At 64.1% G+C, this 112,518-nt stretch carries 101 protein-coding genes and 1 pseudogene (2 of these 102 running past the window's edge); 55 read left to right on the top strand and 47 right to left on the bottom strand.

The genetic code is table 11. The annotated features are described in order from the left end of the window. Positions 1 to 465 carry the end of a substrate-binding domain-containing protein gene (locus ACYUME_RS15620; RefSeq protein ID WP_460415614.1) on the top strand. It extends 678 nt beyond the left edge of the window, so the window shows 465 of its 1,143 coding nt (coding positions 679-1,143); its start codon lies off the left edge, out of view; its stop codon occupies positions 463 to 465. Positions 466 to 723: 258 nt separating this feature from the next. Beyond that, complete coding sequence (locus ACYUME_RS15615; RefSeq protein ID WP_460415612.1) at positions 724 to 12,981, top strand: filamentous haemagglutinin family protein; 12,258 nt, start codon at positions 724 to 726, stop codon at positions 12,979 to 12,981. Between the two features lie 20 nt (positions 12,982 to 13,001). Here the strand turns inward: ACYUME_RS15615 and ACYUME_RS15610 are convergent, their stop codons facing one another. Then, complete coding sequence (locus tag ACYUME_RS15610; protein ID WP_279880933.1) at positions 13,002 to 13,586, bottom strand: LysE family translocator; 585 nt, start codon at positions 13,584 to 13,586, stop codon at positions 13,002 to 13,004. A 264-nt stretch (positions 13,587 to 13,850) separates the two neighbouring features. Here ACYUME_RS15610 and ACYUME_RS15605 point away from each other — a divergent pair, with 264 nt between their 5' ends. Further along, on the top strand, positions 13,851 to 15,422 hold the full coding sequence (locus ACYUME_RS15605) for a TerC family protein (protein WP_460415610.1): 1,572 nt from the start codon (positions 13,851 to 13,853) through the stop codon (positions 15,420 to 15,422). On the opposite strand, the gene rarD is transcribed toward ACYUME_RS15605, so the two are convergent. Beyond that, complete coding sequence (gene rarD / locus ACYUME_RS15600) at positions 15,385 to 16,272, bottom strand: EamA family transporter RarD (protein ID WP_279880930.1); 888 nt, start codon at positions 16,270 to 16,272, stop codon at positions 15,385 to 15,387. The two genes, ACYUME_RS15605 and rarD, sit on opposite strands and share 38 nt — an antisense overlap. Before the next feature lie 35 nt (positions 16,273 to 16,307). Next, positions 16,308 to 17,894, bottom strand: coding sequence for an EAL domain-containing protein (locus tag ACYUME_RS15595; RefSeq protein ID WP_460415608.1), 1,587 nt, complete (start codon positions 17,892 to 17,894; stop codon positions 16,308 to 16,310). Positions 17,895 to 18,206: 312 nt separating this feature from the next. Here ACYUME_RS15595 and hppD point away from each other — a divergent pair, with 312 nt between their 5' ends. Next, the gene (hppD, locus tag ACYUME_RS15590; RefSeq protein ID WP_279880928.1) at positions 18,207 to 19,283 is read left to right on the top strand and encodes a 4-hydroxyphenylpyruvate dioxygenase; all 1,077 of its coding nucleotides are present in this window, start codon (positions 18,207 to 18,209) and stop codon (positions 19,281 to 19,283) included. Positions 19,284 to 19,371: 88 nt separating this feature from the next. On the opposite strand, the gene ACYUME_RS15585 is transcribed toward hppD, so the two are convergent. Next, positions 19,372 to 20,058, bottom strand: a complete 687-nt coding sequence (locus tag ACYUME_RS15585) for a type 1 glutamine amidotransferase domain-containing protein (RefSeq protein ID WP_460415606.1) — start codon at positions 20,056 to 20,058, stop codon at positions 19,372 to 19,374. A 146-nt stretch (positions 20,059 to 20,204) separates the two neighbouring features. Here ACYUME_RS15585 and ACYUME_RS15580 point away from each other — a divergent pair, with 146 nt between their 5' ends. Together ACYUME_RS15580 and ACYUME_RS15575 are read left to right on the top strand one after the other, a co-directional pair. After that, positions 20,205 to 20,654, top strand: coding sequence for a nucleoside deaminase (locus ACYUME_RS15580; RefSeq protein ID WP_460415604.1), 450 nt, complete (start codon positions 20,205 to 20,207; stop codon positions 20,652 to 20,654). Next, a complete protein-coding gene (locus ACYUME_RS15575; protein ID WP_460415603.1) occupies positions 20,635 to 22,710 on the top strand; it encodes a hybrid sensor histidine kinase/response regulator in 2,076 nt (691 codons plus the stop codon). Before ACYUME_RS15580 ends, ACYUME_RS15575 begins: the two co-directional genes overlap by 20 nt. 15 nt (positions 22,711 to 22,725) lie before the next feature. Here ACYUME_RS15575 and ACYUME_RS15570 read toward each other — a convergent pair whose 3' ends face one another. Next, entirely contained in the window at positions 22,726 to 23,781 is a 1,056-nt protein-coding gene (locus ACYUME_RS15570) for a tetratricopeptide repeat protein (protein ID WP_460415601.1), read from the bottom strand. A gap of 178 nt (positions 23,782 to 23,959) precedes the next feature. Next, positions 23,960 to 24,772, bottom strand: coding sequence for an exodeoxyribonuclease III (gene xthA, locus ACYUME_RS15565; RefSeq protein WP_460415599.1), 813 nt, complete (start codon positions 24,770 to 24,772; stop codon positions 23,960 to 23,962). Positions 24,773 to 24,934: 162 nt separating this feature from the next. On the opposite strand from xthA, the gene ACYUME_RS15560 reads away from it, so the two are divergent. The 3 genes from ACYUME_RS15560 to ACYUME_RS15550 are packed head-to-tail and all read left to right on the top strand — an operon-like array spanning position 24,935 to position 31,052. Next, positions 24,935 to 25,585, top strand: coding sequence for a GNAT family N-acetyltransferase (locus ACYUME_RS15560; RefSeq protein WP_460415597.1), 651 nt, complete (start codon positions 24,935 to 24,937; stop codon positions 25,583 to 25,585). Between the two features lie 53 nt (positions 25,586 to 25,638). Further along, positions 25,639 to 27,381: an autotransporter assembly complex protein TamA gene (locus tag ACYUME_RS15555; protein WP_460415596.1), complete on the top strand. Its 1,743-nt coding sequence runs from the start codon at positions 25,639 to 25,641 to the stop codon at positions 27,379 to 27,381. Next, positions 27,381 to 31,052, top strand: coding sequence for a translocation/assembly module TamB domain-containing protein (locus ACYUME_RS15550; protein WP_460415594.1), 3,672 nt, complete (start codon positions 27,381 to 27,383; stop codon positions 31,050 to 31,052). The genes ACYUME_RS15555 and ACYUME_RS15550 overlap by 1 nt, the downstream gene beginning before the upstream one ends. A 102-nt stretch (positions 31,053 to 31,154) precedes the next feature. Here the strand turns inward: ACYUME_RS15550 and ACYUME_RS15545 are convergent, their stop codons facing one another. Beyond that, entirely contained in the window at positions 31,155 to 31,535 is a 381-nt protein-coding gene (locus ACYUME_RS15545; protein WP_279880916.1) for a Mor transcription activator family protein, read from the bottom strand. A gap of 451 nt (positions 31,536 to 31,986) precedes the next feature. On the opposite strand from ACYUME_RS15545, the gene ACYUME_RS15540 reads away from it, so the two are divergent. After that, entirely contained in the window at positions 31,987 to 32,175 is a 189-nt protein-coding gene (locus ACYUME_RS15540; RefSeq protein WP_279880915.1) for a hypothetical protein, read from the top strand. A gap of 36 nt (positions 32,176 to 32,211) precedes the next feature. Here ACYUME_RS15540 and ACYUME_RS15535 read toward each other — a convergent pair whose 3' ends face one another. Further along, a complete protein-coding gene (locus tag ACYUME_RS15535; RefSeq protein WP_279880914.1) occupies positions 32,212 to 32,574 on the bottom strand; it encodes a fe2+ zn2+ uptake regulation protein in 363 nt (120 codons plus the stop codon). A 199-nt stretch (positions 32,575 to 32,773) separates the two neighbouring features. On the opposite strand from ACYUME_RS15535, the gene pvdQ reads away from it, so the two are divergent. Then, a complete protein-coding gene (gene pvdQ / locus ACYUME_RS15530) occupies positions 32,774 to 35,089 on the top strand; it encodes a bifunctional acylase PvdQ (RefSeq protein WP_460415592.1) in 2,316 nt (771 codons plus the stop codon). Between the two features lie 45 nt (positions 35,090 to 35,134). On the opposite strand, the gene ACYUME_RS15525 is transcribed toward pvdQ, so the two are convergent. Together ACYUME_RS15525 and ACYUME_RS15520 are read right to left on the bottom strand one after the other, a co-directional pair. Then, positions 35,135 to 35,857 carry a UDP-2,3-diacylglucosamine diphosphatase gene (locus tag ACYUME_RS15525; RefSeq protein ID WP_279880909.1) on the bottom strand — a complete coding sequence of 241 codons (723 nt, stop codon included), beginning with the start codon at positions 35,855 to 35,857 and terminating at the stop codon, positions 35,135 to 35,137. After that, on the bottom strand, positions 35,854 to 36,354 hold the full coding sequence (locus tag ACYUME_RS15520; protein WP_279880906.1) for a peptidylprolyl isomerase: 501 nt from the start codon (positions 36,352 to 36,354) through the stop codon (positions 35,854 to 35,856). The genes ACYUME_RS15525 and ACYUME_RS15520 overlap by 4 nt, the downstream gene beginning before the upstream one ends. 259 nt (positions 36,355 to 36,613) lie before the next feature. Here ACYUME_RS15520 and ACYUME_RS15515 point away from each other — a divergent pair, with 259 nt between their 5' ends. Beyond that, the gene (locus tag ACYUME_RS15515; RefSeq protein WP_460415590.1) at positions 36,614 to 38,317 is read left to right on the top strand and encodes a glutamine--tRNA ligase/YqeY domain fusion protein; all 1,704 of its coding nucleotides are present in this window, start codon (positions 36,614 to 36,616) and stop codon (positions 38,315 to 38,317) included. 9 nt (positions 38,318 to 38,326) lie between these two features. Beyond that, a complete protein-coding gene (gene cysS, locus ACYUME_RS15510; protein WP_279880901.1) occupies positions 38,327 to 39,709 on the top strand; it encodes a cysteine--tRNA ligase in 1,383 nt (460 codons plus the stop codon). A 120-nt stretch (positions 39,710 to 39,829) separates the two neighbouring features. Here cysS and ACYUME_RS15505 read toward each other — a convergent pair whose 3' ends face one another. The 8 genes from ACYUME_RS15505 to ACYUME_RS15470 all read right to left on the bottom strand — a co-directional run bounded on the left by ACYUME_RS15505 (position 39,830) and on the right by ACYUME_RS15470 (position 46,635). Then, on the bottom strand, positions 39,830 to 41,218 hold the full coding sequence (locus tag ACYUME_RS15505; protein ID WP_460415589.1) for a sensor histidine kinase: 1,389 nt from the start codon (positions 41,216 to 41,218) through the stop codon (positions 39,830 to 39,832). Further along, on the bottom strand, positions 41,196 to 41,876 hold the full coding sequence (locus tag ACYUME_RS15500) for a response regulator transcription factor (protein ID WP_050706019.1): 681 nt from the start codon (positions 41,874 to 41,876) through the stop codon (positions 41,196 to 41,198). Before ACYUME_RS15500 ends, ACYUME_RS15505 begins: the two co-directional genes overlap by 23 nt. Before the next feature lie 274 nt (positions 41,877 to 42,150). Beyond that, positions 42,151 to 43,170: a branched-chain amino acid aminotransferase gene (locus ACYUME_RS15495; RefSeq protein WP_279880895.1), complete on the bottom strand. Its 1,020-nt coding sequence runs from the start codon at positions 43,168 to 43,170 to the stop codon at positions 42,151 to 42,153. A 135-nt stretch (positions 43,171 to 43,305) separates the two neighbouring features. Beyond that, positions 43,306 to 43,542, bottom strand: a complete 237-nt coding sequence (locus ACYUME_RS15490) for a hypothetical protein (RefSeq protein ID WP_279880892.1) — start codon at positions 43,540 to 43,542, stop codon at positions 43,306 to 43,308. Further along, positions 43,539 to 44,021, bottom strand: a complete 483-nt coding sequence (locus ACYUME_RS15485) for a hypothetical protein (RefSeq protein ID WP_460415588.1) — start codon at positions 44,019 to 44,021, stop codon at positions 43,539 to 43,541. The genes ACYUME_RS15490 and ACYUME_RS15485 overlap by 4 nt, the downstream gene beginning before the upstream one ends. Before the next feature lie 137 nt (positions 44,022 to 44,158). Further along, positions 44,159 to 45,739: an ATP-binding cassette domain-containing protein gene (locus ACYUME_RS15480; protein ID WP_460415587.1), complete on the bottom strand. Its 1,581-nt coding sequence runs from the start codon at positions 45,737 to 45,739 to the stop codon at positions 44,159 to 44,161. Positions 45,740 to 46,072: 333 nt separating this feature from the next. Continuing rightward, positions 46,073 to 46,426, bottom strand: coding sequence for a hypothetical protein (locus ACYUME_RS15475; RefSeq protein WP_279883749.1), 354 nt, complete (start codon positions 46,424 to 46,426; stop codon positions 46,073 to 46,075). Beyond that, entirely contained in the window at positions 46,423 to 46,635 is a 213-nt protein-coding gene (locus tag ACYUME_RS15470; RefSeq protein ID WP_279883745.1) for a hypothetical protein, read from the bottom strand. The genes ACYUME_RS15475 and ACYUME_RS15470 overlap by 4 nt, the downstream gene beginning before the upstream one ends. 134 nt (positions 46,636 to 46,769) lie before the next feature. Here ACYUME_RS15470 and ACYUME_RS15465 point away from each other — a divergent pair, with 134 nt between their 5' ends. From ACYUME_RS15465 to ACYUME_RS15420, 10 genes are all read left to right on the top strand, one after another. Continuing rightward, entirely contained in the window at positions 46,770 to 47,603 is an 834-nt protein-coding gene (locus ACYUME_RS15465) for an urease accessory protein UreD (protein ID WP_460415586.1), read from the top strand. 10 nt (positions 47,604 to 47,613) lie between these two features. Beyond that, complete coding sequence (locus ACYUME_RS15460; protein WP_110738219.1) at positions 47,614 to 47,916, top strand: urease subunit gamma; 303 nt, start codon at positions 47,614 to 47,616, stop codon at positions 47,914 to 47,916. A gap of 10 nt (positions 47,917 to 47,926) precedes the next feature. Then, the gene (locus ACYUME_RS15455; protein WP_279883747.1) at positions 47,927 to 48,244 is read left to right on the top strand and encodes an urease subunit beta; all 318 of its coding nucleotides are present in this window, start codon (positions 47,927 to 47,929) and stop codon (positions 48,242 to 48,244) included. Further along, positions 48,241 to 49,944, top strand: a complete 1,704-nt coding sequence (gene ureC / locus ACYUME_RS15450; RefSeq protein ID WP_460415585.1) for an urease subunit alpha — start codon at positions 48,241 to 48,243, stop codon at positions 49,942 to 49,944. The genes ACYUME_RS15455 and ureC overlap by 4 nt, the downstream gene beginning before the upstream one ends. Positions 49,945 to 50,036: 92 nt before the next feature. Then, the gene (gene ureE / locus ACYUME_RS15445; protein WP_460415583.1) at positions 50,037 to 50,516 is read left to right on the top strand and encodes an urease accessory protein UreE; all 480 of its coding nucleotides are present in this window, start codon (positions 50,037 to 50,039) and stop codon (positions 50,514 to 50,516) included. 22 nt (positions 50,517 to 50,538) lie between these two features. Further along, positions 50,539 to 51,084 (top strand): HupE/UreJ family protein, encoded by a 546-nt coding sequence (locus ACYUME_RS15440; protein ID WP_279883735.1) that lies wholly within the window; start codon positions 50,539 to 50,541, stop codon positions 51,082 to 51,084. Beyond that, the gene (locus ACYUME_RS15435; protein ID WP_279883733.1) at positions 51,084 to 51,758 is read left to right on the top strand and encodes an urease accessory protein UreF; all 675 of its coding nucleotides are present in this window, start codon (positions 51,084 to 51,086) and stop codon (positions 51,756 to 51,758) included. The genes ACYUME_RS15440 and ACYUME_RS15435 overlap by 1 nt, the downstream gene beginning before the upstream one ends. An 11-nt stretch (positions 51,759 to 51,769) precedes the next feature. After that, positions 51,770 to 52,393 (top strand): urease accessory protein UreG, encoded by a 624-nt coding sequence (ureG, locus tag ACYUME_RS15430; protein WP_460415581.1) that lies wholly within the window; start codon positions 51,770 to 51,772, stop codon positions 52,391 to 52,393. Between the two features lie 197 nt (positions 52,394 to 52,590). Then, positions 52,591 to 52,764 (top strand): hypothetical protein, encoded by a 174-nt coding sequence (locus ACYUME_RS15425; protein ID WP_460415579.1) that lies wholly within the window; start codon positions 52,591 to 52,593, stop codon positions 52,762 to 52,764. A gap of 261 nt (positions 52,765 to 53,025) precedes the next feature. Then, positions 53,026 to 53,274 (top strand): hypothetical protein, encoded by a 249-nt coding sequence (locus ACYUME_RS15420; RefSeq protein WP_279883727.1) that lies wholly within the window; start codon positions 53,026 to 53,028, stop codon positions 53,272 to 53,274. 206 nt (positions 53,275 to 53,480) lie between these two features. Here the strand turns inward: ACYUME_RS15420 and ACYUME_RS15415 are convergent, their stop codons facing one another. Continuing rightward, positions 53,481 to 53,645 (bottom strand): hypothetical protein, encoded by a 165-nt coding sequence (locus ACYUME_RS15415; RefSeq protein WP_460415577.1) that lies wholly within the window; start codon positions 53,643 to 53,645, stop codon positions 53,481 to 53,483. Positions 53,646 to 54,067: 422 nt separating this feature from the next. Between ACYUME_RS15415 and ACYUME_RS15410 the strand changes: the two genes are divergently transcribed. Continuing rightward, positions 54,068 to 54,973, top strand: a complete 906-nt coding sequence (locus ACYUME_RS15410; protein WP_460415576.1) for a LysR family transcriptional regulator — start codon at positions 54,068 to 54,070, stop codon at positions 54,971 to 54,973. Positions 54,974 to 55,194: 221 nt separating this feature from the next. Further along, the gene (locus ACYUME_RS15405; RefSeq protein WP_279883723.1) at positions 55,195 to 55,455 is read left to right on the top strand and encodes a DUF1652 domain-containing protein; all 261 of its coding nucleotides are present in this window, start codon (positions 55,195 to 55,197) and stop codon (positions 55,453 to 55,455) included. 25 nt (positions 55,456 to 55,480) lie between these two features. Here the strand turns inward: ACYUME_RS15405 and ACYUME_RS15400 are convergent, their stop codons facing one another. Together ACYUME_RS15400 and ACYUME_RS15395 are read right to left on the bottom strand one after the other, a co-directional pair. Then, entirely contained in the window at positions 55,481 to 55,768 is a 288-nt protein-coding gene (locus tag ACYUME_RS15400; RefSeq protein ID WP_279883722.1) for a hypothetical protein, read from the bottom strand. A 98-nt stretch (positions 55,769 to 55,866) separates the two neighbouring features. Then, positions 55,867 to 56,181, bottom strand: a complete 315-nt coding sequence (locus ACYUME_RS15395) for a hypothetical protein (protein WP_460415573.1) — start codon at positions 56,179 to 56,181, stop codon at positions 55,867 to 55,869. A gap of 161 nt (positions 56,182 to 56,342) precedes the next feature. Between ACYUME_RS15395 and ACYUME_RS15390 the strand changes: the two genes are divergently transcribed. Genes ACYUME_RS15390 through ACYUME_RS15380 form a run of 3 tightly spaced genes read left to right on the top strand, consistent with a single transcriptional unit; the run spans position 56,343 to position 58,467 of the window. Further along, a complete protein-coding gene (locus ACYUME_RS15390; protein ID WP_460415572.1) occupies positions 56,343 to 56,990 on the top strand; it encodes an STN domain-containing protein in 648 nt (215 codons plus the stop codon). After that, positions 56,987 to 57,529 (top strand): RNA polymerase sigma factor, encoded by a 543-nt coding sequence (locus ACYUME_RS15385; RefSeq protein ID WP_460415570.1) that lies wholly within the window; start codon positions 56,987 to 56,989, stop codon positions 57,527 to 57,529. Before ACYUME_RS15390 ends, ACYUME_RS15385 begins: the two co-directional genes overlap by 4 nt. 29 nt (positions 57,530 to 57,558) lie before the next feature. Beyond that, a complete protein-coding gene (locus ACYUME_RS15380) occupies positions 57,559 to 58,467 on the top strand; it encodes a FecR family protein (RefSeq protein ID WP_460415568.1) in 909 nt (302 codons plus the stop codon). On the opposite strand, the gene ACYUME_RS15375 is transcribed toward ACYUME_RS15380, so the two are convergent. Both ACYUME_RS15375 and ACYUME_RS15370 read right to left on the bottom strand, forming a co-directional pair. Next, on the bottom strand, positions 58,460 to 59,053 hold the full coding sequence (locus tag ACYUME_RS15375; RefSeq protein WP_279883717.1) for a PulJ/GspJ family protein: 594 nt from the start codon (positions 59,051 to 59,053) through the stop codon (positions 58,460 to 58,462). The genes ACYUME_RS15380 and ACYUME_RS15375 overlap by 8 nt on opposite strands. Next, entirely contained in the window at positions 59,050 to 59,484 is a 435-nt protein-coding gene (locus ACYUME_RS15370) for a GspH/FimT family pseudopilin (protein ID WP_460415565.1), read from the bottom strand. The genes ACYUME_RS15375 and ACYUME_RS15370 overlap by 4 nt, the downstream gene beginning before the upstream one ends. A gap of 116 nt (positions 59,485 to 59,600) precedes the next feature. Between ACYUME_RS15370 and ACYUME_RS15365 the strand changes: the two genes are divergently transcribed. Then, positions 59,601 to 60,041, top strand: coding sequence for a general secretion pathway protein GspC (locus ACYUME_RS15365; protein ID WP_279883714.1), 441 nt, complete (start codon positions 59,601 to 59,603; stop codon positions 60,039 to 60,041). Here the strand turns inward: ACYUME_RS15365 and ACYUME_RS15360 are convergent. Further along, on the bottom strand, positions 60,023 to 60,502 hold the full coding sequence (locus ACYUME_RS15360) for a GNAT family N-acetyltransferase (protein ID WP_279883712.1): 480 nt from the start codon (positions 60,500 to 60,502) through the stop codon (positions 60,023 to 60,025). The two genes, ACYUME_RS15365 and ACYUME_RS15360, sit on opposite strands and share 19 nt — an antisense overlap. A gap of 131 nt (positions 60,503 to 60,633) precedes the next feature. Here ACYUME_RS15360 and ACYUME_RS15355 point away from each other — a divergent pair, with 131 nt between their 5' ends. The 6 genes from ACYUME_RS15355 (at position 60,634) to ACYUME_RS15330 (ending at position 65,563) form a co-directional block, all read left to right on the top strand. Next, positions 60,634 to 61,008, top strand: a complete 375-nt coding sequence (locus tag ACYUME_RS15355; RefSeq protein WP_279883710.1) for a hypothetical protein — start codon at positions 60,634 to 60,636, stop codon at positions 61,006 to 61,008. Next, positions 61,005 to 61,208, top strand: coding sequence for a helix-turn-helix transcriptional regulator (locus tag ACYUME_RS15350; protein ID WP_279883708.1), 204 nt, complete (start codon positions 61,005 to 61,007; stop codon positions 61,206 to 61,208). The genes ACYUME_RS15355 and ACYUME_RS15350 overlap by 4 nt, the downstream gene beginning before the upstream one ends. 95 nt (positions 61,209 to 61,303) lie before the next feature. Then, positions 61,304 to 61,924, top strand: a complete 621-nt coding sequence (locus tag ACYUME_RS15345; RefSeq protein WP_279883706.1) for a LysE family translocator — start codon at positions 61,304 to 61,306, stop codon at positions 61,922 to 61,924. 18 nt (positions 61,925 to 61,942) lie between these two features. Further along, positions 61,943 to 62,815: an alpha/beta fold hydrolase gene (locus ACYUME_RS15340; RefSeq protein ID WP_460415562.1), complete on the top strand. Its 873-nt coding sequence runs from the start codon at positions 61,943 to 61,945 to the stop codon at positions 62,813 to 62,815. A gap of 122 nt (positions 62,816 to 62,937) precedes the next feature. Continuing rightward, complete coding sequence (locus ACYUME_RS15335; protein WP_460415560.1) at positions 62,938 to 64,065, top strand: HlyD family efflux transporter periplasmic adaptor subunit; 1,128 nt, start codon at positions 62,938 to 62,940, stop codon at positions 64,063 to 64,065. Continuing rightward, complete coding sequence (locus ACYUME_RS15330) at positions 64,055 to 65,563, top strand: MDR family MFS transporter (protein WP_460415558.1); 1,509 nt, start codon at positions 64,055 to 64,057, stop codon at positions 65,561 to 65,563. Before ACYUME_RS15335 ends, ACYUME_RS15330 begins: the two co-directional genes overlap by 11 nt. A gap of 165 nt (positions 65,564 to 65,728) precedes the next feature. Here the strand turns inward: ACYUME_RS15330 and ACYUME_RS15325 are convergent, their stop codons facing one another. Together ACYUME_RS15325 and ACYUME_RS15320 are read right to left on the bottom strand one after the other, a co-directional pair. Continuing rightward, positions 65,729 to 66,334 (bottom strand): START domain-containing protein, encoded by a 606-nt coding sequence (locus ACYUME_RS15325; RefSeq protein WP_460415556.1) that lies wholly within the window; start codon positions 66,332 to 66,334, stop codon positions 65,729 to 65,731. A 192-nt stretch (positions 66,335 to 66,526) separates the two neighbouring features. Next, positions 66,527 to 67,363: a bifunctional allantoicase/(S)-ureidoglycine aminohydrolase gene (locus ACYUME_RS15320; RefSeq protein WP_279805832.1), complete on the bottom strand. Its 837-nt coding sequence runs from the start codon at positions 67,361 to 67,363 to the stop codon at positions 66,527 to 66,529. Between the two features lie 289 nt (positions 67,364 to 67,652). Between ACYUME_RS15320 and ACYUME_RS15315 the strand changes: the two genes are divergently transcribed. Beyond that, positions 67,653 to 68,558 carry an NHL repeat-containing protein gene (locus ACYUME_RS15315; RefSeq protein ID WP_279883697.1) on the top strand — a complete coding sequence of 302 codons (906 nt, stop codon included), beginning with the start codon at positions 67,653 to 67,655 and terminating at the stop codon, positions 68,556 to 68,558. 6 nt (positions 68,559 to 68,564) lie between these two features. Here ACYUME_RS15315 and ACYUME_RS15310 read toward each other — a convergent pair whose 3' ends face one another. Together ACYUME_RS15310 and ACYUME_RS15305 are read right to left on the bottom strand one after the other, a co-directional pair. After that, positions 68,565 to 69,233, bottom strand: a complete 669-nt coding sequence (locus ACYUME_RS15310) for a class I SAM-dependent methyltransferase (RefSeq protein WP_460415553.1) — start codon at positions 69,231 to 69,233, stop codon at positions 68,565 to 68,567. Positions 69,234 to 69,254: 21 nt separating this feature from the next. Further along, positions 69,255 to 71,618, bottom strand: a complete 2,364-nt coding sequence (locus tag ACYUME_RS15305; protein WP_460415552.1) for a hypothetical protein — start codon at positions 71,616 to 71,618, stop codon at positions 69,255 to 69,257. 287 nt (positions 71,619 to 71,905) lie between these two features. On the opposite strand from ACYUME_RS15305, the gene ACYUME_RS15300 reads away from it, so the two are divergent. Then, the gene (locus tag ACYUME_RS15300) at positions 71,906 to 72,658 is read left to right on the top strand and encodes a class I SAM-dependent methyltransferase (protein ID WP_460415550.1); all 753 of its coding nucleotides are present in this window, start codon (positions 71,906 to 71,908) and stop codon (positions 72,656 to 72,658) included. On the opposite strand, the gene ACYUME_RS15295 is transcribed toward ACYUME_RS15300, so the two are convergent. The 4 genes from ACYUME_RS15295 to ACYUME_RS15280 form a co-directional block, all read right to left on the bottom strand. Beyond that, complete coding sequence (locus ACYUME_RS15295) at positions 72,655 to 74,193, bottom strand: hypothetical protein (RefSeq protein ID WP_460415548.1); 1,539 nt, start codon at positions 74,191 to 74,193, stop codon at positions 72,655 to 72,657. The two genes, ACYUME_RS15300 and ACYUME_RS15295, sit on opposite strands and share 4 nt — an antisense overlap. 119 nt (positions 74,194 to 74,312) lie before the next feature. Next, positions 74,313 to 75,539 carry a trypsin-like serine peptidase gene (locus tag ACYUME_RS15290; protein WP_460415546.1) on the bottom strand — a complete coding sequence of 409 codons (1,227 nt, stop codon included), beginning with the start codon at positions 75,537 to 75,539 and terminating at the stop codon, positions 74,313 to 74,315. Further along, positions 75,526 to 77,676 carry a S8/S53 family peptidase gene (locus ACYUME_RS15285; protein ID WP_460415544.1) on the bottom strand — a complete coding sequence of 717 codons (2,151 nt, stop codon included), beginning with the start codon at positions 77,674 to 77,676 and terminating at the stop codon, positions 75,526 to 75,528. The genes ACYUME_RS15290 and ACYUME_RS15285 overlap by 14 nt, the downstream gene beginning before the upstream one ends. Positions 77,677 to 77,682: 6 nt before the next feature. Continuing rightward, entirely contained in the window at positions 77,683 to 78,546 is an 864-nt protein-coding gene (locus ACYUME_RS15280; protein WP_279883682.1) for a zinc metalloprotease, read from the bottom strand. A gap of 226 nt (positions 78,547 to 78,772) precedes the next feature. Between ACYUME_RS15280 and ACYUME_RS15275 the strand changes: the two genes are divergently transcribed. The 5 genes from ACYUME_RS15275 (at position 78,773) to ACYUME_RS15255 (ending at position 83,914) form a co-directional block, all read left to right on the top strand. Next, the gene (locus tag ACYUME_RS15275) at positions 78,773 to 79,711 is read left to right on the top strand and encodes a hypothetical protein (RefSeq protein WP_460415542.1); all 939 of its coding nucleotides are present in this window, start codon (positions 78,773 to 78,775) and stop codon (positions 79,709 to 79,711) included. A 108-nt stretch (positions 79,712 to 79,819) separates the two neighbouring features. Next, positions 79,820 to 81,034: a YeeE/YedE family protein gene (locus tag ACYUME_RS15270; RefSeq protein ID WP_460415540.1), complete on the top strand. Its 1,215-nt coding sequence runs from the start codon at positions 79,820 to 79,822 to the stop codon at positions 81,032 to 81,034. A 64-nt stretch (positions 81,035 to 81,098) separates the two neighbouring features. Next, a complete protein-coding gene (hisN, locus tag ACYUME_RS15265) occupies positions 81,099 to 81,890 on the top strand; it encodes a histidinol-phosphatase (protein ID WP_460415538.1) in 792 nt (263 codons plus the stop codon). Between the two features lie 102 nt (positions 81,891 to 81,992). Further along, entirely contained in the window at positions 81,993 to 82,727 is a 735-nt protein-coding gene (locus tag ACYUME_RS15260; RefSeq protein WP_460415537.1) for a hypothetical protein, read from the top strand. Between the two features lie 236 nt (positions 82,728 to 82,963). Further along, entirely contained in the window at positions 82,964 to 83,914 is a 951-nt protein-coding gene (locus ACYUME_RS15255; protein WP_460415535.1) for an AraC family transcriptional regulator, read from the top strand. Between the two features lie 57 nt (positions 83,915 to 83,971). Here the strand turns inward: ACYUME_RS15255 and ACYUME_RS15250 are convergent, their stop codons facing one another. Beyond that, positions 83,972 to 84,670, bottom strand: a complete 699-nt coding sequence (locus ACYUME_RS15250) for a pirin family protein (RefSeq protein WP_460415533.1) — start codon at positions 84,668 to 84,670, stop codon at positions 83,972 to 83,974. 187 nt (positions 84,671 to 84,857) lie between these two features. Between ACYUME_RS15250 and ACYUME_RS15245 the strand changes: the two genes are divergently transcribed. Then, positions 84,858 to 87,362: a UvrD-helicase domain-containing protein gene (locus ACYUME_RS15245; RefSeq protein ID WP_460415531.1), complete on the top strand. Its 2,505-nt coding sequence runs from the start codon at positions 84,858 to 84,860 to the stop codon at positions 87,360 to 87,362. 3 nt (positions 87,363 to 87,365) lie between these two features. Here the strand turns inward: ACYUME_RS15245 and ACYUME_RS15240 are convergent, their stop codons facing one another. After that, positions 87,366 to 92,372: a dermonecrotic toxin domain-containing protein gene (locus ACYUME_RS15240; protein ID WP_460415529.1), complete on the bottom strand. Its 5,007-nt coding sequence runs from the start codon at positions 92,370 to 92,372 to the stop codon at positions 87,366 to 87,368. A 118-nt stretch (positions 92,373 to 92,490) separates the two neighbouring features. Between ACYUME_RS15240 and ACYUME_RS15235 the strand changes: the two genes are divergently transcribed. The 3 genes and pseudogenes from ACYUME_RS15235 to ACYUME_RS15225 all read left to right on the top strand — a co-directional run. Continuing rightward, complete coding sequence (locus ACYUME_RS15235) at positions 92,491 to 92,931, top strand: VOC family protein (protein ID WP_279883666.1); 441 nt, start codon at positions 92,491 to 92,493, stop codon at positions 92,929 to 92,931. Beyond that, entirely contained in the window at positions 92,928 to 93,707 is a 780-nt protein-coding gene (locus ACYUME_RS15230) for an alpha/beta fold hydrolase (protein WP_460415527.1), read from the top strand. The genes ACYUME_RS15235 and ACYUME_RS15230 overlap by 4 nt, the downstream gene beginning before the upstream one ends. 121 nt (positions 93,708 to 93,828) lie before the next feature. Further along, positions 93,829 to 94,197 (top strand): annotated as a pseudogene (locus ACYUME_RS15225) (LysE family translocator); the annotation flags it as partial. A 36-nt stretch (positions 94,198 to 94,233) separates the two neighbouring features. Here the strand turns inward: ACYUME_RS15225 and ACYUME_RS15220 are convergent. Further along, positions 94,234 to 94,854: a LysE family translocator gene (locus tag ACYUME_RS15220; RefSeq protein ID WP_460415525.1), complete on the bottom strand. Its 621-nt coding sequence runs from the start codon at positions 94,852 to 94,854 to the stop codon at positions 94,234 to 94,236. Positions 94,855 to 95,019: 165 nt separating this feature from the next. Between ACYUME_RS15220 and ACYUME_RS15215 the strand changes: the two genes are divergently transcribed. Next, positions 95,020 to 96,645 (top strand): recombinase family protein, encoded by a 1,626-nt coding sequence (locus tag ACYUME_RS15215; RefSeq protein WP_460415523.1) that lies wholly within the window; start codon positions 95,020 to 95,022, stop codon positions 96,643 to 96,645. Between the two features lie 3 nt (positions 96,646 to 96,648). On the opposite strand, the gene ACYUME_RS15210 is transcribed toward ACYUME_RS15215, so the two are convergent. The 11 genes from ACYUME_RS15210 to ACYUME_RS15160 all read right to left on the bottom strand — a co-directional run bounded on the left by ACYUME_RS15210 (position 96,649) and on the right by ACYUME_RS15160 (position 104,090). Further along, the gene (locus ACYUME_RS15210) at positions 96,649 to 96,921 is read right to left on the bottom strand and encodes a hypothetical protein (RefSeq protein WP_460415521.1); all 273 of its coding nucleotides are present in this window, start codon (positions 96,919 to 96,921) and stop codon (positions 96,649 to 96,651) included. A gap of 213 nt (positions 96,922 to 97,134) precedes the next feature. Beyond that, entirely contained in the window at positions 97,135 to 97,953 is an 819-nt protein-coding gene (locus tag ACYUME_RS15205; RefSeq protein WP_460415519.1) for a hypothetical protein, read from the bottom strand. After that, positions 97,950 to 98,471 (bottom strand): hypothetical protein, encoded by a 522-nt coding sequence (locus ACYUME_RS15200; protein ID WP_460415517.1) that lies wholly within the window; start codon positions 98,469 to 98,471, stop codon positions 97,950 to 97,952. Before ACYUME_RS15200 ends, ACYUME_RS15205 begins: the two co-directional genes overlap by 4 nt. Next, a complete protein-coding gene (locus ACYUME_RS15195; protein ID WP_460415515.1) occupies positions 98,468 to 100,648 on the bottom strand; it encodes a DNA cytosine methyltransferase in 2,181 nt (726 codons plus the stop codon). Before ACYUME_RS15195 ends, ACYUME_RS15200 begins: the two co-directional genes overlap by 4 nt. Further along, positions 100,645 to 101,193: a hypothetical protein gene (locus ACYUME_RS15190; RefSeq protein WP_460415513.1), complete on the bottom strand. Its 549-nt coding sequence runs from the start codon at positions 101,191 to 101,193 to the stop codon at positions 100,645 to 100,647. The genes ACYUME_RS15195 and ACYUME_RS15190 overlap by 4 nt, the downstream gene beginning before the upstream one ends. After that, the gene (locus ACYUME_RS15185) at positions 101,190 to 101,741 is read right to left on the bottom strand and encodes a 3'-5' exonuclease (protein ID WP_460415511.1); all 552 of its coding nucleotides are present in this window, start codon (positions 101,739 to 101,741) and stop codon (positions 101,190 to 101,192) included. The genes ACYUME_RS15190 and ACYUME_RS15185 overlap by 4 nt, the downstream gene beginning before the upstream one ends. Next, entirely contained in the window at positions 101,738 to 102,145 is a 408-nt protein-coding gene (locus tag ACYUME_RS15180) for a hypothetical protein (RefSeq protein ID WP_460415509.1), read from the bottom strand. The genes ACYUME_RS15185 and ACYUME_RS15180 overlap by 4 nt, the downstream gene beginning before the upstream one ends. A 54-nt stretch (positions 102,146 to 102,199) precedes the next feature. Next, the gene (locus ACYUME_RS15175; protein ID WP_460415507.1) at positions 102,200 to 102,517 is read right to left on the bottom strand and encodes a pyocin activator PrtN family protein; all 318 of its coding nucleotides are present in this window, start codon (positions 102,515 to 102,517) and stop codon (positions 102,200 to 102,202) included. A 158-nt stretch (positions 102,518 to 102,675) separates the two neighbouring features. After that, the gene (locus tag ACYUME_RS15170; protein WP_460415505.1) at positions 102,676 to 102,960 is read right to left on the bottom strand and encodes a phage antirepressor KilAC domain-containing protein; all 285 of its coding nucleotides are present in this window, start codon (positions 102,958 to 102,960) and stop codon (positions 102,676 to 102,678) included. A gap of 9 nt (positions 102,961 to 102,969) precedes the next feature. Then, complete coding sequence (locus ACYUME_RS15165; RefSeq protein WP_460415503.1) at positions 102,970 to 103,281, bottom strand: hypothetical protein; 312 nt, start codon at positions 103,279 to 103,281, stop codon at positions 102,970 to 102,972. Further along, positions 103,278 to 104,090: a BRO family protein gene (locus ACYUME_RS15160; RefSeq protein ID WP_460415501.1), complete on the bottom strand. Its 813-nt coding sequence runs from the start codon at positions 104,088 to 104,090 to the stop codon at positions 103,278 to 103,280. The genes ACYUME_RS15165 and ACYUME_RS15160 overlap by 4 nt, the downstream gene beginning before the upstream one ends. 392 nt (positions 104,091 to 104,482) lie before the next feature. On the opposite strand from ACYUME_RS15160, the gene ACYUME_RS15155 reads away from it, so the two are divergent. Continuing rightward, the gene (locus ACYUME_RS15155) at positions 104,483 to 104,872 is read left to right on the top strand and encodes a hypothetical protein (RefSeq protein WP_460415499.1); all 390 of its coding nucleotides are present in this window, start codon (positions 104,483 to 104,485) and stop codon (positions 104,870 to 104,872) included. A gap of 30 nt (positions 104,873 to 104,902) precedes the next feature. Here ACYUME_RS15155 and ACYUME_RS15150 read toward each other — a convergent pair whose 3' ends face one another. After that, positions 104,903 to 105,634: a LexA family protein gene (locus ACYUME_RS15150; RefSeq protein ID WP_460419372.1), complete on the bottom strand. Its 732-nt coding sequence runs from the start codon at positions 105,632 to 105,634 to the stop codon at positions 104,903 to 104,905. Between the two features lie 952 nt (positions 105,635 to 106,586). Here ACYUME_RS15150 and ACYUME_RS15145 point away from each other — a divergent pair. The 7 genes from ACYUME_RS15145 to ACYUME_RS15115 all read left to right on the top strand — a co-directional run. After that, on the top strand, positions 106,587 to 107,105 hold the full coding sequence (locus ACYUME_RS15145; protein WP_460415497.1) for a phage regulatory CII family protein: 519 nt from the start codon (positions 106,587 to 106,589) through the stop codon (positions 107,103 to 107,105). Then, on the top strand, positions 107,098 to 107,325 hold the full coding sequence (locus ACYUME_RS15140) for a TraR/DksA C4-type zinc finger protein (RefSeq protein WP_460415495.1): 228 nt from the start codon (positions 107,098 to 107,100) through the stop codon (positions 107,323 to 107,325). The genes ACYUME_RS15145 and ACYUME_RS15140 overlap by 8 nt, the downstream gene beginning before the upstream one ends. Continuing rightward, positions 107,315 to 109,531, top strand: a complete 2,217-nt coding sequence (locus ACYUME_RS15135; protein ID WP_460415493.1) for a virulence-associated E family protein — start codon at positions 107,315 to 107,317, stop codon at positions 109,529 to 109,531. The genes ACYUME_RS15140 and ACYUME_RS15135 overlap by 11 nt, the downstream gene beginning before the upstream one ends. Continuing rightward, positions 109,528 to 109,890, top strand: coding sequence for a PA0613 family protein (locus ACYUME_RS15130; RefSeq protein ID WP_460415491.1), 363 nt, complete (start codon positions 109,528 to 109,530; stop codon positions 109,888 to 109,890). Before ACYUME_RS15135 ends, ACYUME_RS15130 begins: the two co-directional genes overlap by 4 nt. Positions 109,891 to 110,401: 511 nt before the next feature. Beyond that, a complete protein-coding gene (locus tag ACYUME_RS15125) occupies positions 110,402 to 110,749 on the top strand; it encodes a phage holin family protein (protein WP_349738327.1) in 348 nt (115 codons plus the stop codon). 136 nt (positions 110,750 to 110,885) lie between these two features. After that, a complete protein-coding gene (locus ACYUME_RS15120; RefSeq protein WP_460415489.1) occupies positions 110,886 to 111,410 on the top strand; it encodes a terminase small subunit in 525 nt (174 codons plus the stop codon). Positions 111,411 to 111,453: 43 nt separating this feature from the next. After that, on the top strand, positions 111,454 to 112,518 hold the 5' portion of the coding sequence (locus ACYUME_RS15115; protein WP_460415487.1) for a phage terminase large subunit family protein. Its footprint extends 828 nt past the window's final position; only the first 1,065 of its 1,893 coding nucleotides appear in the window; it begins with the start codon at positions 111,454 to 111,456; its stop codon lies beyond the right edge, outside the window.

Genomic DNA, 112,518 nt, shown 5'->3' with positions numbered 1-112,518 from the left:
TACGTCAGCCCTGACTTCGTCGACACCTCCAACAACGCCCAGGTTGCTCGCGTCAGCAAGCTGGCCACCGGCACTGCCGTGCTGCCGACCGTCGACAACGCCCAGGCCGCCCTGGCCAGCGCCGTCGCTCCGAGCACTGGCCGTGAAAAACCGGCCAACTGGGCCGTGACCTTCGGCCGTGGCGCCACCGACAAGCCGGTTCCGGTCACGGGCTACCCGATCGTTGGTTACACCAACCTGCTGGTTGGCCAGTGCTACAAGGACGCCGCCGACGCCGCCGCCATTCGTGGCTTCCTCAACGACCTGTACAGCGGCAACCACGACCTGGCCATCGGTATCCACTCCTTCGTACCGGTGCCAGCCGCCTTCGCCGCCGAAATCAAGAAAGCCTTCCTGACCAACGCAGGCAACGAAGGCCTGGATATCGCCAACACCAACGTGTGCAACGGTATCGGTCGCTCGTAACACGCAAGTCCCCGGTGGCCCGTATCCCTGGGATGCGGGCATGGACCCTGGTGGTGCCCGCGGGTATCACCGGGGTCTTTTCATTGGGCGCGGACAAGGTGCCTGTTCGCGAACCGCCGCCATACCCCAGCCCCATGAACTTTGCATGACAAAGCTTCGGTCCCGCAGCGACCGAGACGCCTTATGGCAAAGCGGCATCACGGCCGCCACTGACTGATTTCGAGAACCCGCACAAGGAACCCTGCAATGTCGCGCGGCATGCCCCAGCCAGCCCTTTCAGCCACCGCCGTGCAGCGTCGCGGCAAACCTGCCGGCAGCGAGCCGATGCTGCTCAAGCCCCTGGCCCAGGCTATCGCCTTGCTGATGCTGGCGAGCGGCGCCCAGGCCGCCCAGCCGTTCAGCTCGGCGTGGTTCAACGCCAAGGGGGCCTCCAGCGCGCCAGGCGCTGGCGTCGCTGCGGGCGGGGCAGGGCAGGTGCTGCCAGGGTCGCCACCGCCACTGGCCCAGCAGCAGCGGCTGAGTCAGCAGTTCCAGCGTTCGGTGGGCAACCTCAACAATACGGTGGCCGCCATCGCCGCCCAGCAGGCGGCCCAGGCCAACGGCCGCACCCTGGCCCAGGTGCAACCGCAGGTGGTGCCCAATGGCCTGGGCGAAGGCGGGCTGAAGGTCGACGAGAACCCGCTCACCCAAGGCTGGCTCAATGCCAAGGCGCCGCGGCAGAGCCAGTCTGGCGACAAGACCCAGGTGAGCATCGAGCAGACCGCCGACAAGGCCATTCTCAACTGGGAGACCTTCAACGTCGGTCGCGACACCACCGTGCGCTTCGAGCAGCAGGCGGACTGGGCCGTGCTCAACCGGGTCAATGACCCGAACGCCCGGCCGAGCCAGATCCATGGCCAGATCGAGGCGCCCGGCACGGTGATGCTGATCAACCGCAACGGTGTGGTGTTCAACGGTGCCAGCCAGGTCAACGTGCGCAACCTGGTGGCCGCCGCCGCGCAGATCAGCGACGAGCAGTTCACCCAGCGCGGCCTTTACGTCGACAACAACGGCAGCCAGGCCACCTTCACCAATGCCGCTGGCAAGGTGGTGGTCGAGCGTGGTGCGCGGATCAGCACCCGCGAGCCCGCCGGCTCCACCAGCGGCGGCGGCTATGTGCTGCTGCTGGGCAGCGAGGTGGGCAACGACGGGCAGATCATCGCCAGCAAGGGCCAGGCGACCCTGGCGGCGGCTGACGATTTCTATATCCGCCGTGGCCAGGGCACCGAGGCGAATCGCTATTCGACCACGCGCGGCAACGAAGTGGCGGGCAGTCTCAAGGCCGGCAGCAGCGCCGGCACGGTGGTCAACAGCGGCCTGCTCCAGGCCCCAGGCGGCGACATCACGCTGACGGGGCATCAGGTCGATCAGCGAGGTGTGGCACTGGCCAGCACCTCGGTGGACCGGCGTGGCAGCATCCACCTGCTCAACGCCGCCAGTGATGCCACCGGCAGCGTCAGCCTCGGGCCGGGCAGTGTCACCGCCGTACTGCTCGACGACAGCGCGGCGCTCGACAGCCAGCGCGAAGCCTCACGGGCGCTGGTCAATGGCATCAACGGCAATCTGGCCAGTGGGCGCTTCGACAACCTCAGCACCGTGATCGACCGTCCGGAGCAGTCGCGGGTGGAGGTGGTCAGTGGCGGCACCGTGCATTTCCAGGATGGCTCGCTGACCCTGGCTACCGGTGGTCAGGTGGCGGTCAGCGCCGGTCGGCGCAGCCTGGTCGACGACGGCGCGCGCCTCGACGTGTCCGGCGCGCTCGGGGTCAAGGTGGCGATGGAAAGCAACGTCATCAAGGTCAATGTCCAGGGCAACGAGCAGCGCGACGCCGCCGGCAACCGCGACAAGGGCGGGCTGATCAACAGCGATGTGTGGGTCGACGTGCGCGAACTGGTGCATGTGGCGGCCGGCGTCAATGGTCATGCCAGCGATCGTTGGTACACCGCCGGCGGCCTGCTGGAAGTGGGGGGCTACCTGGGTACGCGCAACCACAGCGTGGGCGAGTGGATGGCCCAGGGCGGCACCGTGACCTTCACTGGCCAGGACCTGGTCACCCGCGCCGGCGCCGAGATCAACCTGTCCGGTGGCACCCTGGCGGTGCAGGACGGCCAGGTCCGGCAAACCTGGCTGCGTGGCGAGGACGGGCGCCTTTACGAGCTGTCCCGCGCGCCGGGCGATCTGCTCTATAGCGGGATCTACCAGGGTTTCGAGGATAGCTCGACGCGCTGGAACCAGACCCGCCTGTTCTACAACCCGCTGATCGCGCCGCAACAGCGCTTCGAACAGGGCTACACCGTCGGTCGCGACGCCGGCAGCCTGGTGGTGGCCACCCAGGGCGCGTTGCTCGATGGCCGGCTGGTCGGCGAAACGTGGCAGGACGAGCGCCAGGCGCAGGCCCCGGTAGTTGGTCTGGATGGTTACAAGCAGGTTCACAGTGCCCGTGCCCGTGGCGCGCAACTGGTCATCGGCCAGCAGCTGCCGGGCTATCTCAGCGCCAGCAAGGACCTCGCGTTCAGCCTGAGCCCGGCGTTGCGCCAGGTGGCTGTGACCGCCGGCAGCCGTGGCACCAGTGCCGAGGCGCAGTTGCTCGCGCCGCTGGCGGACGAACGACTCGGGCGATTGGTACTGGACAGCGACCTGCTCAACGCTTTCGCGTTGGGGGGGCTGACCGTCGCCGCCAGTGAATCGATCCAGGTCGATGACGCGCTGCGCCTGGCCAATGGCGGCCAGCTGAACCTTTACGCACCACAGGTGCGGGTCGCGGCCGACCTGACGGCCAAGGGCGGGCAGATGGCGCTGGGCGATGTGCTGCGCCAGCGCGACGGCGCCGACCTGCGAGATATCGCGCTGACCACGCCGAGCGGCCTGCGCGCGCAGGTCCTGATCGGCGATGGCGTGCGCCTGGATGTCGGCGGCGCGCGCAGCGACCGCAACCTCGCCGAGGCCATGGCCTGGCGCAACGCTGGCAGTTTGTCGCTGCGCAGCTCGGGCGACGTGCTGCTGGGACAGAACAGCGTGCTGGAGGTCTCCGGTGGCGTGGTGCGCGGTGTGCGCAACCAGCTGAGCGGCGGCAACGGCGGTAACCTGACCTTGCATGCCGGCGTGTTCGACACTGGCGGCAACGGGCGCCTGCAATTGGATGGCGAGCTGCGTGGCTATGGCAGCGGCGCCGCTGGCACCCTCGATCTGCAGGGCGACCGCGTGCGTATCGGCGGCCAGGCCGATGGCCACGCCGTCCACCTCGGCGAGGACTTGTTCACCCGTGGCTTCGCTCAATACACCGTGCGCGGTATTCGTCAGTTGACCGTGGCCGAAGGCGTTCAGCTGCAAGCCACGCGGCCGGTGGAGCTGCTCGACGCCAGCCTGCCGGTCAACGACCAGGCCACTGTGTGGTTGCCGCCGCAGGTGCAAGAGAATGCGCTCAAGGGCGAGCTGGGCTTGCGTGGCGGGGCCAGCTTGAGCCTGGCCGCCGGGGATACCCGCCTTGCCCAGGTCGATCGCGAGGCGGCGTTGCTGGACGTGCGGCCTGGCGCCAGCATCCGTGTCGATGCGCTGCAGTCGATCGCCCTGAGCAGCACCGCGCAGTTGAACATGGACGGCTCGCTGCTGGCCGCCGGTGGCAAGGTAAGCCTGTTGCAGGCGCAACCCGAGACCGTCGCCAGCGGGATCGAGGAAAGCCTGCACAATCGCTCGATCCGTCTGGGCGGCGACGCCTTGATCGATGTCTCCGGCCAGGCGCTCACGGCGTTGGACAGCCAGGGGCGGCGCTACGGTCGGGTGAGCGCCGGCGGCAGCATCGTCATCGGCGGGCAGATCGATCACGCCAAGGGCGTCAGCGATGGTGCCTATCTGTTCGTCGACGTGGCCCGTGGCGCTCGTCTTCGCGCCGATGGGGCCAGCGCGGTGCTGGATATTCGCGGCCAGGGACCATTGCCGATGGCCAGTGCTGGCGGCAGCATCAGCCTGGCCTCCAGCTATGGCCTGCGCCTGGACGGCTCGCTCAGTGCCATGGCCGGCGGTGCCAGCGCGGCGGGCGGCAGCCTCGGCGTGGCGCTCGATACGGGACTGTACCGCAGGGATGGCTTGCAGGATGAGCTGAAGGTGCCACGCGAACTGGTGCTCGGCCAAGGGCGCGGCGCTGATGACGGATTGCGCTATGGCCATGCTCGCCTGGATGTGGGCGCGGTCGAGCGTGGCGGCTTCGCCAGCCTGGCGCTGCTCAGCGACGGGGTGCTGGCTTTCGACGGCGCGCTGGACCTGACGCTGGCCCAGGGCCTGCAGCTGTATGCCGGTTCCCTGGTACTGGCCGAGGGCAGCGCCGACGACAGCCGTATCCGACTGCGCGCCCCCTATGTCCGGCTGGCCGGCAGCAATCACCTGGGGGGCGACCAGACCTTGCGTCCGACCGTCAAGGGTGGGCTGTCGCAGCAGGCATCCAACGCCCTGCTGCAAGTCGAGGCCAACCTGCTCGAGGTGCGCGACGAACTCAGCCTGGGTGCGCATGGCAACCTTTCCCTCAGTGCTGGACAACAGCTGCAGTTCGATCGCCGTGGCTTTGCCCTGGCCCGCCTGCGCAGCGAAGGCGACATACGCTTCCTTGGCAGGGAAATTGGCTCGCTGCCGACCGAGTTGAGCAGCAACGCCGACCTGGAGCTGCTGGCCGCCCAGCTATACCCGGTGAGCGGCGCCTACGCCCGGGTGCGGACCACCCAGGATGCCACGCTGCGTGTCGGCCGGGTCGGCACCGCCACCCCGGATGTGCCCTTGTCGGTGTTCGGCCGGCTTCACCTCAGCGCCGGCCAGGTGGAGCAGGGCGGGGTGGTCCGGGCGCCGCTCGGCCAGGTGCTGCTGGGCGATGCCGGTGCGACCGGGCAGGACGTGCGTCTGCTGTCCGGCAGCATCACCTCGGTCAGTGCCGCGGGCCTGCGCATGCCTTATGGCGGTACGGTCGATGGCCTTAGCTACCTGTATGACGGCAAGCCGATAGGCCTGCTCGGCGGCAGCGGCGACATCGACCAGGGGGTGGTACTGGCTGGCAAGCGTATCGATGTGCAGGCCGGGGCGCTGATCGACCTGGCCGGCGGCGGCGAACTGACCGGCGCCGGTTTCGTTTCCGGGCGCGGTGGCTCCACCGACGCCCGCTACCATCCGCTGCTGCAGCTCGATGCCGACGGTCGCCTGGTGCTGCCGTCAGTGGCGAGCAACCCGGTCTATGCCATCGTGCCTGGGCTGGCCGTCGACTATGCGCCGCTGGCCGGCGAGGCAGGCGTGGCCGACCCTGCCATTGGTCAGCGCATCACCCTCGACCAAGGTGTTCCGGGTCTGGCGGCGGGCACCTACACCTTGCTGCCGGCCAATTATGCGTTATTGCCGGGCGCCTACCGCGTCGAGCTCAACGGCTTGGCCATGGCGGGCCCGCGCGGCGTCAGCCAGGCGATGCGCAACGGTTCCTGGACCACCTCGGGCAGCCTCTCGGTGGTCAACACCGGCATCCAGCAGCCATTGCCGGGGCAGGTCATCCTCACCGCCGCCGACACCCTGCGGCGCTACAGCCAGTACAACGAGATGTCCTACGCCAGATTCGTCAAGGCCGACGCCCTGGCCAAGGGCGTTCCGCGGGCGGCGCTCGAGGCCGATGGCAAGTGGCTGACCCTGCGCCTGAAGCCCAATGCCGACCCCGAGACCGCGTTCCGTTTTGCCGGTCAGGCCCGTTTCGACGCCGCCCGCGACGGACGCGGCGGCAGCGTGAGCGTGCTGGGCCTGGATGCCATCGAGATCCTCGCCGATGGCCAGGCCAGCGACTGGAACCAGCCCAATCGGGTTGCGCTGCGTGCCAGCGACCTCAGCGCGCTCAAGGCGTCGCGTCTGAGCATCGGCGCACGCCCGGAGGTGTTGTATGGCCAGGGCGGCAACATGCTGCGCTTCAAGGAATCGACCGCGAACATCCTGGTGCGCAGTGGCGCCGAGCTGCGCGCCGGCGAGGTGTTCCTCGCCACCGATACGGCGCGTGGCGCGATCGTCGTCGAGCAAGGGGCCGCGATCATTACCCTGGGCCAAGGCGCGGTGCCGTTCGATGCCAATGATGGCTACCTGATCGACCCCAATGCCCATAGCCTGCTGGCGCTGTCCAATGGCCGCCTGGACGTGCTGCCATCGGTGGCCGGCGACTTCTTCGCCCCAGGCAGCATCCTCATCGGCGGCTGTTCGTCGGGCAACTGCGCAGGGGAGACCCGGCTGTATTCGGAGGGTTCGCTGTTCGCCGCGACCGACCGCACCTTCAGCCTCGATGATCAGGTCAGTTTCGGCACCCGCCACCTCGGCCTGGCGGTGGGGCGGATCAACGTCGGTTCCGCCGCCGCGCTGGCCGACGCGGCCAGCGCCGGGGTGCTGGGCCAGGGCTTGACGCTCAACCAGCAGGTTCTCGACCGCCTGTTCCAGGGCCGCGCTGCCGACGGCATCCCCGGCCTGGAGACCCTGTCGCTGAGCGCGGCGGATTCGCTGAACTTCTTTGGCGACAGCCGGCTCGACACTTATGACCCACTGACCGGGCGCAACCGAGTGCAGCAACTGATCCTCGGCACGCCGGCCATCTATGGCCATGGCACGGCCAGCACGCGCGCGACCATCCGTACCGGCAGCCTGGTGTGGAACGGTGCCCGCACATTGCCCGGCGCCCCCGTCGCCGGTGGCGCGGGCAGCGGTGACGGCGTGCTCGAACTGCGCGTGGAAGACCTGACCTTTGGCTACGGCCCGGCCAGCCAGCCTGATGGCACCGCCAGCATGAGCCGCCAGACCTTGGGTTTCAGCCAGGTCGACATCCATGCCAGCCGCCAGGTCAGCGCCAACCATGCCGGCGCGTTGCAGGTCTATCACCAGCGTGGCGCCTGGCAGCCCGAGGGCGGCTTCCAATACAGCGGAGGCAACCTGCTGGTGGACACCCCGCTGTGGACGGGTGCCGCCGGTTCGATCAATCGCATCACCGCCGGCGGCCAGTTGCGCGTGACCGGCGGCGGCGGTGCGCTGGCCAGCGGCCGCGATGGCGTGGGGGCCGAGCTGGCACTCAGTGGCCGGCAGGTGACCCTCGACGGCACCTTCAGCCTGCCCAGCGGCAAGCTGAGCGTCACGGCGCAGCAGGAGCTGATCCTGGGCGAGCGCGCACGCATCGACCTGGCCGGGCGCCGCCTGAGCTTCAACGACGTGACGCAGTACAGCTGGGGTGGTGACCTGCTGCTGACCAGCGCCACGGGAGACATCCGCCAGGCGGGCGGCAGCCTGATCGACTTCAGCGCCGCCAACAACCGCGCCGGTCGCCTGAGCGCCACTGCCCTAGGCGGCCAGGTCAGTCTGTTGGGACAAATCCTCGGCGCCGCCAGTGGCGACTATGACGCGGGCGGTACGCGGGTGCCGTATGCCCAGGGTTCGCTGGAGATCCGCGCGCGCCAGGTGGACGACTTCGCCGGGCTCAACCAGCGCCTGAATCGCGATCAGGTACTGGGGGCTCGCAGCTTCCAGATCACCCAGGGTGACTTGGTCATCGGCAGCGAGCTCAAGGCGCGCGCGATCAACGTCTCGCTGGACAACGGCCAGTTGACCGTGACAGGCACCGTCGATGCCAGCGGTGCCCAGGTCGGCAGCATCCGTCTGGCGGCCAACCATGGCCTGACCCTGGCCACAGGTGCCGTGCTGGATGCCCATGGCAGCCTGCTGCGGGTCGACAGCCAGGGCGCGATCATCGATGCGCCGAACCGAGCAGTGATTGAACTCGACAGCGGTGACGGGCTGCTGACGCTGAGCTCCGGCGCCCGTCTGGACCTGCGCCACGGCACCGCGGCCAGCGCCGGCCAGCACGACGGGCGCGCCCGTGGCACGCTGCTGCTCACGGCGCCAAGGGTAGGCGGCGACATTGCCGGCGATATCGCCATCGATGCCCGTGGCCGCCTGGACATCCTGGGCGCCCAGTCCATCGCGGTGGTCGGCAACCAGCGCTACGTCGACGCGCCTGACGGAGGCACCGCAGCCAGTGGCCGTCCGTACCAATACATCGACCAGGCCTACCTCGACGCCAAGCATGCGCGCAATGCGCTGTTCGTCGATGCCGTGCTGGCCAACCGCGACCTGCTCGACAATCGCCTGGCCGCGCTGACCGATGCCGCTTACGCCCAGGCCCTGCATGTGCGCCCAGGCCTGGAAATCGCCACCCGCGACGACCAGACCGATCTGGTGGTGCGCGGCGACCTCGACCTGTCCGGCCACCGCTACGCCAGCCTCAACCCGTCCACGGCGCAGACCATGTCCCGCGGCTCCGGCGAGGTTGGCCACCTGACCTTGCGCGCCGGCGGCAACCTCGAAGTCCATGGCAGCATCAGCGACGGCTTCCTGCCGCCGGAACTGGCCACTGGCAGCGATCGCCTGGACGGCCGTGGCTGGATCCTGGTCCCGGGCACGCAGCCGTTCAAGAGCGATCTGGTGATCCCGCGCAGTGGCGTCGAGCTGGCGGCCGGCACGCGCTACCCGGCTGGCAGCACGCTGAATTTCGACCTGCCGTTCGCCGACACCTCGCTGCCGGCCAATACGCGTCTACCGAGCACGCTGATCTTGGCCACGGCCCTGACCCTGCCGGCCGGCACCGTGCTCGACGCCGCCGTGCGCGATGCCGCCGGCAATGTGCTGTATGCCGCCGGCAGCCTGCTCGAGCAGGCGGTGACCCTGGCCGCCGATACCCAGCTGGATGCCGGCAGTCGCCTGCCGGTCGGCGTGGCCGTGCGCGGCGGGGTATGGCGTAAAGGGGTCGCCCTGCCCACGGGAGGCCTGACCCAGCGTGGCGCGCTGGCCCTGGCAGTGGGCGCGCTGCTGCCGGCGGGCACCGATGTCAAGCTACCCACGGGGGTGTTCTGGGTGGATCTGCGCCAGGAAGTCGCGGGCCAGCAGGGGCGCAACTGGGCGCTTGGGCAGATGTTGCCGGAGGGCTCGCAATCCTGGTCGATGCGCCTGGTGGCCGGTGCCGACCTGGACGCCGCGGACAGCCGCATCACCCGAGCGGAGCCCGAGGCCGGTACGTTGCGCCTGGCCGACCAGCACTACATCGCCACACGCGTGGTGGAAACCACCCCGCCGACCATCAGCTATGTCTGGACCAAGCTGGCCGTGGGGCGAGTGCCCGGCCAGCCGGTGCCGGCCAACCTCCTGCCGTTGTGCACCGCACGGCCGACCTGGTGCCAGAAGATCGAGACCCCAGGGGGCGTGACCAAGGCCCAGATCACCGCGCAGACCCAGCTGTTCAGCGTGCTGCGCACGGGTACCGGCGATCTCGAACTGCTCAGTGCCGGCGACTGGCGCATGGATTCGTTGTACGGCGTCTACACCGCTGGCACCCAGGCCCCGGCCCTGTTGACGCAGGGCGTGGACCCGCACCAGCTGCCCCGTGGCCTCCAGGCCGACGGTAGCGTGCTTGGCGCCTTGGGCGCGGGCTATGAGTCGACCGCCGCGCAGTACCGTGCCTGGTATCCGCACCAGGGCGGCAATCTGTTGATTGCCGCAGGTGGCGAGCTGACCGGCAACCTCGTCGGCCCCAAGAGCACCGATCTGGTGACGCGTCGCCAGACGCCGTCCGCCGCTGTCGGCAACTGGCTGTGGCGCCAAGGGCAGACCGACGCTGGCACGCCCGCCGCCTGGTGGCTCAACTTCGGCAGCTTTGCCCAGGACCCGGCCAGCAACCCGACCTTGCCCTACCTGGTCGGCTTCACCGGCTTCGGCACGTTGGGTGGCGGCAACCTGGACGTTCGCGTGGCTGGCGCGGCCGGCCTGGTGCAGTCCAGTGGCGTCGACATCGTCGAAGTCGAGCGCAGCAGGGGCCTGAATCTGGTGGTGGCCAGCACCGGTCGAGTGACCGCCGACGGCCGCCTGGTGCAAACCGGTGGCGGTGACCTCGACCTGCGCGTAGGGGGCGGATTGAATCCGGGGCTGGCCGCGCTGACTGCCGCGGACACCTTGATGGACCTGCAGGGCACGCTGGTCAACCTGCGTGGCGCGTTGCAGGTGGAGGCGGCCAGCATCGGGCTGTTGCAGTCCATCTATGGCAGCTACGGGGTCGAGCAGGACAACAGCGAGTCCCGGGCCTACGATCCCTACACCGCCACCCGGGCCAAGGCCTGGGGTGGCGTGACGCTGATGCCCGGCGACAGCGGCGTGCGCCTGCGCAGCCGTGGCGACCTGGTGGTGCAGGGGGTTGGCGATCCGGGACGGGTGCCGACGTTCAACAGCACACCGTTCACCGCTGACGATGGCACGTGGATGCCGGGGCGCGGTAGCAGCTGGTTCTCGCTGTGGACACCACGGACCTCGGTCGAGCTGGTCAGCCTGGGCGGAGACCTGGCGCCGGTCGTGCAGAGTCGTTCCATTGCCGTGACCCGCAACCTGACGATCCATGGCGGTCGCGTGTTCTACCCGACGTCGCTCAGTGCCAGCGCGATCAGTGGCAGCCTGTACTATGGCGACTCGGTACGCAGCTCGGCGGGCCTGGCATCGCCGGAAAGCCTGATGACCGCGCCTTCGGCCAACACCCGTCTGCAGTTGCTCGCGGGGGATTCGATCTATGCCGGGGGCTACGCGGTCAGCCAGGCGGGCACCGACGCCTCGGCATTGGCAACGCCGTTGCGCCCCGCTTTCCTGGGCACCAGTACCGGCAACCTCGTTCTGTCGACCAACCTGCACGGCGAGCTACCGCGCAATGTCTGGGAAAACCCGCTCTTCAGCTTCGGTCTCAACACCTATGTCCAAGGCAGCGTGCGGCCGTCGGAGCCAGTGCGTTTCTACGCCCTGGACGGCGATATCGTCGGCCTCAACACGGGCGAGATCATCGAGTACCCCTTGCTGGGACTCAAGCTCTACCAGGGCGCCGGGCCGCTACGGATCATGGCCGGTCGCGACATCGTCAACGCCGGTACGGTGCTGGGTAGCCAGCGCGAGGCCGCCAACAATCTGGTGGCCGGTGGCGGGGGTGGCAACCTGTCGCGTGGCAACCTGGTCATCCATGGCGACAGCCATGATGTCTCGCTGGTCAGCGCGGGCCGTGACATCCGCCTGAGCAGCTTCAATGTCGCCGGCCCCGGCCAGCTCGAGGTGGTCGCCGGACGCAACCTGTTCCAGTCGGGCCCGGGGGTCGACTCGGCCTACCAGGAGGCGGCTATCACCAGCATCGGCCGGGTCGGTGGCAGCGGTGGCGGCAATGACGGCGCGTCCATCGCCATCATCGTCGGCGCTGGCAAGCAGGGGCCGGACTACGCTGGCCTGCTGACACGCTATCTGGACCCGGAGTCCCTGGCCGATCCTGCCCAGCCACTGAGTGCTCAATCGGGCAAGGTCGCCAGGGTGTACGATCAGGAGCTGCTCGCCTGGCTGCGCGAGCGCTTTGCCTTCGATGGCGATGGCGAGGCGGCACGGGCCTACTTCGCCACGCTGCCCGCCGAGCAACAGCGGATCTTCGCCAGGCAGCTCTATTTCGCCGAGTTGCGCGCAGGCGGTCGCGAGTACAACGATGCCGATGGCCCGCGCACCGGTAGCTATCTGCGCGGTCGTCAGGCGATCGCCGCGCTGTTCCCGGACAGGGACGTGGCCGGCAATCCGATCAGCTACAGCGGCAGCGCGACATTCTATGGCGGGGCCGGCATTCACACCGATTTCGGCGGCGGTATCCAGGTACTGACGCCGGGTGGCCAGCAGGTATTCGGCATCGAGGGCGAGGCGCCGCCGTCCTCCGCCGGGGTGATCACCCAGGGCAGTGGCGACATCCAGCTGTATTCCCAGGGCAGCATCCTGCTCGGCCAGAGCCGGATCATGACCACGTTCGGTGGCTCGATCCTCGGGTGGTCGGCCCAAGGCGATATCAACGCCGGGCGTGGCTCCAAGACCACGGTGGTCTACACCCCGCCCAAGCGTACCTACGACCTGTGGGGCAACGTCGGCCTGGCGCCGAGCGTGCCGAGCACCGGTGCCGGCATCGCCACGCTCAATCCGATCGCCGAGGTGCCACCGGGCGATATCGACCTGATCGCGCCGCTCGGTACCATCGATGCCGGCGAGGCGGGGATCCGCGTCTCGGGGAACGTCAATATCGCCGCGTTGCAGGTGGTCAATGCCGCCAACATCCAGGTCCAGGGCGACGCCAAGGGCATGCCGGTGGTGGCGTCGGTGAACACCGGGGCGATCGCTTCGGCCAGCGCGGCGGCCTCTTCGGCGACCCAGGCGGCGGAGGAGGCCGGGCGTGCGCAGCAGGCCGCGGCACGCCAGCGCCAACCGTCGGTGATTACCGTGCAGGTATTGGGGTTTGGTGGCGAGCGACTGGTGCCCGGACGCGATGGCGCGAGCCTGAACCCTCGGTACAACCACCAGAGCCCTGTGCAGGTGCTGGGCGCGGGCGCGCTGGACGAGCGTGCCAAGGCGCAGTTGACCGAGGAGGAGCGAGGCAATCTGTTGTTGTAGCCATCGCGGGGCGCAGCGGGTCACGCCAGCAGCAGGTAGCCTGCGCTGGCGACCAGCATCGCGGCCAGGCCACGGTTGAGCAGGCGCATCCATTTCGGTTCCGTGAGGTACTGGCGTATGACACTGCCCGCCCAGGCCCAGCAGGCCACCGAGGCGAAGCAGATCGGCATGTAGATCCAGGTGAACAGCCACAGCAGTTGCTGTTCACCCCCGGTGTACGCGCCGACGCCGGCCACGGCGGCCAGCCAGGCCTTGGGGCTCAACCACTGCATGGCGGCGCCATGCCAGGCGCTCGGCGCCTTGTGCCTCCCCGTGGTGTCGAGCCGACCATCGTCGCTGGCCAGCTTCCAGGCCATGTACAGCAAGAACAGTACGCCGCCGCCGTGCAACAGCTGCCCCGCGAGGGGCCAGCGCAGCAACAGTTCGTGTACCCCCAGCCCGACCAGCACCAGCAGCAGGCAGAAGCCCAGGGTGGCACCGGCCGCGTGTCCGAGGCTGGCACCGAGGCCATGGCGGGCGCCACTGCCAAGGGCGACGATATTGACCGGACCGGGAGAGATGGAGGCCGCCAGGGCGAAGGCGGCCATGGACAGGGAAAGGCTCATGCGGATGATTCCTTGTGACAGTCAGGGTCGGCACATCCTGAGTGGCGAGCCTGGGCGCGGTATTGAACAAAAATGCCCCGGACATGGTTGTTACAGCTTTTGTAATATTTTCGCGCTGTCGAAAAAACCTGCTTCGATTGTAGGATCACCTTCCCAAATTGCTATCAAGGTCTATATGAGCACCTTCGCGGAGCCCCCCAGTCCCTGGCCGACCCGGCCTTCCCCCCGCCGTCCCCGTGACGCTTCCCCTGTGAGTACCCGCTAATGGAATGGCTAGCCGACCCCACGGCCTGGCTGGGCCTGCTGACGCTTATCGTCCTCGAGCTGGTGCTGGGTATCGACAACCTGGTGTTCATCGCCATCCTTGCCGACAAACTGCCGCCCCATCAGCGCGATCGCGCGCGCTTGATCGGCCTGTCGCTGGCATTGATCATGCGCCTGGGCCTGCTGGCCAGCATCTCGTGGATGGTCACCCTGACCGCGCCGCTGTTCGAGATCTTCGGCAAGAGTTTCTCCGGTCGTGACCTGATCATGCTGTTCGGTGGTGTTTTCCTGCTGTTCAAGGCCACCATGGAGCTGCACGAACGTCTGGAAGGGCATATCGTGCAGAGCGCCGGTGCGGTGCGTCATGCCGCGTTCTGGCCTATCGTGGCGCAGATCGTGGTACTGGACGCGGTGTTCTCCCTGGACGCGGTGATTACTGCCGTGGGCATGGTCGAGCAACTGTCGGTGATGATGATCGCGGTGATCTTCTCGATCGGCATCATGATCGTCGCCAGCAAGCCGCTGACCCGCTTCGTCAACGCCCACCCGACGGTGATCATGCTGTGCCTGGGCTTCCTGATGATGATCGGTTTCAGCCTGACCGCCGAGGGCCTGGGCTTCCACATTCCGAAAGGCTACCTTTACGCGGCCATCGGCTTCTCGCTGTTGATCGAGCTGTTCAACCAGCTGGCGCGTGCCCGCCGCAAGCGCAGCGTGCAGCAGCACCGGCCACTGCGCGAGCGCACCGCGCATGCCGTATTGCGGCTGATGGGCGGGCGCCGGGTGGAAGCCGACGAGGTGGGCGAGGAAATCGCCGACCTGGTGGAAGGTGGCGAGGCGCAGGTGGTGTTCGACCGTCGCGAGCGGGTGATGATCAGTGGTGTGCTCAACCTGGCGGAGCGACCGATCCGCACGGTGATGACCGTGCGTGCCAAGGTCGACGCCATCGACTTGTCGCAACCGGCCGAGGCGATCAGCCAGGCCCTGGTCAACTCGTCGTACTCGCGCCTGCCGCTGATCCGTGACGGGCGTATCGAGGAGCCGCTGGGCTACGTGCACAAGAAGGAGCTGCTCAAGGAACTGCTGGCCGGCAACCAACCGGCACTGGAGCACCTGGCCCGGGCGCCATTGAACCTGCTGGAGAGCTTCAGCATTCTCAACGCCCTGGAGCAGATGCGCAGCCAGTCCACGCATATCGCCTTCGTGGTCAACGAGTTCGGTGACTTCACCGGCGTGCTGACCATGACCGATATCCTCGAGTCGATTGCCGGCGAATTGCCCGATGCCAGTGAGGTCGAAGGGCCTGGCGTGATCGAGGAGGAGGGCAGCTTCGTGGTCAGCGGTGCCTTGAACCTGGCCCAGGTGCAGGCGCGTACCGGTTTCGCCGCGCGTGCCACCGAGGACTACCAGACCCTCGCGGGCCTGGTGATGAGCTTGCTGGATCGCCTGCCGATGGTCGGTGACCGCCTGGCCTGGAACGGCTGGACCTTGACCGTGGTGGCGGTGGAGGAGCGTCGGGTGCGGCAGGTGCGCCTTACACAGAGCGTCGCCGCTGACGTAGCAGGTGCTTGAAGCCTTCAAGCACCAGCACCAGCACCGCGGCCCAGATCGGCAGGTAGGTCAGCCACTGATCCGGGCCGATGGTTTCGCCCAGCAGCAGGGCCACCGCCACCAGCAGCACGGGTTCGACGTAGCTGAGCAGGCCGAACAGGCTGAACGGCAACAGTCGGCTGGCCAGCACGTAGGCGATCAGGGCGCTGGCACTGATCGCCCCGAGCAGCGGGATCAACCCGTACAAGCCCGGGTGCTCGGCCAGATCCGCCGTCGACAGTGGGCCCTGGATCACGAAATACAGGGCCCACGGCAGCAACAGGCACATGTCGCACCACAGGCCGCCCAGGTGGTCGGTGCGGCAACGTCGACGCAGCACGAAATAGATCGGGTAACCGATCATCACCAGCAGCGTCTCCCAGGCGAAGCTGCCGTGCTGGTACAGCTCGTGGCCCACGCCCAGGGCCGCGCAACCCACCGCCACCTTCTGCAGGCGCGACAGGCGTTCGCCGTAGACCAGCCGTCCGGTCAGGACCATGGCCAGCGGCAGCAGGAAATAGCCCATCGACACCTCCAGGCTGCGCCCGTGCAGCGGCGCCCAGAGAAACAGCCACAGCTGCACGCCCATCAGCCAGGAAGTGCCTAGCATGCCCAGCAGCAGCAGGGGTGTGCGGCGCACCCGTGCGAGCAGTTCACCGACCCGTTTCCAGTCACCCGACAGCCACATGAACAGCGTCAGGCAGGGCAGGGTCAGCAGGGTTCGCCAGCCGAAGATTTCCTCGCCGTCCAAGGGGGTGAGCAGGGAGGAATAGAAATACATCACGGCGAACAGACAGGACGCCATGACCGACGAGAGAATGCCTTTTGACACGAGTGCCTCGGAAACGGGAAAGGTGAGCGGGTGGATCAGCCGCGCATGATCTCAGGGGCGCTGTCTTGCGGCAACCGCAGACTGCCGGGGCGCGCGGCCAAGGCCAGGAGCAGATCGCTGGCCGGCATCGGTCGGGCGAACAGGTAGCCTTGCTGGAAGTCCACGCCATGGCGCTCTAGGTAGTCGCGCTGGACCTCGGTTTCCACGCCTTCGGCGACGATGCCCAGGTCCAGCTTGGCCGAGAGTTCGATGATGGTGTCGAGGATGTGCTGGGACAAGGCGTCGCCGCCAATCATGGCGACGAAGCTCTGGTCGATCTTCAGGTAGTCGACGTTGAACTGGCGCAGGTAGTTGAGGCTGGACTGGCCCGTGCCGAAGTCATCGAGGGCGATCATCACGCCCATCTCGTGCAGTTTCTCGAACAGCTCCAGGGTGACCGGCGTGGGTTCGATCAGCTTGCGCTCGGTCAGCTCCAGGGTGAGCACCACGCGTCCGGGCGGGAAATGCTGGAGGAAAGTCTGGCAATCGTCGAGCAGGCCGAGGTCGCGGCAATGGTCGGCGGTGATGTTGATGCCGATGTGGAAGCCATCCTCGAGCAGCGTGGCGTGCGGCGACAGCGCCTGCGCGGTGTTCAGCATCAGGGCGCGGGTCATGGCGACGATCTGCCCGCTGTGCTCGGCGTAGGGAATGAACAGGTCGGGGCGAACCAGGCCCTCGCGGGGGTGTTGCCAGCGCATCAGCACCTCGACGCCAGCCCAGCGGTAGTCGCCTTTACGCACCACTGGCTGGAAATAGGGCAGGAACTCGCCGGCCTCCAGGGCGCGATTGAGCTCTGCGCGCGATGAGGTGGCGCGGCGGATCTGCCAATGGCAGGCGATGGCGGCGATCGCGCCGAGGATCAGCAGCAGCCCCAGCAGCGCCGGGTAGCGGGAGCGCATCAGCTGTGCCGGCTTCGACGGGCCGTAGCCACCATGCACGCTGAACGGGTAGCGCGTGGAGGATACGGTGACCGCCGCGCTGGCCGCGACCGGGGGCGTGCCGTTGCGCACCAGCCCGTCCTGGCCCATCCAGTGCTCGCCCACCTGCACCTGTAGCTGATCGTCGTCGGCGATAAAGCGCAGGGCGGTGAGCAGATGCCGGCCATCCACCGTGCTGATGGCGCCACGGTCGCCCTGGCTGATGCGGTATGCCAGCAAGGCATTGCCCGGCGTCACCGAATTGCCATCCATCAGCCATAGCTGCCCATCGGTGTAGTCGCGAGCATCCACGGGTTCTGCGAAATCACCGAACAGCGATGTGCAATAGAGATTGTCGTTGGCGAAGAGGTTGGTCGAGCGCACGAACGCATTGCGGGTCACCTCGGTGCGCAAGGCCAGCTGGACATCCTGGCAGGGTTGTCCGGCCTTGGGCAGCAGGTGGCGGGTGACGACCGAGAGGCTGTCGAGGATTTCTTCGATATGCCCCACGACATCGCGGGCGGTCGCCTCGCTGCTGGCTTGCAGTTCATGCTCGGTCTGCCAGCGCATCACGCCCATGCCGCACAGCAGCGGCAGCAGGCCCACCACCCAGGGCAACAGAGTGCGCCAACTCCAGCGGGCACGGTGCTTGGCGGTCAGGGGCATGCGCGGGTGAACCTTGTCGGTGGCGGTATCCTGCTGAGGATAGCCGCTTGTCGGCGACGCTCGCCAACTTAAAGCGCGACAAACTAATTTACGCACTGTAGAATCGATTTACGAATACAACAATAAGGTTCTCCGCCTCCCGGGGAATCCAGCCCGCCGAGAATGGGTCCATATGACATACCATGGGTTCAAGCTGATCATTGGTGACTTCCTTGCCCGCAGCGTGCGCGGTATCCCTTGCTCACCACCACCGCTGTTCGACATCCAAAGCAGGTAATCAACCGTTTTTTTGCTGCAGATGAGGACACGAACATGGCAGATATCTTCGACAACCCGATGGGCCTGGAAGGCTTCGAATTCATCGAGCTCGCCTCGCCGGCGCCCGGCGTGCTGGAACCTGTGTTCCAGATGCTCGGCTTCACCAAGGTCGCGACCCACCGCTCCAAGGATGTGCACCTGTATCGCCAGGGCGGCATCAACCTGATCCTGAACAACGAACCCAAGAGCATCGCCTCGTACTTTGCCGCCGAGCATGGCCCGTCCGTTTGCGGCATGGCCTTCCGCGTGCGCAATGCCCACGAAGCCTATGCCCGGGCACTGGAGCTCGGCGCCCAGCCGGTGGAGATCGAGACTGGCCCGATGGAGCTGCGCCTGCCAGCGATCAAGGGCATTGGCGGCGCGCCGTTGTACCTGATCGATCGCTACGAGGAAGGCAGTTCGATCTATGACATCGACTTCAAGTTCATCGAAGGCGTCGAGCGCAATCCGGTCGGCGCGGGTCTGAAGATCATCGATCACCTTACCCATAACGTGTACCGCGGACGCATGGCCTACTGGGCCGGTTTCTACGAGAAACTGTTCAACTTCCGCGAAATCCGCTACTTCGACATCAAGGGCGAGTACACCGGCCTGACCTCCAAGGCGATGACCGCGCCGGACGGCATGATCCGCATCCCGCTGAACGAAGAGTCCTCCAAAGGGGCGGGTCAGATCGAAGAGTTCCTGATGCAGTTCAACGGCGAAGGCATCCAGCATGTGGCCTTCCTCACCGACGACCTGCTCAAGACCTGGGATGCGCTCAAAGGCTTCGGCATGCGCTTCATGACCGCGCCACCGCAGACCTACTACGAAATGCTCGAGGAACGTCTGCCAGGGCACGGCGAGCCGGTCGACCAGCTGCAAGCCCGTGGCATTCTGCTGGACGGCGCTTCAGAGGCTGGCGACAAGCGTCTGTTGCTGCAGATCTTCTCGGAAACCTTGCTGGGCCCGGTGTTCTTCGAGTTCATTCAGCGCAAGGGTGACGATGGCTTCGGCGAGGGCAACTTCAAGGCCCTGTTCGAGTCCATCGAGCGCGACCAGGTGCGTCGTGGCGTGCTGAACGCCGAATAACCCGCTTCAGGCTCGAACCCCATCGCGGGGCCAGCCCGCTCCCACGTGAACGTGGGAGCGGGCTGGCCCCGCGATGCTTTTGTGGTGGCTAGCGATTGCGCAAGTAGCGAATGACCGCCTCGGCCACCCCGGCGGTGGATGCTGGGTTCTGGCCAGTGATCAGGCTGCCGTCCTGCACGACGAAGGATGCCCAGGGATTTTCGGCCAGGCTGTACTCGCCACCCCGGGCGCCGAGCTCGTTTTCGGTCAAAAATGGCACCACTTTGTCCAGTTCGGCCAGTTTTTCTTCGGTGTTTGAGAAGCCGGTCACCTGGCGTCCCTTGAGCAGCAGGCTGTTGTCACTGAGCTTGATGTTGAGCAGCCCCACCACGCCATGGCATACCGCCGCGACCGCGCCGCCGCGTTCGTGGATGCGCCGCGCCAGTTCCTGCAGTGGCTGGTTGTCGGGGAAGTCCCACATCACACCGTGGCCGCCGGTGTAGTAGATGGCGCTGTACTGCTCGGCCTTGACCTGGCCGGGGCTCGAGGTGGCGCCAAGACGGTTCATGAACGTCTTGTCGTTGTACCACTGCCAGTCCAGCTCCGGCGCCATCTGCAGGCTGTGCGGGTCGATCGGCACGTAGCCGCCCGCAGGGCTGACGTAGTCGACCGCGAAACCGGCCTGCTGCACCTTGTCGACGAAGTGCACGGCCTCACCCAGCCACAACCCTGTGGCTCGTTTCAAATCAGGATACTTGGCGGTATTGGTCAGCACGACCAGGATCTTCTTGTTCATCTGCGCATGCCCGTCGAATCCATGGGAAAACGTTTGGCCAGCGATCTTTGAAGCCTTATCAGCATAGCCGGGCGTGGCCGTGGCGCCATGTGCTTCAAAGGGATGTGCTAGTCTGCTGCTCACGAAACGCATCAGCAGGGGACACCATGGAACAGGCAACCTCCGATTTCATGCAGGCGGCTATCGACGAGGCGTGTAAAGGGCTGGAGGAGGGTGGCATCCCGATCGGCTCGGTACTGGTGCACAAAGGCAAGATCATCGGTCGCGGGCACAACCGTCGGGTGCAGCGCGGCAGCGCGATCCTCCATGGTGAAATGGATGCACTGGAAAACGCCGGGCGCCAGCCCGCCAGCGTTTACAAGGAGGCGACCCTCTATACCACCTTGTCACCCTGCGCCATGTGCAGCGGTGCGATCCTGCTCTATGGCATCAGGCATGTGGTGGTGGGTGAGAACCAGACATTCATGGGTGAAGAGCAGTTGTTGCGCAGCCGAGGGGTGACGTTGGATGTGCGCCACGACGAAACCTGCAAGGCCCTGATGAAGCAGTTCATCAAGGACAAGCCGCAGCTGTGGAATGAAGACATTGGCCGCTGAGCGGGGCTCTGCGGCCGAAGGCATCCAAGTCGTTCACCTGGCCCCTCCGACGACCATTGCCGTCAGGCGCCACGAAGCGATCGCGGTCTTCGACTGGAGTCGTACATCGCTGGGGGCGTTGACGCAGTGGCCACCGGCCCTGCGTATCGCCGTGGACATGCTGCTGCTGTCGCCGTTTCCGTGTGCCCTGGTCTGGGGACCGGACATGACGGTCATCTACAATGACGCCTATCAGGCGTTGGCCGATGATACCGGCGAACATCAGGGCGGGCGTTTCTACGATCTCTGGGGGGAAAGCGTCTGGGACAGCATCGGGACCACGGTGTTCAATGTGCTCAGAGGGCAGGGCTGCGTGCAGGAGGATGCGCCGCTGCAAGTCGAGCAGGCGGGCAATGCGAAAACCGTGTGGGTCACGGCTTGCTATTCACCCATTCGCGATGATCAAGACATCGTTGCCGGTTTTTTGCACACGCTGATCGAGACCACCGCCAGTGTCGAGACCAGCCGCGAATGGCGCGAGCTGGCCCAAACGTTCGAAGCGCGTCTGCAGAGCTACCTGGCCGACCCCGAGCATACTTGGCAGTTGTCGCCCGATGTGATGTTGATGCTTGATGCCGAACTGCGCCTGCGCATGGCCAATCCTGCATGGCAGCGCTTGCTGGGCTGGCGCGTCGAGCAGCAGTCGGAGGTGGCGCTGCCGGACTTGTTTCACCCCGCCGAGCGCACCGAGGCACGGCTGGCGCTGATGGAACTGTTGCAAGGGCGAGCCGCGGCACCCGTCGAGGCGCGCATTCGTCATCGCGACGGCCATTACCGCTGGTTTCGCTGTCATGGCGTGGCGGATCAGTCGATGCCGATGCTGGTTGCCCGGGACATCACCGAGGATCGCCGGGCCGTCCAGGTCAGGGCCGAGGCGGCCATGCGCGAGAGCCAGCGCATGGAAACGGTGGTCAAGGTCGCGGGCGGCCTGGCACATGAGATGAACAACGTGCTGTCGGGCGTCGGCAGTAGCCTGGAGCTCCTGGAACGACGTCTCGGCCAAGGACGCATGGAGCGGGTGGACAGTTACGTGCAGATGGCGCGCGAATGCGCCCATCGCGCCATCGCCCTGACCCAGAACCTGCTGGCCTTCGCCCGCAGCCAGCCGTTGTCGCCACGTCCGTTGGACATCAATCGACTGATGCGGCAGGTCGCGCCGTTGTTGCAGCAGTCCCTGGGCAGCGAGATGCGTTTGTGCTGGCAGCTCGACGCGGCAACCTGGCCGGTGCTGCTTGATCCCGACCAGTTGCGCAATGCGCTGCTGCATCTGTGCAGCAATGCCCGCGATGCTTCCCTTGGCCAGGGGGAGGTATCGATCCGCACTGCCAACGAGCGGCTGGTCGAGGCGACCGATACGCTGGCCGCCTTGCCGGCGGGCGACTATGTCGTGATTCAGATTGAAGACAGGGGGCATGGCATGTCGCAGCAGGATGTCGCACGGGCCTTCGAGCCGTTCTTCACCACCAAGCTGGCGGGGCTGGGAGCGGGGCTCGGGCTGCCGATGGTGCATGGCTTCGTTCGGCAGTCGGGCGGACAGATCTGGATCGACTCGAAGCAGGATATAGGCACCCGGGTGGTGCTGATGTTCCCGCGTTTTGCCGGCAGTCTGCCGGAACCTGAGTTTTCAGGCTCGCACCTGCGGCAGGCAAAGGGTGAAAGATTGTTGCTGGTCGACGACGAGGTCAACCTGCGGAGTGTGATGAAGGAGGCGCTGCTTGAACATGGCTTCGAGGTGTGCGACGTACCCGATGCCAACAGTGCACTGGGCCAGTTCCGTCATGGCGGGCCCTTCGACCTGGTGATCACCGATATCGGCTTGCCGGGTGGTTTCAGTGGCAGTCAGGTCGCCAGGGCGTTGCGTCTGATCAAGCCCGAGCAGAAAATCCTGTTCATCACCGGCTTTACCGATGACCCGGTGGAACAGATGCTGCTGGACGAGCCTGACACCGCGCTGCTGTTGAAGCCCTTCTCGCTGGAGGCCTTGGTCGCGCAGGTGCTGCGGATGTTGCCGCCCTGATGATCGCGGCCCGGCTCAAAGCTCGTGCTGGAGAAAAGGGTCGTCAGGGTTCTGTCGCTCCAGTTCGGCCAGCAGCACTTGCACGTTCTGCAATTGGCCGCTTTCCTTCCAGTACTGGATGAGCAGCACTCGCGCCCGACGATTGGCCGGCTCGCGGCTGAGCACGGCTTCCAGCTGTTTCTGCGCGGCATCGACCTGTTCCAGCTGGTGCAGGGTGGTCGCGAGGGTATAGCGGTAGTCACTGTTGTCTGGCTCCAGCTCTACGGCTCGCGAGAGGGCGAGCAAGGCATATTCCTGCTGTTCGTGGCGAATCAGCCACACGCCCAGCTCATGTTGCAGGAACGCTGAGTCGGGGCGCAGGGCCAGCGCTTTGGCGAGGACTTCTCGGGAGGCATCGTGCTGACCCTGGCGTTCGAGCAGGCGCACCTGGATGGCCAGGGCCTCCAGGTTGTCGGGCGCCAGCGCCAGGCTGCGCTGCAGCGCCCTGGTCGCAGGCTCGAATGCCTGCTCATGCATGTACAGCCTGGCCAGGTGTACCTGTGCCGCAGGATCGTCTGGTTGCTGCTCCAGGGTTTGCTCGTACTGCTCCAGGGCATCCTGCAGTGGCCCGAAGTACAGGCCGATGGCTTCGGGGTCGAGTCCCAGCAGCGCATCCACGGCAGCGAAACGCACGCTCTGTTCGTCGTCTTCCAGCAGCGGCCCCAACACCAGGCTGCGCTGGGCGGTCGACAGCAGGCGACGAACGCTGGCGATGGCCGCGCGGCGGACCATGGGATCGGCGTGTTCAAGGTCCTGGCTGGCCAGTTTCAACGCCTGGGGGGACGGGTAGTTGGGCAGTTCGGCGTACAACGCGGCGCGGCGGATCGGGGTAAGGTCATCGCGCTGCAACTGTTGATACAACACGCGCGCGGCGCCTGGCAAGCCATCATGCGCCTGGCGTAGCGCCTTGGCATAGCTGTTCGGCGGCAGGTTGGGCGCTGCCGGTTGCGGGGTGCGCCACAGGTAGCCGAGCGCGACTGGCAGCAGGACCAGGAGCAGCAGGGCAAGCAGGATCAGGGGGCGTCTGGACATCGCACGGTCCGTGGCGGCGGGAACGCCAGAGCTTGGGGCAGCAGGGGGGTAAATGCAACGCCTGCGGGTTCGCGAGCCTTGCGCCCGTTGCGGACCAGGATTGCCGTTCTCGGGTGGCGGCTGCTCGTTCGCTGGGCAGGCGCCACCCGTGTCGGCGTGTGCAAAGGCGCGTTCCGGCTCAGCTCAGTTCGAGCCAGATCGGTGCGTGATCCGACGGTTTTTCCATGCCGCGCAGTTCATAATCAACCCCCGCCGCCTTCAATCGCGGCAGCAATCCCTGCGAAGCCATGATCAGGTCGATACGCAGACCACGCTTGGGTTCGTCCTCGAAGCCGCGGCTGCGGTAGTCGAACCAGCTGAAGCGGTCTGCCACGTCCGGGTGCAGGTGACGGAAGCTGTCGACCAGACCCCAGCCCTTGAGTCGCTCCATCCACTCACGCTCCTCGGGCAGGAAGCTGCACTTGCCGGTCTTGAGCCAGCGCTTGGCGTTGTCCGCGCCGATGCCGATATCGCAGTCCTGGGGCGAGATGTTCATGTCGCCCATCACCAGGACTGGCTGGGCATTCTGGAACTGACCTTCGAGCAGTGCCTGCAGATCGCCGTAGAAGCGCTGCTTGGCCGGGAACTTGGTGGGGTGGTCGCGGCTTTCGCCCTGGGGGAAGTAACCGTTCATCACGGTGATCGGCGTGCCGTCGTGGTCGGCGAAGGTGCCCCAGATGAAGCGGCGCTGGGCGTCTTCCTCATCGCTGGCGAAACCTTTGACCAGCGACAGGGGTTTCTGGCGCGACAGCAGGGCGACGCCGTAGTGGCCTTTCTGGCCGTGATAATGCACGTGGTAGCCGAGCGCCTCGACGTCGGCCAGCGGAAACTGGTCGTCGCTGACCTTGGTTTCCTGCAGGCCGATCACGTCCGGCTGGTGCTTGTCGATCAAGGCCGCCAGTTGATGGGGGCGGGCGCGCAGGCCGTTGATGTTGAACGAGACGATCTTCATGGAAAGACGATCCTGGTAAAACTGCGGATGCTAGCCGACATCGTCACTCACGGCCAGCGTGGCGCCATGCAGCGGGCGCTGCTAACGTGCTGGAGGAGGTGAACGAAGCGCAGTGGGGCGCCTCCAAGGCACTGTCAGCATTTTCCAGGAGGTTCGCCCGCGATGCCCGATGCCACTGCCACCCAAGCCAGAATCTGCGTGCTTGATGAAGGCTACGCCCGTGAAGCGCGATCGCTGCTTTATCACGCCTACCGTCACGAACCCACCTTCGCCTGGTTGTTCGAGGCCCAGCGCCCAGGCTATGAGCGGCGCCTGCGGGTGATGGTGCGCGAATGGGTGCGTCAGCATTTCTACCTGCAACTGCCGGCTATCGGCCTGCTGCTGGAGGATCGCCTGGTCGGGCTCGCCTTGATCGTGCCACCGCAGCGGCGCCTGGGCGTGACCGACAGCTGGGCCTGGCGCCTGCGCATGATGCTGGGGACCGGCCTGCGCTGTACTCGCCGCTATCTGGACTACCAGGCTGCGTTGGCCGGTTGCCTGCCGCCCGAGCCGGTGCATGTCCTGCCGTTGCTGGGGGTGCACCCGCAGTTCCAGGGGCGTCATCATGGCGAGCAACTGCTACAAGCGGTGCATGACTGGTGCGCCGATGATCCGGCCACCGAGGGCGTGGTGCTCGATACGGGCAATGCGCACTACCTGGCATTCTATGAGCGACAGGGGTATCAGGAGATCGGCGAAATTGCAGTAGGACCGATCCGGGAGCGAGTGTTCTTTCATCCCGCCCCTGTATCGTCCAGGGCGTCAATCCTGTGACAGGCATTTACCAGCGGCTCCGTTGACCCTTGCGCTCTGGTAGCATGCGCGGCATGACGTATTCAGGAAGACTTGGCTGGGGCCTGTTTCTATTGGCCGCCAGCTCCATGGCATGGGCGCAGAGCGAATTGCTGGTGCGGGTCAAACCCGCCAACAAGGCGCTCAAGTCCAATATAGAAGGCTATATCGGCAGTCTGGGGGACCGTGACGAAGAGGCGCTGCTGCGCTTCAGTCGCGGCGCCGAGGAGCAGGCACGCAAGGCGGCCCAGGCTCTGGGCTACTATCAGGCGCGGATCGACACCGAAGTCAAACCGCCGAGCGAGAAAGACAAGCCCCCGCAACTGATCATCCGGGTCGAGCCTGGCGAGCCGGTGCACTTGCGCAACGTCACCGTGCGTATCGACGGGCCGGCCAGTGAGCTCAAGACGTTCCGCATTCCCGACAGCAAGACACTGCGCCCCGGCGAGCAGCTCAATCATGGCAGCTACGAGGACGCCAAGCGGCTGATCCAGAACCAGGCTTCACGCTATGGTTTTTTCAGCGGGCGCTTCGAGCGCCAGCGCCTGGCGGTCGACCCCCAGGCCGGTGTGGCCGATATCGAACTCATCTATCAGAGTGGGCCGCGCTACCGGCTGGGCGCGGTCACCTTCGGCGGCGATACTCCGCTGGATGACGATCTGCTGCAGCGCATGGTCTCGTTCAAGCCTGGCACCCCCTACGATTCGGAACTGATCGCCGAACTCAACAACGACCTGCAGTCCAGCGGCTATTTCGAAGGCGTGCGCGTGGACGCGGCGCCTACCACCGCGGTAGGCCAGGACATTCCGGTGGACGTCCACCTCGATACCCGCAAGCCGCGCACCATGGGCCTGGGGCTGGGCTTCTCGACCGACGTCGGGCCGCGCGGCAAAGCCAACTGGACTCGCCACTGGGTCAACCCGCAAGGCCACAGCTACGGTTGGGAAACCGAGCTGTCGGCGCCACGCCAGAACGTTGGCCTGTGGTACGACATTCCGCTGGACCCGCCGCTGACCGACAAGCTGCGCTTCGCCGGCGGCTACCAGAACGAAGACATCTCCGGCACGGATACCGTGAGCAAGCTGCTCACCGTCGGGCCCGAGTGGCACAGCAAGCTGCCCAGCGGTTGGCAGCGGGTGATTTCGCTCAAGTACCAGCGTGAAGAGTATCGCCTGGGCGACGATTCAGGCCTGAGCAACCTGCTGATGCCGGGTGTCAGCTTCTCCTACCTGCGCAGTGACAACCGCATCGACCCACACAACGGCTATCGCCTGCAGTTCGACCTGCAGGCGGCCAAGGAGGGCCTGGGCTCGGACACCAACCTGGTGCATGGCAACGTGCTGCTCAAGGGGCTGACCACGCTGGGGCAGAACCATCGCCTGCTCGGGCGTGTGCAGTTCGGCGGCAGCGCCACCAACGGTTACCAGCAGAACGTCCCGCCGTCGTTGCGCTTCTTCGCCGGTGGCGACCAGAGCGTGCGAGGCTACGACTACCAGTCGCTGTCGCCGAAGAACAGCCAGGGCGACCGTATCGGTGGTCGCTATCTGGTGGCTGGCAGCGCCGAGTATCAGTACTCGATCGCCGAGAAGTGGCGCCTGGCCACCTTCATCGACCAGGGCAACTCGTTCAACTCGCTGGAGTTGCCCAGCCTCAAGACTGGCGTCGGTATCGGCGTGCGCTGGGTTTCTCCGGTCGGGCCGCTGCGCCTGGACCTGGCCCGCGCACTCGATGACGACGGTGGTTTTCGTCTGCACTTTTCCATGGGGCCCGAGCTGTGATGCGTAGGTTCAGAATTGTCCTGCTCGCGGTGCTTGGCCTGCTGGCGTTGTTGGTCCTGGCGCTGGGACTGGTGCTGGGCACCCAGGCCGGCAGCCGATGGTTGCTGGAGCGCGTGCCGGGGCTGGAGATCAGCGATTTCAAGGGGCGGTTGGGCGGCCGCTGGCAAGCCGATCAGCTGCGTTGGGTCGACGGTGGCAACCGGGTCGAGCTGCAGTCGCCACAGCTGGCCTGGTCGCCAGCCTGCCTGTTGCGTGCCACCTTGTGCATCGAGCGGCTGCAGGCCGAACGCATCGACATGGCATTCGCGCCCGGCGAGCCCCAGCCCGACAGCGGTCCGCTGCGGCTGCCGGGCTTGCGCCTGCCTCTGGCCATCGAGCTGGGTGAGCTCAAGGTCGGGCAGCTGCGCCTGGATGGCAGCGACCTGCTGGGCGATCTTCAGCTCGCGGCACACTGGACGTCGAAAGGCCTGCGCGTGGACTCCCTGAAACTGCAGCGCGATGACCTGCGCCTTGACCTGGCCGGCGATCTGCAGCCTGAGGGCGACTGGCCCGTGACGCTGCAAGGCACGTTGCAATTGCCAGAGGTCGAAGGCAAGGCCTGGCAACTGGCTCTGAACGCCAAGGGCGAACTGCAGAAGACCCTTGTGCTCGATGCCACAAGCAGTGGTTATCTGGAGGCGCGGCTCGATGGCGAGCTGCAGGCATTGGCCGAGCACCTGCCAGCCCGGTTGAGCATTCGCGCCGACGCGTTCAAGCCGGCCGCCAGCCTGCCTGACACATTGCAACTCAATCAGCTGCGTCTCGATGCCCAGGGTGATCTGCTCAAGGGCTACCAGCTCACCGGTGGCGCCACGCTGCCCGCCGAGCAGGGGCCGATCGGCCTGGCGCTGGTCGGCAAGGTCGACGCCAAAGGCGCTCAGCTAGCGGCGCTGGACCTCAATGCCAGTGACAGTCAGCGGGTGAAGCTGCAAGCCAGTGCGAACTGGCAGCAGGGCTTGAGCGCCGACGCCAGTGTCGATTGGCTGGATTTCCCCTGGCTGCGCCTCTACCCCCTGGAGCAGGCGCCCCAGGTGACGCTCAAGCGTTTCAATGCTCAGGTGCAGTACCGCGACGGCAGCTATAAAGGCGATTTCAAGGGCGATCTGGACGGCCCGGCGGGGGCCTTCACCCTGGCCAGCCCGTTCGAGGGCGACCTGAGCCAGGCACGCTTGCCACAGCTTGCCTTGACTGCGGGGCAAGGCAAGGCGGCTGGCAGTGTCGCGCTGCGCTTTGCCGACACCCTGGCCTGGGATGTCGACCTGCAACTGTCGGCGCTCGACCCGGCCTATTGGCTGGCGGAGCTGCCGGGCACACTCGCTGGATCGCTGCGCAGCCAGGGCGAGCTGAAGAACGAGATGCTCAAGCTCAAGGCCAAGCTCGATCTGAAAGGGCGCCTGCGCGGGCAGCCGGCGATGCTCCAGGTCGACGCTGATGGTGCAGGTGAAAACTGGACCTTGGGCAGCCTCGCGGTGCAACTGGGGGCCAACCGTATCAATGGCAGTGCCAGCCTGCAGCAGCGCCTGGCCGGGCGGATCGACCTCGACCTGCCGCGCCTGGGTCAGCTGTGGCCGCGGCTGCAGGGCCTGGTCAAGGGCCGGCTTGACCTCGCAGGCACCCTGGCGGCGCCACAAGGCACCCTGACCCTGCAGGGCCAGCAACTCGCCCAGGCTGAGAACCGGATACAGCGCCTGGATCTGGAGGCGCGGCTGGACAGTGCCCAGCGTGGGCAACTGCTGCTCAAGGCGGGCGGCATTCGCCTGGGCGACACGGCGCTGGGCAACCTCGAACTGCAGGGCAAGGGCGATATCCGCCAGCAGGCGGCGACACTGGCCCTCGATGGCCCTCAGCTCAAACTGGACCTGGCCCTGGACGGCGCCTTGAGCAAAGGTGACTGGCGCGGGCGCCTGGCCAGCGGGCGTATCCAGGCCGGCGGCCAGGACTGGCAGTTGCAAGCGCCCGCGCGGCTGCAACGCCTGGCCAGTGGTCAACTGGACTTTGCCGCGCACTGCTGGCGTTCCGGCCAGGCGAGCCTGTGTGGCGACGACCAGCGCCTGGCGCCAGAGCCTCGCCTGCGCTACCACCTCAAGCAATTTCCGCTGGACAGCCTGGCGCAGTGGCTGCCCAAGGACTTTGCCTGGCAGGGGCGGCTCAATGCCGACATCAACCTCGACATTCCAGCTTCCGGGCCCAAGGGCAACATCCTTGTCGACGCCAGCGGCGGGACCTTGCGCGTGCGTGACAAGGAGCGCTGGATCGACTTTCCCTATCAGGTGCTGCGCCTGGACAGCACCCTGGCTCCGCGACGGGTCGATACGCGCCTGAACTTCCGTGGCGAGCGCTTGGGCGAGCTCGATCTGAGCACCCGTCTCGATCCCCTGGGCCAAAACAAGCCATTGTCCGGCGATTTCCGCCTGGCGGGTCTGGACCTTTCGATCATCAGGCCATTCCTGCCGATGGTCGAGCGCCTGGCGGGGCAGCTCAACGGCAGTGGTCGCCTGTCCGGCAGCCTGCTGGCTCCGCAGGTCAATGGCAGTGTGGCCTTGAGCGGCGGGCAAGTCAGCGGTGCCGAGCTGCCGGTCAGCCTGGAAGACCTGTCGCTGCAGGCCCTGATCGCCGGCGAGCATGTCCAGCTCAACGGTGATTGGCGCAGCGGTGACGCCGGACGAGGGCAGCTCTCGGGTCAGTTGACCTGGGGGCAGGCCTTGGGGCTGGACGTACGCCTGCAAGGCCAGCGGTTGCCGGTGAGCGTGGAACCCTATGCGGCTCTGGAGGTGGCGCCTGACCTGACCATTCGCCTGGTCGACGACAAGCTGGCGGTCACCGGCAAGGTGCGCGTCCCCAAAGGCAAGATCACGGTTCGCGAGCTGCCGCCCTCTACGGTGAAGGTCTCGGACGACACGGTGATCGTCGGCCACCAGACCGAGGAGGGCAAGACGCCCATGGCAGTGGCCATGGACATCGATGTCGATGTCGGCAGCGACAAGCTGTCGTTCAGCGGCTTCGGCCTGACCGCCAACCTGCTGGGGCATGTCCATATCGGCGACAACCTCGATACCCGAGGCGAACTGAGCCTGGCCGACGGACGTTACCGGGCCTATGGCCAGCGCCTGACCATTCGTCGCGCGCGGCTGCTGTTCGCCGGGCCGATCGATCAGCCGTACCTGGATATCGAGGCGATTCGTCAGGTTGATGATGTGATCGCAGGCATTCGTCTGAGCGGTAGCGCAGAGCAGCCGACCACCAAGGTGTTCTCCGAGCCGGCGATGAGCCAGGAACAAGCGCTCTCGTATCTGGTGCTGGGCAGGCCGCTGGGTGGTTCGGGAGAAGACAGCAACATGTTGGCAGAAGCTGCCCTGGGGCTCGGACTGATGGGCAGTTCAGGCCTGACCGGAAGTCTGGCGTCGAACCTGGGCATCGATGACTTCCAGCTCGATACCCAAGGCTCGGGGAACACCACCAGCGTGGTGGCCAGCGGCAACCTGACCGAGCGCTTGAGCCTGCGCTATGGCGTTGGGGTATTCGAGCCGGCCAACACCATCGCCTTGCGCTACAAACTGAGCAAGAAGGTCTATCTCGAGGCCGCCAGCGGCCTCGCCAGTTCACTGGACATCTTCTACAAACGCGACTTCTAAGCGTTTGCCTTGATCCGCACCGGCCTGTGCAGGCCGGTTGCGGATGCTCCCGATCCAACTACCTTTTGCCTGACCTGTCGCGCCGGCGTGTGGCGAGTCCTTTCAGCGCGCGTGGCAGTCCTGGCGACGGATATTGCCGATCTGTCGCAGGCTCAGCCCGTACTTGTCCGCAAGCAGGCTGCGGGACAGGCCGTTGGCGCTCTCTTTCTGAATTTGCTGATTGCGCAACTGGCGCTGAAAGTGGTCGGGCTTGGGGATCTCGAGGGCCAGGCCAGCGTAGCGCTGGATCAACGCGTCGAGCGCCTCTGGTGGCAGCACATCGGCGAGTTTGGTGCGATCACGGTGCTTGGGAATGTATTTTGGGCGGCCGCCGAAGGCGCAGGTCAGTCGATAGGCGTTTTCAAGGCCGATGCATTCGATCAGCGATTGCAGCGAGTGGGGCAGTTGGGTGGTTTCGATGTTGCTCAGGTCTGGCATGTCCATACGGAACTTCCTTTGACTATGTCGGGTGCCTGACGCCTGGCCCGTGAAGCCGGGCGTCGCGTGCCACCAGCGAGGTGGCTTGGCTGGATTCTCGAACAGCATCAAAGCAGGTCGCTAGGCGCGAATCGGACCGGGGTTTGTAGCCTTTGCACCTTGTCGGTCGCGGGCAGCCACCCAATTCTGCGTAGGAAATTCCTTCACCCTTGAGCTGCAAGCCCCAAACCATCTAGAGAAGGTTTTCCATGATGGCATTTTGGGGTGGTAACCCTGTGCAGGAACGGCGAAGTACCGCCCGGAACTCTCCGGTTAGCAGCAAGGGTGTGGAGCAGGTAGCGAAGGTGGCGTTAAGCGCCGTACTCTGTTGAGAATTTCAGCGTAGGAAAAGGGAGCGAGGTATCATGTCGCTGGCTCCGTCGGAGCCTCATGTCCCCGATGTCGCAAGGAATCTCCGATGACACATGTGCAGCGCCTGAAATACTCGATCCTGATCATCCTGGTAGTGCTGGGGGTCATGCTCGGCTTAAGTTATCTGCAGAAGCAGGGGACGATCAGCGAGCAGACGTTCCAGTACATCGCGATTGCCATCGCGGTGGTCGTGGTGGTGATCAACGGGATCCTGCGGCGCAAGGTCAAGCCTTGACTGCGGCGGGCCGGCGTATCCATGCCGGCCATACGCTCAGCGTGCGGCAGGTTGTTCGAGCACGGCGCGGGCTTGAGGGTTGAGGCTGTAGCACTTGTCCTGGCCGAGGCTGATGACGCCTTCGCTGCACAAGCGCTTGAGTACTTCGCGCACGCTCAGGAACGACAGCGGGATGTCCAGCTGTTCGAGTTGCGCGTGCACGCCGCGCACGCCGATGCTGCGGCCATTGCGGTCGGCGGTATGCAACGCGTCGATGACCTTCAGGCGGATCAGGCTGGTGCGTAGCCCGTAAGTGCGCAACAGCTCGCGGATCTGTTCGTTGCCCAGGCGTTCCACCGGTCCGCCTTGGTTCTGGCCGGCACTTGGCCCGGCCGGCAGGGCATGTTGCGGGTTGTACATGTGAATGCTCCTTTTCGTGGACTGTCCCGAAATCATGGGTGCCTCACTACATAAGACGAATGAGATCGGTAAAACTGCAGTCCGCGCTGAAAAAAATCTGACACGTTCTGTTGAAAACGTTACAGCCGGCTCCGAGGCGTAAAATTTTCATCCGGCCACTCGTCCTTTCGGGATGACCCGATTTGCACGAGGAGTGCCTGTGACCCATCTTTCGCGTCCCCTGTTTCGCGTTGGCCTTGCCGCTGCCCTGGTTGTCTCGAGCCTGGCCGCCCAGGCGCGGGAGGTGGCGGGCGATGCCGCCGCGCAGATTCGTCGCACCAGCTTCGGTGTGCCGCATATCCTGGCCAAGGATGAGCGCGGCCTGGGCTACGGTATCGGCTACGCCTATGCCCAGGACAACCTCTGCCTGCTGGCCGGGGAGGTGCTGACGGTCAATGGCGAGCGCTCCCGTTACTTCGGCGGCGAGGGCAAGACCGTAGAGCAGCGTGACAACCTGTCCAGCGATCTGTTCTTTGCCTGGCTCAACCGCCCGGCACCCGTCGACGATTTCCTGCAGGCCCAGCCGGTGGCGGTGCGTGATCTGCTGGAGGGTTATGCCAGTGGCTATAACCGTGCGTTGGGCGAGCGCAGGGCTCAGGGGTTGCCGGCAGAGTGCGGGAAGGGCGACTGGGTGCGCCCGATCACCAGTCGCGACCTGGTCAAGCTGACCCGCCGCTTGCTGGCCGAGGGTGGCGCCGGCCAGTTCGCCGAGGCGGTGGTGGCGGCGACGCCGCCCGAGCTGGCGGCGAGACGGCCAGTGGTCGACTACAGCGTGGCGTTGGCGCGTCAGGCGCGCTTTTCCGCCGAGCGTGGCAGCAACGCGGTCGCCGTGGGCGCGGAGCGTTCGGCCAATGGCCGTGGTCTGTTGCTGGCCAACCCTCACTTTCCCTGGGTCGGCGGGCTGCGGTTCTACCAGATGCAACTGACCATTCCTGGCCAGCTGGATGTGATGGGGGCTGCATTGCCGGGGCTGCCAGTGATCAACATCGGTTTCAACCAGCACCTGGCCTGGACCCACACCGTCGATACTTCGAAGCATTTCACGCTGTACCGGTTGCAACTCGACCCCAAGGACTCGACCCGCTATCTGCTCGATGGTCAGTCACTGCCACTTGATCGGCAGACTCTCAGCGTGGCGGTCAAGGGCGATAACGGCACGCTGAGCCAAGTGGAGCGAACGATCTATGTTTCCAAGTTCGGGCCCGTGGTGCAGCTGCCCGGGCAACTGGACTGGGACAGGCACGCAGCCTACAGCCTGCGTGACGCCAACCTCGAGAACACGCGGGTGCTGCAGCAGTGGTACCGAATCAACCGCGCCGACAGCCTCGATGCGCTGAAGGGCTCGGTAGAACAGCTTCAGGGTATCCCGTGGGTCAATACCCTGGCCGTGGACAGCGCCGGCCAGGCGCTGTACTTGAACCAGTCGGTGGTGCCCTATGTCGACCAGGCCTTGCTCGACCAGTGCAGCAATCCGCAGGGGGCAGGTCCGCTGGTCGTGCTCGATGGCTCACGCAGTGCCTGCCAATGGAAGGTCGATGCTCAGGCGGCGCAGCCTGGGATTTTCCCGGCGCACCTGCTGCCGCATCTCGAGCGTCGCGATTACGTCCAGCACGCCAACGATTCGGCGTGGATGGCCAACCCGGCGCAGCCATTGACCGGTTTCTCGCCGCTGGTCAGCCGTGCCGACCAGCCACTGGGCATGCGCAGCCGCTTCGCCCTGCAGCGGCTGCAGGGTAACGGCAAGCTTGGCGTCGCCGAGTTGCAGCAGATGGTGTTCGGCGATGAAGTGTACCTGGCGACGCTGGTGCTGCCCGACCTGCTGCAGTGGTGCAAGACCGCGGCGGCGGATGTGAAGGGCGTGTGCGACAGCCTGTCGGCGTGGAACGGCAAGGCCGACCTGGACAGTGGTATCGGCCTGGTGCACTTCGAAAACATCGCTGAAGTCCTGCTGCAGCACCCCGAAAGCTGGCGTGTGCCATTCGATGCCGCCGATCCGCTGCATACGCCCCGTGGCCTGGCGGTGGAGCAGGCCGCGGTCGGCAAGCTGTTGCGCGACGCCGCGTTGGCGTCGGCGGAGGCGGTCCAGCAATCCGGGGTGAGCGCTGAGCAGCGCTGGGGGCAGATTCAGCAGGCCGCCGACGGCACGCCCGTGCCGGGTGGCCCGCAGGCGCTGGGGGTCTACAATGCGATGCTGAGCATACCCGTCGGACCGGGCAAGCGCCTGGTGGTCAGCGGCTCGAGCTATCTGCAGGTGGTCAGCTTCACCGAGCACGGGCCCGAGGCCCAGGGGCTGCTGGCATTTTCGCTGTCGAGCGAGGCCGCATCGGTCCATGCCGGGGATCAGACGCGCGCGTTCGCGGCCAAGCGACTGGCGCCGATTCCGTTTACCGAGGCGCAGATCAAGGCTGATCCGCAGTATCGGCAGTATGTGATCAGCGAGCGGGACAAGGCACAGGTGGCAAGCGCCCGGAAATAGGGCAGGGCAACCCCGCTCCCACGGCAACCGTAGGGGCGGGATCGTTCAGGCGAAATCGAACGGGGCCAGCTGGAAGCCCTGTTCATCCACCTGCAGCGCCCAGCCACGTCGATCCCAGTCGCCCAGCACGATACGTCGTGCCGGCTGGCCGTCGACCACCAGCTTGTGGATCGCCGGGCGATGGGTATGGCCATGCACCAGGGTACGCACGCCGTGCGCGGCCATCACCTTCGGCACTTCGTCCGGGGTGACGTCGACGATCTCGGTGTTCTTCATGCGCGTCTGCGATTTGCTCTCGCTGCGCAGCTTGCGCGCCAGCTTCTGCCGTGTCGACAGCGGCAAGTGCCGCAGGATCCACAGGCTCAGCGGGTTGCGCAGGTAGCGGCGCAGTTTCATATAGCCGATATCGCGGGTGCACAGGGTGTCACCGTGCATCAGCAATACCGGCTCGCCGCCCAGCTCGACCACGCAGGGGTCGTCGAGCAGGGTGCAGCCAGCGGCCTGGCAGAATGCCTGGCCGATGAGGAAGTCGCGGTTGCCGTGCATCAGATAGATCGCCGTACCGCTGTCGGCCAGCCGGCGCAAGGCCTGGCAGATCGACTGCTGAAATGCGGTCATGGCGTCGTCGCCGATCCAAGCCTCGAAGAAGTCGCCGAGGATGTACAGGGCCTTGGCGTGCCGAGCGCGGCCGTCGAGCAGATCAAGAAACGCCCGGGTAATGTCCGGGCGTTCTTCTTGCAGGTGCAGATCTGAGATCAGCAGGATCACTCAATGATCTCGGCTTTCTCGATGATCACGTCGTCTTTCGGCACGTCCTGATGGCCGGCCTTGGAACCGGTGGCGACTTTCTCGATGGCGTCGACGATTTCCTTGCCTTCGGTCACTTCACCGAATACCGCGTAGCCCCAGCCCTGCACGTTCTTGCCGCTGTGGTTGAGGAAATCGTTGTCGGTAGCGTTGATGAAGAACTGCGCGGAGGCCGAGTGCGGCTCCATGGTGCGAGCCATGGCGATGGTGTACTTGGTGTTCTTCAGGCCGTTGTCGGCTTCGTTCTGGATGCTGGCGCGGGTTTTCTTCTGGCTCATGCCCGGCTCGAAGCCGCCGCCCTGGATCATGAAACCCTTGATCACGCGGTGGAACACGGTGCCGTCGTAGTGGCCATCTTTGACGTACTGAACGAAGTTCTCGGTGGTCAGCGGGGCTTTTTCGGCGTCCAGCTGCAGGACGATGTCGCCGTGGTTGGTGCTCAGTTTGACTTTGGACATGCTGAAATTCGCTCTTTCAAGGCATTCGGGAATAGGGTGCGCAGGGCGCTCGGCTTACCTGACGCAGGATCGGACAACCGCGACACAAGCCACTTGCTTGCCATTGTGCCGGATCGCGCCGCCTCGCGCCGACAAAACGTGCCACTTTGACGGCACTTTTGTGGGCACTTCGGCTGTCAGCAGCTTGACTGCTTCGGCTATGATAGGCGCTTTGATTCAATCGGCCTACCCGGGCCGGCTACCTGCATTCAAGGACACTATGAGCAAGCCCACTGCCGACAACGCGCCCAACGCCGCTGCCAAAGGCGCCCCCGCCGTCCCTGCGAACTTCCTGCGGCCGATCGTCCAGGCCGACCTGGACTCGGGCAAGCACCAGAGCATCGTCACCCGCTTCCCGCCGGAGCCAAACGGCTACCTGCACATCGGCCACGCCAAGTCGATCTGCGTCAACTTCGGCCTGGCCAAGGAGTTCGGCGGTGTCTGCCATCTGCGCTTCGACGACACCAATCCGGCCAAGGAAGACCAGGAGTACATCGACTCCATCCAGCGTGACGTCAAGTGGCTGGGCTTCGAGTGGGCAGGGGAGGTGCGCTATGCCTCGGACTACTTCGAACAGCTGCACGATTGGGCCGTGGACCTGATCAAGTCGGGCAATGCCTATGTATGCGACCTGACTCCCGAGCAGGCCAAGGAATACCGCGGCAGCCTGACCGAGGCTGGCAAGAACAGCCCGTTCCGCGAGCGCAGCGTCGAAGAGAACCTCGACCTGTTCGCGCGCATGAAGGCCGGCGAGTTCAAGGACGGCGAGCGTGTGCTGCGGGCCAAGATCGACATGGCTTCGCCGAACATGAACCTGCGCGATCCGATCATGTACCGCATTCGCCATGCCCATCATCACCAGACCGGCGACAAGTGGTGCATCTACCCCAACTATGACTTCACCCACGGCCAGTCGGACGCCATCGAGGGCATCACCCACTCGATCTGCACCCTGGAGTTCGAGAGCCACCGCCCGCTGTACGAATGGTTCCTCGACAAGCTGCCGGTGCCGGCGCACCCGCGCCAGTACGAGTTCAGCCGTCTGAACCTGAACTACACCATCACTTCCAAGCGCAAGCTCAAGCAACTGGTGGACGAAGGCCACGTCGAGGCCTGGGACGATCCGCGCATGTCGACCCTGTCCGGCTACCGCCGTCGTGGTTACACGCCCGCGTCGATCCGCAACTTCTGCGAGATGATCGGTACCAACCGTTCCGACGGCGTGGTCGACATGTCGATGCTCGAGTTCAGCATCCGTGACGACCTCGACCGCACCGCGCCACGCGCCATGTGCGTGCTGCGCCCGCTGAAGGTGGTCATCACCAACTATCCCGAGGGCCAGGTCGAGCAGCTCGAACTGCCGCGCCACCCGAAGGAAGACATGGGCGTGCGCGTGCTGCCGTTCGCTCGCGAGCTGTACATCGATCGCGACGACTTCATGGAGGAGCCGCCCAAGGGCTACAAACGCCTGGAGCCGGCCGGTGAAGTGCGCCTGCGCGGCAGCTACGTGATCCGTGCCGACGAGGCGATCAAGGACGAAGGCGGCAACATCGTCGAACTGCGCTGCTCGTACGACCCGGACACCCTGGGCAAGAACCCCGAAGGTCGCAAGGTCAAGGGCGTGATCCACTGGGTGCCGGCCGAGGGCAGCATCGAGTGCGACGTGCGCCTGTATGATCGTCTGTTCCGCTCCGCCAACCCGGAAAAGACCGAAGACGGCGGCAGCTTCCTCGACAACATCAACCCCGATTCGCTGCAGGTGCTCAGCGGTTGTCGCGCGGAACCTTCCCTGGGCCAGGCCCAGCCAGAAGACCGCTTCCAGTTCGAGCGTGAAGGCTACTTCTGCGCCGACCTGAAAGACTCCCAGCCGGGTCGCCCGGTATTCAACCGGACCGTGACCCTGCGCGATTCGTGGGGCAGCTGAGGAACCTTCGTGCTTACCATTTACAACACGCTGAGCAAGACCAAGGAAGTTTTCAAACCGCTGGACGGCAACAAGGTGCGCATGTACGTGTGCGGCATGACCGTGTACGACTACTGCCACCTGGGCCACGGCCGCAGCATGGTGGCCTTCGACCTGGTCACCCGCTGGCTGCGCAAGAGCGGCTATGAGCTGACCTACGTGCGCAACATCACCGACATCGACGACAAGATCATCAACCGGGCCAATGAGAACGGCGAGTCGTTCGACGCGCTGACCGCGCGCATGATCGACGCGATGCACGAGGACGAGCGCCGCCTGAGCATCCTGCCGCCGGACCTGGAGCCGCGAGCCACCGACCACATCCCCGGCATGCACGCGATGATCCAGACCCTGATCGACAAGGGCTATGCTTACGCGCCGGGCAACGGCGACGTGTACTACCGGGTCGGCAAGTTCGTCGGCTACGGCAAGCTGTCGCGCAAGAAGATCGAAGACCTGCGTATCGGCGCCCGCATCGAGGTCGACGAGGCCAAGCAGGACCCGCTGGACTTCGTCCTGTGGAAGGGCGTCAAGCCCGGCGAGCCGAGCTGGGAATCGCCGTGGGGGCCGGGTCGTCCGGGCTGGCACATCGAATGCTCGGTGATGTCCACCTGCTGCCTGGGCGAAAGCTTCGACATCCACGGCGGTGGCAGTGACCTGGAGTTCCCGCACCACGAGAACGAGATCGCCCAGAGCGAGGCGGCCACTGGCAAGCCGTACGCCAATGCCTGGATGCACTGCGGCATGATTCGCATCAATGGCGAGAAGATGTCCAAGTCGTTGAACAACTTCTTCACCATCCGCGACGTGCTCGACAAGTACCACCCGGAAGTGGTGCGCTACCTGTTGGTGGCCAGCCACTACCGCAGCGCCATCAACTACTCCGAAGACAGCCTGCGCGATGCCAAGGGCGCCCTGGAGCGGTTCTACCACGCGTTGCGCGGCCTGCCGCGGGTCGCGGCCAAGGGTGGCGAGGCGTTCGTCGAGCGTTTCACCGTGGCGATGAACGACGACTTCGGCACCCCCGAAGCCTGCGCCGTGCTGTTCGACCTGGTGCGCGAGATCAACCGCCTGCGCGACAGCGACCCCGAGGCCGCCGCCGGCCTGGCGGGTCGCCTGCGCGAGCTGGGGGATGTGCTGGGTGTGCTGCAGCTCGAAGCCGATGACTTCCTGCGCGCCGGTGCCGAGGGCAAGGTCGATGCCGCCGAAGTGGAGGCGCTGATCCAGGCGCGTCTGCAGGCGCGCACCGACAAGAACTGGGCCGAGTCCGACCGCATCCGCGACCAGCTGACCGCCATGGGCGTGGTACTGGAAGACAGCAAGGGCACCACTACCTGGCGCCTGGCTGACTGATCGGCGCCACTGGGGCTGCTGCGCAGCCCTTTCGCGAGACAAGGCCGCTCCTACAGGGTTGCGTGGTCCCCTGTAGGAGCGGCCTTGTGTCGCGAAAGGGTCGCAAAGCGGCCCCGCTCTTTATTGAACCCCAGTCAATGGGCAATGCAGCACCAACCTCGCCCCACCCAACTCGCTGGCCCCCACCTCAAGCCCAAAGCCATGCAGGTCGACGATCGCCGCGACGATCGACAGCCCCAGCCCGAACCCCGGGTGGCGATGGCCTTCCTCGCTGCGGTAGAAGCGTTTCAACACCGTCTCGCGCTCATCCGCCGGAATCCCCGGCCCGCTGTCCTCGACTGCGATATGCACGCCTTGATCGTCTTCGCTGGCGACCATGCGCACCTGGCCGCCTTGCGGGGTGAACTTGATCGCATTGCCTACCAGGTTGGCCAGGGCTTCGAACAGCAATTCCCGATCGCCATGCAGGGCCGCCAGTTGCGCGGGCTGCTCCAGCTGCAGACGGATGCCGCCATCCTCGGCCAGTGGCAGGTAGAAGTCGTGCAGCTCCACCAGCAAGCCTTGTGGGTCGAGCTGGACGAAGCCGGCCCGGCGTTGGCGGTCTTCCAGCTCGCTGATGCGCAGCAGGCCACGGAAGCGCGCCATCAGCGTGTCGGTTTCGCCGATCGCCTGATCCAGTGCCTCGCCTTCAGCTGAGTCGGCGCCGCTCTGCTGGCGAATGCGGTAGAGCTGGGCGCGCAGGCGGGTCAATGGGGTGCGCAGGTCATGAGCGATGTTGTCGCAGACACCCTTGACCTCATGCATCAGCCGTTCGATGCGGTCGAGCATCGCGTTGACGATGGCCGCCAGCATGTCCAGCTCATCGCGACGCACCGACACTGGCAGGCGGTGGGTGAGGTCCCCGGCGACGATCAGCTCAGCCTGGGCCTGGATCGCCCGGATGCGCTTGAGTGGCCGGCGACGCAGCAGGTACCAGCCAGCGAAGCCCGGAATCAGGGTCAGGGAGATGCCCCAGAGCAGCGCGTCGAGAATGATCCGGGTAACCACGAACAGTGAGCCGTTGTCGCGCACCAGCACCAGCCAGCGACCGTCCTGGACCTTGATCGCCACGGCATCGCAGCTGTCGCGGGGCAGGTGTGGATCGTCGGCGTCCAGGCAGCGCTTGAGTTCATGCACTTTGCCGTCCAGGCCCAGCTCTGGCGGGATCGCGCGGATTCGCCCGCCGAGGGGGTTGAGCTGGGGGTCGAACAGGCCGTAGGCGTCGAAGCTGCGCTCCTCGAAGGCCTGGCTTGCGATCAGTGCGTCGTCCAGCTGCTTGCCGCTCATATGGGCGAACAGGTGCTGGCGTTGCAGCATGGAATGACGGGTGAGCTTGTTCAGGTAGCTGGTGACCTCGAAGTACAGCACCCCCATGAGGATGCTGCTCCAGGCCACGAACAGGAAGCTGTACAGCGCCAGCAGGCGGCTGGTGGAGGAGCTCCAGCCCTTAGACGGGTTCGGCAATGGCATAGCCGGAGCCCCGCACGGTACGGATCAGCGGGTTCTGCCCGGGCGAGTCGATCTTCTTGCGCAGACGGCCGATGTGCACGTCGATCAGGTTGGTGCCCGGGTCGAAGTGGTAGCCCCAGACTTCCTCGAAGATCATCATCCGGGTGATCACCTGGCCAGAGTGACGCATCAGGTACTCAAGCAGCTTGTACTCGGTGGGCAGCAGGTTCAGCGCCTGTTCGCCGCGGCGCGCCTCGTGGCTGATCAGGTCCAGCTCGAGGTCGGCGACCTGCAGGCGGGTCTGGGTCATCGGCACGCTGTTGCGGCGCAGCAGCACCTCGACCCGGGCGGCCATCTCGTCGGAGGCGAACGGCTTGGTCAGGTAGTCGTCGCCGCCGGCGCGCAGGCCGCGCACGCGCTCGTCGACGTCCGACAGGGCGCTGATCATCAGGATTGGCGTGGTGATCTTCAGGTTGCGCAGGGTGGTGACGATGGTCAGGCCATCGACCTCGGGTAGCATGCGGTCGAGGGTGATCAGGTCATAGCCGCCGGCGATGGCCTTGGCCAGGCCTTCACGGCCATTGTCGGCCCAGTCGACTTCCAGGCCGTGGCTGGACAGTTCGGCGACGATTTCCTGGGCGGTGACGGCGTCGTCTTCGATGGTCAGTACGCGAGGCATGCTGGTTCCTGGGCGGCGAGTGGAGACCTGATTGTGCCAAAGAATAGACAACCGGCGATTTAAGAAAAATTCATCTGGCGGCAGGGGAACCCGGCATGGTCTGCACGCGCGGGCTTGATAGGGGCTAGCGAGGGGGCTTGGCGGGATAAGGTGTCGTGGGAGCGGGCTTGCCCCGCGATGGCATTCTCTCAGGCAACCCAGCCATAGCGGCTGGGCGCCATCGCGGGGCAAGCCCGCTCCCACAATGCCATCGCTGGCATGCTCTGTTGAGGCCTCAGGCGACCTTGACGATCCAACCCGCCGGGGCTTCGACGTCACCGCTCTGGATGCCGGTCAATTCGGCGTAGAGCTTCTGGGTGACCGGGCCGACTTCGGTTTCGCTGTGGAACACGTGCAGCTTGCCGTTGTACTGGATACCGCCGATCGGCGTGATCACAGCGGCGGTGCCGCAGGCGCCGGCTTCGACGAAACGGTCGAGCTTGTCGATTTCCACGTCGCCTTCGATCACTTTCAGGCCCAGGCGCGATGCGGCCAGTTCCATCAGCGACAGGCGGGTGATGCCCGGCAATACCGAGATCGACTTCGGCGTGACGAATTCGTTGTTGGCGGTGATGCCGAAGAAGTTGGCCGAGCCGACTTCCTCGATCTTCTTGTGGGTCAGCGGATCGAGGTAGATGCAGTCGGCGAAGCCGGCTTTCTTGGCCTCGTAGCCAGGTTGCAGGCTGGCCGCGTAGTTGCCGCCGACCTTGGCTGCGCCGGTGCCTTGGGGGGCTGCGCGGTCGTAGTCGGAGATCAGGAACTTGTGCGGGGTCATGCCGCCTTTGAAGTAGGAGCCGACCGGGATGGCGAAGACCGAGAAGATGAACTCGGGGGCGGTGCGCACGCCGATGTTGTCACCGGTGCCGATCACGAACGGACGCAGGTACAGCGCGCCCTTGCCGTGCGGTGGAACGAACTTCTCGTTGGCCTTGACCACCTGCTTGCAGGCTTCGATGAACTGTTCGGTCGAGACCCGTGGCATCAGCAGGCGGTCGCAGCTGCGTTGCATGCGGGCGGCGTTCTGGTCGGGGCGGAACAGGTTGATCGAACCGTCCTTGCAGCGATAGGCCTTCAGGCCTTCGAAGCACTGCTGGCCATAGTGCAGGGCGGTGGAGCCTTCACTGATGTGCAGCACGTTGTCTTCGGTCAGGGTGCCCTTGTCCCACTCGCCGTTACGCCATACGGACAGGTAACGTTTGTCGGTCTTGATGTAGTCGAAACCCAGCTTGTCCCAGTTAATGCTTTCGTTACTCATGACACCCTCATTGCTCTGGCCCGAACACGGCGGGCTGCTTTTGTATGCGCACCCCGCCACCTTAATACATCCAGGGCGGATCGGAAACGGCCAGTCACACAATCCGCCGGGCGAGCGGTCGGGCTCAGTGGCCCCTCAAGTTCGATAACGGTTGCGCTGGGCGAACAAGCCAGTACCCAGGCAGTTCATGAAAACGATCCACATCGAGGATTGAACGCCCAGAAAGTCACCGTGAGGCAACTGCCAGAAACTCAACAGTCCGGCGCAGAGCAGGGCAATGCCAGTCCACATGCGCAGGCTCGGGTGACGCAGGAGGCGATCGACGACGAAGGCAAGGAGGGTGAGGGCGCAGATCGCAGCCAGCTCATTCATGGCTGTCCCTTGATAATGAACGCCTGTGATGAGCGTTGGGGGCCAATACCGCCTTTTACCGTGGCCTCCAGGGCCACCACTCGGTCACCCGCGTGATAGGTGGGTATTCGGCTTGTTACCAGGGGCGCGATGCCCATACCTAGAACAGCACCTGTGATTGTTGCGGCAAAGCCCACAGGGAGGGCTACCGCTGTAGCGATCAGTGTTCCGACGTTTTCTCGTTGCTCATTCAGTGCATCGCCTTGTGCTCTGGAGAGAGGTCGGGACACCATGATTCGCAGCGCACATGGTCGGTCGCCTGCTTGCATTCGATCGTAGATCCGGATCGCGGCATCGCTGATCTGGTAGCTGGCCTGACGAGCCGATGGAAAGTACAGCTTGCACAGGTGTGGTCGGTCTGCGGGGTGCACTGTCAGTGCATAGAGGTCGAATACTAGTCCATGTGTGGTAATGATCTGGCTGACGTTATCGAACTGCACATCCACCTTCCTTGGAATTTACCTTGGCTAGGAACATTGCCGTGCAGGGGGATGTTGCTAAAGATCCCGACCTCTGAATGATGAGTAGGAGGATTCTGAAGGTTGTCGGATGTTAGTCAGACATGCCTTTGCTGTACTCAGCCTAAACGCAGATAGTCCTTCAGGATCAGGCTTTCCAGAAAAACGTGGTCATGCGAGACCACCAGCAGCGCCCCCGTGAACTGGTGCAACAACTGCTCCAGCGCTTCGAGCGACGGCAGATCGAGGTGGTTGTTCGGCTCGTCGAGCAGCAGCAGGTCCAATGGCTGTTCCCGGTACAGCACGGCAGCCAACGCGACCTTGAGCCGCTCGCCACCACTGAGCAGGGCACCGGGTAGTGCGATGCGTGCCGCATCGATGCCCAACTGCGCCAGCCGACGATGCAGTTCGTCGCGCTGCAGGCGAGGGTTGGCGGCGCGCAGGTGTTCCAGGGCGCTCTGTCGCGGTTGCAGGCGGCTGCCGTGCTGGTCGAGCAGAGCCACTTCGCCGGTCAGCCGCAGGCTGCCCGCGCGCGGCGCCAGTTCACCGGCTAGCACCCGCAGCAGGGTGGACTTGCCGCTGCCGTTGTCGCCCACCACCCCCAGCCGCTGGCCCAGGCACAGGCGCAGGTCCAGCGCATCCGTCGTGCCCCGTGGCAGGCACAAGCCCTCCAGGGCGAGCACCTCGCGCCCTGCATATCGTTGCGGCATGGGGGCGTGCAGCATGATCGGTACCTCGCGCCCGACCTGGCGCGCCGCCTGCCGCACCTGTTCGTCCAGCGCCACCTTGGCGTCTTGCTGCTCGCGGCGCTGGCGCCCGGCGGTGGCCTGGCTGCGCTGTTGCTGGCGGTCGAGCAGAATCTGCGCCTGGTTCGCCTGCCTGGCCTGGCGCCGGGCGCTGGCCTGGTGACGCTCGAGGTTCTCGCGCTGACGTTGCAATGCCTGGGCCTGGCGTTGACGCTGCTGCTTGAGGCGCAACAGTTCCTGCGCGGCCAGTTCGGCCTGCGCGGTGCTCTGCTGCCGGTAGAAGGCGAAATCGCCGCCATAGGCGCGCAAGCCAAGGGGCGATAGTTCGACGATGCGTGCCATGTGCCCGAGCAGTGCCCGGTCGTGACTGATCACCAGCAAGCCCTTGTCCCAGCCCTGGAGCATGTCCAGCAGCATGGCCCTGGCACTGCTGTCCAGGTGGTTGCTTGGCTCGTCGAGGATCAGGTAGTCGGCCTCGCTCAGCCAGGCGCCGAGCAGGGCGACGCGCATGGCCTGGCCGCCGCTCAGGCGATCGGCCGGGCAGTGCGGGTCGAGATGACCCAGGCCATGGCGTTGCAACTGGGCCTGCAATCGCGAACGGATGTCCCAGCGTTCACCAACCGCATCGAAGTCTGCCGGGTCGATGCTGCCACGCTCGATCCGTTCGAGGGCGCGCAGGGTGCCACCGATCTGGGCCAGGTCAGCGAGAGTGGCGCTGTTGGCGAGCACCTGCTGGTCGAGATGATGCACTCGACCATGGCGCAGGCAGCAGCCCTGGCTGGGCTCGCGCAGGCCGGCCAGCAGTTGCCCGAGCAAGCTCTTGCCCACGCCGTTGCGTCCGACCAGGCCGGTGTGGCGCAGGTCGAAGGATTCGTTGAGGTCGGTGAAAAGCGGCCTGCCATCGGGGAGGACCAGGGTAACGCTGTCCAGCGTCAGGATCGACGAGTTCGTCATGCACAACTCCACTCATGCCGCTACATCCCCGGCGTGAGCCGGAGTCTGAAGACTGGCCGTCAGGCTGACGGCGGCATCAATGGCGCATTGGACGAATACCTCATGGTGTGGAGTGGGTGCAAGACTAGTCCAGCAACGCGTTGGAAGGCAACGTTTTCGCCTATGCGCGTCGTCAGCACATGCGCAATCCCCTGTAGGAGCGGCCTTGTGTCGCGAAAGGGCCGCAAAGCGGCCCCCGGCAATATCTGCTTTGGCGCTGAGACCTAGGGGCTGCTGCGCAGCCCTTTCGCGACACAAGGCCGCTCCTACAGGACCGCGCAGGCCTTGAAAGGCTCAGCGCAACCGTCGGTTCCAATCCCCGCCATGATCACGCCAGCATGCCTCCTCGCTGTCGAAGCGCACATGCCAGGCGACATGGTCCAGCTCGACCCCCGCGTCACTCAGCGCCAGGGCCGTCAGCGCGATCATCCGCGCCTTGTCCGCGCCGGCCAGTGCCCGGGCCTTGTCGGTGTCGTCGGTGAACACCCAGGTGATGCGCAGGCTGGCGGGAAAGTCGTCGAGGTCCACCTGGTGGGTGAGCCAGGCGAAACCGACGATCTCGCCCTGGGCGGTGGCGCAGGCCTCGGTCAGGCAGGCGACCATCTCCCGCTCCAGACGTGCCAGGACACGCTTGCCACTGGCCATCAGCCCTTGGCCCTTTCAACCGACAGCGTTTTCAGAAGCGCAATGGCGCAGGCGAATTGCATGGTGGTGTCCTTGGCTCGAAAAAGTGCAGGGCGGTCACTGTAGCGCAGTTGTCCATCGCGCCAGGCACTTAAATTGCGCGTCAAGGCGCAACCGCTCTGGATCAAGGCAAAGACCATGACCACAGGGTTGCAAGTTTCATCTGCGTTCATCTGCGTAGTTGGCCCGCTACCTGCTATATCCAGCCAGCGAACATTGATCGGGTGGTCAGATCGGAGTGCCCGCGGGCAGTCGACCTCGACCACTGGACAGTGGCCTTCAGGCCACGAATTTCAGAGGCTACAGGATGTCAACGGCGCAGCAGATCGACTCACCACAGGCAGACGCGGGTTGGAGCGCGCATCTGCAGTTGCGCTTCGTCCAGCGCGAGGGCGTGACCCGCCTTGGTGCGCGTCGTCACGCCGGACCTCTTTTGGTGCAACGACCGTTCTATCCAGAGGGCGCGCCGTGCCACGTCTATGTCCTGCACCCGCCGGGCGGGATCGTCGCCGGCGACCGTCTGGAACTGGACATCCACCTCGACCCCGGCAGCCACGCCTTGCTGACCATGCCGGGAGCGAGCAAGTTCTATCGCAGCATTGGCCCCACCGCGTACCTGGCCCAGCACTTTCACCTGGCCGCCGACAGCGTGCTGGAGTGGTTGCCTCAGGACAGCATCTTCTTCAATGGTGCCCGCGCCAGCCTCGACAGCCGTTTCACCCTTGAGCCCGGCGCTCGCCTGCTGGCCTGGGAAACCCTGTGCCTGGGCCGCCCGGTGATGGGCGAGCGTTTCGAGCAGGGCGCGCTGGACAGCCGCCTGCGCATCGAACTGCCCGACGACCCCGGCCTGCACGAGCGCCTGCGTATCGACGGTGGGCAACTGGCCAAGGTCGGCGACCACCCGCTACTGGCGACCTTCTGCGCTGCCCCCGCTAACACCACGGTGCTTGAGCAGGTGCGCGAACTGCTCGACCAACTGAAGACCCCGGCCGGCGCCACCTTGCTCGGATCACTGCTGGTGATCCGTCTGCTCGACCACGACAACCAACACCTGCAACGCAACCTGCAGCGCCTCTGGCACCTGCTGCGCCCGGCCGTGCTCGGCCTGGCGCCGTGCCCGCCGCGCATCTGGGCCACCTGAGAGAGCCGCCATGGAGCTGACCCCGCGAGAGAAAGACAAACTGCTGCTGTTCACCGCCGCCTTGCTGGCCGAGCGGCGCCTGGCCCGTGGCTTGAAACTCAACTACCCGGAAGCGGTGGCGCTGATCAGTGCCGCGGTGCTCGAAGGCGCCCGCGATGGTCGCACGGTGGCCGAGCTGATGAGCCTGGGCCGCGAGGTGCTGGTGCGCGAGCAGGTGATGACGGGGGTGCCGGAGATGCTGCACGACGTCCAGGTCGAGGCGACCTTCCCCGACGGCACCAAGCTGGTGACCGTGCATGAACCCATTGTTTGAGGAAGCCGGCATGATTCCCGGAGAAGTCCAGGTCGCCAGCGGCGACATCGAGCTCAATGTCGGTCGCGCGACGCTCAGCGTCAGCGTGGCCAACCACGGCGACCGCCCGGTACAGGTGGGCTCGCACTACCACTTCTACGAAGTCAACGACGCCCTGGTGTTCGAGCGCGAGCCGACTCGTGGTTTTCGCCTGGACATTCCGGCAGGCACGGCGGTGCGCTTCGAGCCGGGGCAGGCGCGTACCGTGCAGTTGGTGGCCTACGCCGGCAAGCGCGAGGTGTACGGTTTCCAGGGCAAGGTGATGGGCATGCTGGAGGGCAGGGCATGAGCCGCATTTCCCGGCAGGCCTACGCCGACATGTTCGGTCCCACCGTCGGCGATCGCGTGCGCCTGGCCGATACCGCGCTGTGGGTGGCAGTGGAAAAGGACTTCACGATCTACGGCGAGGAGGTCAAGTTCGGCGGCGGCAAGGTGATCCGCGACGGCATGGGCCAGGGCCAGATGCTCGCAGCCGAGGCCATGGACCTGGTGCTGACCAATGCGCTGATCATCGACCATTGGGGCATCGTCAAGGCCGATATCGGTATCAAGCACGGGCGTATCGCCGCCATCGGCAAAGCCGGCAACCCCGATGTGCAGCCCGGTGTCACGGTGCCGGTAGGGCCGGGCACCGAGGTCATCGCCGCCGAAGGCAAGATCGTCACCGCCGGCGGCATCGATTCGCATATCCACTTCATCTGCCCGCAGCAGGTGGAAGAGGCGCTGACCAGCGGCGTGACCACCTTCATCGGCGGCGGCACCGGGCCGGCCACCGGCACCAACGCCACCACCTGCACCCCCGGCCCCTGGTACCTGGCGCGCATGCTCCAGGCCGCCGACTGCCTGCCGATCAACATCGGCCTGCTGGGCAAGGGCAATGCCTCGCGGCCCGAGGCCCTGCGCGAGCAGATCGCCGCTGGCGCCGTGGGCCTCAAGCTGCACGAAGACTGGGGCTCGACGCCCGCCGCCATCGACTGCTGCCTGGGGGTGGCCGAGGAGATGGACATCCAGGTGGCGATCCACACCGACACCCTCAACGAGTCGGGCTGCATCGAGGACACCCTGGCCGCCATCGGCGAGCGCACCATTCATACCTTCCATACCGAAGGCGCCGGTGGCGGCCATGCGCCGGACATCATCCGCGCCGCGGGCCAGGCCAACGTGCTGCCGTCCTCGACCAACCCGACGCTGCCCTACACGGTCAACACCGTCGACGAGCACCTGGACATGCTCATGGTCTGCCATCACCTGGACCCGAGCATCGCCGAGGACGTGGCTTTCGCCGAGTCACGCATCCGCCGCGAGACCATCGCCGCCGAGGACATCCTCCACGACATGGGCGCTTTTTCCATGACCTCGTCCGACTCCCAGGCCATGGGCCGGGTTGGCGAAGTGGTGCTGCGCACCTGGCAGGTGGCGCATCAGATGAAGCTGCGTCGAGGTCCGCTGGCCCCGGATGGCGACTACTGCGACAACTTCCGGGTCAAGCGCTACATCGCCAAGTACACGATCAACCCGGCGCTGACCCATGGCATCGCCCACGAGGTCGGCTCGGTGGAAGTGGGCAAGTTGGCCGACCTGGTGCTCTGGGCGCCGGCGTTCTTCGCGGTAAAGCCCGCGCTGGTGCTCAAGGGGGGGATGATTGCCACCGCGCCGATGGGGGACATCAACGGCTCGATTCCCACGCCGCAGCCGGTGCATTACCGGCCCATGTTCGGCGCCCTGGGCGCGGCGCGGCATGCCACGCGCATGACCTTCCTGCCCCAGGCCGCCCTGGACCGTGGCCTGCCCGATGAGCTGAAGCTGCAGAGCCTGATCGGCGTGGCCCATGGCTGCCGGCGGGTGCGCAAGGCCGATATGGTCCACAACACCCTGCAACCGCTGATCGAGGTCGATGCGCAGACCTACCAGGTGCGCGCCGACGGCGAGCTGCTGGTGTGTGAGCCGGCCCACGAGCTGCCGCTGGCGCAGCGCTATTTCCTGTTCTGAATGAACAGGTACGAGGAGTACCTCGTGGGAGCGGGCTTGTCCCGCGATGCCCGTCGAGTCAACGAGACCTGGTTCGTTTGAAAGGAGTAAACATGATCGTACTTAACCGCAGGGTCACCGATGCCAGCAAGGTGACCGGCAACGTCACCCTCGACGTCGACAGCCGAATCAAGAGCCGGCTGCGCGTCACCCTGGACGATGGTCGCGAGGCCGGATTGATGCTCGAGCGTGGCCACCTGCTGCGCGGTGGTGAGCTGCTCGCCGATGCCGAAGGCGAGCAGGTGATCCGCGTGCTGGCCGCCCCCGAGGCCGTGTCGACGGTGCGTTGCGCCGATCCACATCTGTTGGCCCGTGCCGCCTATCACCTGGGCAATCGCCATGTGCCGTTGCAGATCGAGCCGGGCTTGCTGCGCTACCAGCACGACCACGTGCTCGACGACATGCTGCGCGGCCTGGGGCTGGAGGCGATCACCGAACAGGCACCGTTCGAGCCCGAAGCTGGCGCCTACCAGAGCGCATCCCATTCCCACGGTCACGGCCATCCGTTCGTGCGCCTGCCCGCCCATTCCTGACCTCACCCCTTTGGAGCCTTCGATGAAAAAGACTTTCGCTCTGGTACTGCTGATGGTGGCCTTGCCGGCCTTCGCCCACCCCGGCCATGATGCCAACCCGTTGCAGGATGGCCTGCTGCACCCGCTGACAGGGCTCGACCATCTACTGATGCTGCTCGGCACCGGCGTGCTCGCCGCCCTGACCGGACGCAATCTGGCCTTGCCGCTGGCGACTTTGGCGGCGATGTTCGCTGGGGCTGTGTGCGGCCACCTGTTCGGCGGTGTGGTCGGCATGGAACAGATGATTCTCGGCAGCCTGCTGGTGGCTGCCGCCGCCATGTTGCTGCCGGGTCGCCAGCTGCTGCTGTCGCTGGTCATGCCGGTGTTCGCCCTGTTCCATGGCTGGGCCCACGGCGTGGAGGCCACGCCCAGCGCGTTCTGGCTGTTCAGCGCAGGCTTCGTCACGGTCAGCGGGTTGCTGCTGGCCGTGGGTTTCGGCGTCGGGTGCCTGCTGCGCCGCCATGCCGGCCTGCAGAAAGCCTTCGGCGGTGGCCTGCTGGCCGGTGCCGCGCTGGTGCTGGCCGGCTGATGAGCAGCGACCTGGCGCTGCTGCGCCTGCTGCAACTGGTCAGCCCCGGCCTGCCCGTGGGCGGATTTACCTACTCGCAAGGCCTGGAGTGGGCCGTGGAAGCCGGCTGGGTGAGGGACGCCAAGGGTTTCGCAGCCTGGCAGCGCGAGCAGTTGCACGACACCCTCGGTCATCTCGACTGGCCGTTGCTGGCGCGCCTCTACCGGGCGTGCCAGGTGGGCGATGCCGATGCCTTCGCGCATTGGAGCAGGTTCTTGCTGGCCAATCGCGAGACCGCCGAGCTGCGTCTGGAGGAGCGCCAGCGCGGCAGCGCCCTGGCCCGTTTGCTCGATGGTTGGCAGGTGGGGCAGGCCCCGGCCTGGCGTGCCAGCCTCGAACTCAGCCAACTGGGTGGCATGGCCTGGCTCGCGGCGCACTGGTCGATCCCACTGCGCCAGCTCGCCCTGGGCCACGGTTTTGCCTGGTTGGAAGGGGCGGTAATGGCGGGGGTGAAGCTGGTGCCGTTCGGCCAGCAGGCCGCCCAGACCTTGCTGCGCGACCTGGGCGAGGAGCTGCCCTCCGTGCTTGACCATGCCCTGACGCTCGACGACGACCAGCTCGGTGGCGGCCTGCCGCTGCTGGCCATTGCCTCGTCGCGCCACGAAACCCAATACACCCGTTTGTTCCGTTCCTGAGGACTGCCTCGATGCAAAATTATCAGCAACCCCTGCGTGTCGGCGTCGGAGGCCCGGTCGGTTCTGGCAAGACCGCGCTGCTCGAAGCCCTGTGCAAGGCCATGCGCGATCACTACCAGATCGCAGTGGTGACCAACGACATCTACACCAAGGAAGACCAGCGTATTCTCACCGAGGCCGGTGCCCTGGCGCCGGAGCGCATCGTTGGCGTCGAGACCGGCGGCTGCCCGCACACGGCCATTCGCGAAGACGCTTCGATGAATCTGGCCGCCGTGGAGGAGCTGGCACGTAAGTTCGGTAATCTCGAGGTGATCTTCGTCGAAAGCGGTGGTGATAATCTCAGCGCGACCTTCAGTCCGGAACTGGCGGATCTGACCATCTACGTGATCGATGTGGCGGAGGGCGAAAAGATCCCGCGCAAAGGTGGGCCCGGCATCACCAAGTCGGATTTCCTGGTGATCAACAAGACAGACCTGGCCCCCTACGTCGGGGCTTCGCTGGAAGTGATGGAGCGGGACACTCGCAGAATGCGCCCGGAGCGACCGTGGACCTTCAGCAACCTGAAGAAGGGCGACGGGCTGCAGGCGGTCATTGACTTCATCGTCGAGAGGGGCATGTTGGGGGCGCGCAGCTGAACGGGCGTTGGTGTGACATGCCATCGTCTTGACGGCGTTCTTACAAGTCACAGCGCGACTTCTTACCGTTGCGGTGGTTGCGGGCTACAGCTTATGGCCAGGCTCGACGATAAAGTCCGTCGGGTTGCCGCGGGCCTGGTGTCCAGACCACTCGCCTGGCGTACATGTAGACCCAAACCTCACTCAAGGGAATCCGTATGAAATTGATCGCACTCGTCGCTCTTTTGGCAACCACCGGCATGGTCCAGGCTGCGAACATGGAGGCCGCCAAACTGTCCAGTCTTTCCCTCAAGTCCCCATGGTTGACCTGCCCCGAGGGCACGAAAAAAATCGGTGACGATTGCGTGCCCGCCAACATCGACTTCGAGTAATCCAATCCGCAGTCCAAGCCCGTTCATGGCGAACACCATTGCCGTCATGAACGGGCTTCTGTTCGTCTGGAATCAGCAGAGTCTGCATGATTGCCCGCGTCAGCCTGCTTTGCGCAAGGTGCTGGCGACACGGGAGAGTGTTTCCAGGTGATGCATGGGGCTTTTTGTCGAGGTGAATGATTCCCTCGACGGCTAAAGTCTGGCTGGCCGCCGCGGCTTGCCTGCGGCAGCGAGTCCACAACATCACTCAAGGAAACTTACATGAAATGGATTGCATTCTTTTCGGTGCTGGCTGCTGCAGCTCCAGCCCAGTTCGTGCTTGGCAATGAGCACACATTCGAGCCTGCCGTCGATACCGTTTCGCCGTTCGCCCAGGTCGACGCCGGGGTCGGGCAAAGCACGCGATTGGCCGGGGTTGGCCACTATGGCGGGGTGGCTCCGTTCGACTGCCCGCCCGGTACGTTCGCCACGTCGGTTGGGCACTGCCAGCCCTCTTTCGACTTCGATTGAGCACTGTGCGCAGGGCATGCGCTTGACTGAAATCCAACCGTGCGAGGCACGAGCACTGGCGGCGCTGCTGTCAGTGAGTGGGTAACGGCGGCATGGAAGTCAGCGAAACTGGCATTGGGAGAAATGGCGCATCGACTGAGATTGCAAACAGTCTCTTACACGACAGGTTCAATTTTCAGGGTTTGGCACAAGGGTTTGCCTAAGGATCATCGGTTTGGGTTGCAGGTAAAGTCGTTCTGGCTGACGGATCGAACAGTAGGACTTTTCGCCAGCTGCAGTTGAAACCGAATGAACCACGCAAGGAAACCATAATGAAGAAAATTGCCTTGATCGTACTGCTGACCACCGCAGGCACTTTCCAGATCGTCCATGCCTCGACTCCACCTTCACTGTCCTGCGCGCCTGGCACCTATATGACTTCGACTGGTCTTTGCCAGCCAGCCTGGGATTTCGATTGATAGTTGTTAATGCAGGTCAGAGCGACTGACCTTGTGCCTATCGCCGTGCATGGAGCAGCTTCCATGCACGGTTTTCTTGCAGAGGCGCCAAGAGGCATGGTCATGAAGCCCCAGGTGACGTGAGTGGCGATCACCCAAATGTCTTCGAAACACCGTTCTGCGCGTCAGTCCGCGACCGTCGATCAACGCAGGCGTGCGAGCTGGGCGGTACCCTTGTGAAAATATGCTCAAGCCATAGGTAAATCATCAGTCTCGCGAAGGCCCGAACGCCTCGGCATCAAGGTAAAGTGACAGCACGATCCCAGGGCGTTGCGATATGCGCCAGAGAGGTGCCTGTGGCTTCCTATACCTTGCGTCAACTCAAGTACTTCGTCACCACCGTGGAAGCCGGCAGTGTCGCCGAGGCTTCACGCCAGCTGTACATCGCCCAGCCATCGATCTCCACGGCGATCAAGAGCCTGGAAGAAAGCTTCGGAGTGCAGTTGTTCATCCGCCACCACGCTCAGGGCGTATCACTGACGCCCAGCGGCAAGCGCTTCTACGCCAAGACCCGCGCGTTGCTGCAGATGGCCCACGAGTTCGAGCAGAATGCCCTGGCCGACAACGACACCGTGGCCGGGCAGATCGACATCGGCTGCTTCGAGACCGTGGCGCCACTGTACCTGCCGCGACTGATCGCCGGTTTTCGCGAGCGCTACCCGGGCGTGGACATCCGCCTGCGCGACGGCGAACAGCAGGACCTGATCCAGGGCCTGACCGCCGGCACCTTCGACCTGGTGTTCCTCTACGATCATGACCTCGATGGCACCATCGAGACCGAACCGTTGATGCCCGCGCAGAAACCCTATGTGCTGCTTCCAGAGAAGCACCGTTTCGCCAGCCAGGCCCAGGTGTCGCTGCGCGACCTGTGCCCAGAGCCGATGATCCTGCTCGACGTGGCGCCCAGCCGCACGTACTTCGTCAGCCTGTTCAACGAACTGGGGCTGACTCCGAACATCGTGTTCAGCTCGCCGTCCATCGAGATGGTCCGGGGCATGGTGGGCCAGGGATTCGGTTTCTCGCTGCTGGTCACCCGGCCATTTTCGGAATTCACCTATGATGGGCAGCGCCTGGTGACCGTCGACATCAGCGAACCGGTGGCACTGTCGGGGTTGGCGGCAGCCCACCTGAAGCGGGTGCAACTGACCAAGCCGGCGCAGCTGTTCGTCGAATTCTGCCGAGAGCAACTGGTGAGCTTTTGACCTTGGCTTGCCGGTGGCCGTCCATTCGTCGCCCCGAGGCCAGGGACTGTCGAACGATTCAGGTCGCGCCGGGCTCTTCCATCAAGGCGCCAGGGGATCGGGGGTGCTGTCATTGCTTTGGCGAATGGCCTGTTGCCAGGGCATGGGCAATATCAATTGGCATTGCGCCCTTGCACGGCGTAATCACACAGCAGGCCACCCAGTAGTGCGAGGGTCGTACCATGTCGTTGATCGGTGTTTCGATGCTTGAAATGCGCCAGATGATCGAGCAAGCCTGCTTGCCTGACCGTTGCGAGGTCAGTTGCCCGGATGGCGAAAACCTTACCATTCGCCTGGGCCGGGGCGAGAGCCTGGACGACTGCCTCACCGTTACCGGGGTGCCCGTCGCCAGTCTCAAGAACTGTCATGACCTGCTGGAGCTGGTGACGCGCATCAAGGCGCAGCGGCACAGCCAGACACTTGAGTTCAAGGCCATCGCCTGAATGCCGCAGGTTTGGTCGGCGCTGCTCACTGCAGCTCCAGCAACAGATTGATTCCGCCATCACCGCATCTGACGTGTTCGCGGACCACGCCTCGATAGCTGCGTCCCTCCCAGACGAAGGCAACACTATGGGCACGCTCCACCTTGGCGGGCAGCGGCGGTTCGATGTGCAGGCGCAGGGCAGGGCGACCTTGCAGGCTAAGGGCAGCCAGCTGAACCTGGCACTCGGCGCGCTGCGCCACCGAACCGAACAGGGTGTCACGAATGAAGTCCAGCTCGAGGCGGGCGCAGGGCGCGCGGCAGGACATCTTCATGGCGGGCTCCTGACGAAAGGACGGAGTATCTCTCGTTGGAAGCCTAAAGCGCGTAAGCGTTCAAATTATTTCAGTCCGATGACGCGCAGATCATCTTGTCACGGCCTTTGTGGCACAACCGAACTGCCGAAGCTGTTGCCCATGCGCGTCGACGTCGCCGCAGGTGTCGCCAGGCCCATCTGGTTCGGGGCCTTGCGTTGCAGTTGTCGCGCTGGATCGAGCTGCTCGCGCAGGCCTTTGGCTGCTTTCGGATCGCTGCCTTGCAGCTGTTGTGTCAGACAGTCGTAGGCCAGTGCCCGCGACTGACCGACCTGCACGTCAATGCAGCCCTGGCCGGCTTCGCTGCGCTCGGCAAGCACCGGCAGGGCGTAGCCCAGCAGCAGGGGCAGGAACGCCAGTGGCAGTCGGCCCATGGTGAGTACTCCTTGCGATGGATCCAGAGGCAAGTCTAGCCCTGGCTGGTTTGACCCTGGGTGAAGCTTTGGTTGCCGCTGGCTGTCACCACAGCGTCATACATTGGCCCCAGGATGACGTTTCCCCGGCGACGGCGGCCAGCAAGGAGGCCAGTCAATCCGTGCGTGCATTGCTTGTGGTCGGCATGCTGATGCTGGGGTGGCTGGTCGCGCCGCTGTCCTTGCGCGCGCAACCGCTGCTGACCCTGGAAATCCCGGCACAGCCGCTGGATCAGGCGCTGGACAGCTTCGGCCGGCAGAGTGGCCTGGCGGTGCTGGTGGACCAGGCCTTGCTCACCGGGCAGCGTTCCAGCCTGGTGCAAGGACGCTACACCGCGCGCGAAGGCCTGCAGCGATTGTTGCGGGGCACCGGGCTACTGGCCCGCTACAGCGGTAGCGGTGGCTTCACCCTGTTGCCGTTGCGTTTTCCGCTCGCAACGCGGCGTAGCCCGGCGACGGGCGTGTCTGCCGGAGGTTACGGGCAGGCGTTGCAAATGGCGGTCGAGCGCGCGTTGTGCACCTCGGCATTGACCCGCCCCGGCAGCTATCGGGCGGCCTTGCAGATCTGGATCGATGCCCGTGGCCAGGTCGCGCAGAGCCGCTTGCTGGCATCGACCGGCGATTTCGCCCGTGATGCCGCGGTCATCGAACGCTTGCATGCGGTACGCCTCGAGGGCGCGCCACCGACATCCTTGGCGCAGCCGATCACTTTGCTGCTGCGCCCGGTACCTATGGATTGCCCACTTTCGCAAGGAGCTGCGGCGGCATGAACAAACCTCGGGACAGTGCGCTGGTCAGGCTGTTTCTGACGTCCTACGACGCGTTGCGGGTGCGCCTGAGGCGCAGACTCGGCTCGGATGACCTGGCCAACGATGTGCTGCAGGAAACCTACCTGCGGGTCGATCGCATGGAGGCGGTGCACGATCTGCGCAAGCCCGATGCCTACCTGTACCGCATGGCCCTGAATGTCGCCGCCGATCGCCGCGAGGCCGACGCCCGGTTGCTGACCGGCGGCGAAATTGAGGCGTTGTTGCAGGTCGCCGAAGACCAGGATCCGGCACGTATCGTCGGTGGCCAGCGCGAAATCCAGAATCTGCTGGGCGCGCTTTACGAGCTGCCGGCACGGCGGCGACGGATTTTCATTGCGGCACGCCTGGAAGAGGCCTCGCACCAGGAGATTTCCCAGCGTTTCGGCATTTCCACGCGCACGGTGGAGAAGGAGCTCAAGGCGGCGCTGGGGCATTGCGCGCAGCGCCTGGATAGAAAAGTATTTCAGCGGTTCGGTCCGGGCGCGGGAAAACCGTCTTGATCAATAGTCGACTTTCTCATGTGAATGCCATGCCTCAGATTTCGCCCGATCCCGACTTGCAGCGCCAGGCCCAGGACTGGCTCGTGCGGCTGACTTCCGGTCAGGCCACCCATGCCGACGCTCAGGCCCTGCGACAGTGGTGCGCGCGCAGCCCGGCCCATGCCGAGGCGTTCGCCCAGGCTCGACAGCTCTGGCACCTGTTGGGGCCAGCGGCGCGTCAGGCCCGTGAGGTGGCGCCCATGCCTGTGCTGGGCAGGCGTGCCCTGCTGGGCGGCGCGGTGGCGGCTTCGGCGGCGCTGCTGGTCTGGCGTGGCGGCCTGCTGGAGGATCTTGCCGCGCCCCCCGTGGCATTCGCCACCGAGGCGGGCGAACAGCGCCGCGTCGAGCTGGCGGCGGGCATCGAACTGGAGCTGAACGTACGTACCCAGGTCAGCCGGGAGCGGCACGGCATCGCGCTGTTGGGGGGCGAGATCGAGGTCCAGGCCCGTCAGCCTGTACAGGTACGTGCCGGGCAAGGGCTGATCAGTGCCGACCTGGCGCGGTTCAACGTGCGTGAAGACGACGAGGGGGTGTGCGTCACCTGCCTGAGCGGCGAACTGCGCATCGCCGCTCTGGGGCAGGTCGAGAACCTGCCGGCCGGGCTTCAGCTGCGTTACGGCGCGCAGCGAGTCAGCGCGCCGGCGGCATTCGATATTGGACAGGTGATGTCCTGGCGAGAGCGCATGCTGGTGTTTCGCGATGCGCCACTGGCCCAGGTGATCGATGAGATCAATCGCTATCGCCCTGGACGCCTGATTCTGCTCAACCCGTCACTGGGGCGCCGCCGGGTGCAGGCCCGGTTCAGTTTCGAGCAACTGGCCCAGGCCGCCGAACTGATCCGCAGCGCTTATGGCGCTCGTTGCCTTGAGCTGCCAGGCGGTGTGGTGCTGGTCAGTTGAACGGCCCCAGCACCTGACGATAGCGCTCTTCACCTTGACTGCCACGCCAGCCCAGACGTATCTCCAGACCTGCGGGAGCGTCGTGCGCCTGGCTGTCCGGTCCTTGCCAGCCCTTGTCGGGCTGCCAGCGGCGCAGGCTGAAAGTCGTCACGTTGTCCAGTACGGCCACGGCCATCTCGGGGGCCGGTAGTGGATAGCGCTCGCGCAGCGGCGCGGCGGCACGATACAGGGTGCCTGCGCGCACGTACCAGCGGACCCGCTGCAGGCCGCTACCGGGGATGGCTCCCGCACGAACCAGTTCCAGGCGGTCGGCGCGGGCACGAATCGCTGGCAGTGCCGGCTTGCCCGGTGGCTCGCGACCGGGCAGGGGTGGTTCCAGCAGTTCCACGGTGGCGCGCAGGGCCAGGTCGCGCTCCAACTGCTGGAATACCCGCAGCACCGCCTGGTGCGCTTCGCTGGCCTGGCGTACATGGCGGTCGGCGCGGCTGACGCTGTCGAGCCCGCGCCAGGCGATCAGGCTGACCACCGCCATCAGCAGGATCGCGATCATCACTTCGATCAGGGTGAAGCCGCGTTGCCGGTTCATGGCTGGCTAACCCGGAATTTCCCGGCGCCGTCGCTGGCCAGGCGCACCAGCACCGGGCCGCTGCGCAGGCGCACGGCCAGCGGGGTGCCGATCCATTCGCCGTCCAGCCATACCGCCCCGCGGGGCTCGACCTGGACCTTGACGGTGTCGGCCTGCCAGCGGCGGTGCTTGAGCGGACCTTCGTCGACCAGCCGGCCATCGGCGCGCACGAAACCGTAGCCGTCGTGGTCGACTTGCCAGCGCAGGGGCTGGCCATCGGCCTGGGCCTCGCTGCGCGCCAACTCCAGCATGAGTGCCAGGCGCTCGCCATCGGCCCGCAGGTGCTTGCCAGGGTCGGGGCGGATGCTCAGGCTGATGGCGGCGCTGGCGATACCCACGATCACCAGCACCACCATCAGTTCGATCAGGGTGAAACCGCGTTGTCCGTTCACGGGGCTGCTCCTTGTCCTGACTGGCAGCTTGCCCGACGAAGATGATCGCGATGTGAAACAAAACCGTGAGAATTACCCGGTATGTTGGCTGGCAGGTACACAAGGAGCCCCTGAACATGCCCATCGCCCGTTTCGATCTTGCCCTGGGCCCGCTGCTGCAGGCGTCGGGCGCGCTGCTTGCGCTCGCCGGGCTGGCGACCTGGGCCATCGTGCTGCTGCAACCGGCGCAGGTGATGGCCGTGGCGCAGCCGAGCGTGGCCCAGGCGCCGGAAGAAACCCCGGCGGGTCGCTGGTTCGCGAACATCCCGCTGCAGGTGGACATCAAGGTCAGCGGGGTGATGGCCGGCAGCCAGGGCGCGGTGGCCATCGTCAGCCTCGACGGTGGCCCGGCCCGGGCGGTGCGTGATGGCGAGGAACTGGCCCGGGGCGTGCGTCTGGTCGCCATCGAGGCCAGCGGGTTGTTGATCGAGCGCGGCGGCCAGCGTAGCCGCGTGGAAGTGCCGGTGCTGGCACGCACGCCGTTTCCGGGTGAAGCGCCTCAGCCTTCGGCGAACTGACGCAGACGCTCGCCATCGAGGCGATAGCGAACCCACTCGTCCTGCGGCTCGGCGCCCAGCGAACGGTAGAAGCCGATGGCCGGCTCGTTCCAGTCCAGCACGCTCCACTCCAGGCGCCCGCAGTCGTTTTCCAGTGCCTCCCGGGCGATATGTCGCAGCAGCTTGCGCCCAGCGCCGTCGCCGCGTTGTTGCGGGCTCACGTACAGGTCTTCGAGGTAGATGCCGTTGCGCCCGAGCCAGGTGGAATAGCTGTAGAAATACACGGCAAAGCCGATGGCCTGGCCCTCACGCTCGCAGATCAGGCTATGCACGGTGCTGCCTTCATCGAACAGGCTGTGCTCGATATCGGCGAGGGTCGCCACCACTTCATGACGGGCGCGTTCGTAGTCGGCCAGCTCGGTGACGAAGGCGAGGATCTGTGCGGCGTCGCTGCGTACTGCGGGGCGGATGGTCACACTCATGGGGGCTTCCTTGTGATTGGGCTGGAGGCGATGGTAGCGGCAATCCCCTGGCTTGCCGATATGTAAAGCATGCTTGACATTGCAGGGTAGTGCCTCTAGTGTCAAGCACCCTTTACATGGAGGTCGTTACCATGCTGCACAAGCGTTATCGCAACCTGTTCATCGCGTCGATGCTCGCCTATTGCGCCTGCGTGCTGCTCAGCAGCCACTTCCTGCAGGCGATGTCCACGGGCGTGCTCAAGGTGGCTCTGGCGCTGCTGCCGGTGCCGGCCTTGCTGGTCATGGCCTGGGCTTGCATCGGTCAGCTGCGCCAACTGGACGAGATGATGCGCCGGATCCAGCTCGAAGCCCTGGGCCTGGCGTTCGTCATCACCGCATTGCTGACCTTCAGCTATGGTTTCCTGGAGACGGCGGGCTTCCCGCGCCTGTCGATGTTTATGGTCTGGCCGCTGATGGGCCTGCTGTGGATGATGGGAACCTGGGTGGGCGTAAGGCGTTATCGATGAACAACCATATGCGCGCCCTGCGCGCCGAGATGGGCTGGTCGCAGGCCGAGCTGGCCGAGCGCCTGGGGGTGTCGCGGCAGACGGTCAATGCCATCGAGACGGGGCGCTACGACCCCAGCCTGCCGCTGGCATTCACCATCGCCCGGGTGTTCGAGCGCGCGATCGAGGCGATCTTCGATCCAGACGAACCGGTTCAGTAGAGTGTATCTGTGCAATTTAGATCAACTGTACCGGTCGCTGGCAACCAGGCTCCGCTAGTGTGGCGACACGACAACCCGAAAATGGATCCGCCGCCATGCTTGCCTCGCTCGATCTGCTCAGTGCCTTCGTGCTGTTTGCCTTCGTTTCGTCCATCACGCCCGGTCCTAACAACACCATGCTGCTGGCATCCGGGGTGAATTTCGGCGTGCGACGCAGCATTCCCCACGCCTTGGGCATCAGCGTCGGCTTCATGGTGATGGTGCTGGCGGTGGGCTTGGGGCTGGGCGAGGTGTTCAAGGCCTGGCCTGCGCTGTACAGCATCCTGCGCTACGTGGGCGCGGCGTATCTGTTGTACCTGGCGTGGAAGATCGCCACCTCCGGGCCGATGTCGGGCGATGCCGTTGGCAGTCGCAAGCCTTTGGGCTTCTGGGGCGCGGCGGCGTTCCAATGGGTCAACCCAAAGGCCTGGGTGATGGCGGTGGGCGCGATCACCACCTATACCCCGGCCCAGGGCTACGCTTTCAACGTCTTGGTCATCGCCCTGGTGTTCGCCTTGGTCAACCTGCCCAGCGTCGGGGTCTGGGTGATGTTCGGCAGTGCGCTGCGCAACCTGTTGCGCAATCCGCGCGCGGTGGTGCTGTTCAATGTCCTGATGGCCGTGTTGCTGGTGATTTCGCTGTATCCGCTGCTGTTTGTAGAATCGGCATTTTCCTAGAGCCGATGAGTGCAGTCGATGGAGTTGATTCCCTGGTCCCATGAATGCGCCGAAGGCTTTACCCTGCGCGGTTGGCGGACCCCAGCCAGTGGCCGGCCGTTGTTGCACTTCCTGCATGGCAATGGTTTTTGCGGCCTGGTCTATCAACCGATGCTCATGCGCCTGGGCGAGCATTTCGACCTGTGGCTGAGCGATGTCCAGGGCCATGGCGACAGTGATCACGGTGGTGACTTCCGTGGCTGGAACCGCACCGCGGCGCTGGCCGTGGAGGCCTTCCAGGCGGGGCGTGGCGAATATGGCGAGGTGCCGCGCCTGGCGCTGGGACACAGCTTCGGCGGTGTACTGAGCGGCCTGATCCTGGCGGCTGAACCTGAGTTGTTCGAGCGCGCCGTACTGCTGGACCCGGTGTTGTTCAGCCGGCCCATGATCGGGATGATGGGCGCCGCCGCTATGGTCGGCCTGCACCGCCGCCACGCACTGGCGCGCAAGGCCGCGACCCGGCGCAGCCACTGGCCCGATCGCGAGGCGGCGCTGGCCTCGCTGCAGGGCCGGGGCATCTTCAAGGGCTGGAGCGACGAGGCGCTGCGGGCTTACGTGGAGCATGCCATCGGCGACTGCGGTGAAGGCGTGGTGCTCAAGTGCAGGCCCAGCCGCGAGGTGGAAATCTTCAGCTCGTTCCCTGAGCGGATGTGGCAACAGCTGGCACAGATCCGCACACCGACGCAGATTCTGCATGGCGAACGCACATACCCGTTTGTGCCCCGCTCGGTGCGGCGCCTGGCCGGTTTGAACAGCCATGTGAGCGTGCGGCAGGTGGCTGGCGGCCACTGTTTCATGCAGGAGGATCCGGCTGGCGCGGCGCAGCAGGTGCTGGCATTCCTGCAGCGCTGAAGCAGCAGACGAGTTCGCGTCGATCTGCTGTCCATTTCGCGACGATCACCTGCTGATTCGCGAGCGAACGACAGCGTTGGATTCCGTACGCTGGCGCTCCCCTTCATCGGATGGAGCCCAGCATGAACCAGGCGGTCAGCCCAGATCCCCAGCACACCTTCGAACAAACCCGCGCCCGGCGCCGGCAGCGCCTGTTGCGCTTCGGCCTGGCCGGGGGACTGGGCTTGCTGGCGGCCGCCTATGGTGCCTATTGGTGGCTCGACGGGCGCTTTCTGCAGCAGACCGACGACGCCTATGTGCGTGCCGACTGGGCACCGATCAGCGCCCGGGTCAGCGGTTACGTCGCCGAGGTGACGGTGGCGGACAACGCCACGGTCAAGGCCGGGGATCTGCTGGTACGCCTGGATGCCCGCGACTTTCGTGACCGCCTGCGCCAGGCCGAGGCGCGCCTGGCGGTCAGCGAGGCGGCGGTGCAGGTGCAACGGATGCGCCTGCGCATGTTCGCCGCCGAGCAGGACGAACAGGAGCAGGCCATCGCCCGGGCCGAAGCCGAGCGCGGCGGCAGCCGTGGCGAGGCGCAGCGGGCCGAGGCCGACTGGCAACGCTATCAGCACCTGGCGCAATGGCAGGCAGCGAGCGTGCAGCGCATGGAGCAGGCACGGGCTACCCGGATCCAGGCCAATGCCGTACAGCGCGCCGCCGATGCCGAGCTGGCCCGCCAGCACGCGCGCAAGGCGGTGCTGGCCCAGCAGGGGCGCCAGTTGGAGGCCGAGTTGCAGCAACGCCTGGCCGACCTCGAACAGGCGCGCGCGGAGGCGGACCTGGCCCGTAGCGCCCTGGCCGACACCGAGATCCGCGCGCCATTCGACGGCATGGTCGGCCAGCGCAAGGTACGCCAGCAGCAATTCGTGACGCCCGGCCTGCCGCTGTTGGCGGTGGTGCCGGTGGCCGAGGCGTACGTGGTGGCCAACTTCAAGGAAACCCAGCTCGCGCATATGCGCCCCGGGCAAGCGGTGACGCTGGAGGTGGATACCTTCGGCCAGCACTGGCGCGGTACCGTGGACAGCGTCTCGCCAGGTTCGGGCGCGGTGTTCGCGCTGCTGCCGCCGGACAACGCCACCGGCAATTTCACCAAGATCGTCCAGCGCTTCCCGGTGCGCATTCACCTCGACCCCGCCTCCGATGACACGCAGCGGCTGCTGCCGGGCATGTCGGTGATCGCCACGGTGGACACCCGGCATGAGCGCTGAAGAGAGCGTCTCCGCCCGGGCCTGGGTGGCGGTGATCGGTGGCTTGTTCGGCTGTTTCATGGCGGGCATGAACGTGCATGTCACCAGCGCCGCGCTGCCGGAGATCGAAGGCGCGCTGGGGGCGAGCTTCGAGGAGGGGTCGTGGATTTCCACCGCCTACCTGGTGGCCGAGATCAGCATGATTCCGCTCACGGCCTGGCTGGTGCAGGTGTTCTCCCTGCGCCGGGTGATGCTGGTGGGCTCGGCGGTGTTCCTGGTCAGCTCGGTGAGTTGCGCGCTGGCGCCGAGCCTGGAGGCGATGATCACCTTGCGGGTGATCCAGGGCGCCTCCGGCGCGGTGCTGATCCCGTTGTCGATGCAACTGATCATCACCGAGCTGCCGGCCAGCCGCATTCCCTTGGGCATGGCGCTGTTCAGCTTGGCCAACAGTGTCGCCCAGGCCGCCGGGCCGTCGATCGGTGGCTGGCTGACCGACATGTATTCCTGGCGCTGGATCTTCCTGCTCCAGCTGCCGCCCGGTATCGCCTTGCTCGCCGCGGTAGCCTGGTCGATCAAGGGCCAGGCGGGTGATCGCAGCGCCTTGCGCCGGGCCGACTGGCTGGGAATCGTGGCCATGGCCCTGGGCCTGGGCGCCTTGCAGATCGTGCTGGAAGAGGGCGGGCGCAAGGACTGGTTCGATTCGCGCTTCATCGTCGGTTTCAGCATCGTCGCCGTGATCGCCCTGGGGCTGTTCATCCAGCGTCAGCTGTGGGGCGCGCGGCCGTTCATCAACCTGCGTCTTCTGGCCAGCTACAATTTCGGCGTGTCCAGCCTGGCCATGGCGGTGTTCGGCGCGGCCACCTTTGGCCTGGTATTCCTGGTGCCCAACTATCTGTCGCTGGTGCAGGGCTACAGCGCCAGCGAGATCGGCAAGAGCCTGATCGCCTACGGCCTGGTGCAGTTGCTGCTGGCGCCGCTGTTGCCGCGACTGATGCGCTGGCTCAATGCCAAGCTGCTGGTGGCCAGCGGCTTCGCCATCATGGCCCTGGGCTGCTGGCTGGGATCGCAGTTGACGGTAGACGCGGGCAGCAATGTGATCATCCCCTCGACGGTGGTGCGCGGCATCGGCCAGCCGCTGATCATGGTGGCGCTGTCGGTGCTGGCGGTGAAGGGGCTGGACAAGGCCCAGGCCGGCTCCGCCTCGGCGCTGATCTCCATGTTGCGCAACCTGGGCGGAGCGCTGGGCACGGCGTTGCTCACGCAACTGGTGTCGCAGCGCGAGCGCTTTCATTCGGTACGCATCGGCGAAGGGCTGACGCTGTTCGACGGCGCGCTGCAGCAGCGCCTGCCGGGCGGTCTGGTCGACCCGCAGTCGCCCGAGGTGATGCAGACCCTGGCACTGATCGACCAGAGCGTGCGCGAGCAGGCATACCTGATGGCGTACTCGGATGCGTTCTACCTGTCGTGCCTGGCTTTGCTGGGGTGCGCGGTGGCGTCACTGCTGCTGCGCAGCCGCTAGTGTCCTGTCTCGGAAACAAGCTGTTCACTTTTGGCGGCGTCTTGGGCGCCCGACCGGCGTTGCCACTCCTCGCCATAGCCCTGCTATGACTCGTCGCGGCGCCTTGGCCGAGCACCCAAGCCACTTGCCAAAAGAGAACGTATTTCCGAGACAGGACACTAGTGCTCACGGCTGGCGCTCCGCCACGGCACGCAGGGTGCGCAGGGTGACCATCGGCGCGTCCACCACGAACTGGTTGGCTAGCCAGCCCGGCACATCGCCGGCCGGGTCGGCGCGCAGCTGGTAGGTGACCTCGGTCTCGCGCTCGCCCAGCGGGCGCATGATCCACTCGCCGCTGAGCCGACGTACGCGAATCAGCCCGGGGTCGACCGGGACCCTGCCGGGCTCGGCGCTCAGGTGGCGGACCAGGGTGCCGTCGTCCAGGCGCTCGGTCTGGACTTTCAGCACCATGTCCCGTGGCTTGGCGGGCCAGGGCAGAGTGGTGGTGAGATAGACCCAGGTGCGGTCGCCGTCGACCTCCAGCAGGCGCATGTCGGCGCAGGCATATAGCCACTTGCAGGCCACCCGTAGGTTCTCCTGCAGGTCGGTAAGGGTGCGCAGGCTGGCCTTGATTCGGGCGACGCCTCGAAATTGCTGGTAGCTGGAGCCGTCGACGCGGCTCAGGTAGACGTCGATGCCGTCTTGCTGCTGGGCAAGTTGCCAGTCATCGGCCAACAGCACGGTGGCCGACAGCAGGAGCGGCAGGGCGATGAGCAATCGGGGCGGGCGCATGGCATCAGGCCGGGAGAGGACATCCGCTCAGTATGGCCGGGAATGCACGGCGGTGCAGCCATCGCCCACGAGGCAGCGAGGATCCTGTGGGAGCGGGTTTACCCGCGAATGCGTCGCCGCATTCGCGGGGGAACTTGCTCTCACAGGCAACATGCAGGGCCTGGCGGCATCTGCAGGGTCAAGCTGAAAGCATCAGCGCTGCGGGTTGAGGGTCAGGTGCACGTGGCGGTTGACGTCCTTGTACAGCAGGTAGCTGAAGGGGCCTGGGCCGCCGGAGTAGCAAGCCTGCGGGCAGAAGGCGCGCAGCCACATGAAGTCGCCGGCCTCGACCTCGACCCAGTCCTGGTTCAGGCGATACACCGCCTTGCCTTCGAGCACATACAGGCCGTGCTCCATGACGTGGGTCTCGGCGAACGGGATCACGCCGCCCGGCTGGAAGGTGACGATGTTCACGTGCATGTCGTGGCGCATGTCGGCCATGTCGACGAAACGGGTGGTGACCCAGCGGCCTTCGGTGCCCGGCATCTCGATGACCGTGGCGTTGTCGCGGTGGGTGACGAAGGACTCGGGAACCGGCAGGCCTTCGACCTTCTGGTAGTGCTTGCGCAGCCAGTGGAAGGTGACGTTGGCCTTGCTGTTGTTGCGCAGGCTCCACTCGGCGCCTGGCGCCAGGAAGGCGTAGCCGCCCGGCACCAGGGTGTGGTGCTTGCCTTCGACGGTGATGTCGATCTGGCCTTCGACCACGAACAGCACCGCTTCGGCGTTCGGGTCCAGCTCGGGGCGTTCGCTGCCACCTTCGGGGGCGACTTCGACGATGTACTGCGAGAAGGTCTCGGCGAAGCCGGTCAGCGGACGGGCGATGACCCACATGCGCATCTTGTCCCAGAACGGCAGATGGCTGGTGACGATGTCACGCATCACGCCCTTGGGAATGACCGCATAGGCCTCGGTGAACATGGCACGGTCAGTCAGCAGCTCGGTCTGAGCCGGGTGCCCACCGTGGGGGGCGAAGTAGGAGGATTTCGACATGAACGGTCTCGACTTGTTGTTCTCTCCCCGTGCCTTGGACCACACCGGCCGGTGCGTGCAGGGGATGCACGGACAGCATATGGGCCAGTCGATGGCATCCACAAATTAAATGTTGGAATACCCGGTATTTGCTTGCTGAATGCGTACAGGGTTATTGGCGTGAGTTTGGGATCGTCGATCGTCTGGGTTCCACCTTCCATCTTGTAGGGCGCATCCGATCGTTCATGGCAACGACATTTTTTTCACATCACCTTGCTAGCATCGCCGGCACTTCCTGGGAGTCGATCCAATGATGCATGTCCTGCGCAAGCGTGGTGTCCGCCTTACCCTGACCGCCTCGGCGGGCCTGCTGGCCGGTGCCCTGGGCTTTTTCGCCTGGCAGACCTTCTACCCGGTGCAGGCCGCCGAGGGCTGGGGCGTGCAGGTGCTGCACAATTCGGTGACTCGCGCGGCCTCGCTGCTGCCACAGGCCGATGGCAGCCTGCTGGTGAGCCGAGAGCTCAATGGCGGCAAGGGCAGCATCATGCGCATCACGGCCGAGGGCGACCGGGTGATCGTGCTCGACGGTTTGTCCAAGCCTGACGGCATGGTGGCCGTCGAGGGCGGCTGGGCGTTCAGCCAGGAGGTGGGCGGGGCGCCGGTCAGCCTGGCGCGCAATGGCCAGACCACCACGTTGTTCGAGGGCAACAATGTGCAAGGCCTGTTCAACGATGGCGACCACCTGTACGCCATCGAGGACCGCAAAGGCGATGGCCGCCTGATGCGCTACGACTGGCGCAGTGGCCATCTCGATGTGCTGCGGGCCGGCCTCACCGAAACCGAAGGACTGACCCGCTGCACCGATGGGCGCCTGCTGTATACCGAGAAGGCCAACGGCAGGGTTCGCGCCTACAACCCCGAGGGCGAAGACCCGGTGGTGGTCGATGGCCTGCGCAATCCTACCTTCCTGTTCTGCGATGCGCGCGGGTTGTGGATCAGCGAGGATTCGACCCACCGTGCGCGCCTGCTGCGCATCGATGGCAGCGGCACGCGGCACACGGTGCTCAGCTTCCTGAAGGCCCCGCAGGCCATCGTCGCCGATGGCAAGGGTGGATACCTGCTGGCCGAAGGTGGTCGCGACCGGGTATTGCGCCTGACGCCGCCCGTGACCGTGGAGACAGCCCAGGTCGAGGCGCCGCCAGTTCCCGGGGCATGACCTGGGTCATGACGCAGGCCGGGCGGCTACCAGCAGCAGTGCCTGCGGTACCTTGCTTTGCGGGTGTTGCGGTTCGCTCAGTTCGAGCAACTGGAGTCCGGCCATCTGCAGGGCATTCAACCAGCTGCCCAAGGTCCTGAAATACCAGGGCATCGGCTTCCAGTCCCCGGCGAAGCCGACGAAAGATTCTTCCCGCCAGCCATCCTGATAATCGCCGGCCGCCGCGGTCCACGGATGCAGCGTCTGGATCACCAGCGCGCCACCTGGTGCCAAGCGCTCGCGCATGGCTGCCAACAAGGGAATGATGTCCTGCTGCAAGAGGGCGAAGTTGGCACAGATCACATCGAAGGTTCCCGCGATCACCCGCTCGCCGCTGACCAGTTGCTCATAACTGGCCAGATGTACCGCCATCGATCCCGCTGTTCGCGCGGCATCGACCAGCGTGGCATCGCCATCCACCCCGGTCGCCTCGATGCCTCGCTCGGCCAGCGCGCGCAGCAGCCAGCCTTCGCCGCAGCCGAGGTCGAGCACATGCGTGGGCTGGCGGCTGAGCACGGCGAAAAGCATGGCGTTGTCAGTGACCTGGCGGCGAGATTCGATTGCGCCGCCACGCACGGCTTCGATCCAACGCTGGGCATTGAGATGCCAGCTGTGTAAAAGCGGGTCTTCAGTCATTGGCGCAGGCTCCGTTCGCGGTCATTCCAGCCTATCTTTCCAGTCCTGCCAGTCGACCGCGTTATCGGCGATGAACGCTTCGCCCCAATCGAACTCCCTGTCGTCCACGGTCACGACCAGCGTTCGGCTGTTGGTCGCAGTTATCTCGAGATTTTCCTCGCCATGCACGCGCAGCAGCTGTTCCTGAACCTGGCATCCCAGGCAATCGCATCCTTGCCCCTGACAGTTTGCGCTGAGCAACAATGCAAGGCCACTTGTGGGCACGTGATATAGATGGCGGAACGTTCCGTCCGGATGCGTGAAAATGTATATCCGCGCAGCACGCTCATGCATTGGACCGAGGCTATCGAGCTGGTCCACCACGATGCAGCCCTTCATCAGTTTCCCTGCGGAATCGAACAGTGGGTCGACGACCACCTGAATGCCTTGATGACCACAGCGTTGCATTAGCCTGTCGAAGTCTTCGTCGCGCTCGATGATGTCGAGGGTGTAGGCGCTGGGCGAGAAGCCGATCCGCAACCAGTTCTTCAGATACTGCTTCAGCTCGAACGGCGATGTGCTGAGGAACAATGCATTGTCGAAGGTGATCGGGCTGCCGTCTTGCCGATGCGTCAGCATGGCCAGTGGGGTATAGAAATTCTTGACACGGTCGTGCAGCTGGGAAATCCCCCTGGTATAGGCGGCGCTTTGAAACTCGAGGCATTCGATCAGGTCCAGGGGGTGGTGGGCAAACTGCTCGATGTCCGCCTGGCCTGCCTGAAGCGAGCCGTCAGCCGAATAGCAAAGCGGATTGCCTTGGGCTTTCTTGCTTTCCCGCCATTCGTTCAGCCCCGCCGTGACCGTGGCGACCTGCTCGCTGTCGAAGCGCTGGACCTTGCCACGCTGTTGCACGTAGCGCAACGATCCATCCTCCAGGCGTACCTTGATGCAGTGTTTGCCCTGAGTGTCCGAGGGCGACGGGTTGTTCCACCACATGTGCTTGATGGCTTGGTTGAGCAGCTCGGAGCCGTTCCAGACCGCCTGACCGTGATCCAGGCTGAAGAACCAGCGTTGGTAGTCGAAGTTTTTCAGCTCCGGGTGCCTGGTCATCCCAGGATTGCCAGCGACACCCAGCACCCTGTCGGAAGGTCGCAGACAATCCTCGTGAATGAAGCCCGCGTCAAAGGGCAGCTCGCACTCCTGGATCTCGATGGCCAACGCGTGTTCCGAAAGCCCTGCGTCGCAGTGGATGCATTTGGAGTACGTCGTGTTCTCCAGCAGTTTTCTTCTGATCTTTTCGCCATAGGCGACCGCTAACGGGGTGGCGTCTTCGTCACGCTCGCTATTCATCGGGCCCAGCATCAGCCGTGTCTTCTCCGGCAGCGGCTGTTCGAGGAGAAACCTTTTGGCGCCAGAGAACGTCGAGAATCTTGCCACAAGCGGATGGTGGCTACCGTCGCTCAACTCCAGGGTGTTCTCGTGAAAGCGCAGCCTGAAATTCCCCTGATCGTCAAACCTGTAGAACTCCAGCAATTGCAGGTCGAACTCCTCTACGAACGAGCGGATGAGTACCACCTCACGGCCGGCGCAGATGTCGTACTTTTCAGGGTCGAATGCCAGCTGGACGCGAAGCGAGTCAACAGGTGACGGCTGGTCGTGGTTCACCTGGTCATGGAACGTGTCCAGTATTGCCCGCACGCCCTGCAGATTGACGGACTGGCGCTGCTTGGACCAGTCCAGGGTTTTCGACCTCACATAGCCCCATAACAACTCGGGCGCGGTGTTCAGTTGATGGGAGATGGACAGCAGAAAGGCCTTCTCGTAGGACGATCCATGCTCGATGTCCAGGGTGATGATGTAGGTTTGCCTGAGAAGACGCTGTATGTCCTGTGGGCTGGCTGGAGTGCCGGCGTAGATCAGGAACGCCCTTTCGATACACCTGACCAGCAGGTCGTAAGCCGCTTGTTCGCTCAGGGTCAACGGGTTTTCCATCGCCGCTGCCGTGTTCAGCCGGGCGGAGGTGGTGATCTTGCGAAGGTCCGAGGTGATTTTTCTCGAAGTGTCCGGGGTGGTGACGATTGCATAGCAGTCGGCAGGACTTCTTGACCCCAGTGACTGACGAACAAACTGATCGATCGTCTTGCAGAAGTCGGATTGGGGTTGCTCCGAGAGCGACAACTTTCGCTTGACCTGCAGAAAAGTCTTGCAAGCCGCATGGGTCAGCACGACATCATCGATCGCGTCCGCCGTTTCATAGGCGATACCGTGAATCTCTGTTGCCTCGTTGCGTTCCAGTACATTGGAGCAGTCGAGCTTGAGGGCCATGGCCAAGGTAAAAAAAGCAGCGACGCGCTGTTGGTAATCGATGCCGCTGTTGGTGGCGGCACCACCACTGCTTCCTTTCATTTCTCTGGTCCTGAAGTGATCAGTCATTCTATCGACGCGTATTCAGCTGGCTTGGCAAACCGGGACGGGCAGGGCATGGGAGCGATCATCCAGGCGATGCGTCACTATTACCAGGGACATGGCCCAAGGATTGTTTCGCCCCAGCCCCGTCACTCTAACAGACAACAGAGGCCTGGCATGGCTCTGCCGCGGGCGTCAGCCAGCAACCATGCGATCATCTCGACGCTTGCCTTCTTGTCTTCTGGTTGCGTGGCTCGGCACACTGGCGCCTGGCGAAGGAGCATGGCATGTCACTTGCGAAAGCGGATTTCACCACGCGGTTGTTGCTCGATGCCGGGATCGGCCCGGGCATGCGCGTGCTCGATGTCGGTTGCGGTCATGGCGATGTGAGCCTGGTGCTGGCCAGCCTGGTTGATGGCGATGGCGCGGTGGTGGGTATCGACCAATCGGACGTGGCATTGACGGTGGCGCGACAGCGCGGGCTGCCCAAAGGCGCGGCGCGGCCTGAGTTCGTGCTTGCCGACCTTCACGCATTGCCACAATCGCTCGGCTTGTTCGACGCCGTCGTCGGGCGCCGGGTGCTGATGTATCAGGCCGATGCAGTGAAGGCGGTACGCGTGCTGGCCCGGCACTTGCTGCCAGGCGGTGTGATGGTGTTCCAGGAACATGACACCACGCTGGTACCGGCCAGCCTGGAGCCGTTTCCCGTGCATCGCAAGGCGACCCGCTGGCTGCAGCGCATGCTGGCCGCGGAGGGCGCCGACCTGCACATGGGGTTCAACCTGTACCGGATCATGAGCCAGGCCGGCCTGCTGGTGGAAGACGTGCGTGCCGAATGCCTGGTGCAGACGCCCGACAACGATACAGGTCTCGCCTCGATCATTCGTGCCTGCCTGCCGCGCATCGTGGCCCTCGGTGTCGCCACGGCCAGGCAGGTGGGGATCGATACCCTGCAGGCGCGGCTCGAGGCTGAGCGCAAGCAGTCGCAGGGCATCTACATCGGTGACCTGGCATTCGCCTGCCGGGCCAGGAAGCCCTAGGCCTCCATGGCCTCGGTCAGCAGCTCCACCGGGCCATGGCGGGGCAGCGAGGCGACGATGTTATCGATCTTGGTCTGGTCGAGAATCGGCGCGGAACGCATGCGTTCCTTGGCGGCGGTATCGGTGACATCGATTTCGTTGAAGCGCCCGTCGAGTTTGCGGTAGTGGGCATAGCAGCCGATGTCCACGGCGAATGCCTGGAATGTGCCTTCCGCTGACTTGTGGGTAAGGGCCGTGGCGCAACTGTGGATGATGCGATAGTCGAGCAACCGATAGATCAGGGCGCGCAGGGCGTCGTTCTGCTGCAGCAGCTTTTCCTCGATGACGAAGATGTTGTTCTTCTTGTCCAGGCAGAAACTCTTGATGATGTAGATGCCCTTGACCAGGTCGTCCTGTTCATCGTCCTTGGAGTCCTGCTTGAGCTCCTCGATCTTGCGTTCGAAGTTGTTCCTCGAAAGCGTCCGCACCTCGTCCTTGCCGATCTTGCCGGCGTCGTCCTGCACGGTTTCATTGAGCAGGTGCAGGAACAGCGACAGCACGTCGCGCGGCACGCCACCGCCGGCCATGACCAGGCGGTCGAAACCTTCGCCCTTGAACAGCCCCATGATCTGCGATTCGCTGATGCCCGCCTGGGCGCCGAACTGGACCAGGATGGCGTGGTTCTGCCTCAGGGTCCTGGGGAAGTTGCTGAAGGTGTAGTCGATGTCGATCGGTTGATAGTCGTGGCGCTCCTGGGCACCGATGGGCTGTCCGTCGCGATCGACGTACAAGGTGGAGGAGTGGCGCAGGGTGGCGATCTTGAAGTAGATGGGGATGTCCTTGCAGAGGCGATGGACGTAGTCGATGACGAAGGCCTGGTCGGTGCGCTTGAGGTGATAGAGGTCGTCGATCTGCAGGATGATGCCCTTCACCGTGCTCGAGGCGCCGAACAGCTCGCGAAGGTTCTCCTTCAGCTGGGGCAGCCAGAGGTCGAGCTCTTGCAGCTTCTGGCGATGGATCTTGAACGACCTCTCCACCTCCTGGGTTTCCCTGGCCATGCTCTTGCCATTGAAGGTGATCTGCTCGATCGCGATGCCGGCGTCGAAGCCACTGTTGTGTTCGGTGGCAGCCTTGCTTTTCACCTCTTCCTCATGGGCGTCGGCGTCCACGTGCAGGGTTTTCAGCTTGTCGAGGATGTCTTTGATGATGAGCTTGAGTTTCTTCTTCTTGCCGAACCAGCCGGAGATGTTCTTGTCGAGTTCGCGGAAGATCGACGCCAGGATTTCCACCAGCACATTGGGGAAGGAGTGGCGTTTGAAGTCCTCGCAATTGAGGTAGATGCTCTTGAGTTCGGGCTTGAGGTTCCTCGACGAGTGATGCAGCAGCAACGTCTTGCCGCAGCCGCGCCGGGCGAAGATGGCGTGGTTCTGCTTGGATATCGCATCCTGCAGGGCGGTGCCCACGCTGATGTATTCGATGGGGTCGTTGTCGCGCTGCACGCGCAGGTTTTCGGAGATGACTTCACGGAGCTTTTCGAGCTGGGCGGGTTTGAGCACAGGGGCCTCCTGTCATGGAAAAATGCCAGGGGCGTAGCAAAGCATGGCTATCCTTCCGAGATTTCTCTCAAGCGTGTGAGATTATTCCGATCAGGCGTCATCGAGGATAACTCGGGTCATCACAACCCCAGCTCTTTGGCCAGCTCGGGAGTGTTGGCCTTGATATGGTCGATGATGCGGGTCAGCGGTACTGCCTTGTTGAGCTTGTCTTGCTCTTCACAGGTCTGGGGATTGCGCCTGAAACCCAGGTGGTGCAGTGCGACCATCTTTCCTTGGGCATCGAAGACACCGGCCCCGGATGACCCATGCTCGGTATCGCAGTTATGGGTGAGCTCGGTCTGCGAGCTGTCCTTGAGCCAGTTCGCGTAGTTGAGCGAGCCGATCCTGCACTTGTCGCTCACCTGCTTGGTCTGGCACAGGGCGTGATGCACGACGAACGCATCGCCGAGCGCCGCGCTGGGCGTGCTGGACAGCCGCTCGTACACCGGTTCTCCTGCCAGGCCGCCAGTGCCCACCACCGGCTTCACGCGCAGCACCGCAAAATCCAGTGTCTCGTTTTTGACCACGACACCGGTGCAGTTGTACTGACGCCTCACATCACCGCCATCCCAGGCGAGATCAAGCGTTGCGTTGGCGCAGACATTACCCTCCCAGTAGTCCGCGGCCTGCATCCAGCCGTTGTCGCCGCCACAATGCCAGTTGGTCAGTGCCAGGCCGCGTCCGATCATCACCACCGAACAACACCAGGCGCTCTTGCCGCCACCGGGGACTTGCAAACCGGTCATCAGCATGCCGACCTTGGCGCCGGCCTTGCGTGGCAGCGTGGCGCTGGTGCCGTGGTTATCCGGGAACAGCTTGCGCCAGCGCGGGTTGCTCGCGTCCTGTGCGGAGTACACGCGCTGGTCGCTGCTTTCCTTTGGCAGGGCAATGCCTGCGGGGATCTTGATGACGATGTCCGAGTCGGGGCGGGCGGTAACCAACTCGACCTGAACAAGGTCATGAAACATGCGCCCGGTCCAGCGCGACTGCGTGAGCTCCCCGCGCTCGTCGCTGAAGTCGTCCGGCCCGAGGCTGGCGAGCACTCGATAGTCGGGGTCGTAGATCAGTACGTGCCACTGGCGGTCCCTGCCAGAGGCAACCTCCAGGCGCAGTTTCATGCTGTCGGCGGGCCCTTGCGCCGCTTGCGCCTGGATCGACTGGAACGGCTTGGCGGCGGTCAGGCGGGCGCCACTGGCAAACCAGCTACCGAAAGTGGTGACCGATTCCTCGGTTTTGCATTGCTCGGCAATAACCAGAGGAGCCAGCAGCAGGGGGCCCAGCAAGGCAAGCAGTTTAAATGCACTCATTGTCCTGGACACCTTGCAGGGAAATGATGAGGTCCTGGACATTGGTCAGGGGCAGTGCAGTCGCGCTGTCGCACAGCGTCACGAATCCCTCGGTTACCTGACTTGGCCCCACACGGCGGATGGTTCCGGGAGGGCTGGCACCTTCGAATGTGCTATCGACGTAAGCCACTTGCCGTTTACCTGGCAGTGTCAGGATACGGCTCAAGGCGTCGCGGCGGATCTGCGCGGGTGCGCCGGTCTTGTCGGTGAAAAGAATGTATTCGGGCTCTATCCGCCTGATCTTCACCGCCTTCCATTCGCCGCCCTCCTTGAGCCAGTGCTTGTCGGGGTCGAGCAGCGCCAGTACCGGGTCCACCACGCCCGTGGCGATCTTTGCCGCGTCCGGGTTGATCGTGCCGTCCGCATTCGGGGCGATCGGGCGAGAGGTCACCTGCAGGCGGGTCTTGATCCATTGCGGATCGTCGTAGACCTCTGGCCTCGTGCCAAGCATGGCTGCCGCCACACTGGCCACGAGCGCGGTTGCCTGGGAGGTGCCACGCGCGGAACTGACATTGTCCGTGCTTACCCATCCAGGGATCGCCTGCCCGCCGGGCGCCGCGACTTGAACGATGGGCATCGGGCCGGTGCCAAAATTGGCGGAAGGCAAAAGTGTTGTCTTGTCACGCCGGCAATCGCTGCATGCGGTGACCACGATGACATTGCGTTGATCGCCCAGGCTTTGCAGTAGGTGAGTGGAAACGTTGGTGAGCTTGACCGGCGGCTCGCCGTCCTTGGCCGATTGACCTGCCGCCACGACGAACAACGATGAGTAGGACCTGATCGTGTCGAGCAGTGGCTCTTGCCAGCGCAGGCTTTCATTGTCCAGCTGGTCGCTGGTCGGGGTCAGGTTGTAGAACGAGAATGAGCTGGCCGCGACGTAGATGGCGCGCCGAAAGCCTTTCTTCGGATAGGCGTTGCGCAGCAGTCGCTGCCTCAGGGTGTAGTTTCGGTTGTTGGAAGCCTCCGCCAGCTCGCCGTCTGCTCTCACCACATTCCAGACATGGGAGACAATCGCCGCATTGGTCGAGATGCTGCGAAAGCCATAACCCTGGCTGGCGATCAGTCCAGCCAGGTGGGTACCGTGAAACTTGTTGGTAAACGGGGATTTCCAATTGCAGGTAAGAGGTTGCGTCGGCTTCGTATCACTGTAGGCAGGGTACAGGTTGGGGGACTTTTCCACCGGGGTGTCGATCAGGACCACCGGCACGACCCGCGGGATGATGTCCACGCCGTCGGGTGACAGGCTCTCGTGCACGGCGGGCATGGCATCGCTGTCATAGTCGAACAGGTCTATGTAATTGAATGGCGTCTCGTCGCTCAGCCCCTCGGCGCAAGTATTGGGCGCCCCGGGGCCGCTTTCGGCGTACTGGCGCAGCTCTGCGCCAGAGGGGTGGGGTATCACGTCGAAGCGCACGTTGGTGGTTTTCGATCGCTCAAGTGCGGCGCGCAGTTGCCGGGTTGCCTCGTCGGTTTCCGTCGGCACCACGAACTGGTAGGCACGATACTGCACGATCGAGACAGGTTGTGGGTTGACCGTGGAGGATGGCAGACAACTCACCACCTCCGGCTCCAGGCGTGACCAGTACGTGAACATGCCATCCGAGCCGGGCTGGCAATCGCCTGCCTTGCGCGAAGCCACCCCCACCACCGGTTTGCGCGCGATCGCGGGCCAGAGTGTCAGCGTCGGCAGGCTGAGGACTTCGCCAACCTGCAGGGGTTGGCTCGTCGAGCGTTCGGGGTTGAGTCGATGAACGACCTCGAGCAACGGCGGGCACGGTGGCGGATAGCCGCGCTGGTCAAGCAGGCCGCACAGGGTCTCCCCGGCCTGCACGGTATGGCGTGCGCTCGGCAGCTTGCCATCCTCGTTCAGACCGAGCATCACCCGTGCCAAGGTCTGACCGACGTTGCCTCCTTCGAAGGACACCAGCACGCCGCTGTTCAGCTGGTCGGGTGGGCGAGGGATTTCACGGTCCGCCAGGTCGATCTCTTCGCGCAGTTGCCTGAAGGCGGATGCATCAGGTGTCGGCAACAGCGCACGCCCAGGCTCGCCGGCGACCGCCGCGGTGAGGGTAAGGCCGAGCAGCCAGAGTGGGCGCATGGTCCGTTACTCCCCGTAGGTGGCGCGGTGTCCGGCCTTGTCGGAATCTTGCAGTGCCATCTGCTTGGTTCCACCGCCGCCGCACAGGTAGTGCATGACCGACTTCGGATCGTAAGGGGACACTTCGGTCCAGTTGTTGCCTTCGCGGGCACACCCTGGGACACCGACGACCTGTTCGTGCTGATAACCCAGTACGTGGCCGAGCTCATGACGCAGAATGCCGACAGGGTTGTAGTCGGTGGTGAAGTAGCGGGGGGTGATGTAGATGTAGCGCAACGCCACAGGATAGCTGGGGAAGAAAGCAACGGCGAAGTAGCCGTCGATACTTGTCGAGTAGCGCACGATGAAGGTGACCTGTCCGGATTTCGGGTTGGAATCCTGTGCGCTCTGGTGGACAAAGCTGACGCCGCATTCGCTACAGAACATCCAGTCCTTCGCCGCTGTGCGCATGTTCTGCACCACGGTCTGGTACTGCTGCTGGGTAGGGAAGCTGGCGCGGTCCACGGCGTAGGTCAGCTTGCGTTGGTCTTTTGACCAGATCACCTTGCGGCCTTGTTCGGTCATGACCCTCAGCTCCCCACCTCGGGCGGGCGCCGGACCGTTGCGCAGGCCCATGAGGTAGGACTGGACACCTTCCTCGTCGAGCAGCAGGTCGCCTTCGACGATGTAGTAGATGGCATTTCCCGCCTCCGGGACCTCCACCTGCGGCAGTTTGCCGAGGAACTGCTTGAAGCCCTGGTTGAACGATGGCGCCGCGATAGCCGCTTGGATGTCGTCCCGGGTAAGTGAGGATTCGGCCTGCGCCTGGGCGGTGATCCACAGGCTTGCCAGTAGCAGGAAGAGCAGGTGACCCGAGCGTCGGCCAAGCATGGCGGTTCCCTTCTTGATTGGTCGCCGAACGCGTACTACCGACGAAAGCTGTGGGTTCGTATACCTGGGTATAGATATGGCTTTTTGGCGGCGCAATGCCATTAGTCGGATATGGGCGCCTTGATCTTCAGGTGCACGCACCTGCGGCGCCGGCGCGATTCAAATGGGCTATACCCGGTAGTGGCAAATTGCAACTTTCTGCAATGAGCCTCAGGGGAGTATCTCGATGCGCAACTCTATGGCAATGGCTATGTCATGTGTGGTGTTGAGTGGTTGCCAGACATGGACGATCATGACGAGCTCCAAACTGGAGCCAGCAAGCGGCGACCAGGAACGCGTGGTGCTGTTTCCTGTGGAGCAGAGCCTTTTCGACGTCCGCGAGGGGCGCCCCACACCCGAGTGGCGGCAACTGTTCGGCAGTCAGGACGAAGAGCTATGGAAAGGGCTGTGTTTGCCGATAACCAAAGAGGGTATGGCGGCGGTCGCCGCTTCCGCCCTGATTGCCGCAGGCAATGCGGCATGGGATTTGGGCGTGTCGGCAGTCAACAGCAAGATCGATGAGTTCCAGCAGCGCTCCTTCAAGTCGTGGAGCGCCTCGTGGTCCGGCCCTCCGGCCGCCTGGGACAATCTGCGGTGCGTGGTGCTGGCCAGGGTGAGTGGCGGCGCCGAACCGCAAACGCAGATGGCCATCCTCCTGACCACGATGAAGTTCGAGACCGGCGACAAGGATGTGTCCGCATTCCAGTTCGCGCCTGTACTGGTGTCCTCCAGGACCAGCCGGGCCTTGACCGAGAACGAAGGGCAGGGGAAGGGCCGTATCGGCCTGAGCGTCGCAGCTGCGGTCACCGGTTACAAGGCGGGCGTGGAGCAGAAAGACACTTCGGATGCGGTCAGCATCGGCGGTGTTGCCGTTTCCGCTCCCGTGAGCGATGCGCCGCTGCACTACAAGCCCGTGGCGAAAGAGTACTTCAACTACACCAAGCCGGTGAAATACCCGGCAGGCAGTTCGATGTACATCAACTTCTCGGTTGTGGAGACAGGCATGCTGGCAGGGCTGGACAGCCAGAGCAAAGCCGAGATCAAGGCCATGACCGACGCGCTTGGCCCGGTCGCCAAGGCCGCCTGGAAGAGGTTGCTCGAGAAGGCTAGCAGCCAGGAGAAATAGCACGAGTGGCGGCTGTCCCGCGCTGACAGGCTGACCTGGGCGGCGCGGGCCTGCGTGCCCATACGGCGTTATACTGCGCGTCCGTTCGACTGTTATCCGAGTATCCCGATGGGTCTTTCCGCTACCGCCACACCCCAACCGCGTCGCTTGGGCGCGCCACTGATTGCCCTGGCCTTGCTGCTGGCTGGCGCCTGGTTCCTCAACCTCAACGCCGGCTTCAAGCAGGTGCTGTTGCTCCTGACCGGCGCGGCCCTGGGCCTTACGCTCTATCACGCGGCATTCGGTTTCACCTCGGCCTGGCGGGTATTCATCAACGAGCGTCGTGGCGCTGGCCTGCGGGCGCAGATGGTCATGCTGGCGCTCGCCGTGCTGTTGTTCTTCCCTGCGCTGGCCGCGGGCAATCTGTTCGGCAATCCGGTCACCGGGCTGGTGGCGCCAGCGGGTGTTTCGGTGGTGTTCGGTGCCTTTATCTTCGGCATCGGCATGCAACTGGGTGGCGGTTGCGCTTCGGGCACGCTGTTCACCGTCGGCGGCGGCAACGCGCGGATGCTGGTGACCTTGCTGTTCTTCATCATCGGCTCGGTCACGGCCACGCACCATGCCGACTGGTGGTTCGCGCTGCCGTCGTTGCCGGCGACCTCGATCGTCCAGGCCTGGGGCGTGGGGCCGGCGTTGCTGGCGAGCCTGGCGGTGTTCGGGCTGGTTGCCTGGGGCTCCGTGGTACTGGAGAAGCGACGCCATGGCGCGCTGGAAGCGCCGGCAGTCAGCGTCCACCAGGGCTGGCGGCGTTTCCTGCGTGGCCCATGGCCGTTGCTGTGGGGCGCGATCGCGCTGGCGCTGCTGAATTATGCGACCCTGGCGCTGGCCGGTCGCCCCTGGGGTATCACCTCGGCGTTCGCCCTGTGGGGCGCCAAGACCCTGAGCGGCCTGGGCGTGGATGTGGGCAGCTGGGTATTCTGGCAGGCCCCGGCCAATGCCAAGGCGCTGGCTGCGCCGCTGTGGCAGGACATCACCACCGTCATGGACATTGGTATCGTCCTGGGAGCACTGCTTGCCGCTGGCCTGGCTGGTCGTTTCGCCCCGAGCCTGAAGATCCCTTTGCCGTCACTGCTGGCCGCGGTGCTCGGTGGCCTGCTGCTGGGCTACGGGTCGCGCCTGGCCTATGGCTGCAACATCGGCGCCTACTTCAGCGGCATCGCCTCGGGCAGCGTGCACGGCTGGTTGTGGTTGATCGCCGCGTATGCCGGCAACCTGATCGGCGTGCGCCTGCGTCCGCTGTTCTTCGCCGGTGAGCGACCGACGCCGGCCCTGAGTGGCTGCTGAGCCCTTCGATTCGTCGAGGAGTCAGGTATGATGCGGGCCCCACCCTAGCAACGAGGCCCGCACCATGTCCCTGAGCGCAGAGCAGATCGGCGAATTCCGCGCCTTCGCCGAACAGTTGGCCGATGCCGCTGCCGCGGCGATCCAGCCGTATTTTCGCGCAAGCCTCGATGTCGAGGACAAAGGCGGGCGCCTGTACGACCCGGTGACGGTCGCCGACAAGGCCGCCGAAGATGCCATGCGCGAGCTGATCCAGGCCCGTTATCCCGAGCACGGCATCCTCGGCGAGGAGCATGGCGCGGCCCAGGGCAGCAGCCCGCTGACCTGGGTGCTCGATCCGATCGATGGCACCCGCGCCTTCATCACCGGCCTGCCGCTGTGGGGCACGCTGATTGCGCTCAACGACGGTCAGCGTCCGCTGGTCGGCGTGATGAACCAGCCGTTCACCGGCGAGCGCTTCGTCGGCACGCCCGCAGGCGCCTGGCGCAGCGGCACGCCGCTGAAGACCCGGGCCTGCGCCGACCTGGCTTCGGCCACGCTGATGTGCACCACCCCCGACATGTTCGATACCCCAGCGCGCAAGGCGGCATTCGAGAACGTCGCCGGCAAGGCCCGACTGATGCGCTACGGTGGTGACTGCTATGCCTACTGCATGCTGGCCTCGGGCTTCGTCGACGTGATCGTCGAGGCGAGTCTGCAGCCTTATGACGTGCAGGCACTGATGCCGATCATCGAAGGCGCGGGCGGGGTGATCACCGCGTGGGACGGCAGCTCGGCGCAGGATGGGGGCTGCGTGGTGGCCTGTGGCGATCCGGCACTGCATGCGCAAATGGTGGAGCTGCTGCGCCACGCCATGTAGTCACGATGGCCATGCAGCGTCGCACTTTTTCGCATTTGCGCGCTCTATGCATGGCCAGGTCGCGCCGATTCCCGGCGCGACCGATGATTTCCCTCGGTGCCGATGGCTGTACGACGACTCGCTTTTTTCTCCCACGGCCTGCTGCTGGCCGGTACGCTGACGTGCCTTGCCGCCTGTACCCAGCAACAGGGCCGCGACATGCTTACCCAGTTCGGCAACGGCAAGCCCGACGAGCTGTTCCAGACCAGCGTCGACCGCATGGCCACGCTGTCCATGCGCGACAACCTGCAAAGCCTCTACCTGTTGATGAACAAGCTGTACCTGCGCAATCCCAGCCAGTGGAAGCAGTCCGGTTACCTTGATGCCACCACCGCCGCGCGGCAGATTCGCATCGCCATCGAGCAGCGCCAGCCCCTGCCGCAGTTGGGCGAGCGCCGCGATCTGGCGGCACTGAGCTACGCGCTGAGTCCGGAGTTTCGCGGCGATCGGGTGGGCGCGTTCATCTATGCCATCGGCAGCATGCTGGTCACCGCCCACGGCGGGCGCACCGAGTTCTACATGACCGATACCCTGGACCCGCTGTTCATCAACAACGCCGCGCGCAACATCGAGAAGGCCACCTGGATGCTGAGCCAGCGCCAGGACGCCAACGGCGTGCTGCTGCTGTTCTCCAACGAGATTTCCGAGCAGGGCAGCAACCTCAGTTTCGCCGTGGAGTTCGGCAAGGTCGTGGCCCGTCTGGACCTGTTGGCGCAGATGCTCGACGAACGCTACCGGCGCATTGGCCTGAACTATGCGCAGAGTCTGTTGCTGATGAACTTCCTGCCGGTTCAGTGAGACGTGTGCGGTAATCGCACCGTCCTGGCGCGCACGATGTTCGCTATCCGCCCGACGTTTGTAGCGCTTGCATTGCCTGCTGCCCGCGCTTTTGCTTAGTGTGGTTCTGTCCACCGACCGTCGACTGCCCCGACATGCCCTGGTCGGCCAGATAGAATGACCGTGAACCCTCGCATGCACAGGCCGAAATAGGTTGTGCGGCGTCCATAACAATAACGATGGCGAGTGCCTTGCCCATGGAAAGCCGCCTGTTGAGCGAGCAAAGCTGCGTGTTCCATCGCGCCGACCCGTACGCGGTGTCCGACTACGTGAACCGGCATGTGGGCCAGCACCACATTGGCCTTTCGCGTACCACTCATCCCCAGGCGAGCCTCAGCCACCGCAAGTTCGCCGAACTGGACCTGTGCCGCATCAGCTATGGCGGCAGCGTGCGCGTCACCTCGCCGGCGCTGGAAACCATCTATCACCTGCAGGTGCTGCTCAAGGGCAACTGCCTGTGGCGTGGTCACCAACGCGAGCACCACCTGGTGCCTGGCGAGCTGCTGCTGATCAACCCGGACGATCCCGTCGACCTGACCTATTCCGAAGACTGCGAGAAATTCATCCTCAAGGTGCCGGTGCGCCTGCTCGAGGCGATCTGCGACGAGCAGCGCTGGCAGCGGCCCAGCGGTGGTGTACGCTTCCTGCGCAACCACTACCGGCTGGAAGAGCTAGGCGGTTTCATCAACCTGCTGGGCATGGTCTGCATGGAGGCCGAGGTGGGCGATTCGCTGCCTCGGGTGCAGGGACACTACAGCCAGATCGTGGCCAGCAAGCTGCTGACGCTGATGAGCACCAATGTGAACATGGAGGCGCTGGGGGGGGCGAGCCTGGAGCGCATTCTCGAGCATATCGAGCGCAACCTGAAACTGGAGCTGACGGCCGAAGGGCTGGCGGAAAAAGCCTGCATGAGCCTGCGCTCGCTGTATGCGCTGTTCGATCGGCACCTGGGTACCACGCCGAAGCAGTACATCCGCGAGCGCAAGCTGGAACGGGTACGGCAGTGCCTCGTCGATCCAAGCTGCCAGGTGCGCAGCGTGACCGAGCTGGCGCTCGATCATGGCTTCCTGCACCTGGGGCGGTTCTCGGAAATTTACCGGCAGAGATTTGGCGAGCTACCTTCGCAGACCTTCAGGCGGCGGGGATGATCCATCCAGACCCATTCGCGGGCAAGCCTGCGAATGGGTTGAATGGCCACGGCCGTGTCAGGCCACATCCACCAGCACGATCTCGCTGTCTTCCAGTGCGGTCACCTTCAGCAGGCTTTCCTGTTCGATCGCCAGGCCATCGCGTGCCTTGACCGGCAGCCCGTTCACCTCGACCCGTCCCTTGGCCGGCACCAGGTAACCGCGGCGACCTTCATCGAAACGGTACTCGGCGCTGTCGCCGGCGCGCAAGGTGGCGGCCACCAGGCGCGCATCGGTGCGGATACGCAGGTTCTGCTCATCGCCGTCCCGGCCGCTGGCCAGGGTTACGAAGCCTTCGCCGCGCTCGCCCTTGGGGAATGGCCGGGAGCCCCAGGACGGCGCATCGCCGACCTTCTCGGGCACGATCCAGATCTGGAAGATCCGGGTGTCGACCTGCTCCAGGTTGTACTCGCTATGCACGATGCCGCTGCCGGCGCTCATCACCTGCACATCGCCCGCTTCGGTCCGGCCCTTGTTGCCCAGGCTGTCCTGGTGGGTGATGGCGCCTTCGCGGACATAGGTGATGATTTCCATGTCGCGGTGTGGGTGCGGCGGGAAACCGCTGCCGGCGGCGATCAGGTCGTCGTTCCAGACCCGCAGGTTGCCCCAGTGCATGCGCGCCGGGTCGTAATACTCGGAGAACGAGAAGTGGTGATGGGCGTCGAGCCAGCCGTGGTTGGCATGGCCAAGGCTTTCGAAGGGTCGCAGTTGCAGCATGTCGATGCTCCTCTAGAAGTGCTGGAATGAGGCCATGTTGCGCCTTGAAAATATCTAAAAAAAGCGTAAATTTCGACTTGTTAATATCTATTTTTTTGATTTAAAACTTGCACCCTGGCATGCGATTCATCGCCTAATTGTCTGATCCATAAGCATTAGCTGGCGCTTTGAGGCGGATGAGGCGAACATGCTCGCTGTTTCGATCTTCAATGGAGTGACCGTGCCCAACGAGCATCCCCAGGCCCCGGCCAACCTGACCCCGCCCGCCCAGTTGCCCTGGTTGCGCCGCCTTGCCGCGCGCCTGCTGGGCCGAGGCTTGAGTCGCCTGCGAGCGCAGCACCGCGATTCCTGGTTCCTGGGCCACGCCACCGGCCAGCGCAACGGCCATGCTGACGGCTTGCGCGAAGGCTACGAACAGGGGCGGGTGGATGGTTACGAAGCGGGGCGCCAAGTGCTGGTGATCCGTGACACTCGACCCGAGGCCGCCAGTGTGCCGGGCCAGGATGACAAGCTGTTCGACGACTGGCGCCTGCCGCTCGGCACCGAGCTCAAGAAGCGCTTCAAGGCCGACGTGGCCCAGCGCCTGCCCGCCGAAGCCCAGCCCAGTGCGGCCCAGTGGAAGCTGATCTTCAGCGAGACGCCGTCCACCTGCGTGGTGGCCGGGGCGGGGGCCGGCAAGTCGACCTCGCTGGTGCTGCGCATCCTGCTGTTGCGCCATTACCTGGGCTTTGAACTCGACGCCATGACCGTGGTGACCTTCACCCGCGAGTCGCGCAAGGATTTCATCCAGCGTCTGCTGCAGGTGTTCGCCCTTTGGCAGATCGAGCTGTCGGCGGCCCAGGGGCGTGAGCTGGTGCGTACCTTTCACTCGCGCATCCTGCCGCTGGTGCGCAGCCTGCCGGGCTTCAGCCAGGTGCGTGCGTTCGAGACCCTGGGCAACGATCTGCCTGCCGGTGCCGAAGCCACTGCCGACAGCAACCCTTTCGACCTGCGCTTGAACGATGCCCAGCGCCAGCAGCTCAACCTCTGCTACCGCGATCTGCTGGGCGAGAATCCACGCTTCGCCGAACTGGTCGCCGCCATGCGCCAGGAGGCGTTGTTGCTCAAGCCCATGGACCCGGATCACCCTGATGTGCAGAAGCGCGCGCAGGTGACACAGCTGGCGGCTCAGCGCGACGAAGAGCTGTGCGATGTGATCGAGGACCTGTGGTTCGCCGCTGGTGCCTGGCCGATCAAGGGCATCGAGCCTTGCCGCGAGACGGTGCAGATTCGCGGCAGCCGTTTCCATGTGCAGGGGCGTCTGGAAGGACTGGATGCCTGGGTGGTGCTGGGCTTCGATCCGTCCGAGAGTGCCCAGTACCAGCGCCCGGGCGCCAAGCTGACGGTCCGTGCGGAATGGGCCGTGAAGCGCACCTTGTTTCAAGCTTTCTGCGATAAGCCATTGATATGGTTGGATAGTTACTCTTCGGCAAAACGCCTTGCTGCCGCCTTGGCCGGTGATGCCGTGGCCGGCCCCGGTTTCGAATTCAAGGTCAAGGGTGAACTGGCGCCAGCGCCCTTGCTCGATGCCTTCGTCAGTGCCGCCAGTTTCATCGAGAACCTGGGGCTGGACGTCAACGCGGCAGTGGCGGCCATGAGCTTCGCGGCGGGTGACAGCGACGGGCCTTTCTTCGAGGCCTTGGCGCTGTTCTGGAAGGCCTTCGAGGGCCATCTGCTGGCCCAGTCGCCACCTGTGATGACCTACAACCGCATGTTCGCCCTGTTCGGCGAGAACAACCCCGAGAACCTGGCGCTGTTGCCGGACCCGTTGCTGCGTCCGCTGGCGCACCTGATGATCGATGAGTTCCAGGACGTATCGCCGCAGATCGTCAGCTGGCTGCGTGCCTGTCTGGGTGAAATTCGCCGCCGTGGGCCGACCCTGCATACCGGACGAGCGGCCCGGCATTCGTCGCTGATGTGCGTGGGTGACGATTGGCAGTCCATCTACGGTTGGCGCGGCAGTTCGCCGAAGTACTTCATGGCGTTCACCAAGGCGTTTCCATCGCCTGCCAATACCCGGGTGATGCTGGTGGAGAACTACCGCAGCCAGCAGCACATCATCGATGCCGCCGAGCACCTGGTCAAAGGCGCGCCGGCCATCGCCGGCAAAAAGGCCAAGGCCAGTGGTGCCGCTGCCGAGCTGCCACTGTCGGCGGTGAAGGTGTTCGATCGCGATGAAGCGGCATTGGCGCAGACCGTGATAGAGCACTACGAGCGCGGTGAATCGGTATTGATGTTGTTTCGAAGATCTAGCGATAAGTTATTGATTAGTAATTATTTAAATGAAATTGTTGAGACTGATTCTAGGTTGCCGGCAGGCCAGCGTCGCCTGCGTCAGCTGACCTATCACAGTGCCAAGGGGTTGCAGGCCGACGCGGTGTTCATGCTTGGTGACTGCCAGTATCTGACCAGCTCGCCGTACAAGAACCAGCTTTATCGCCTGGTTGGCCTGGGCGAGCCGGGCGATGCCCAGGCGTTCGACACGGCGCAGCGCGAAGAGGTGCAGCGCCTGGCCTACGTGGCGGTCACGCGGGCAGTCAGGCACTGCTACTGGCATGTGGAAAGGCCCAATGGCGAAACGACGGGCCAGTCGCGCGCATCGGGCCGGGTGGAGGGGCGGCAGGCCTTCTTCGAAGACCTGCGCGGGCAGTGATGATCAGTTGTTGGGGTCGCGACGGGTGGTGAGGCTCAGGTAGAGGGCGTCCTCGTCATTTTCCAGACCGATGGCCATGCGGTTCATGCCGTCGACGTACAGCTGTTCGGTGATCGCCAAGCGACGCAAGTGGCCTTGCGCGTCGAAGGGGCTTTTGCCCAATGTGCGCTCCAGGGCCTGGGCCACCTCCGGCTCGAGCGAGTCTGGCGCTTGCGCGTCCATGTGGCAGTACTCCAGGTAGTCCACGCCCGCGTCCCAGCGCGGTCTGAGGGCGCTGAACCGGCTGGGGAACTCGGCACGCAGCAGACGCCGCCAGGTCGGATGTCGTGATATCCATTGCCGCCTCGGCAAGGGCTTGTCGTCTTCCACCTCGACCTGCTCACCGATGGCTTCCTCGGTGCGAAAGGATATGTCCGCGGTGTCTCGGTACAACATGTCCAGTTGTGGTTCCGGGTAGTCGAGCATGTCGGCCAGGTTGGTGCGCAAGGCCAGGCGCACTTCGATCAGGTCCAAGCCCTGGCCCAGACCGTTGCGCAGCACATCGTCGGAAATATCATCACCTTCGTACAGCGGCGCCAACGTCGGTTCCGCGCCGCGCTCGGCCAACGGTAGCGACCACCAGAGATCACGTTCCTGCAAGGTGGTGCGTCGTGCGTTCCGAGCGTTGTAGAGCGCCTGGGCCCGCTCGTTGACCTGGTCACGGCGAAACAGTCGGCGGAAGAAATTGAACAGCGGGGCCGTCGTCTCGGCTGAGCTGGCAGACTCGTCATAGGCCATGACTTCGATCTGCAGGGTGCTGAAGCCATCGGCGCCGGCGTCGCCGCAGGTGACCGGGAATTCGCCGGCCACCTGGTCGAGGCGTTCGCGCAGCTGGCTGTCGGCGGCGGCGCGATCGAGCAGTTCCCAGATCTGGCGAGCGAAGCTCGTGGGGTTCTGACGGGCGGCACGGGACATGCCGACCAGCTCGACGACCTGACGCAGGTCGGCATGTTCGTCCTGATCGAACAAGGCGTTCCAGGTATCGCGCTGGGTTTCGTTGGCCCCATCGAGCCAGCTCACCTGTTGTACCTCTGCTTCTGGTGCCGGTTCGGGCAGCGGCTCTACCGACACCCCCACGCGTTCCAGGCGTCGCTGCGTGAGTTCGTTCAACGGGTTGCGGTCGAAGCGCCAGCGGTGCAAGGGCTGCCAGCGCAGGCGCTGGGCATAATGCGAGCCGATGACTTGCTCGAGTGTGGGTATCTGTTCGATCTGGTTGTCGCTGAGGTCGATCGAGCGCAGGGCGCAGGGATTGCGCTGCATCAACGAATCCAGACCGGTCGGCCAGTCGTGGAGCTGGGTATTGTTCAGGCGCAGCGTCGCCAGGTTGTCCAGCCCTGTCAGGTCTGGGGCATTGCCCAGAGGGTTGTCGCCCAGGTGCAAGCGGCGCAGCTCACGCATTGGTCGGAACAGCCCGGCCGTTTCCGTGCTCAGGGCTATCTGGTTGGCATGCAGGTCGAGTGTTTCCAGATGCAGATCGGCGAGCCTGTGTAAGTCCGCCGCATCGAGCGTGAGGTTGTTGCGGCGCAGTGACAGGCGGCGCAGGTTGCGCAGTCGAGGCCGTACCGAGGCGAGCGCGTCCGGGAGTCGTTCCAGGTTGCAGCCGATCAGCCCCAGCTCCTCAAGGTTCGGGGCGTCGCGCAGGGCGTTGAGCAGGACGGTTGTGTCCAGCTGTGGGCTGGCGCGCACGACCAGGCCGCGCAGGTTGGGGAAAGACTGCAGGAAGCCGTTCGGAAGCTGCGGCAGGTTGACCGTGTCCAACTCCAGCTCAGTGATGTGGTCGAAGCGGCTGGTCAGAGACGGTAGCGTATCCAGAGCGACGTTGGTGAGACTCAGGCGAGGCCCGTCCAGGCGCTGCCAGGCACGGTTCAGTGCAACGGCTGTGCGGTTGTAATCGTTGGCTGCGGCCGCGCCCCATTCGCGCCTCCCTGCGTCGGCCCATTCCGTCAGTTGTTCGCGCAAGCGGTGGTGTTGGGCTCGCAACGCCTCGATCTGGCCGGTGGCGTCGCCCCGGGCACGCAGGGTCGCGAGCAGTTGTCGAAGCTCGCGATCGGTCATGCCTGGATACAGGGCATGCAGCTCGTGCTCAGCTCTGGAGGCGAATATGCCAGGGCTCAACGGATAGCCACGGCGTCCGTCGCTCAGGCGCAGCGGGGAGCGAAAACCTGTGCGTGCGGGTTGCTGGCCGATCATCCGCGCGGTGCCCGGGCGATCGGCCAGCGCCGCGTCGTAGCACTGTTGGGCAGTCCATTGCGGGTGGCGGGCCAGCAACTGGTCGCCGATCAGTCGACTGTCGGCATTGGCCAGGCTGTTTCTGTACAGGCCAAGCAGAGCACGGTCCAGGCGCATGCGGGCCTGCAGACGGCGGGCCTCTTCGGCGATGCGCAGAGGCACCCTGCCGGCCTGCAGGGCCGTACGCTCGGTGTTGCCTGCGCCGTTGGCCAGTTCTGCCACGACTTGCGCCGGCAGGCTGGGGAACTGCCGGCTGATCGTCTGGGCGTTGGCCGAGGTCGGTTTGGGCTGGTTGTCATACAGGCTGTCCAACAGCGAGGCGCGTTTGGACTCCAGCTGCTTGGCCATCAAGTCTTGCAGGGCCTGTTGTCGCTGCGCGGGCTCCACTTTGCCTGGCAGCAGTTCGGCGATATCGTCTTCGTTCAGGTGGTCCAGGACGATGCGCGCCAGGTTGCCACTGTCCAGGTCGGACCGGGTAAGCTGGATCACTCGATCGCCCGGACGGTTGCGGCCATAGCGTTTCGCGCTGCCGGTGACCTCGCCGGCTTCGAACACCTCGAGCACCACATCCTCTGGCCAGCCGGGCAGCTCGCCGAGGACGGTCGCGGCAAATTGCTTGTAGGCCGCCAAGGGGCGGCCGTCGCGGGTTCTGGCGATGATATCGGTGGCGGTGTCGTCAAGCTTCAAGCGCAGCAGCGCATCCTCCAGCAGCGCAGGCGGTGGCTCGCCGTTGGCGTGCAGTTGCTCCAGTACTCCGCGATCCAGGCCTGTGCAGTCGAACGCGGCGAGTATCTGTGCGTCGTCAAGACCTTTGCAGATCCCACCGAGCCGACGCAACAACTTGACTCGGCTCCAGCCCTGTGGACGCTCGTGCTCCAGGCGCCATGCCCCTTTGCCATTGCCCTCGAGCCGCGGCTGGTAGGCCTTGGCATCGTCAGGGTGAACCAGGCGCCAGGCATTTTGTGGGTCCTGGCGGATCTCGTGGAGGTTGCCGTCGAGTTCGACGAAGTGTCGATCGTTGACGTGCAGCAGGCCCTGTTCGTCGGGCCGTACGTCGCTGGTCACCTTGACAGTGCTGCGGTAGTTCTCCAACTCGGCATGCCACAGGCGTGGCTCGCTGTCGGCCCAGATGCTTTCCATCCAGTCGACGAACCCGGACGCCTTGATCAGTTTGGCGGCGCCGCCGATGACGAGCATGCTGCCCAAGTTGACCAGCAGCGACTCGACCTGGTCCACCGCCTCGGCGTTGTTGCCCTCGGACCAGGCTTCAAAGCCATGGAAGATGCTGGACATGATCTGCACGGCGCCCACGGCCAGCATGACGACATCGAGGCCGGGCACGAACATCGCCGCGACATTGAGCAGTGTCAGGCCTTGCTCACCCCAATGCATCAGCCGTTCCTTTTGAGCCTTGGCGTCGAGGTCGGCGGTCGGCACGGCGATGCGGCGGGCATCTTCCTTGAGACGTTGGACATGCGCATTGAACAGCTTGGGCCAGACCGGAAAGGCGATGTTCACTTCATGCACGGCCAGTGCCGGAAAACGAGCCGCATGCGGTGCCTCGCTCGGCTCGGGGGCACTGGGCGGCAGCTGTCCTTGCCAGGGGTGAGTGCCAGGTTGGGTTTCACCGAATGCCGGTGTCGGTGTCTCCAGTGGCGTCGGGCCGGAATGCGTGCTTTCGAACAGGTGGGCTTGCAGCTTTTTGGCCATCCGCACCCGGTCCTCGAGCGCCACATGCTCCAGGAACCGGTGGCGATAGCTCGGTTCCAGCAGCCGTTTGCGCAAGTATTTGCCCAGGGCTAGCAGGCTGGTGAACTCCTGTACCGGATGCTCGTGATCGAATGGCAGGTAGGCCAGGTAAGGGGGGATCGACGAGCCTTTGGGCGTCAGCAGCAACAGGTCGTGCAGCTGGATGTCGAACATCCGCAGGGTGCGTGCGAGGACCGGGTGGGTGTCATAATTTGGCGCCGCGTCGTTGCCACAGAACTGCAGCAGCGTCTGGTGGCCATGGGCCGACAGCTTGCCGCGCAATTGGGCGACTTCAGTCTGCACCTTGAGCTCGTCACGTCGAGCCCGTGTCCACAAGGCCTGGATTTGCGCCCTGCGTGAGCCATCGTAGATCCCTTGCAGGTGCTTTTGATAACGCTGGCCGAGGTCCAGGGCCCGACAATGCGTGACGAATTGAGCCGTGCTCAGCCCGGGCAGTTCGCTGATATCCGTGGCGCTGGTTTGCAGGGTGCTCAGCGGGCCGACCGCCGTCATATCCTCGAAGTTGTGCAGCGCGGCCTCCAGCAGGCTGGTCAGCGTGGCCGGGCCTGCCGGTTGGTAGGTCCAGACCGGCGGGTTGGGCACACCATGCGAGGCGTCGGGGTCGGGGAAATGATGAACAAGGCTCGAGGTGAAGGGTTGCAGGCGAAATTGCGCCTGGGTCAACGACAGCGCAGTGCCGAGGCGCGCCTGTAGCAACGGCTCGCAGAACTCACTGATGCCTCGTAGATCCTCGAGTCCCTTGGCCAGCGCCTTGCGGCTGGCGGAGCGGCGGGCGATGGCGGCGCGCAGCTCGGCCTGGCGCGTGGCCGGCGCCTGGGCGAACCAGTCTGCAGGTTGTCCGTGCGCGTTGATGTGCTCGTGCTGCGCGGGGCGCAGCACGCGGCCGGCCTGCGTGGGATGCAGGTGCTTGGTCCAGCCAGGCAGGCTGCGCAGGATCTGTTGTTGATGGTAGGGGGGCGTGTCGTCGAGCATGGTCGTCATCCGTGTTGAGAGGCGGCCATTCAACGGCAGTGGCTGGCGCAATGAGCGGTACATAGTTGGCGGTGGGGCTGCTAAGGTCGCAGGCACAGCCTGAACCGGGAGCTTCGCCATGCCTGCCTTCACCATTCGGCAAATCGACCATATCGTCCTGCGCGTCGCCGACCTGCGGCGCAGCCTGGCGTTCTACGAGCAGGTACTGGGCTGCCCGGTGCGCAGGCGGCGTGACGACCTGGGCATGATTCACCTGGGGGTTGGCGCGAGCTTGATCGACCTGGTCGCGGTCGATGGCCCGCTTGGGCGCCAGGGCGGTGTCGGCCCCGGCCCTGTGGGGCGCAACCTCGATCATTTCTGCCTGAGCATCGAGCCCTTCGACGAAGCGTCCTTGACCCAGTACCTGGCCAGCGCCGGGGTGAAGGTGGACCCGGTCGAAGTGCGCTATGGCGCGCAGGGTGAGGGCCGGTCGCTGTACTGCTACGATCCCGACGGTAATCGCGTCGAACTCAAGGGAGTCGTCGCCCAGGCCGGGGCAGTGGCGCGGGAGTCGGCATGACCGCTGTCAACTTGCGCCAGCATTGGATCGAATGTCCTGAGGGGCGGCTGTACGCCCAGGCGTGGGAGCCCGCGGGGACGCAAGGGGCGCCTGTCGTGCTGTTGCACGACTCGCTGGGCTGTGTGGCGCTCTGGCGCGATTTTCCCGCGCACCTGGCACAGGCTACCGGTCGCACGGTGATTGCCTACGACCGCTTGGGCTTCGGCCGTTCCGACGCTCACCCCGGCCAGTTGCTCCCCGGCTTTGTCGAGGCCGAGTCCAGGACCGGCTTCGCCGTGTTACTGGAGCAGCTGGCAATCGAGGACTTCCTGGTCTTCGGGCACAGTGTCGGCGGCGGCATGGCCATCGCTTGCGGCGCCGCGTTCGTCGAGCAGTGCCAGGGGGTGATCACCGAGTCGGCCCAGGCCTTCGTCGAGCCCCTTACGCTACAGGGCATTTCTGCCGCCGATCGCCAGTTCGCCGAGCCGGAGCAAATGGCCCGGTTACGGCGTTACCACGGCGACAAGGCTCAGTGGGTCTTGCGCGCCTGGGTCGACAACTGGCTGTCGACAGCATTTGCCGGGTGGAGCCTCGACGAACCACTCGCGCGACTGCGTTGCCCGTTGCTCTGCCTGCATGGGGATAACGACGAATTCGGCAGCCTGGCCCACCCCGAGCGTTTCATGCGTCTGGCCGGGGGGCCGAGTCGCATGCAGGTGCTGGCCGCTTGCGGGCATGTGCCACACCGCGAGCAGGAGCGGCAGGTCGTGGAACAGGTCATGGATTTTCTGCGTTGATCAGCCGGGCCGCCTCCAGGCATGCCGACTGGCCACTGTTCCGATCATTTGCCGTGCCACTGTGCTTGACGGCGCGGCCTGCCGGGCGCGACTCTGCCGGCGTCCGTGAAGGAGAAGAACAATGGACCTGTCGAGCCTGCTGCTATTCATCCCTGCCTGTTTCGCTCTGAACATGGCGCCCGGCCCCAACAACCTGCTGTCCCTGCACAACGCCAGCCGCTATGGCCTGCGCACCGCCTGCGTGGCCGGTGGTGGGCGCCTGCTGGCCTTCAGCGGCATGATCGCCCTGGCCGCCATGGGCCTGGCGGTGGTGCTGCATACCAGCGAATACCTGTTCCTGGCGATCAAGGTGCTGGGCGCCGGCTATCTGTTCTACATCGCCTGGCAGCTGTGGCGGGCGCCGGTTGGCGCAGCGCTGGAGACGGGTGAGCAGCCGCGAGGAACCTGGCGGCTGGCGCGCCAGGAGTTCTGGGTGGCGGCTGGCAAGCCTAGCGATGGTTAATATAAATTTTGTTGAGGCCCAGAGTCAGGTGCGCCGAGCGGTCAGCAGAAGCGTGGCGGCGCCCGAGAGCAAGATGGCGCAGGTCCGGTTGAACAGCCGCTTGCCCTTTGGCTGATTGAACCAGCGGCGGAGATGCAGTCCGATCAGTGCATAACCAGCCAGAGCAATTACCTCCAGCAAAAGGAATAACGCGCCCAGTACCGCAAACTGGGATGCGACATTCTGGTTTGGATCTATAAATTGGGGTAGAAAAGCAGTAAATATTAAAATCGCTTTCGGATTTCCAGCTGCAATATAAAATTCCTGTTTGATAAGTTCTATTTGGTTCTTTGATGTTGTGGCTGTGGGTTCTTCTTCAGTAGTGCTGGCCGTCCACAATTTGTACGCGATGAACAGTAAGTACGCTCCGCCTAAAATCTTTATTGCATGAAAGACTAGGGCGGAGGTTTCGAGTATGGCTGCAAGGCCTACTGCGGAAAGCGCGATCATTGCGGCAAATGCAATTAGTCGGCCGACACCGGCAAAGCAGGATGCTGCGAAGCCATAGCGTGTGGCATTACTGATAGAAAGCAGATTGTTTGGGCCGGGTGCCATGTTGAGGGCGAAACAAGCCGGTATAAACAGCAGAAGTGTCGAGATAGTCATCAGTTCGTCTTCATCATCCCATGGCCGATTGCCCATCATTCCTCAAGGCGGTTCGGGTTTCAATGCTGTCGGTAAAATTGTCGGAGGCTGGAATGGGTGGTGGTGAGACTGCCGTCTGATGACTGATATATACTATGATTTGTCATAGCGTTTGCCGGGGTGGAAATGTCAGCATCAGTCGGGATGGTCTATAGCTATCTGCGCTTCTCAGATCCGCGTCAGGCGGCTGGCCACAGCGCTGACAGGCAGGCGCAATATGCAAAGTCCTGGGCTGCGGATCGTGGTCTTACCCTAGACGACTCCCTCTCTCTTCGTGATGAAGGGCTCTCGGCCTTTCATCAGCGGCACGTAAAGCAGGGGGCTTTGGGTGTCTTTCTTCGGGCTGTGGATGATGGACGGATTCCTGCCGGGTCGGTCCTGGTTGTTGAGGGGCTGGATCGTCTGAGTAGAGCCGAACCCATCCAGGCGCAAGCCCAGCTGGCTCAGATCATCAATGCCGGGATCACGGTTGTTACAGCCAGTGATGGTCGTGAGTACAACCGGGAAAAGCTCAAAGCGCAGCCAATGGATCTGGTCTACAGCCTACTGGTGATGATTCGTGCGCATGAGGAAAGCGACACCAAAAGCAAACGGGTCAAGGCATCAATTAAGCGTCAGTGCGAAGGCTGGATTAACGGGACATACCGTGGTCTGATACGCAACGGCGCTGATCCTGGTTGGCTGCGTCTTGTTGAGGGTCAATGGGAGCTGATACCTGAGCGTGTGCAAGTGGTGCAGTTCGCACTCGATAAGTACCGTGAGGGATATGGTGCTGATCGGACCTATAGTTTGATGCAGGCGAATGGGTTTGATGCGTCTCATATTGGAAGCTCTCCCCAGCAGATCTACCGTTTAATAAAACTGGTGAGCCTCAAAGGTGCCAAGCAGATATCTGTTGATGGTGGTGAATATTTACTTGAAGGTTATTACCCACGCATAATCAGTGATCAACAGTTTGATGAGTTGCAGTTGTTGCGGGGCGACCGAAGCCGAAGGCGTGGGAAAGGCGCTATCCCTGGGGTGGTGACCGGAATCGGTATTACCTACTGCGGGTACTGTGGTACCGCGATGACGGCACAGAATGTAATGCAAAAGGTGCGGTTAGATGGAACATTATCGGACGGCCATCGGCGCATCATGTGCGTATCCTACATGGACAAAGGAGGGTGTACCGTTGGGGGGAGTTGCAGTGTTGCGCCAGTGGAGCGCGCCGTCATGTCATTTTGCTCGGATCAGATGAATCTGGTCCGCCTGCAGGAGCCAGCGGGGCCTCAAGGCGATCTTCAACTGAGTTTGATCGAGTCGCGGAAAAAGGTCGCGGATCTTGAGCAACAGCTCATTCGGATCACAGAAGTCTTGGCATTAGGTGAGGGTGACGGCGTCCTTCCCATCACGTTCTTGAGAAAGGCTTGTGATCTGGAACAGCAGCTCGATGCCGCACGAGCAGAAGAGCGCCGCGTTGAGCGAGAGCTCACCAGCGTGTCGGCGAGGCAGCAGCCGGCCGATGCGAAACTCTGGGCAGACCTTGCTTTGGGGGTGGAGGCCCAGCAGGTTGAGCCTCGAGACAAAGTGCGACAGCTCATGCTCGATACATTCGAGCGGATCGTCATTTACATGCGTGGGGTTGTGCCGCAGGGGCGGAGCGCGAAGTACATTGACGTACTTCTGATCTCCAGGGCGGGGCAGCGTCGATGGTTGCGGGTGGAGAGGAAGACAGGGAGTTGGGCGGCCGCTGTCGACCGCCCAATGTAAGTGTTAAGCAGATTTCTTGGTGCCCACATGCTGGCCCGGGGGGCTTGTGTGAACCACCAGGTGGCCTTGGCCTTCCCAGAAGTTCTCTTGCACTTCTACGCACACCCGCCAGGCAGCCCAGGCAACATCTTCTCCAGCTGCGAGGATGTTGCCCTGATCATCAATGATCGCCATGCGGGCTCTAGAGCCCGACTCGCTGTGGGCTGTGAAGCCAGTGCTCACTGTTGCGGAGAGTTTTGCTCCTGAAAGTACTGGGTTGGGTACTGCTGTTTTCATTCGATATCTCCCTGCGGGTTCAGACCCGTCTCCCCAGTGCTTGTTTGGCGGCCACGTTGGCCATGTAAGCTGCCCACTTCTCGGTCTCGCGCTCTTGGCGGATCCTGCTGCAGTTGGCATGATTTCGATTCGAGCGAGCCTTGCCGCAGATATCGCATATCGCGGGAAGATCTAGGCCATGTGTCGCCAAGCGTGGTCTGGATGCTGCCTGGCTCATGGCTTGGCCTCCAGCCCGCAGCTCTCGTCAACCTCGCAGGCGATGGCGATCGCCTTTGCGTTGGTAGGCAGCAGGCCCAGAACATCCAGTAGCATCATGCAGCAGTTGGCCACGTCGGCGGCGTGCTCTTTGCGAAGCTTGCCGGTCTCTGCGCCGGTAAGCTTGATGATGTGGTGATCCAGCTCGCTCCACGCACCCTCCTCAGACATACGCAGCCACCCCTCGCGATCCCCTTTGTGGCTGTTGGCCTCCAATTCCTTGTGCATCAACTCTACGAAAGGACGCAAGGTGTCGCCGTACCTGCCGAACAGCGCTTCCCGATCGGCCAGCTGGGCGCGCAGGTCGACGGCGTTCTGAGCGAAGGAGTCACGGGCTGCCTTCACACTCGCCAGATCCGCTCGCAGCTGCTCCACCTCGCCAGAATCTGCGTGGGTGTAGAGCTCGGTGCCGTACTTCAGGTCATACGACAGAAACTCGATTACTGGCTTGTCGTTTGCGTCAGTGGTCACTATGGCCGCCGGTTCGCCCTGGTGCTGCCCGGCTGGCTGGGCCAGAAGGGCGCGCAGCTCGTCAGCAGCACGCAGCCAGCCGTCGCGCACGTACACGCTATCAGGCCGCTCCGGTAACTCCTCACATTTGTCCAGGGCCTCGCTCAATGCCTCGAAGTCGACTCGCTGGCAGTCAATGCCTTCGTCCCCGCAGTCCTCGCTGTTGTCGGCAAGCCAGTGCGCGGCACTGGTTACCCCGGCCAGAAGGTTGATGAGCTGGAGGGCTCGCTCACGCGGTACGCTGACCATTTGGTTGGTGTGGTTCATGGCAGCACCTCCAGAACATATCTGTGGCTGAAGTGACGGGCTTTCCCAGTCTTTACGTTGGTGCCGTAAAGCTCGCCTGGGTTGCTCCAATAAGAGCCGTAACCAGTGATTTCGACAGTAATGAAATGACCACCTACGTCGGCCTGCACTTTGGTCCCCTTGGGGTATGTGTGCTGGACTGCTGCGGAATATCGGCGGTTAGCAAAGTCCGCTGCCTTCATGGCGTCACGCGCGTCGTTCATGTCGACGGCCAGATCTGCGAGATCTGGGGTGTCGACAAGAATGGCTGAGTCGATCTGTTGCTCGCCGTTACGGGTTGCATCGAGCTTTGACTGGTACAGCCCGCCTGAGCCACACCAGATGGTGGTCGGTGTCAGTCGATGGGCGGCTAGCTCCGACATCTGCTGGAACACTTCTTGGGCGATCAGTTCTGTGCTCATGTCGTGTAGGTGGCGAACGGATGAAAGTGCATGCTCAAGCGAGGTCACGGTGAAGATGATGTGTTGAGTGCGGCTCATGCTGCCTTCCTCACGTGCTGGTTGTTGTGCTGGATACGGTGCTTCCAGGGATCATTGGCCCTGGCCAGGGCAGCCATTGGCGGTGGACTGACGCTGTTGCCGCACATGTGCACTTGCTCGGTCTTGGTGAACGGCTTACCGTCGGCACCCTTGTCGATGATGTAGCTGGCCGGGAAGCCCTGGGCGCGGTAGAGCTCGTGCGGCTGCAGCATGCGCAGGCAGATGTCGACGATCACGTACGGGGTGCCTTTGACGTATACGGTGACCAGGCCCAGGCGATCCTTGGTGGTTACCGTGGGTGCCGGTGAGTCGCAGCTGCTGATGTTCTCCGTGCCGTAGTAGCTGATCAGGAACGCGGCGACGCGCAGGGCGCCGGCCTCATGCTCTGGCGAGAGCTTGTACTCGACCAGGCCGTGGTGGGTGCCGCCAGCGCTGACGGTATGCAGCGGCTCGTCGACAGCACGGGCATCGCAGTCGCCGCGAAGGTGAAGGAGGTTCGCTCCCACCAGTGCGTGATGCTCGCCGGCCGTAACTGTGCTCAGTGGATCATCGCCCTGTTGCCCTGTACTGCCGTTGCGCAGGGTTGCCAGGTGAGCCGTCACCAGGCGCTGCTGGCTGCCGGTGTTGGTAACCGTGGTCATTGGCTCGTCCGCGCCCTTGGCCGGGGTGGTGTTGAACCCGCCATTGGCCTGCTCGATAAACGCAGTGCAGATGCCCATGGCGTGGGCGGCGCCGGCCGGACGCTGGTAGTTTCCGCCACTGGTGATGGTTGGCATCGGGCCGGTGATTGCCGCGCCCTCGCTGTTGAAGCGGAACTTGACCAGGTGCGCCGACGCCAGTGCACGGTGGCTGCGCGTCATCAAGGTGCCCATTGGGTGATCGGCTGTTACTGGGTGGCCGGCATACACCGGACCGCCCGCGCCGACCATGATCGGGCTCGCCATCATCAACTCGCCGCGGTTGGCGGCCGTTACCGTGGGTAGCGGGTCGCTGGGAGCGTTCACACGATCAGCACCCTGATGCGTGGCCGGCAGGATCACCGCGCTCGACAACGCGTGCTTCGCGCCGGCGGCGACGATCGTCCCGAGCGGCTTGTCCAGGCCTGGAACTCTGGGTTGCTGCCCGGCGCGTTCGCCGTAGCCGGTTTGAACCAGGGTAGGGCTCGCCATAGCGAACGAGCCGCCCCGTGGCCAGGATGTGACGGTGCGCAGCGGCTCGTCAGCAGACTGGGCCAGTTCGCCCGACCAGTTCGCGATCGGCACGATGAAGGGCTGAGGGTTATCTAGCACGAATTTCTTCATGCCCTTGGCCACCCGGCGCAGCGTTGCGGCGGCCAGCTCCTTCTTGCGGCCGAAGATGCTCTTGCTCGGCACGCTCCAGTCAATGCAGTCGGCGGCGGTGCGCCATTTCTGCTGGCCCTTGGCTGGGTTCTTGGCGTGGGTAGGCTCCGGCCACACGATTGGCTGGCCATCGCAGCGGGCGATCATGAACAGGCGCTCGCGGCTGGTCGGTGCGCCAAAGTCGCAGGCCTTGATCACTCGCCATTCTACCTGGTAGCCCATGCCCTCAAGCAGCTGCACGAAGCGCCGCCAAGTGATGCCGCGTCGTTTCGGGTCGGGCACCAGGAACTGCTGTTGCACTGGTACGCGCTCGCCGACGGCGGCCACAGTGCCGTCCAGCTTCATCACCCGGCCGGTGGCCTTGTCGCGCTTGGCGATCAGTGGACCCCACTGCAGGATCTGCTTCACGTTCTCGAGGCTGATGACCCGAGGCTTTTTCTTGCCGGCCCACTTCAGGCCGATCCACGACAGGTTTCGGATCTCGCGCTTGCGAGGCTGGCCGCCTGCGGCCTGGCTGTGATGGGTACAATCTGGGCTCATGTGGAACCAGCCCACGGCGCGGCCCTGGCATTCCTCGTCCGGGTCACCGTCGAAGACGTCGGTAGTGAAGTGGCGTGCTGCGGGGTGGTTCGCAGTATGCATGCTGATTGCGGCTGGGCTGTGGTTCTTCGCTACGTCGACCTTGCGGCCTAGGCCCATCTCCAAGCCGGTACCGGCACCGCCGCCGCCACAGAAGAAATCGACCACCAGCTCGTCGTCCTGTGGCTCCAGCGCCAGGGTGAATTGGGTCTTGAAGTGTTGGGGCGTGGGTAGTTTTGCTGCAGAGATCGAGGTCATGCCTGTTGCCCTCCCTGGTGCGCGTGCTCAGGGCGTAGGACGCTGGCCTGCAGCAGGGCGTCGTGGATCGCCAGGGCCATCTCATCGACGGAGGCGAACACGCCTGCAGCATTCCCCGCAAGCGTCGCGTTGATCGCGTCGGCGATGCAGTTGCATACGGCCTGTTCATCTGCGGTGAGTGCGAAGTAGGGGAGGTGCGTATACCCCTTGGCAAGCTGCGCGTGCGGGCGATCTGAAGCGATTAGCGTTGCATCAGCGGGCGCTGCCTGGCGCAGCCTGTCGTGGGGTATCTGCAAATCGGCGGGGGCGTTGAGGGTGGAAATAATGCCTGCTGCTGCGCAGCAGAGGCTCTTTGTTTTTTGCGCGTCGACGCCAGCTGCTTCACAGAGCAAAGCGGGAGTGTGGGTAGCATTCACCTGATCGCGCGCGTGCCCGCTTTCCTCCGAAGTCTGGATCGGTGTCTGTCCCGGTGCGATGGCGCGGGCATGTCCGGCGCACGGCGCAGAATCGAAGAGCAAGCCGGTGTGGTGGCGGGGCTGATTCATACGATTGCTCCCACCTGCATTGTTTGATGAAGGTTCAGCGCCATAAGTAGTTGCTTGGCTTCGTGGGTGGCATCGTCGAGAGCGTGGTGCTTGGTGCCTTCGAACGGAATCGCCTTGGCTTCGGGGTAGAGAGCCAGCAAGGTGCGGAGGTCGCGGTCGTTCCAGAAGTGCCACAAGTTGCCTATGCCGCAGGCTTCAAGGGCGCTACGCACGATGACGTTGTCGAAGCTGCTGCCGTTTCCCCAGACCAGAGATTTGTCTTCTGCGATGAAGCTCTTCAGCGCAGTCATGCCAACAGCAAGCAGCACCGAATTCTGGCTGCCGTCCACCTCGGCGCGGGCGCCGGCATCCTGCTTCAGCCACCAATTCACTGTTCTGGCATCCATGAGCAGGCCGGCCTGCAGCGACGACTCCAGGCATATCCGCTTATAGAGGCTGCCGGTAATGTTGCCTTGCTCGATGCGCACGCATGCGATTGCCACGATAGCGGCGCGCGGACCTTTGCCCATGGTTTCCAGATCAAGCACGTAGTGGGTCGAGTTGATCATGCTGCGGCCTCCTGTTCGGCGGGCTTCAGCAAGTGAGCGATGGCAAGGGTCTCGTCGCGCAGGCGGCGTGCATCGCGCTCGAGCTTCTTGCCTGTCTTGAAGGCGCTCCAGGTCTCGGCGGCAATGCGCAGTGCCTCAGCGATCTCCAGCAGAGAGCGATGATGTGTCTCCTGCAGTGCGTTGGTTTCCTTGAGCTGCTTGGCGTGCACTGCCAGGTGGCGGTGGTCATTGCGCAGGAACTCCAGGGACGCCTCAAGCTTCTGGATGGTTGCTTTGTGTTCGCGATCGCTTGCTGCCTCGCCTCGAATACGCCCCTCTTGGCGGCCAAACCAATAAGCGTAAGCGAACAGCCCAATGACAAATGAGCTGATGACGATAAGGGCGATTACCTGCTGGGTGGTCATGGGTCTAACTCCTTGTGGTGTGCGGGCCGGTGGTGGCGGCCCTTGGTGGTGTTGCTACTGCTTGTCTTGCTCGTTGGGGCGGGACTGCTTTTCGTCTGCCAGGTAGGCCCTACTGTCGATCAGAGCGGCAACGTGGCGGATGTGGGCGAACTTCAGGGCCTTCTGGCTGTTGTCTAAAGTGGTGACTGGCAAGCAGATCCGGCCGACCTTCAGTTGCTCGGCAAAGGTGTCTTCGTTGAGGTTGCGGAAGTACTGAACGCGCACCTTGTCGAGTGGGATGAGCACATCGCCGAAGGTGCGGTACAGCAGCTCTACGGTTGTTGCGTCAGGTGCGTGCGGAAGGCGCAGCGCGAGTTGGTCGAGATTGCTCATCAGGCGTCGGGCTCTCCCTGAGCTTGTGGCGTGACGGATGATTCCAGGTAACTTCGCAGTGCTTGCGTACCAGGGCCTGCCACTCTTTTGGGACCTGCAGGAGCGCGGCGTTGCGCTCCTCGCGGGTCCTCAGCTGGAGGATCTGGGCTGCGTATTGCCTAGGCCGCATAGCGCTTGTCTTCCGGTGGTGTCGGAAGCTGCAGCTGGAGACGCTCGGCTAACCAGGGAATCCCGGCCTGCTTCACGCGGGTCGACTCGCTGTACTGCATTCCTGCTTTGGGATGGAACCACTGCCCCTCCTTCGTCCGCAGGTACTCGCGGTCCCGGGTGGGGTAGCGGGGCAGGTTGCGATCGTTCAGCAGTTCGTTCTCGCGCATTCGGCTGATCAGCTCGTTGCGGCTGATGCCGAACAGCTTGGCGGCTTGTGCCAGGGTACGTTCCATGGTCGCCTCCTATGCTGCGTCAGCGAGCAGCTGCTCGGATGGGGGCATGTCGGCGGTGTCCAGCTGGCCGTTGGCGATCGCCTCGAGGTGGCCCGCGATCTTTCTTGCGCTGGCGAGGCTGTTTGCTGGCAACGTCAGCGTGTTCACCGTCGAGCCCATGCGGATCACCACATTGAGCTGGTCGAGATAGACCTCGGTCTGCAGCGTGGCCTTGGCGCATGCGCCGTTCGCCTCGTCGCGGAGGATGTGGGAGAACTGCCCCGACAGGTTGGTCTGCGCTTTAAGGCAGGTAAAAGCGCTATGGCTCAGTGCGTAGCTCATGCGGACAACTCCTCGATAGCGACGGTTTGCTGCAGGGCATAGCCCCACGGGCGGGAGCCATTGCTGGCAGTCAGGCGAACGCGGCGATAACCGAGCAATGGCAGGCATTGACCAATCGCCATCTGGGTGGCGCGGTCTTCAGTAAGGCCAAGCGCCTCGATCAGGCTTGGCCCGGTCACCGTCAGCGGCCACTCGTTTTCGGTAAGGTGCGAGCGGAGCTGTTGCTGAAGCTGGTACTGACGGCGATTCGGGGTAGGGGTGTCGGCACTGTCTATCCAATCGCTCGCCCCAAGCTCGGCAACCAAGTCGACTCCAGTGGAGCGCTGGGCGGCCTGGTTGGCTCGGGACGCGGCCATGCGGCGGTTCATGCCGATAACTCGACCAGTGCGGAACATGGTGTTGAACACACGACCTGCGCTGACGATGCGGTCGGCCTCGATGTGCTCGGCCATGGATACCGGCTGCTGCACTTCGGCGGTGTCGGTGATGGAGTAGGAGCCGTGTTTGCGCAGGTTTGGCAACACTTCGCTGGTCACCCACTTCTTGAAGCGCTTGGCTTCTGGCTTGCGGCTCCGAAGAATTGCGGAGAACAGGCCGGACTCATTGATGATCAGCATTTCCTGCTCGCCGCCAAGGGTCTGCACATTCGACAGACCCTTTTCTTCCTCATCCAGGTGGCGGGTCATAGCGGAGGCTTCGCTGTACAGCAGTGCCGCTGATACGTTATTCGCTACGAACCAGGGGGCGCCTCCGATCAGTAGCGCGCGAATGCTGTTGTGTTCGAAGGTGTGGTGAATTGGATGGTTCACGCCGCGTGCCCTCCGTCAGTAGGAGGAGTCGGGCGGAAAGTGATTGCGGTTACCGGGCGCTTGGTGGTGCCAAACGCACAGCCGTATTGCCGGGCCAAGCGACGGACTTTAAAGATCAGGTCGGTCGTCGAAGCGGCCGGGTGGACGTGGAGTGAGGCGGTGGTGTGCATGGTACTGACTCGCTCTGTGGTGTGAGAGTGAGCAGATAATCAACCATCAATTGATTTTGTGTCAACAACCATGAGTTGATAATTTTTCAGGATGATCAGGCTGTGGTAGTGATGTGATGCTCCTGTGCCAGCTGCGCGCCGTGCGTGAAGGGCAGTGTGCCGTCACCTTTCTCGCGCTTATGCGGGCAAGGAATGTTCAGCTTTGATCATGGAAGGATGTCGATGGAAGGGCTATTGGGGGTAGGGGGCGCAATAGTGCTCTGTGTGGTCTTGGCTGTTTATTTGCTAGGGCGAAGGAAGGTTGGCGAAGAGGCGGGTACATGTGAAGATATCGATATCGATTATCCGGAAAGTAGCAACTCACCTTTGGCTGTAACACCAGTTACAGCCAGCAGGCCGAGGCTAACAGAGCTTCAGTTTGCAGCACTTCTTTCTGCGGCTTTTGAAACTATTTATATTGAAAGTGAGAGTAATCATGCAGCGGCCGATTATGAGCCGGAGGCATATCCGAAACGTACCATTGAATCGCTGGTTAAGCGCGGCCTGCTAGAGCCTGTGACTGGTGGTGGCTTCCGGGCTACACCTCAGGGGAGGGCAGCCACTGTTGGCTAGCCTGCGCGCTTGGTGGGAGCTCTGGACGGCTCACTCCGGGACAAATGAGCCGACCACCTTACCGCAGATGTATGTTTCTTCGGTTATCTCAATAATTGGGTACTGTGGGTTAATCGGCCGCAAGTATTTTTTTCCGGCGTCTTCCACAAGAACCTTAAATGTAGCTTCATTGGTCCTAGGTAGTCGCGCGATTACGCGGTCTCCGGTGTTCACTTCTATTTCCGGGTCCACAAATATTATGCAGCCTGCTGGATAGCTTCGCCCTGGTCCGGAGTTGGTCATGGAGTCACCTCTCACCTTGAGAGCGTATCCATTTGGACTAATAGGCACAGGGCATGACAGCCAGCTTTCCGAGTGGAGTGCTTCGAGGTTGGACACTGCCTCGCACCAATCGCCCGCTTGTACCCAGGAAATAAGAGGGACCTTGCCAAAGTGGTGATGGATTGAGCTCACGTTGCTGCTGGGCATGAGGGGGTGAACCGCAGCGGCCGCCGCAGGTTCGCTATTTTTGGGAGGAACCCCATATTCGAGCCACTCCCTTCTCACGCCTAGCCATTGGCTTAATGCTGAGATGCTATCGGCTTCGGCCATGGCTTCGCCGATCAGCCATCTGCTGATTGCCTGGGTGGTCTTGTTCACACCCAGGCTCTTGAGGTGCTTGTGAATGTCCACGCCACGGCCTCGGGTGCGTACCCCGGCATCGTCGAGTGCTTCGTGTAGGCGAGCACTGAATGCCGCCCGGATTTCATTTTTATCAACCATGAATTGAGAGTTACACAAAGCTTGCGCAATAGTCATTTGATGTTTAATATCAATTCATGGTTGATAAATGGAGGTTGTGAATGCTGCGCCCTGAGGAGTATGCGAACGCAATCGCGTTTGCTTTTGAGGCGGTGGGAGGGATCGGTGCTGCCGCCAAGGTTTGCTCGAGAAGCTATCAAGCGCTCAACAAGTGGCGACAAGCTGGCTCTTTGCCGCGGACTGATTACACGGGCGAAACCACTTATGCGGCTCTCCTGGCACGTGAGGCAGCTAAAAAAGGAAACCCCTTCGATACTGAGTGGCTTCTAAAAGAGGCGGCGCCACACAGGAGTGGGGCAGGAGCGCGCTCGGGGCATTAAGAAAAAAGGCGACCCAAGGGCCGCCCAGTTTCCCCCGATAGCACCACCACAGTGCTACCGGGCCGTGTTTAGGATGGGCGGGCACACCACGTAACCGCTCACCTTGTACACGGGGTCCAGGCACTAGTGCCTGGGGTGCCGCCTTCTCCACCACAGATTGGGCGGCGGGGCCGGGCCAGTCCATTGGGCTGTTCCGGCAGTGACTCTCTCAAGCCACGCGGCGAGTGTAACACCACCGCTCGCCGCCGACACTGGCAGCCTTTGTGGCGTAATGCCATGTGTCGAAAGGGGAGGCGTTTGATCGCCTCCATCACTCGGCAGTAGCACCACGATGCTGCCGGGATGCGTGATAGGTAGGCGGGCACACCACATAGGTCCTTCTACCTTGATCGCTCCGCCCAGGCAGAGAGCTTGGGTAGCGTCTCCTTCACCACGGGAGGCGACAGTTTCGCCAGGGGCTGTCGATGGAACGACGCCCCGGCAGGAGGCCGTATCAGCCCCTCGCTGCCCGGCTACTTACTCTCTCAACGCTATGCGACGTACGCAACACCACTGCACGCCGCAGGCACTGGCTACCGACAAGGACATATGCCATGAGCCGAATCGCATTGAGCTGCACCGACCGCGCCAAGCGCGAGGTGTTGCCGCTCGAACTCGCGCTGTACCACGCTGTACGGGACTACACAGGCGGTGCTGCCGCCATTGCTGCTACCACCGGCCGCAACGCCACCACTCTGCAGCACAAGCTGTCTCCCACACACCCCACCCATATCGTCAACGTTCAAGAGTTCAGCGAGATCCTTGAGCTGACCAAGGATCCGCGCATTCTCGACTCGGTGCATGCCCTGGTTGGCGACACCATCTGGCAGGAGCTGTCGGACGCCTACACCCATGACATCCCCGAGACGCTCACCATGGGCCTTGCCGAGTTCTTCCGACAGGTCGCCAACTTGTCTGAGACCTGGGCGCGCAGCATTGGAGACGGAAAGGTCGACGATCAGGAACTGGCAGAGATCCAGCATCAGGTGTTCCGAGGCATCCAAGGTTTGCTCGGCATGTATCGCCGAGCCGAGTACGTCAACCAGACCACTCGGGGGGCACGCCGTGGGTGATGTAATCGACCGGGCGAATGATCAGGCCCAATGGCACAACGACACCGCAATCGCGGCTGCTGCGAAACGTCGGGCGCGGGTGCTTCCCGTGTCCCTGTTGGAATGTGTTGATTGTGACGAGCCAATCCCTGAAGCCAGGAGGTTGGCGGAGAAAGGATGTGAACGCTGCATTGAGTGCCAGCAGATCCATGAAGGTCGGGGGGCGCGCTATGCTCGATAAGGTTCTCGACCAACTGCACGACTACGGCCTGCAGCCTGAGCAGCCCCTGATCTTCGGTAAGCTGACCCGCTGCCGTACCCAGGATGACAAGGGCAAGGAAAAGAACGGCTGGTATGTCCTGCATGAGCACTTGGCCGAGAAAGGGCAAACCCTCATCTTCGGCAGCTTCGGTGACTGGCGACACGGCGAAACCCAGAAGGTGAAAACTGACGGGCGCGGGTTGACCGCGGAAGAGCGTGAGGTGATGCGCGCGCGGCAGGCCGACGCCAAGCGCCGTGCTGCTGATATCGCAGCGAACGCAGCTCGCCGTGCGGCCACTCGGGCGGCTGGCTTGTTCAAGCGCATGCCCGAGAAAGGGCGGAGCGCTTACCTTGATCGCAAGCAGGTGGTCGGTTTCGGGGTTCGCTATGCCCCGAAGTCGGGCGCGGTGCTCGTCCCCATGCAGAATGCTCAGGATGCCATTGTCGGCCTGCAGGTGATTTATCCGACGGTCCAGGAGGACACCGGCCGCGACAAGTCCTACTGGCCGTATGGCATGGCCAAGGACGGGGCTTTCCACATGATTGGCGGTCACCCCGAACCAGGCGAACCGGTGCTGGTGTGCGAGGGATACGCCACCGGCGCTAGCCTGCACATGGCGACCTCCCAGGCGGTGGCGATCGCCTTCGATGCGGGCAACCTGATGGCGGTCGCCAAGCACATGCGCGAGCGCTTCCCGGGTCGGTCCATCATCATCTGCCGCGATGACGACTGGAAGACCAAGCGGCCTACGGGTGAGCCCTGGAACCCTGGTGAGGAAAAGGCCAACAACGCGGCGGTGGTGGTCGGTGGCCAGGTGGTCGGCCCCATCTTCTCGGTCGAGCGGGAGGTGAAGTGGACCGACTTCAATGATCTGCACTGCGCCGAGGGCCTCGAGGCAGTGCGTCGGCAGGTCACTGCGGTGATCAAACCACCTGCTACTGGTGGGTGGAAAGACATGCTGGCCAGGACCGAGAGCGGTGCTCTGATCGCCCACATGCAGAACGTCGAACTGATCCTGGCCAATGATGAGCGGTGGGGTGGGGTGATCGGCTACAACGCCTTCAGCTCGAAGATCATGCGACTTCGTGCTGCACCTTATGGCGGTGTGCCGGGAGAGTGGAGCGACATCGATGACATGCGTGTGATGAAGTGGCTGGCCCAGCAGGGCCTGCGCGTGAAAGCCTCTCATGTGGTCGAGGCTGTCAGCGTCGTCGCTCATGACAACGCCTTCCACCCGGTGTGCACTTACCTGGCCAAGCTTGAATGGGATCGCGTACCACGCCTGGAGCGCTGGCTGCATGAGATCTTCGGCGTCCCACGGAACGAATACAGCGCCAAGGTCGGGAAGCGCTGGATGATCTCGGCGGTGGCGCGTGTCATGAAGCCCGGCTGCAAGGCGGACGCGGTGATGATCCTTGAGGGGGCGCAGGGCGCGGGTAAGTCTTCGGCCTTGGGCATTCTTGGGGGAGAATGGTTCATGGACACGCCGTTCACTCTGGGTGACAAGGACGCGTTCCAGGCGATCCGGGGCAAATGGATCGTCGAGCTGGGAGAGCTGGACAGCTTCAACAAGGCTGAGAGCACCAAGGCCAAGCAGTTCTTCTCGGCCTCCATCGACACCTACCGCGAAAGCTATGGGCGAAGAACGAGCGACGTGCCACGCCAGTGTGTTTTCGCGGGTACCACGAACCAAGATGAGTACCTAAAGGACGCCACTGGTAACCGGCGCTATTGGCCGGTCGCCTGCGTCAAGGTCGATCTGGAGGCGTTGCGCCGCGTCCGCGATCAGTTGTGGGCCGAGGCCATGTTCTGCTACCAGGCCGGTGATATCTGGTGGGTCACTCGCGAGGAGGAAGAGCTCTTCACCTCGGAGCAGGAAGAGCGCTTCGTGGTGGATGAATGGGAAGGTCCGATCCTTGAGTGGCTGGAGGCATCGCAGGTCGGGGAGACCGTGACTGGTAGCGAGGTGCTGGGGCAAGCTCTCAAGCTGGACCCCGGTCACTGGGGCAAGCCTGAGCAGATGCGTGTTGGGTCGATCATGCACCGCCTGGGTTGGCGGCGTCGCCGGCTCGCCGCGCTGCCCAAGAGCGGCAAGCGGCCCTGGGCGTACCAGAAGCCCGACGGCTGGGGCCGCACCAGTGCCCTCGAGCAGCAACCCCCGGTGCAGAAGGAGCCTTGCTTTTGATCAAGCACATCGATGAGATGCTTAAACTGTGGGCGCAAGAGCTGCATGCGCCGGAGCCCTGTCATTCGGCGGGAGGTGTTGGTAGCATGCTCGGCCTGTTGATGGAGTGTAAGGGTGATCTGGTGCGCGGAACCCGGGGCAGCAAGGTGCTGCTCGATGAGTCTGCGGACATTGAGATCATTGTGAACAAGCATCTGACACCGGAGCTTTACCTGGTGGTTCGTGAACATTACTGCAACGCTGACAGCGAGCTGTACCAGAAGTACCAGTACTGTGGGTGTAGTCGCGATACGTACTACAAGCGCTTGCATGAGGCGCACGTCTGCATCGCAGGCTTGCTGATGGGGCGTGCGGCATGATTCGCCTCCCGTGGTCCCACCGTCCAGCCGCTGGACTACCTTGCTTTTCGCAGGTCATCCATGCTCAAGCCCGCGCAGGTCGCGGGCTGTCCCACTGTCCCGCCATCCACCCGCAGGCGCACACGTAGGGCGCATGCAGCGCGTTACGCGCGCATTGCGCGCAGCGTGCTTTTAATCTCTCTCTTTACACGGGAAAGGGTTAAAAACAGTTAGACGGTGGGACAACCCTTTAAATTCAAGGGCTCCACAGTCCCACCATCGCCGTTCGCCTTGGGACCTATGGGGCAACACCAAAGTGAAGCGAAGCCGGGGTGGTGTATTCCCCCGACATTTTCCAGACATTCCCCCTGCGTTTACCCCTTATTGCGGGGTGGCATTAAAACTGGCTTGCTGCCACCTGAATCGACCTGTAAAAAGTACCCATCTTCGAGACGTGCGGGCGCACAAAGCAGCCCGCCACACACCAGAAACCCCGGCCTTGGCGCCGGGGTTTTTGCATTTGGGGGAAGGGATGAACAGCGAGCAACAAGCCTTAGCCGAGCTGCCAGTCTGGATGGTGATAGTGCTGTCGCTGGTGGGCGGTGTGTCAGGGGAGATGTGGCGGGCGGACAAGGCGGGCGCCCGAGGCTGGGGGTTGGTTCGCCGCTTGGCCCTTCGGTCTGGGGCCTGCGTTACCTGCGGACTCTCGGCCAACATGCTCCTGTACGCATTGGGGGCTTCGGTCTGGGCGGCGGCGGCGGTGGGTTGCTTGACCGCGATGGCCGGCGCCGATGTGGCGATCAACCTCTACGAGCGCTGGGCCGCTAAGCGGCTGGGGCTGGCTCAGGTGCCGCCAGCTGGTACCGAGGCAGGTCAGTGACCCGGCCGGGGGCAGGGGGTGGGGGCCGGTTTTCTGGGTCCTCCCCCCGGGCCGCCCCCTACACGGGTGCGCAGACTCGCGATTTCTCTGCAGCTGAAAAAAGTGCAGGGATGTCCGTCTTTTCAAGGACTTAGTGATGGGCAAGACAGTCAGCAAGGTTGAACTGAGCGAGATCGTCGGGCGAGATGAACGCACGCTGAGCCGGTGGCAGAACGAGGGCATGCCGGTAAACGAGTTCGGCGTGGGGCGCGGCAACGAAAACCAGTACGACACCCAGGCGGTGATCGAGTGGCTCATGCGCCAAGCCGCGCTGAACGGCAAAAAGGAATCTGCCCGAGATAGATTTGACAGGCTTCGTGGTGACGATCTCGAGGTGGAGTTGGCCAAGAAGCTAGGGCAGGTAGTGCTTGAAGCAGAGATGGTTGAGCGATTCGAGGCGGTGATCACCGCCGCCAAGATCGAGCTGCTGAACACCTTCCCCGATGAACTTGCGGCGACCTTGTCGGCGCGTTACGGCGTGGAGGTAGATGACCAGCTGATCCGCGAGCCCATCGAAGCGATACTGAGGAGACTGTCCGCGTATGACGAGGACGACGATGATCCCGAATGGGGTCCTGACGAGTCGGACGACGAAGAGGGCTCTGAAAGCGACGGCGATTAAGGGGATCCGCCGAGTCTGTCGTAAATGGGCACCTGCACCTCGCATGAGCATCATCGAGTGGGCTGATCGGTATCGTTATCTGTCGACCGAGGAGGCAGGTAAACCGGGCAAGTACCGGTTCGATGTGACACCTCACCTGGTATGGCCGGGTGGCCCGTTGGAGGCGCTGGACGATCCGAACGTATTCGAGATCGTCGGTCGAAAGTCCGCTCAGGTGGCGTGGACATCCGGCGTGATGGGCAACGCAATTGGCAAATGGATCGACTTGGATCCCTCACCTATCCTGATCCTGTTCCCCAAGGCTGAAGCTGCTAAGCAGTATGTGGCTGAAAAGCTCGAGCCGATGATCTCTGCCACGAAGCGGCTACGCAAGAAGATCGATCTACGCAGTCGCAAGAAGCAGCAACGTCAAGACTTCAAGCGGTTTCCCGGTGGGTTCCTCAAGATGGTCGGCTCCAATAGCCCGGCCAGCGTGAAGTCGACGCCGGTTCCACGGGTTGCCATCGAAGAGCCCGACGACTGCAACCTGAACCTGCGGGGGCAGGGGGACAGTATCAAGCTCGCCAAGGAGCGTCTCAAAACGTTTCGGCGGTCGAAGATCATCATTGGTGGCACCCCAACCATCAAGGGGCTGTCGGCGATCGACGCTGAGCTGGAGCTGTCCGACAAGCGCGTGGGCTTGGTGCCCTGCCATGGCTGCGGCCAGGCGCATGCGCTCAGCTTCGATCATCTCCATTGCGACGAAGACGGGCACTACTTCCACGAGGTGTACGGCAAGCGCCGTCCGGAGACAGCCTATTACGCTTGCCCGCACTGTGGCGAGATTTGGGACGATCACCAGAAGAATACCAACCTGGCCGACCCTCGCTGTCGGTGGGAGTCTACGGCCGAGTTTCGGGGTATTGCCGGCTACATCATCAATGAGCTGTACGCCACGTTCCACGGCTCTCGTTTCGAAGTGCTGATGGAGAAGAAGTTGCAGGCCGAGCACGCTGCGCGGCAGGGCAACATCGGCCCGATGATCGCCTTCACCAACAGCTCGATGGGCGAGAGCTACGAGTACAAGAGCGACGCGCCCAAGACCGACGAGCTGGAGAAGCGCGCCGAG

It is taken from the genome of Pseudomonas sp. microsymbiont 2 (assembly GCF_054788395.1).
This window is presented reverse-complemented; position numbering and strand designations above follow the sequence as displayed.

Excerpts from the sequence above, each read along its gene's own strand:
- ACYUME_RS15615 (WP_460415612.1), top strand. The coding sequence starts at position 724 with ATGCCCCAGCCAGCCCTTTCAGCCACCGCCGTGCAGCGTCGCGGCAAA.
- ACYUME_RS15610 (WP_279880933.1), bottom strand. The coding sequence starts at position 13,586 with ATGAGCCTTTCCCTGTCCATGGCCGCCTTCGCCCTGGCGGCCTCCATC.
- ACYUME_RS15605 (WP_460415610.1), top strand. The coding sequence starts at position 13,851 with ATGGAATGGCTAGCCGACCCCACGGCCTGGCTGGGCCTGCTGACGCTT.
- ACYUME_RS15595 (WP_460415608.1), bottom strand. The coding sequence starts at position 17,894 with ATGCCCCTGACCGCCAAGCACCGTGCCCGCTGGAGTTGGCGCACTCTG.
- hppD (WP_279880928.1), top strand. The coding sequence starts at position 18,207 with ATGGCAGATATCTTCGACAACCCGATGGGCCTGGAAGGCTTCGAATTC.
- ACYUME_RS15585 (WP_460415606.1), bottom strand. The coding sequence starts at position 20,058 with ATGAACAAGAAGATCCTGGTCGTGCTGACCAATACCGCCAAGTATCCT.
- ACYUME_RS15580 (WP_460415604.1), top strand. The coding sequence starts at position 20,205 with ATGGAACAGGCAACCTCCGATTTCATGCAGGCGGCTATCGACGAGGCG.
- ACYUME_RS15575 (WP_460415603.1), top strand. The coding sequence starts at position 20,635 with ATGAAGACATTGGCCGCTGAGCGGGGCTCTGCGGCCGAAGGCATCCAA.
- ACYUME_RS15570 (WP_460415601.1), bottom strand. The coding sequence starts at position 23,781 with ATGTCCAGACGCCCCCTGATCCTGCTTGCCCTGCTGCTCCTGGTCCTG.
- xthA (WP_460415599.1), bottom strand. The coding sequence starts at position 24,772 with ATGAAGATCGTCTCGTTCAACATCAACGGCCTGCGCGCCCGCCCCCAT.
- ACYUME_RS15560 (WP_460415597.1), top strand. The coding sequence starts at position 24,935 with ATGCCCGATGCCACTGCCACCCAAGCCAGAATCTGCGTGCTTGATGAA.
- ACYUME_RS15555 (WP_460415596.1), top strand. The coding sequence starts at position 25,639 with ATGACGTATTCAGGAAGACTTGGCTGGGGCCTGTTTCTATTGGCCGCC.
- ACYUME_RS15550 (WP_460415594.1), top strand. The coding sequence starts at position 27,381 with ATGCGTAGGTTCAGAATTGTCCTGCTCGCGGTGCTTGGCCTGCTGGCG.
- ACYUME_RS15545 (WP_279880916.1), bottom strand. The coding sequence starts at position 31,535 with ATGGACATGCCAGACCTGAGCAACATCGAAACCACCCAACTGCCCCAC.
- ACYUME_RS15540 (WP_279880915.1), top strand. The coding sequence starts at position 31,987 with ATGACACATGTGCAGCGCCTGAAATACTCGATCCTGATCATCCTGGTA.
- ACYUME_RS15535 (WP_279880914.1), bottom strand. The coding sequence starts at position 32,574 with ATGTACAACCCGCAACATGCCCTGCCGGCCGGGCCAAGTGCCGGCCAG.
- ACYUME_RS15520 (WP_279880906.1), bottom strand. The coding sequence starts at position 36,354 with ATGTCCAAAGTCAAACTGAGCACCAACCACGGCGACATCGTCCTGCAG.
- ACYUME_RS15515 (WP_460415590.1), top strand. The coding sequence starts at position 36,614 with ATGAGCAAGCCCACTGCCGACAACGCGCCCAACGCCGCTGCCAAAGGC.
- ACYUME_RS15505 (WP_460415589.1), bottom strand. The coding sequence starts at position 41,218 with ATGCCATTGCCGAACCCGTCTAAGGGCTGGAGCTCCTCCACCAGCCGC.
- ACYUME_RS15500 (WP_050706019.1), bottom strand. The coding sequence starts at position 41,876 with ATGCCTCGCGTACTGACCATCGAAGACGACGCCGTCACCGCCCAGGAA.
- ACYUME_RS15495 (WP_279880895.1), bottom strand. The coding sequence starts at position 43,170 with ATGAGTAACGAAAGCATTAACTGGGACAAGCTGGGTTTCGACTACATC.
- ACYUME_RS15490 (WP_279880892.1), bottom strand. The coding sequence starts at position 43,542 with ATGAATGAGCTGGCTGCGATCTGCGCCCTCACCCTCCTTGCCTTCGTC.
- ACYUME_RS15480 (WP_460415587.1), bottom strand. The coding sequence starts at position 45,739 with ATGACGAACTCGTCGATCCTGACGCTGGACAGCGTTACCCTGGTCCTC.
- ACYUME_RS15470 (WP_279883745.1), bottom strand. The coding sequence starts at position 46,635 with ATGAACGCAGATGAAACTTGCAACCCTGTGGTCATGGTCTTTGCCTTG.
- ACYUME_RS15465 (WP_460415586.1), top strand. The coding sequence starts at position 46,770 with ATGTCAACGGCGCAGCAGATCGACTCACCACAGGCAGACGCGGGTTGG.
- ACYUME_RS15460 (WP_110738219.1), top strand. The coding sequence starts at position 47,614 with ATGGAGCTGACCCCGCGAGAGAAAGACAAACTGCTGCTGTTCACCGCC.
- ACYUME_RS15455 (WP_279883747.1), top strand. The coding sequence starts at position 47,927 with ATGATTCCCGGAGAAGTCCAGGTCGCCAGCGGCGACATCGAGCTCAAT.
- ureC (WP_460415585.1), top strand. The coding sequence starts at position 48,241 with ATGAGCCGCATTTCCCGGCAGGCCTACGCCGACATGTTCGGTCCCACC.
- ureE (WP_460415583.1), top strand. The coding sequence starts at position 50,037 with ATGATCGTACTTAACCGCAGGGTCACCGATGCCAGCAAGGTGACCGGC.
- ACYUME_RS15440 (WP_279883735.1), top strand. The coding sequence starts at position 50,539 with ATGAAAAAGACTTTCGCTCTGGTACTGCTGATGGTGGCCTTGCCGGCC.
- ACYUME_RS15435 (WP_279883733.1), top strand. The coding sequence starts at position 51,084 with ATGAGCAGCGACCTGGCGCTGCTGCGCCTGCTGCAACTGGTCAGCCCC.
- ureG (WP_460415581.1), top strand. The coding sequence starts at position 51,770 with ATGCAAAATTATCAGCAACCCCTGCGTGTCGGCGTCGGAGGCCCGGTC.
- ACYUME_RS15425 (WP_460415579.1), top strand. The coding sequence starts at position 52,591 with ATGAAATTGATCGCACTCGTCGCTCTTTTGGCAACCACCGGCATGGTC.
- ACYUME_RS15420 (WP_279883727.1), top strand. The coding sequence starts at position 53,026 with ATGAAATGGATTGCATTCTTTTCGGTGCTGGCTGCTGCAGCTCCAGCC.
- ACYUME_RS15415 (WP_460415577.1), bottom strand. The coding sequence starts at position 53,645 with ATGGACGATCTGGAAAGTGCCTGCGGTGGTCAGCAGTACGATCAAGGC.
- ACYUME_RS15405 (WP_279883723.1), top strand. The coding sequence starts at position 55,195 with ATGTCGTTGATCGGTGTTTCGATGCTTGAAATGCGCCAGATGATCGAG.
- ACYUME_RS15400 (WP_279883722.1), bottom strand. The coding sequence starts at position 55,768 with ATGAAGATGTCCTGCCGCGCGCCCTGCGCCCGCCTCGAGCTGGACTTC.
- ACYUME_RS15395 (WP_460415573.1), bottom strand. The coding sequence starts at position 56,181 with ATGGGCCGACTGCCACTGGCGTTCCTGCCCCTGCTGCTGGGCTACGCC.
- ACYUME_RS15385 (WP_460415570.1), top strand. The coding sequence starts at position 56,987 with ATGAACAAACCTCGGGACAGTGCGCTGGTCAGGCTGTTTCTGACGTCC.
- ACYUME_RS15380 (WP_460415568.1), top strand. The coding sequence starts at position 57,559 with ATGCCTCAGATTTCGCCCGATCCCGACTTGCAGCGCCAGGCCCAGGAC.
- ACYUME_RS15375 (WP_279883717.1), bottom strand. The coding sequence starts at position 59,053 with ATGAACCGGCAACGCGGCTTCACCCTGATCGAAGTGATGATCGCGATC.
- ACYUME_RS15365 (WP_279883714.1), top strand. The coding sequence starts at position 59,601 with ATGCCCATCGCCCGTTTCGATCTTGCCCTGGGCCCGCTGCTGCAGGCG.
- ACYUME_RS15360 (WP_279883712.1), bottom strand. The coding sequence starts at position 60,502 with ATGAGTGTGACCATCCGCCCCGCAGTACGCAGCGACGCCGCACAGATC.
- ACYUME_RS15355 (WP_279883710.1), top strand. The coding sequence starts at position 60,634 with ATGCTGCACAAGCGTTATCGCAACCTGTTCATCGCGTCGATGCTCGCC.
- ACYUME_RS15350 (WP_279883708.1), top strand. The coding sequence starts at position 61,005 with ATGAACAACCATATGCGCGCCCTGCGCGCCGAGATGGGCTGGTCGCAG.
- ACYUME_RS15345 (WP_279883706.1), top strand. The coding sequence starts at position 61,304 with ATGCTTGCCTCGCTCGATCTGCTCAGTGCCTTCGTGCTGTTTGCCTTC.
- ACYUME_RS15340 (WP_460415562.1), top strand. The coding sequence starts at position 61,943 with ATGGAGTTGATTCCCTGGTCCCATGAATGCGCCGAAGGCTTTACCCTG.
- ACYUME_RS15335 (WP_460415560.1), top strand. The coding sequence starts at position 62,938 with ATGAACCAGGCGGTCAGCCCAGATCCCCAGCACACCTTCGAACAAACC.
- ACYUME_RS15330 (WP_460415558.1), top strand. The coding sequence starts at position 64,055 with ATGAGCGCTGAAGAGAGCGTCTCCGCCCGGGCCTGGGTGGCGGTGATC.
- ACYUME_RS15325 (WP_460415556.1), bottom strand. The coding sequence starts at position 66,334 with ATGCGCCCGCCCCGATTGCTCATCGCCCTGCCGCTCCTGCTGTCGGCC.
- ACYUME_RS15320 (WP_279805832.1), bottom strand. The coding sequence starts at position 67,363 with ATGTCGAAATCCTCCTACTTCGCCCCCCACGGTGGGCACCCGGCTCAG.
- ACYUME_RS15315 (WP_279883697.1), top strand. The coding sequence starts at position 67,653 with ATGATGCATGTCCTGCGCAAGCGTGGTGTCCGCCTTACCCTGACCGCC.
- ACYUME_RS15310 (WP_460415553.1), bottom strand. The coding sequence starts at position 69,233 with ATGACTGAAGACCCGCTTTTACACAGCTGGCATCTCAATGCCCAGCGT.
- ACYUME_RS15305 (WP_460415552.1), bottom strand. The coding sequence starts at position 71,618 with ATGAAAGGAAGCAGTGGTGGTGCCGCCACCAACAGCGGCATCGATTAC.
- ACYUME_RS15300 (WP_460415550.1), top strand. The coding sequence starts at position 71,906 with ATGTCACTTGCGAAAGCGGATTTCACCACGCGGTTGTTGCTCGATGCC.
- ACYUME_RS15290 (WP_460415546.1), bottom strand. The coding sequence starts at position 75,539 with ATGAGTGCATTTAAACTGCTTGCCTTGCTGGGCCCCCTGCTGCTGGCT.
- ACYUME_RS15285 (WP_460415544.1), bottom strand. The coding sequence starts at position 77,676 with ATGCGCCCACTCTGGCTGCTCGGCCTTACCCTCACCGCGGCGGTCGCC.
- ACYUME_RS15280 (WP_279883682.1), bottom strand. The coding sequence starts at position 78,546 with ATGCTTGGCCGACGCTCGGGTCACCTGCTCTTCCTGCTACTGGCAAGC.
- ACYUME_RS15275 (WP_460415542.1), top strand. The coding sequence starts at position 78,773 with ATGCGCAACTCTATGGCAATGGCTATGTCATGTGTGGTGTTGAGTGGT.
- ACYUME_RS15270 (WP_460415540.1), top strand. The coding sequence starts at position 79,820 with ATGGGTCTTTCCGCTACCGCCACACCCCAACCGCGTCGCTTGGGCGCG.
- hisN (WP_460415538.1), top strand. The coding sequence starts at position 81,099 with ATGTCCCTGAGCGCAGAGCAGATCGGCGAATTCCGCGCCTTCGCCGAA.
- ACYUME_RS15260 (WP_460415537.1), top strand. The coding sequence starts at position 81,993 with ATGGCTGTACGACGACTCGCTTTTTTCTCCCACGGCCTGCTGCTGGCC.
- ACYUME_RS15255 (WP_460415535.1), top strand. The coding sequence starts at position 82,964 with ATGGAAAGCCGCCTGTTGAGCGAGCAAAGCTGCGTGTTCCATCGCGCC.
- ACYUME_RS15250 (WP_460415533.1), bottom strand. The coding sequence starts at position 84,670 with ATGCTGCAACTGCGACCCTTCGAAAGCCTTGGCCATGCCAACCACGGC.
- ACYUME_RS15245 (WP_460415531.1), top strand. The coding sequence starts at position 84,858 with ATGCTCGCTGTTTCGATCTTCAATGGAGTGACCGTGCCCAACGAGCAT.
- ACYUME_RS15240 (WP_460415529.1), bottom strand. The coding sequence starts at position 92,372 with ATGCTCGACGACACGCCCCCCTACCATCAACAACAGATCCTGCGCAGC.
- ACYUME_RS15235 (WP_279883666.1), top strand. The coding sequence starts at position 92,491 with ATGCCTGCCTTCACCATTCGGCAAATCGACCATATCGTCCTGCGCGTC.
- ACYUME_RS15230 (WP_460415527.1), top strand. The coding sequence starts at position 92,928 with ATGACCGCTGTCAACTTGCGCCAGCATTGGATCGAATGTCCTGAGGGG.
- ACYUME_RS15220 (WP_460415525.1), bottom strand. The coding sequence starts at position 94,854 with ATGACTATCTCGACACTTCTGCTGTTTATACCGGCTTGTTTCGCCCTC.
- ACYUME_RS15215 (WP_460415523.1), top strand. The coding sequence starts at position 95,020 with ATGTCAGCATCAGTCGGGATGGTCTATAGCTATCTGCGCTTCTCAGAT.
- ACYUME_RS15210 (WP_460415521.1), bottom strand. The coding sequence starts at position 96,921 with ATGAAAACAGCAGTACCCAACCCAGTACTTTCAGGAGCAAAACTCTCC.
- ACYUME_RS15205 (WP_460415519.1), bottom strand. The coding sequence starts at position 97,953 with ATGAACCACACCAACCAAATGGTCAGCGTACCGCGTGAGCGAGCCCTC.
- ACYUME_RS15200 (WP_460415517.1), bottom strand. The coding sequence starts at position 98,471 with ATGAGCCGCACTCAACACATCATCTTCACCGTGACCTCGCTTGAGCAT.
- ACYUME_RS15195 (WP_460415515.1), bottom strand. The coding sequence starts at position 100,648 with ATGACCTCGATCTCTGCAGCAAAACTACCCACGCCCCAACACTTCAAG.
- ACYUME_RS15190 (WP_460415513.1), bottom strand. The coding sequence starts at position 101,193 with ATGAATCAGCCCCGCCACCACACCGGCTTGCTCTTCGATTCTGCGCCG.
- ACYUME_RS15185 (WP_460415511.1), bottom strand. The coding sequence starts at position 101,741 with ATGATCAACTCGACCCACTACGTGCTTGATCTGGAAACCATGGGCAAA.
- ACYUME_RS15180 (WP_460415509.1), bottom strand. The coding sequence starts at position 102,145 with ATGACCACCCAGCAGGTAATCGCCCTTATCGTCATCAGCTCATTTGTC.
- ACYUME_RS15175 (WP_460415507.1), bottom strand. The coding sequence starts at position 102,517 with ATGAGCAATCTCGACCAACTCGCGCTGCGCCTTCCGCACGCACCTGAC.
- ACYUME_RS15170 (WP_460415505.1), bottom strand. The coding sequence starts at position 102,960 with ATGGAACGTACCCTGGCACAAGCCGCCAAGCTGTTCGGCATCAGCCGC.
- ACYUME_RS15165 (WP_460415503.1), bottom strand. The coding sequence starts at position 103,281 with ATGAGCTACGCACTGAGCCATAGCGCTTTTACCTGCCTTAAAGCGCAG.
- ACYUME_RS15155 (WP_460415499.1), top strand. The coding sequence starts at position 104,483 with ATGGAAGGGCTATTGGGGGTAGGGGGCGCAATAGTGCTCTGTGTGGTC.
- ACYUME_RS15150 (WP_460419372.1), bottom strand. The coding sequence starts at position 105,634 with ATGGTTGATAAAAATGAAATCCGGGCGGCATTCAGTGCTCGCCTACAC.
- ACYUME_RS15145 (WP_460415497.1), top strand. The coding sequence starts at position 106,587 with ATGAGCCGAATCGCATTGAGCTGCACCGACCGCGCCAAGCGCGAGGTG.
- ACYUME_RS15135 (WP_460415493.1), top strand. The coding sequence starts at position 107,315 with ATGCTCGATAAGGTTCTCGACCAACTGCACGACTACGGCCTGCAGCCT.
- ACYUME_RS15125 (WP_349738327.1), top strand. The coding sequence starts at position 110,402 with ATGAACAGCGAGCAACAAGCCTTAGCCGAGCTGCCAGTCTGGATGGTG.
- ACYUME_RS15120 (WP_460415489.1), top strand. The coding sequence starts at position 110,886 with ATGGGCAAGACAGTCAGCAAGGTTGAACTGAGCGAGATCGTCGGGCGA.